Consider the following 115,343-nt stretch of genomic DNA (forward strand, 5'->3'; position numbering starts at 1 on the left):
TTAGTTGCGTGGTTTAGCAACTAATTTAGCAAACTTTTACGAACCTGTGAATATTCCGAAGGAATATTCGCAAGTAGGCTCAATAAAGCAATTAATTATACACGGTGTTGTAAACAGTTTTTTTATTCCTCGTAACCAAACCAATGATTGAAGCACTTAACTTTTTCTGGTTCAATTTCCTTGAATTTATTATCAGTCAAATCTGTTTTCCACACTTTTAAAATATGGTCTTTATCAAAATATTCTTTGTCTTGGTCTTTTGCTATTCCGAATATAAATCTTTCATCAGGTTCTTCAGTTAACTTGCAATCAGTAGGTTCAGAGAAAAGTTTTGATTTATCTGCAACTAATTGAACTTCGTCCAATATTTTGAATTTCACTTTAGATGTGTTGTCTCGAATAACTTGTTCCAAAATAAGTACTTGTATACTGTCTTTTTGGATATATGATAAAGCTTTGTCAGTTCCGTCTAAAACCATTCCAACTATTTCCGTAAATTCTTTGTATTTATCCAGTTCCGTTATTTTTCGAAAAGTCAGATTTTCAGAACTATTTTTTGCGTTTAAATTGCTGTCCAATTTAGATTCCGCTTTTGAAATATCTTTTCCAAGTTCAATTTTAGAATCAGTTTTTATTTCCGATTTTTTCTTTTCGTTTTGACAACAGAATATCAAAGTCAGAATTAAAATTATTATGATTTTTTTGGTTTTCATAAATTGTTTACAACGGTTTTGTATATGAAAAGTAGCGGATTTTAAGCACTATTGTTTCAGTTTAACAATGACCTTTAATTTGTTCATTTTGTTTTGATTAAGCGATTAAACCGCTATTTTTTATATACGTTGTTAGCAACTGGCTTTTGCCAATATTAATGTCAGGTTTTAAATAATCGATTAATTCACTAAATGAAATTTTGATAACTTCTTTTTTTAAATAGTTTGCTCTTTCTAATTCCGCTTTTACCCAATTTGATTGATAAACCTGCTCAGTTTCTATTAATACAATTTGGTCAGCCGATTCTAATTCCTCAAAAACTCTTTCTTGTTTATTTAACGAATCATTATGAATTAAATCGATGTAAACATTTTCAAATTCAGATAATTCATTATCAAGTCGAGTTAATAATTCTTTATTTATCTTTCTATCCCTTGTTGTATAGCTAACAAATATTTTCATCCTATTACTCCAGTTTTAAATAGTATTAGTGCTAAAGTATTAAGCGCAAAAAAGATTTGATATATTCTTACAGAAGAATTTTTGAATGCTCTTTTCCATCTATTTGATTCAGTTCTATTATCGGGTAATGTATACTCATCTACATCAAAATTCTCTTCATCAGATTCATCTTCGGTATTGTTTTCTCTTAACTTAATAAATCTTTCATCCATTTTAGAACGTAATTTTTCTTGATAGAAATATGTAAATCCGTCTAAATACCAAAAAGTTATAGTTAGAACATAAATTGTGATGAATAATGAAAAGTCAAGTTTTGAATCTGCTAATTTAATTATAGCTGGAATGGCAATTCCAATTAGTATAATAAACATTTTTTTTAGTTCAATACTAGCAGAGCTAAATCTTGATGTAGCAGAATGTAATTGATCAATAATAACCCAATCAACCTCGTCTTCAAATGATTTTTTATATTCCTTCTTAGCCATATTTAATATTGTGTATAACCTTGAACAGTAATAGTTTTTAATATTTCTATTCCTTCTGGAAGCTTTTTCTCATTTTGCAGATACATTAGGTTCAATAGATATTCGTGTGCTTTATTTGTCACTAAACAAAGCATTATTTCCCATTCGCCTAAATTTTCAATTCTAATTCCAGACCTTGATATCTTTTTGTTTATTTTATCAATGTGAAGAGATTGTTGCTTACCTAAGAAATAATAATTTCCACTGTGTCTCCCAATAATCCATAATTTATAATCCTCTGGAAGTTCTGTATATGTTGCGTCAAATATAAATTCTCTTCTGACTACTATTCTCGTACTATCTTTAGGTCTTACTATTTCAAAATTTCCAGAATATGTTTTTGAAGCATTTTCTAAGTATTTTGTTTCAATAGCATCAATTTTATATCCGTTTTCGCAAGTTTTATACAAACCGAGTGAGGAAATCAAAATGGCTATAATTGGAAGTATATTTTTAATTGTCTTCATTAGTTTCTTCAGCTTGTTGCTAACGGTTGTGTATATGAAAAGTAGCGCTGAAAATAAGCGTTATCTATTCGGATGAAACACAAGCCGAATTTTTAAATTTTACTATTTATTTTATTTTTGGGAAATCGTCAAATTTAAAAATTTGGCGACTTACTAAAAATGCCCGAACCTTTGTGTTAGCAACGACTCGCGCTATTTTTTATATACGTTGTTAGCCACTGGCTTTTTTCTTCAGTTTGACTATTAAGTTTTCTTTCTAAAAAGTGAACTAACTCGTTAAAAGGAATTTTTATTATTTCTTTTTTCAGATGCTTTGCTCTTTCTAATTCTACTTTAACCCAATTAGATTCATAGACACTTTCTGTTTCAATTAATATGATTTGGTCAGCAGATTCTAATTCTTCAAAAACTCTTTTTTGCTTATTTACTGAATCATTATGTATTAAATCGATATAAACATTTTCAAATTCAGAAAGCTCATTGTAGACCTGTATTAACAAGTCTTTCGTGATATTTTTATCCTTTGTAGTATAGCTTATAAAAAATTTCATTCGATAATTTTCATTAGATAAAGAATAAAACCAATTGAATTAAGAATAAAGAAAATATGATATAATCTTACCGATGAATCCTTAAATGCACGCCACCATCTATTTGATTCCGTTCTGTCATCAGGTAAAGTATATTCATCAACTTCTGTATTTTCATTTTCTAAATCAGTATCTGTATTATTTTCCTTTAATTTTTCAAACCTCTCATCCATTTTTGCCCTTAATTTTTCTTGATAGAAATATGTAAAACTATCTAAATACCAAAAGGCAATGGTTAAAACATAAACAGTAATAAATAATGATAAATCAAGTTTAGAATCTGTTAATTTAATTAGTGCTGGTACAGAAATCCCAATTAAAATAATAAACATTTTTTTTAGCTCAATACTTGCATTACTAAATCTTGATGTTGCAGATTGAAGCTGGTCAATTATTTTCCAATCAACTTCGTCTTCAAATGATTTTTTATATTCAGTTCGTCCCATTTATATTGGTTTTTCAGCTTGTGGCTAACTCGTTATATAATCATAAATATACACTTTATCCAGTATTATTTTGGGGAAATCCGTATCTTTTATTACAACTAAATCATTAAGCCTAAGAAGGCAGCGCATGGAATAGTCTTCATTTAATTGTATAAAAAAGCCACTCTACATTGCTGTAAAATGGCTTTAAGATTCAGGGCGTCTTCAACTAATGCCATCCACCTCCTAAGGCTTGGTATATTTTTACGTTGGCCAAGAATTGGTCTCTTTTAGTTTCAATTATTTCGATTTTAGAATCTAAAGCTTCACGTTGCGTTAATAAAACTTCGGTATATTCTGCTCTTGCAGATTTAAAAAGCTTAATAGATAAATCAATGGCTTCTGTCATAGCGTCTACTTGTTTGGCTTTTAAATCATAATTCGCTTTTAATTTATTAATGTTAGACATTGTATTGGCAACCTCAATATAGCCGTTTAAAATAGCTTTTTCATATTCAAAAACAGCTTGGAGTTGTCGGCTATTGGCATTTTTGTATTCCGCTTTTATAGCATTTCTATTAATTAAAGGACCTACAACGTCACCAACTAATGAATATAACAGCGATTCTGGCATATGCGTTAAGTATTTAGTTTTGAACGCTTGCAAGCCTATGCCAGCTTTAATACCTATAGAAGGATAGAAGTTAGCGCGCGCTATTTTCACATTCAATTTTGAAGCTTCCAATTCGTATTCGGCCTGTTTTATATCTGGTCTATTCGCCAAAAGCTGAGACGGAATACCGGCTTGAATGCTATGAATTGGTTGTTCTATAAAATCATCAGAATCTCTATCAATGGTTTGTGGATAACGCCCTAATAGGAAATTGATTTTATTCTCTGTTTCAACAATACGCTGAGCAATTTCAAATTTATTACTTTGATTTTTAAAGACTTCAGCTTCAAAACGTCTTACGGCTAACTGAGTAGCTCTCGCAGCTTGTTTTTGAAGTTTTACCATTTCTAAAGCATTCTTTTGAATCTCTAAATTCTGCTCAATAATATTTAATTGATTATCTAGAGCCAAAAGCTCGTAATACGAATTTGCAATTTCGGAAACTATAGTGGTGACCATAAAGTTTTTACCTTCTATGGTGCTTAGATATTCTAAAACAGCGGCTTTTTTGCCATTGCGTAATTGTTTCCAAACATCGAGCTCCCAAGAAACATCTAAACCAATAGAAAAATCGGTTAAAGGTTCTGGGAATTCTTCTCCGTCACGAACGTCTAAATTATGTTCTATAGCTCCATTTCTAGTGTATTCACCAACTTTTTCAACTTCCGCACCTGCATACGCATTTACAAAAGGTAAATACTCTCCTTTTCTCACTTGAATCTCGTTATTAGCCATGGCAATTTGCTGTAACATAATATTGAGCTCTTGATTGTTAGCTAATGCTGTATCTATCAATGCGACTAATTTTGGATCTGAAAAGAAGGCTTTCCACGGAACGGTAGCACTATTAGCTGAATCAGTGATTTTATCTTGGTAGTGCTCAGGCACTGCTACGTTGGCTTCTCTTACAGCCTTTTGGGTAGGTGCACAAGCGCATAGTAATAGTAAGGTGAGCACACCAATAAGGTGCGATTTTCTAATCTTTTTTATCTTATTCATCGTTGTTATTTTTACGAAGTTTTTTCAATAGTTTTGTGAGTTTGCTAATCTTTTCAGCATTGGCTTTACTTTGATCTTTACTTTCACTTATGCGCATCATTTCTTCAGAAACAGGTTCGCTAGCCTCATCTTTAATCAGGCTTTTGCCATCGGCCATTTTTGCAAAAACATAGTAAAGTCCTGGAATTATTAGAACTCCACCTAAAGTACCAATCAACATGCCTCCTAAGGCCGAACCACCAATGGTTCTATTACCAATAGCACCTGCTCCCGAGGCTACAACTAATGGAATTAATCCGGCAATAAAAGCAAATGAGGTCATTAAAATTGGTCTAAATCGGGCTCTCGAGCCTTCAATAGCGGCTTCTAAAATGCTAGCGCCTTGCCTGCGTTTTTGAACGGCGAATTCTACGATTAATACGGCATTTTTACCCAATAAACCAACCAGCATAATAACACCAATTTGCGCGTAGACATCATTGGCTAATCCCATAGCCTTAAGTAAAATAAATGAACCAAATACACCCACAGGTAGGGATAGGATAACAGCAAAAGGTAATAGGAAACTTTCATATTGCGCTGCCAAAACAAAGTACACAAATATCAATACGACGATAAAAATGTAAATGGATTCATTCCCTCTTTGGGCTTCATCAAAACTCAACCCTTCCCAAGCGATATCGTAACCTCTAGGTAATTGTGTGGCTGCCACTTCTTGTATCGCTTTAATCGCATCATCACTAGTAAAACCTGGTGCTGGTAGGCCTCTAATAGATGCCGAATTGTAAAGATTATAACGTGTAATTTCGTTAGGTCCTAATTTTTTTTCAATACTCATAAAAGCAGAGTAGGGCACCATTTCACCTTCTTCATTTTTTACAAATAGTTTTTCTAAATCAGTTGGAAGTCTTCTGTACTCTGGCGCAGCTTGCGTATATACTTTAAAGAAGCGGCCAAAACGAATAAACCCTTGCTCATACGTACTACCAATTAAAATATTAAGGTTTTCCATGGCTGTACCAATAGTCACGCCTTTTTGCATCGCAATTTTATTATTTATTTTTAACTCATATTGCGGATAGTTAGCAGAGAAGAAAGTGAATAAGCCGGTCAGCTCTTCACGTTCCGATAAGGCTTTCATAAAGTCATTATTTACACTCTCAAAATGATGGTAATCGGTTGAGTTTGTTTTATCTAATAAACGCATGGCAAATCCACCTGAAGATCCAAAACCTGGTACTGCTGGAGGTTCAAAGTATTCTATTACGGCTCCTAAGTTTTTAGTTTCTTCTTCTAGAGCTTCCATGATTTCATGAACGGAATGCTCGCGTTCAGACCAAGGTTTAAGGTTAATTAAACAAGTTCCAGCATTAGACCCACGACCTTCAGTCATAATTTCATAACCTGCTAAAGAGGATACCGATTCTACACCGTCCATTTCCTCACAGATTTTTTGAAGATTTTTAGCTACTTCATTGGTACGCTCTAAAGTTGCGCCAGGCGGTGTTTGAATAATGGCATAAATCATTCCTTGGTCTTCGTTAGGAATAAATCCGGCTGGTAACACTTCATTTGTAAAGAAAATTCCAACACAGAAGGCTACTAATATACCGAAGGTGATAAAGCGTCTTGCTACGATTTTATTTAAAACCTTAACGTAACGTCCTGTAAGTTTTTCAAAACCACCGTTAAACCAATCAATAAAGCGATCTAATGGTGAGGTTCGCTTTTTACCATGGTTATTTTTTAATAACATGGCACAAAGCACCGGAGTCAAAGTCAAGGCAACAATAGCAGAAATAACTATTGAACCAGCCATGGTAATAGAGAATTGTCGGTAGAATACACCAACAGGACCCGTCATAAACGAAATAGGAATAAATACAGAAACCATTACTAAGGTAATAGCGACAATAGCACCACCAATTTCACCTAAAACTTCATAGGAAGCTTTGTAGGGAGTGAGGTGTTCTTCGTGCATTTTTACGTGGACCGCTTCTACGACGACTATGGCATTATCTACCACAATACCAATGGCTAATACTAAAGCAAAAAGCGTAATTAAGTTAATGGATAACCCAAACATCTGCATTACAAAAAAAGCCCCTATTAAAGAAACCGGAACCGCTATAATTGGAATTAACGTAGACCGCCAATCTCCTAAAAATAGAAATACCACAATAGCAACAAGAATAAAGGCATCTCTTAAGGTGTGAATCACCTGATCTATGGAGGCATCTAAGAAATTGGAAACGTCATAACTAATTTGAAAATCGACTCCTGGTGGTAAATCCACGTCAAGCTCATCGAGTTTTTCTTTTACAGCGTCAATAACATCACTACCGTTACTACCAAAGGTTTGCTTTAGTACAATAGAAGCTGAAGGTTTTCCATCTAAATTGGAATAAATATCAAAAAACTCACTTCCTAATTTCACATCAGCAATATCAGCAAGGGTTACGATTTGACCTTCTTTATTGGCTTTAACAATAATTTCTTCGTACTGTTCGGGTTCATTGTAACGGTTTTGATATGTTAGCACATACTCTAAGGATTGTGAGGTTTGGCCAGAACTTCGACCCAAACGACCAGGACGAGCCAAAATACTTTGGTCTTCCATAGCTTCTAGTACTTCTTCTGCAGAAATATTGTAAGCACGCATACGATCTGGTTTCAACCACACACGCATGGCAAATTTTCGACTTCCTAAGATTTTTGCACTAGCAATACCTTTAATACGCTGTATTTCAGGGATGATTTTGGTGTAGGCATAATTGTATAGGAACTTTTCATCGTTATCCTTATTTTCACTAGAAAGGTTCACGTACATTAACATACTGGGCTGTACAGGTGTAATAATAACACCTTCACGTTGCACTAGCTCGGGAAGCAGTGGCATTACCTGATCGACTCTCGTTTTGACTCTAACAACGGCTTCGTTAGGATCGGTTCCTGGTTCAAAAATAACACGTAAAGTTCCTTCACCTGCACTAGTGGCATCTGAAGCAATGTAACGCATATCTTGTACACCATTGATGGCTGTTTCTAGCGGAATTAATGTGGAATTCACCAATACATCGGCACTTGAACCTGGATAGGCAATAAAAATATTGACTGTGGTTGGTGCAATTTGTGGGAATTGTGATATAGGTAATTGCTTTATAGCTAAACCACCTATAAATATGATAATCACCGAAATGACAATAGCCAAGACGGGTCTTTTTATAAACTTTTTAAACATAATGTCTGTGGATTAGTTAGCGTTACTCAGCGTAAAGCTCTAGATTAGATAATACAGTAACAGGATCTACAGATTTTGTGTGAATTTCCTCTTGGTCTCTTACCATTTTTATACCTTCAAGAAGTATAGTTTCGGTTTCAGATAGCCCTTTGTCTACGATAAATAAGTGCGGTAATTCGGCTCCAATAGTGATTTCGCGTTGGTGTACAACGTGGTGATCATCGACAACAAAAACGTAGGTTTTGTCTAAGATCTCAAATGTGGCTTTTTGGGGTACAATTACAACATCCTTAAAAGGGATAGTCATTAAAATACTTCCGGTTTCACCATGTCTTAAGATACCATCAGGATTAGGAAACGTAGCTCTAAACGCTATATTTCCTGTTTCGCTATCAAATTCTCCTTCAATGGTTTCTACAATACCTTTTTGATTAAAACGTTTGTTATTAGCCATTAAAAGGGCAACATTTTTATTGTTCCTTTTAGCTTCGCTGGTAATATAATCGAGATATTCAGCTTCTGGAACATTGAAATACACCCACATTTCACTGTTGTCTGAGAGTGTTGTTAAAAGTTCGCCTTCATCTAAAAGACTACCTTCTCTGGCCTCTAAATGGTTAATGATACCATTGAAAGGGGCTTTAATACTTGTAAATCCTAAGTGGGTTTGTGCTAAAGACACTTCGGCATTGGCTTTTTCTAAGTTAGCTTGTGCCATGGCCAATTCATTTGGAGATACGACGTTACCATCTGCTAATAATTGCGTATTGGCAAGCTCTATTTGTGCGACCTTTGATTCGGCTTTAGCCTTGTTGAGTTCTGCTTGATAAATGTTAGGCATTATCTGAAATAAGGGTTGGCCTTTCTTAACATGTTGCCCTTCATCTATAGAGATATTTTTTAAATAACCTTTTTCTAAAGCGCGTAGTTCGATATGTCTTATGGAGTGAATTTGACTCACATAATCCTTAACAATTGTGGTATCCTTTTTTATAGGGTTAGTGACGAGAAATGTGGATTCTTCGTGTTTTTCTTCTTTGTGTTCTTCACAGCTCGCTAGAGTAATACACATACATAGGCCTGTGAAAATGGTGATTTTCTTAATGGTGTTCACTTGTAAAATGATTTTATAAAATGATATAATTAATTGGTCAAACCCATTGGGAATAGGGAATGCCATTCTTTAGAGTTTTGGTCGAAACTCTAAACCTTTAAATTAGAAACAGACGGACTGTAATTGTTAGTCTGTTTAAAGGTGATCAAATTATAAAAACTTGGAATTGTATATGAAGCCTCAGACTGGGCTTTTTTACGACATTTTCTGGTCGATAAAGGTTTTTTTGTAACTGCTTAGAAGACTGTTCAAAAAGCAGAGCATTACTAAAGGCTGTTTTAAAGTAGTCTTTGTAATATTGTTTTTTAGCAGAGGCTTCTTCGTCTTCGACGTTATTGCTTTCAATGATTTCAACATTTCGTCTGTTGTCTGTACTCTTATGATGTGGAACAAAAGTTGCACCACTTGATTTCTTTGTGTAATTAAGAGAGACACTGCAATGGTGTGTTGTGAGTGTATTTATTGAATTAGCAACAGCTTCACTCGCATGTATCTTAGCGAATGTGCTTAGTAATAAAACAAATATTAAAGAAAGATATTTATTGAAAGTCTTTTTCATTTCAGGGTTCAAAACTAGACCATAAGATTTACATTACCAAAAACCAACATCTTAAATTTCAATATTTAAATGATAAATATTTCTTAAAAACAACTTTTAAGCGCTGAAGACTTGTTCTTTTACTTGTTGAAAATAAAGGATTTAGGGTCCTGAATTTTTAGAACAGAAATCATACTAACCTTTTATGATTTCGCTATATTCATAAAAGAATGCTTCGAGTAAACTCATGTTATCATTAAAGAAAGTCATAACTTCTCTCCAAGTATTTTTATTATGAATAGATACTTTTTGTTCTAATGGTAAATAAATTCGAGAAATTTCCTTTCCGTTGTCGAGTAGGTATTCTTCTTCAAAAATAATATCAGGTAGAAATTCATTCTGCAAAATACCTTTGAGGGCTGTAAGTTTTTCCCAATATTTAATACGACTCTCCAGATCGTCTTCAATGTCTAGGGCGATTAAAGCCGACTTGGTATCAAAGTGAAATTTAAACGAAAAGCCTTTTATTTTGGTATCGTACAACAACCATTTTCTAGGAAATGATTTTCCGAAACTGGTCCAGAACTCTTGTCGTAATAGTCGGCTTTCTTCTTTTGAGAACATTTTAAATAGAATATGCGATTAATATACCCAAACAAATGGCTACCAACTTAGATAAATTAAATTTATGACCTTCACCAGATTCAAATAAAATGGTGGTAGAAATATGTAGAAAGATACCTATTACAAACGCATTAATGACATCGACGTACGTTGCCATAAAGCTAGAATGATTAGAAATAAAAGTACCTAAAGGTGTCATCGTTGCAAAAACAACCAAGAATCCAATAATTTTTGTTTTACTATAGCTAGACTGTAACAGAAATGACGTGATTAATATAGCAATAGGGATTTTATGAATTAAAACTCCATACACCATATCGTTGTGCTGGTGAATAGGAAAACCTTCTAAAAAGCTGTGAATACAAAGACTTATAAAAAGCAACCAAGGAAAATCGGTGTCGTCTTTATGAATATGAACATGACCATGCTCAGCTCCTTTAGAAAAGAACTCTAAAATAATTTGAAGCAAAATACCGCACATAATATACAATCCTGTGAGTTTTGCGTCAATATGATGATAGACTTCTGGTAATAAATCAAAAAGTGTTAAGGCTAATAAAAAAGCTCCACTAAACGATAAAAGCAATTTAGTGTATATAGACTTTTGCTTTTTGGTAAGTAAAGCAATCAAAATACCTATAACAACGGCAAGTAATGGTAATAAATAACTATTCATTCCGTTTATTTAAAAATCATAATCATGCGTTCCGATGATTTAGCATGATATTTATGTAATTTATAATCTCCAAATACATCTAACAAATACACTCCTGCTTTTTCAAAAAGGGTTTCAAAATCTTGTAATGTAAATGCTTTTACACGTTCTTGAAATTCAAAATGCTCTCCATCGGCATCAAAACTAATATCCTTTATAATGTAACCGTCTTTCACAGATCGCTTTTGGTGAAAATCGATGCCTTCAACTGTTTTTATATCTTCGGCAATTAAATTATCAATCACGTGATTGGTGTTCATGAAGTCAATAACTCCAAATCCAAATTCATTTAATTCTAATTGAATTGATTTAATCGTTTCAAGATTACAATTTTCATCTTCAAAATAGCCAAAACTAGTAAAGAGATTAAATACGGCGTCAAAGGTATCAGGATAAGGTTTACTCATATCGTGCACATCAAACCGTAGTGTTTCATTTTCAAACTGTTTAGCATGTGTAATACTCTGTTCCGATAAATCAGCTCCAGTAACATGGTATCCTAAAGAGTTTAAATACACGGAATGCCTTCCTTTGCCACAGGCTAAATCTAAAATTTTACCATGTTCAGGAAGGTTAAGGTAATTGGTGAGATTATCCATGAAATTTTGAGCTTCAGTATAATCTCTGTCTTTATATAAAATGTGGTAGTAGGGTGTGTCAAACCACGATGCGTACCATTGTTTAGTTGATTTAGTCATAATTATCTCCTATGTAAATGGGAGTCTATTTAATTAAAATAATGTGTTGCCATTACGAGTACGATGCGTTTTGTTACCTCATTATTTATATAACGAAGCACTGCAACGTGGCTTCAAAATTTTGTAATGACGCCTCCTATTGAAATTTTAGGATGCCATGCTGCAAAAATACTGTATTTTTGCAATCTATTTGACGGAACTTATGGACAATAATTACAAGATGTTAGCCAAAACTTTATTTGGCTTCGAAGATATATTAGCAAAAGAACTCACTCAACTTGGAGCCATGAAAGTGGAGAAAGGGATACGTAATGTGAGTTTTGAAGGTGATAAAGGGTTTATGTACAAAGCCAATCTTGGACTTAGAACGGCAATAAAAATACTAAAACCGATTCATTCGTTTAGGGTGAATAAAGAAGAGGATCTTTACAAAAATGTAAAGAATATGAAATGGGAATCGTATTTAAAATCTACAGGGTCTTTGGCTGTTGATGCCACTGTTCATAATAGTGTATTTACGCATTCACTCTATACTGCTTTAAAAACGAAAGATGCCATTGTAGACCGTTTTAGAGATATTGATGGCACACGTCCGGATGTAGATTTACGTTTTCCAGATTTAAAAATTAACGTGCACATAGACCGTCAACGTTGTACAATTTCACTTGATACTTCTGGTGAATCACTACACAGACGTGGTTATAAAACAGCAACAAATATTGCACCTATAAATGAAGTTTTAGCTGCCGGATTAATTATGATGAGTGGTTGGGATGGACAATCGGATTTTATGGATCCTATGTGTGGTTCAGGAACCATGTTGGCAGAAGCTGCAATGATTGCTTGTAATATTCCTCCAAACCTAATGCGTAAGGAATTTGCCTTTGAGCGATGGGAAGATTGGGATGTGGATTTATTTGAAAAAATTGAAGAATCCCTATTAAAGAAAACCCGCGATTTCCATCATAAAATTATTGGGTACGATAAATCACCTTCGGCAGTGGTTAAAGCCAAAGAAAATATTAAGAATGCGCATTTAGATGAATTTATTCATATTCAGCATGAAGATTTCTTTAAAACGCAAAAATCGGGTCATGACAAATTACACATGGTTTTTAATCCTCCATATGGCGAGCGTTTAGAAAATTTAAATGTGGAAGAATTTTACGGTAATATTGGAACCACTTTAAAACATGGTTATCCTGGTACTAATGCGTGGTTAGTTACTTCTAATCTTGAAGCTTTAAAATCAGTCGGACTTAGACCATCTCGAAAAATAAAAGTCTTTAACGCAAAACTTGAAGCGAGATTAGTGAAGTACGAAATGTATGAAGGTAGTAAGAAGACGCATAAGCGGTAGGTAGTGTTCAGTGATCAGTGTTCAGTGATCAGTGATCAGTTGGTGGTGTTCAGTGATTAGTTAGCAGTTTTGGTATTGCATTGGTTATTCATCGTGAGTTATTTGTGTCTCTATGATGTAGTTTTTAGTTACAGTCACAATAATTATTTTAAACTGAACTTTGCGTCTTTATGAGATTATCTTAGCGCTCCAGGTTTTCCAACTGTACATTATAATCGTACTGTAAATCTTCATGTAACACTTTAATCTTTTTCTTAATAGATAGAACCTGACGTTCATAAAGATTACTCAAGGTTACATTTCTATGAATGGATGGTTTTAATTCGTTCATCTGCTCACAAAAATAGAGTAGGAGTTCCACTTCTGTGGTTTTCTTTAAAGAATAGCGACTGTACACACGAATTTCTCTTAGGATCTTCCGAATCGTTTTCTTCATGTAGAAATAACTATCCGTATTAATACCTTCAAACAAAACGTCTAAGCTCGATTTTACACTGGTGATATAACCATCTTCATCATGAGATTCAAATAACAAATAGGTGAGTAGTGCTTTGTTTTCCTTTTTGAATTTACCTAAGCGTAAACACAATGCTAATAGCTCTTCTTGAGAAAGGTGTGCTAATTCCTTTTTTATAGTAACGATAGATTCAATCTTCATGCTCTAAATTTAAGGCTTTTCATTTAGTTATAAATAAAACCTTATCTAAAACTAAAAGCAGTTAATTATAGATTATAATTAGCTGCTTTAATATTGCTTAAATAAAATTTATATTTATCTCAATTTCGGATAATCCGAAGGACTCACTTCATGCATAACCTCGTAAATTGCTTCAAAAATATCCTCTGCAGATGGTTTTGAGAAGTAATCACCATCAGTACCATAAGCTGGTCTATGTGGTTGTGCAGCTAATGTTTTTGGTGTACTGTCTAAATACTGAAATGCATTTTGTGTATTTAGAATTTCATTGAGTATATAAGCAGAAGCGCCTCCTTTAACATCTTCATCAATCACCATAACGCGATTCGTTTTGGCAATACTTTTTACGATATCATGATTTAGATCAAAAGGTAATAGTGATTGTACATCAATAATTTCGGCATCAATACCAACCACTTGTAATTCTTTGGCTGCTTTTTCTACTAAACGCAATGTTGAGCCATACGATACTAAGGTAATATCTTCACCTTCTCTAATGGTTTCTACAACTCCAATTGGTGTTTTAAATTCACCGATATTATTGGGTAATTTTTCTTTTAATCGGTAGCCGTTTAAACATTCTACAACTAAAGCAGGTTCGTCGCTATCTAATAGCGTATTATAAAAACCGGCAGCTTTAGTCATATTCCTAGGCACTAAGACATGAATTCCTCTAATTAAATTCAATACACCTCCCATTTGTGAACCAGAATGCCATATGCCTTCTAATCTGTGGCCACGCGTTCTAACAATTAAAGGTGCTTTTTGGCGTCCTTTTGTTCGGTATTGAACTGTAGCTAAATCATCACTCATGATCTGAAGTGCGTACATAATGTAATCCAAATACTGAATTTCAGCAATAGGTCGTAATCCACGCATCGCCATTCCTATACCTTGACCAATTATAGTAGCTTCTCTAATCCCAGTATCTGAAACTCGAAGTTCGCCATGCTTTTCCTGAAGTCCTTCTAAACCTTGATTCACATCTCCGATATAACCAGCATCTTCACCAAAAATTAAAGCTTCTGGATAGTTTGTGAACAGCGCATCAAAATTTTCGCGTAATACCACTCGTCCATCCACATCTTCCGCATTAGCATCGTAGGTTGGAAGGATTTCTTTTTGGTTTAAAACACTTTGTTTGGATTCGCTATACAAATGCGAACTGTATTTTGGTTGAATGGTGTCTATGTAATTTGTAATCCAATTTTGAAGTGCCGTTTTTTCTGAAGATGATTCAGAAACAACATAGCGCAATGCTTTTCTAGTGGCTGTAAGTATATTTCGTCTCAGTGGTTCGTCAAACCCTTCTAATTCGTTTTTTAGTTTCGTGATAAAAACACCATTAGGACTAGATGCTGCTAATTGCTCAAGTAAATGAAGTGCTTCTTTACGCTCTGCTATAATAGGATTAATACATGCTGCCCAAGCTGCTTTTTTACCTTCTCTGACTTCCTTTTTAATGGTGCGCTCTAAAGCTGTTAATTCTTCGTCTGTGGCAATATTATTTTCTGTAATCCAAAGACGCATTTGTGCATTACAATCGTATTCTGCTTCCCATTTTAAACGGTCTTTGTTTTTGTAACGCTCATGTGAGCCAGAAGTGGAATGCCCTTGAGGCTGTGTGAGTTCTTGTACATGAATCATTACTGGGACATGTTCATTTCTAGAAATTTTAGCTGCACGTTGGTACGTATCCATTAATTCTGGATAATTCCAACCATCTACTCTAAAAATTTCATAGCCTTTATCGTCTTCGTTTCGCTGAAAACCTTTTAATATTTCAGAAATGTTTTCTTTTGTTGTTTGATGCTTCGCATGTACAGAGATACCATATTGATCATCCCAAATACTAATAACCATTGGTACTTGTAAAACACCGGCTGCATTTATAGTTTCAAAAAACAAGCCTTCACTTGTACTTGCATTTCCAATAGTTCCCCAAGCAATTTCATTTCCTTCTTTAGAAAATTTGGTGGTATCAATACCGTCAACTTGTCTATAGATTTTAGAGGCTTGGGCTAAACCTAAAAGTCTTGGCATTTGCCCAGCGGTTGGAGAAATATCAGAACTGGAGTTTTTCTGTTCTGTAAGGTTATTCCACTGACCATTTTCATCTAAACTATGCGTTGCAAAATGCCCTCCCATTTGACGACCAGCAGACATAGGCTCTTCCTTAATATCTGTATTAGCATAGAGCCCTGCGAAAAATTGCTCAATAGTAAGTTCGCCTATGGCCATCATAAAGGTTTGATCTCTGTAATAACCAGATCTAAAATCACCATCTCTAAATGCTTTTGCCCAAGCAATTTGTGGAATTTCTTTACCATCACCAAAAATGCCAAACTTAGCTTTTCCGGTTAAAACTTCCCTACGACCAAGTAAACTACACTCTCTGCTTGTGACAGCAAGTTTGTAATCGTTTAAAACTTCCGTTTTAAAATCCTCAAATGTAATCTCTGTTTTGGTATTGGGAATCGTCTTCATGTACTCACTTTTTAGGTCTTGCGAAAGTACAAAAAATTAACATTTAAAACAAGGGAGAGTTGCGTTATAATATTGTGTTATTCTTAGTGAAATTGCGTTTTTCATAAGAATATTTCAAATTAATCGATAATTTTAACTTTTCAGTAAGAATCTGTTAATACCATTTTCGTCTAAACAGTCCTAATAAGACTTGCGGATCTACGGTAAACATGAAACGGATGCTTTGGTCGTAATTGGGTTGCCCAACCTCCCAACCAAGGTTTGAATAAATTGGAAAATAGATTTCAAAATAATCTTCAACAAGGTTTAGACGTATGCCAGAATCATACACAAACTTTGCGTTCCTGAACTTATTTTTTACCAAACCAACATCTCCATAAGCTTGAATATAGCGCCAAATTGAGGTGCTAAAGTTAGCCGTTGTCATCCACTGATTCGCGAATGGAGTTTCTAGTTTTGATTTAAATCCTCCTTCGGCAATTATGATTTGCTGACTAAATAAGCCTGATGCTTCTGAACGTCCTAAATAATTAAAGTCGAATAAGTAATCTGTTGGTCGGTCTAAGGCGAAACTAAAATAATTAGAATTAGGATCAGATTTGTTATCTAAGAACACACCAGCGAAGAATCTGAAATTAATATTTCGGTTGCCTTGCGTCAGTTTCCTAAATTCATAATTAAATGATATTTTACTAAATTTATCTGCAATCTGAATATCAGTATATAATTTTGAATAATTAATGACACCAGGATTAAAATGGGTGTATCTTAAATTAAAAACACCGTAATCTGGTTCGTCTAAAATAACTGTTGCATCCTCTCCAAGTTCTCTCGAAATACTGACATACCTTGCTAAAATTTGATCCGTTTGAGACGATCGAAAATTAGAATTGTCTCTAAAACCAAAACTAAGTGAAGGCCTAATGGTTGTGAAAAAGGCATCATTTGCAAAGGATTGGTATCCTACGTTTATACCATAGGAAATATCATAGAGGTTTTTTTCTTCAATATTATGGGTGTAATATATAGATGTGGAACCTGTTAGTGATCGTGATTTGGTAGCATATTGAGGTGAAAAACGATAATTTAAGCGCTTTCTTAAAAGTGTTTTATTATACACCTTAGTTCCTAGTGTAAGACCGTCATAGATATTATTAAACTCGACCAAAGGCATAAAGAAAATCTGATTGTAATTTGGGTCTTCAATGTCTTTAAACAGTTTAAATTGTAAAGGTTTATTATTTAGAAAAGAGCCTTCAGTGGCTTTGTAATTATCGCGCTGATTGTATTCTGGAATCACATTATTGTAATCTAATACAAAGGTATCTGTACTGTCCTTAGGTAATGTTATCGTTTTAGTGCCTTGTATATTCTCTACCCATAATTTCCCAATCACGGAATCATTTTTCAATTTAAAAAGAGAAATAGGCATGGTGTTATCACGCTTATTTTTTAAGGTCAGTTTTAATGAATCTTCTAAGGATTTAATCGATGAGATTTTAAAATCTATCTTTTTGCGAGTGCCTAAATAATCTGTGAAAAACCATTGAATATCTTTTGAGGTTTTAGCACTAATAAAGGTTTCGAAATCGGCTAAAGAAACTGATTTGAGTTGATTGGTTTGTAAGAATTCTGTAATGTTATTTGATAGATTAATATCTTCCGTAAACTGGTCTAAATAATTAAGCCCTAAACCGGCCTTGTATTTACCGGCAATGTTAGCATTAAATTTGGTTAAGGAATCTTTAGAAGTCGTTAAAGGCTGATCTCTGTTTTTTCGAGCAATTTCCATGGAATACAGATAGTACTGAAAATTGAATTTTAAATCTGCCGCATGAAACGATCGAATGCCCCAAACATCTGCTAGGGAGCCTAAAAGTTTCATGTCAGGATAATTCTCTTCTACGTAATGAATTAAATAATATACTTGTAACCCTTCATTCAACCAATGTTCTTTTCTGGGATTTAGCAATAGAATATTATCTAGATATTTTTTTAATGCCGTTTTAAGAAGTTTTAATTCGTATTGAAAATCTTCTTGAAAGGGACGGAAAAACGGTGGTAGTTGGTTCAGTCCATATAGTGGATCTTTTTGATAGTCTATTGAAGTTACCAATAATTGTTTGTGCGGATAGTTACCCAAATGTTTGGTTAAATACCTCGTAACCTTATCCGTAATTAATGCTTTGGCAGCTCCTGGAAGTCCTTTTTCTTGGATGTCTGAAACTATAATAAAGTCGTCGGTTTGAACAAAATTATATGTAGGAAATTTGCTTAACGAAAGATAGGTGTCTATACGATCGTTTCCACTTAAAACTGTGGTTTGCGTATTGTTTTCAGTATTGACGTTTGCTGAATTAAAATTGAGCTCAGAGGTTACTTTATAATTTCTTGGATGTGTAATACTAAGGGTGATATCTGATTTAGGAATAAATAAATCATTTAAGTTTTTATTACTATAATATTGCCATTCTCCGTTGTAAACCGCTGGAGTGATATACCAATATTTTAAGTCGAAATCCATAGCTTTAGAGACTCCATAACTCGTAAATTCAGCATCAGGAATAATGAGCTGATAATTAAGGTTAAGGGTGTAGGATTCACCAGCTTGCAGTGGGGTTTCTAAATCAACTTTAATAACATCGGGATGTGCTTCTAGACGATTAAATTTTAAAGTAGATGCTGTCTCGTCTTTAATGGTAGTTATAACAGTATAACCACGTTCTTCTTTCTTTGCTAAATGAAATTTGGTACTGAATTCTTCCTCAAAACGTTGGGCTAATGGAGTCGATTTTGTAGAATAACTATGGTTCCAGTCATTAAGGTAAACACTAGATAATATATCATTTGTTTCGTTCTTATAAACAATAGTTTGTGTTACGGAAATAGTTTTGGTTTCTACGTGAACATCTGCAGCAATAGCCATCGTGTTTTGAGCTGTGATAGTGTAGCTAAGAACAGCGATGAGAACAGTTATGAGAAATTGCTTTTTCAAATTAAAGAATTATAGATTTTAAAGGGTTACGCTGATTTTGAGAAGGTGTTACATAGTATAAGTTCTCCTGTAAATCAGATACATCAATATATTGTTTTTTATCAGAATTTATTTGAAATGTTTTTACCTGTTGTCCTAAACTATTGGTAACACGTAATGTTTCATTATATAAGTTAACATTAGTAACGCTAACAACCTGTTTTTGTTTTGTCAATGATGCATCAATGCAAAGGCCAGATGCTGTTTGCACATCCTTTACACTTAAAAACGTTGCATTAGTTGTTAAAGATAAGGTGACAGGCAAATGATTACTAAAATTGTGTAAAGCATTTCGTAATTCATACGAAAATTGAGAGCCTGTGGTTTCATATTCCGATGAATTAATAGATGTATTCCAGCAAGAAGTTAAATTATGAACCGCATTTTTTATAGGGGAACTTAATGAATTATTAAACATCACTTTAACCGTTTCTTGAGCAGAAATTGAGGTTAAAGTGAAAAGAATTAGTATAAAAAAACTGAAAGTTTTCTTTTTCATAGCGGTGAATTAAAAAAAAGAACAGATTTTTTAGAAATTTGGACTTAGATCATATTCTTTATAGAAATCATCAAGAATAGAAATAACCTCATCAGGTGTGTCAACAAGGTGGATAAGGTCTAAATCTTTAGCACTAATATTTTTAGCATCTATTAATGTTGTTTTTACCCAATCCAATAAGCCACCCCAAAATTCTGTTCCTACCAAAATAATAGGGAATGATTCTATTTTATGCGTTTGTATTAAAGTGATTGCTTCAAACAATTCATCTAAGGTTCCAAAACCACCAGGCATCACTACAAAACCTTGTGAGTATTTTACAAACATTACTTTTCTTACAAAGAAGTAATCAAAGTCTAAGCTCTTATCAGAATCGATATATGGATTATCGTGTTGCTCAAAAGGTAATTCTATATTAAGTCCAACAGAGGTACCACCTGCAATATGGGCTCCTTTATTACCCGCTTCCATAATTCCTGGTCCACCACCTGTAATGACTCCATAACCATGGTCTACTATTTTAGTGGCAACTTCTTCAGCTAGTTGGTAATACTTATGATCAGGTTTTGTACGTGCCGATCCAAAAATAGAAACACAAGGTCCTATTTTACTTAGTTTTTCATACCCATTAACAAACTCACCCATGATTTTAAAAATCGCCCAAGAGTCATTTGTTTTAACTTCATTCCAACGTTTACTATTACTTTCGTTATGCATATTTAGATTTAATTTATTTATAACAATATAAAAGCCATATTTTTATATGGCTTAGTCTAAATTTTAAGACTTCCAAAGTTAAGTTAAATTGATTGAAATTGGTATGTTATCGCAAAAAAAATAAGCGTACCCCAATATGTGGATACGCTTATGAATTTGATGTATTTTAAATTTATAACGGTTTTCGACCGGAAATAATATTGTATAAGATAACAACTACTGCAATAACTAATAGGATATGGATAAGGCTACTACTGCTCATGCCAGGAATAATATCTAATAATCCAAGCAACCATACGACTATACAAATAACGGCTACAAGCCAAAGAATACTTTTCATAATGTTTAAGGTTTTGTGTTAGTACAACCAAGTTATGAAATAAATTTATGGCTTTTAGAAATCTAAATGTATTGAGTTAACATTAGTTCTATAAGGGTTCATTTTTAGGGTTTAGTGGTCAGTGTTCGGTAGTTAGTTTGCAGTTTTTAGTAGAACGTTTATGCAAATTAGGCTACTGTCTTCCGTCCTCAATTTTTATGTTTCAACAACCAACAACCAACAACCAACAACCAACAACCAACAACCAACAACCAACAAGCAACAACCAACAACTGCTACACCATTTCCTTCTTCAAAAACTTCGCTGTATAACTCTTTTTATCCTTTATGATCTCTTCAGGTGTGCCTTTAGCTACGACTTTTCCTCCTCCTTTTCCACCTTCATAGCCAATATCAATGATATAGTCCACGGTTTTAATGACATCGAGATTGTGTTCAATAATTAAAACCGTATTGCCTTTGTCAGCCAATTTATTTAAGACTTTCATCAGAACTCTAATATCTTCAAAATGTAAACCTGTGGTTGGTTCATCCAAGATATAGAATGTGTTTCCGGTGTCGCGTTTACTTAGCTCTGTGGCTAATTTGATACGCTGTGCTTCTCCACCTGAAAGCGTTGTGCTTTGTTGTCCTAACGTGATATAACCCAAACCGACATCTTTAATCGTTTTAAGTTTTCTGTGAATCTTCGGGATGTTCTCAAAGAAATCAACAGCTTCTTCAATCGTCATATTCAACACATCACTAATGGATTTACCTTTATAGCGAATTTCTAAAGTTTCTCTATTAAATCGTTTGCCTTGGCAGGTTTCACATTCCACATAAACATCTGGTAAGAAATTCATTTCAATCACACGCAAACCGTCACCTTGGCATGTTTCGCAACGGCCTCCTTTGACATTAAAACTAAAACGACCAGGTTTGTAACCACGAATCATCGCTTCAGGAATCTTTGCAAAGAGACTTCTAATTTCGTCAAACGTCTTGGTGTAGGTTGCAGGATTACTTCGTGGTGTTCTACCGATTGGTGATTGGTTAATGTCAATCACTTTGTCTAAATGCTCTAAGCCTTTGATGCTTTTATAAGGCATGGGTTTCTTTACGCCATTAAAATAATGCGCATTAAGTATAGGGTAGAGGGTTTCGTTAATTAATGTGGACTTCCCACTTCCTGAAACTCCTGTGACTCCAATCATTTTTCCCAATGGAAATTCGACGTCTACATTCTTTAAGTTATTCCCAGTACAGCCTTTTAAAACGAGTTTTTTACCATTGCCTTTTCGTCTTGTTTTAGGAATTTCAATTTCCTTTTCACCATTGAGATAAGCTGCTGTAAGGGTGTGTTGATTGAGTAAATCTTTTGGCGTGCCTTCACTTATAATTTCACCACCATGTTTACCGGCAAAAGGTCCAATATCAATCACATGGTCAGCACGTTCTATCATATCCTTATCATGTTCTACCACAATAACGGAGTTGCCAACATCGCGTAAAGAGATTAAGGAATTAATCAGTTTTTCGTTATCGCGTTGGTGTAAACCAATACTAGGTTCGTCTAAAATATAAAGGACACCAACGAGTTGCGAGCCAATTTGTGTCGCTAATCGAATACGTTGTGCTTCGCCACCTGAAAGTGATTTAGAGCTTCGGTTTAAGTTGAGGTAGGTGAGACCAACATCTAAAAGAAACTGAACTCTACTTCTAATTTCTTTTATAATTTCAGCAGAAATTTGTTGTTGCTTATCGGAAAGTCTATTCAACAAACCTTCTAGCCATTTGCTGAGTTCAACAATGTCCATAGAGACTAGATCAGCAATGCTCTTACCATCGACTTTAAAATAGAGCGATTCTTTACGTAAACGCGAGCCTTCACAAACAGGACATTCCACTTTGTCCATGTATTCTTTTGCCCATCGTGTTAAAGATGTGGAATCTGAATTGTATTGACTTTCAATAAAATTAGCCACTCCTTCAAAATCAATTTTATAATCTCTAGTCACTCCTAGAAGTTTGCTTTCTACCGTAAACTTGTCTTTGCCTCCGTGAAGAATAACCTGTTTGGCCTCTTCAGGAATATCTTTCCAAGCGTCATTTAATGAAAAATCATAACGTTGGGCTATGGTTTCGAACTGTTTAAAAATCCAGCTTTTCTTTTGTGGTCCATGTGGTGCCAACGCTCCATTTTTAATCGAAAGTGTTTCGTCTGGAACTAATTTATGATCGTTAACCACATAGAGTTCGCCAATACCATTACAATTAAAACAAGCCCCTTTTGGTGAGTTGAATGAGAAGTTGTTAGGTTCTGGGTTTGGATACGAAATACCAGAGGTAGGACACATTAAATTCCGACTAAAAAAACGCGGTTCGTTAGTATCTTGGTCAATCACCATCAACACATCCTCTCCATGATACATCGCTGTATTAATGCTTTCCATTAAACGCTTATCGTCATTTTCGGAAGCATCTATTTTAAGTCGGTCAATGACAATTTCAATATCGTGGGTTTTGTAACGGTCGAGTTTCATGCCCTTCTCAATATCCACGATGTCTCCATCCGTTCTAACTTTAACAAAGCCTTGCTTGGCAATTTGCTCAAACAATTCGCGATAATGCCCTTTACGAGATCGGATGACAGGCGATAAAATGTTTATTCGTTTACCTTTATAGGATTCTAAGATGAGGTCTTTTATTTGCTCATCGTTATAACTTACCATTTGCTCACCAGTATTAAAACTGTAAGCATCCGCAGCTCTTGCGTAAAGTAAACGCAAGAAATCATATATTTCTGTGATGGTACCAACGGTAGATCGTGGCGATTTACTTGTCGTTTTTTGCTCAATAGCAATCACAGGAGACAGTCCATCAATCTTATCGACATCTGGCCGTTCTAAACTACCTAAAAACTGACGTGCATAGGCCGAAAAGGTTTCAATATAACGACGTTGGCCTTCGGCGTAAATGGTATCGAAAGCTAAGGACGATTTCCCACTTCCAGATAAACCCGTTATCACAACAAGTTGGTCTCTAGGAATAGTAACGTCTATATTTTTAAGGTTGTGAACGCGTGCACCTTTAACTTCAATGGAATCGTTGAATTGGCTCATATATGGATTTGTCCTCTCGTGTTTTTAGCAAAGTTGCAAAGGTACGGATTTTGTGACAAAAATATAAATTGGCCTATGTTATGGTTTTACGAATAGAGTCGCAGTCTACCAATGCGATGGTCTCATTGTAATTCTTTCTAAAAACCATTAAACTTAGTGTTTTATAAGTTTATGAATCATATGATGGCCGTCACTATTTTGTACGGAAATAATGTATAATCCGGAAGGCAACGCCGCAACGTTTAATTCGGTAGACGTAGCCGTTATATGCTCAGTAAGTACAACATGCCCAAGCGTATTTAACACTTGGATTTGATAGGTGTTTAGTACCTTTAAATCTATAGTGATGACATCTGTAGTTGGGTTAGGATATATAGCGCTATTCGTCAGTTGAAACTGATCTGTGTTTAAATTATCATGTATTGAAAAGTCTGTCACCACAGGAAAGTGATCTGAGGCATTGATAGTGTTGAATTCATTTAAGTTATACTGTGCCAACCTATCGGCAGGCATGACTTCTGTTTGTAAAACGAAGGATTTTTCAGCCGTAAGTGTGTAATCTGAGAATATTATATAATCTAATTTTCCAGGAGGAAACCCTTGATCATCTGATCTCCAAGTGTAGCCCATTCTTAAATCGGCTTGTAAGCAATTTTCTTCTTTTAGGTCGGTATCATCCCAATCTAAAGGGCCTCCAGCTCCATAGGTCGCCGTGTCTTGTATATCTCCTGTTTTTAAGGTGATTAATTGTTGCGCATAGCCCACTAAATTTAAATCTCCCGAATACATAAAAGGGGTGTTTTCTTCCAGAGTGATGACACCTCCTGGTGATTTAGCATCTAAAATAAAAGCGGCATACTGATCGGCTTCTGCTTGTCTTGAATCATCGGCATCACAACAATGTAAATGAGAATTTGTAAACAGCAAATCTGTAGCGTATGAATTGGGTAAGTCTATTAACACAGGAAACTGCCTTGTGATACTTGTCCATTGTTCTATAATTTCCCATCGCGATACCGTTATTAGGCCACCAAGCTTTTCAGTGTACCAGCCGTTGGCCGTTCCTAATGGCAGCCACGAATCAAAAAGCGTTTTTATTTGTGCCGCAGTGGTGTCCCAGCATTCTGTTAGACCAATAATATCTGGTGATAAGGTTTTTATGATTTGTTCAAAATGAGCAACGCGATCCACATCCGTTAAACCGTCAGACAAGGTGTTGTAAGCAAGTAACCTAATATGCTCTGCGTTTGATTTGGTAAGCTCAATTGGTGTGTACGGAGTTACAGGTGTATCATCAAAGGTATATGAAAACGTTTGACCTTCATTTGGTAGTGTATCAGAATTAGCATCATTCTTCAGTAAGATTTTTATGGTTGATGTAGTGAATAAAGGATTTAGACCGTCTGGTATTTGGTGTCTTCCAATGGCGATTTCAAATTCATTTGACGTAACAGTTGGAGCTGCTCTCAATTTTAAACTTGTAAATCCAATTTGCGAATAAGGGACCACGTTATAATGCGCATATAAGTCTTTAAATATAAGGCCCAATTCAGAGCCATAACCATCTTGAATGTCATAACCTGTCGTTGTATTATTATCCGTGTCGATAAAAAGTCGTAATTCTTGAGTGATCAAATCATCGGTTAAATCAAATTCACTATTGGTTTTAATTTTTAGATATAAAAAATCCTCATCGTTAGTAACTTGAAGTTCTAAAAGGTCAATGCCACTTAACGCTTCATTTGTGTCCGTATAAGTTGTTAAGCTAGAATCCCAATCGTCAAAAACACCATCAATGGTGATGGCTGCAGATTGTGAATATGCGGTTATGGAATTTAAAATTAATAGGAAAAATAGTAGCGTTTTGGAGACGGTTGACATAATATATATTTGTGGCAAATTAATTCTTTTTTACCGACTAACATAACATTTTTATACGACTATTGTATAGCTTCAACTATTTTAAATTTTGGCATTATAGACATGTATAAGAATTAGAACTAATGAGATGAGCGCACATTTATAGGATTTCAGCTCAAACCTTATGACAATGACGCTTAACTTTACGAGACTTAAAATAGTAATAGCAATGGAAAAATTATTAAAGATTATAGGTGCAGCATGGGGTGCAAAAAAAATAGGAGGAGGAAAGTGCGGTTGTATTGGCACTATTGTGGTGTTTTTTGTGCTGTATTGGTTGCTAGGGTTTGTATTTGACGTATTCTAGATCATATATTGCGTTTATGTAGGAAAAAACTATAGCTTACCCGCTTATGACCCGCTTATGACCCGCTTATGACCCGCTTATGACCCGCTTATGACCCGCTTATGACCCGCTTATGACCCGCTTGTGTTATACGTGTGGCTTTTCTATCATTTTTAGTGTCCGATTCATTTGTTTATGGAATCAGACTTTACACTTTTAATGTCGTGTTGCATTTTATTAATCGCATTTGCAGATGCACCACTACGAATGGAGTCTTTTTGTGTGGATAATCGGTTTAATTCGTCTTGAGAATAGCTATTTTCAATTGTATCTTCAGTGGAGAGGTCTGATGATTTTTTACCCAATTTTATATCAAAGTCGTCACTATTCCCTTCTATAACTACAGGAATTCCTATAAGGCCTAGCGGAGGCAATCCTATTCTCATTTTTAGGCTGAGGTCTCCATCTAATGTGGTTTGTCCTTCTAGTTTTAATCTAAACGGACTAACTTTAAATTTAAACTGTTCTAATTCTAAAACATTATTGTCTATTGTAGAGTTAATTGTAATTTCCGATATTTTAGGATCATTTAAAGCATCGAATCCAGATTTTTCAGAGACTTTCCCCATAAGTTTGTACCCATCGAATTTTACATCGTGTACTTTTAAAGTGCCTTTTCCTTTTAAAGCAGGTAGTACGGGTAACATTTGGTTGTCTAAAGTACCTGTTAAGTTGTAGTCTATAGATACTATGCCAGAGGCTTGCGCAGCAGCAGGAGCGAGTTCTTTGAATAATTCAACACTATTATACCCTTTTTCTATATTGAAATTTTGTGCTTTAATCTCCATAGAAAATAAGGCGTCTTCTGTAGATGTAGGTTGGTAAAAACCACTTAATTGTGATGTACCATCTACCATGTTTAAGGTACTGTTTTTAAGAAAAAGCCCTTGTTCTTTCAGTCCTAACTGTCCAGAAAACTCAGTGATATGCAAACTGTTATACATAAGACTGTCTATTTTAATCTGAAGGGCTAAATCGATATCTTTAGGGATAGGCATAACCCCAACGACCGTATTTTCAATCGTGTTAATTTCTGAAATACTATCTGACGTTTGTACGAGTTGTTCTTCCTTTGGAAAAAATTCAGTAATATCTATTTTAGGCGATTTAAGATTGATATTTCCTCGTAAAATACCATTAGAAAACAATGCATAATCCAAATAGTCTTGAAAATAACCGTCTATGGCTACATCGGAAGATTGATGTTGCACTTTAAGATTTGAAATGGCCATTTTTTCATTCAAAAATAGAAATTGACCTTCTTTTATCAATACAGGATGTTGTAGCATTTTTGAAGTAAATCCAATATTTGTAAGCTCTAATGTCCCTGTGTTTTTAGTGTCGCTCTGAGGATTATTAAGTTGGCCTTTTAAATTTAGGTCGGCTTTTAGTTGTCCATCAGTAATTACTAAAGGTAATTCTACCACTTGATTAAGCGTGGTGAAATCGATAGCTCCTTTGGCTTCAATGCGGTATTCGGGTTGGTCAAAATTCTTGAAGAAAGCAGAACTGGAAAAGGTGTTGCCAAGAAAACTAAAGTTCAGTTTGTCTATAGTTAGCGAAGACGATGCATAGGTCTCTCCATCGTTATTAGCTGTAGCACGTAACTCAATATTTTGTATAGGTTCTGGATGTCCTGAGGTTTGCAGAGCACCATTTGATAATTCAAAATAACCTTTGGTTTTTGGTAGTTTAGAAGCCAGAGGTTGGTAAACGCCATTTAAAGAAAAATCTGCAGCTAAAACTCCATTAAATTGTAAGTCTGGTAACTGTAAGGTTTCATTTAGAATGTTGAGGTTAATATGCGATGTCATATGCGATGTCACATCTAAAGAATCTAGTTTCCCGTGAGCATGCACATAACCATTAGTAGTTTCTTTATTTAGTGTAAAGTTTAAACTGTCTAAACTAAAGTCGACATAATCATTCTTTAAACTCCCCTTAAATTTTAAACGGAGGTCTTCAATAGCTTGGTCAGCTTTATTATGTTTAGCATAGCCATTAACAATATTGGCATCTAAATGAATAGCATTTAATTCTGAAGCTTTAGGTACAATTCCTGTATAACCTGTTAGACTAAGAGTAGCATTTAAATCACCATTTAATGTTACCGCTTTAGACCATTCAGCATATTTAGGAGGCAAGGCGGATATCACATCTTTAATCTTTCCATTTTCGGTTTTAAATAACAAATGATACGCAAAACCTTGGTCAAAAATATTCAGATTACCATTAAAACTCACGTTGAGATCATTTAAAGAAATGGTGTTTTTATCTAGCGCAATCGAAAGGTTTTCGGTATCATAAATTGTAAAGGCTTTTGCGCGTAATTGTTTCCCTTTTAAATAATCTGAATTTTCAAAAACGACATCAACACGTGATATATCTAAATTAGAACCTAGTTTTAATTGGCCATCAACGATACCACCTTTGCCATTATAATGCAATCCATGCGTTTCTACATCAATACCAAGGTCGTGGTCGCGATAGTGTACGGTTGCATTTTCAATTTTAAGTCGTCTCAAATTTAAGTTTAACCCTGTAGCACTGCTATCATTGGTAACTACAGTGGTGTCTGTTGCTTTTAAAACATCGTAGTTTTGTCTTCCAAATTTATCTTTAATGAGATTGATATGGCAATCCGTGAGAAATGTTTCGTTAATAACCACGCGATCCGAAAAAATAAGCTTGAAGACATTAATACCAAAGCCTAATTCCTTGGCTGTAATTAAGGTGTCTTTTTCAAAGGGTTGAGAACTCGACAAATTAACCTCTTCAAAATTAAACGTTAACGATGGGAAGTGCGTAAAAAAGGAGATATTAGAAGCATTGAATTGAAGTTCTGTTTCTAAATTGTTATTGATGCCTTTTTTTATTTCATTTGAAATAGCATCATTAAAAATAGAAGGGATCGCAAACAAACTTAGGATAATAAGTCCAATAATGGCAAAGGTCCATTTTAATAATTTTCGAAGTGGAGCTTTCTTTTTTTTAGATGTTTCCATTACTACAGATGTGGCTAAGGGTTTTATATGCTCAAAAATAGTATTATTTCCTATGTTGACTACTGTACAAGCGTTAATTATAAGTCTATACATTGTTAAAGTATTGTGAAGATTCTTACAAGGATTCGAATGGGATACGCGTTTGAAATACTTTTTAATACCATCATTATTTTAAATTTTTTTAATTGGATAGCATTTAAATTAATTAAGAATTTAGAGGTTTTATTGACGTCGTTTTTGCTATCTTTATTCTTCATATAATTGAAATAAAAAAAACACATGAAAATAATTGGGATTGGCAAAAATTACGTCAACGACACTTCAGAAATTGCAGCTATCAAAACAGGAGCGCAAACCATATTTACAAAGCCGGATTCCACTTTGGTGACTGGCAACAAGGATATTGAATTCCCGGCAATCACCAATCAATTGGCTTATGAGGTAGAGCTCGTGGCTAAAATAGGGAAGCGTGGTAAAGCGATTGCACTTAATGATGCGGAATCTTACATCTCAGAACTAGCCGTTGGTATAGATTATACAGCTAAAGATGTTTTAGCAGCAAGTAGAGAAAACAAAGGACCTTGGGCATTAGCCAAAGGGTTTGATGGTGCGTCTCCAATGTCAGAATTTAAACCTGTCTCAGAGTTTTCAGATTTAAGTGCTATCGATTTCGATCTCAAAATAAATGGAGAACAAAAACAAGTCGGGACAACCAGCCTAATGATATACAGTTTTGCTGAAATTATAGCCTATGTATCGTCATTTATGACCTTAGAAGCAGGTGATCTTATTTTTACAGGAACGCCAGCAAGTGGTACAGGTTTAGTTGTTAAAGGAGATCATTTACAAGCGGCTATTGAAGGGGAATTACTCCTTGATTTTAAGATGGTATAAAGGTGACAGAAACATGTTATAATATACATTGATGGGAATTATTTATTTCCATCAATGTTGTTATATGCACGAATGACTAAAATAGCCCAAACCACTACACATACCGATACGAATACCGAAAACGATAACATTATTTCATTGGCCTCCATTGAATATTTGTTTTAGAAAGATAGCAAAAGCGAGAATTGTAGGCACCCATAATCCAATAAAGATCGCATGGCGCTGATCTCCTCTTAAGAATAAATACATAGCGACCACTATAATTAAAGCGCAAAGCGAAATTATAAAAATGTTCAGAGGGCCTATTTTTTTTATGAAATTCATGTTGGGTTAATTCATTAATGCTTTAAATTTAAGAAAAAATTACATGAGATGCTTATAAATCATCTTTTAACGTGGTTTATCTTTGTAGAAAAGCTTGCAATTTATGTCTAAAGAAAAAAAACCAGATCAGATTGTCTTCAATGAGGACACGCAAAATTACGACGCGTATTTAAAACCCTATGCTACCAATGTAGGTGCTCCTGCTATACAAGTCACGGATAATTCTTCCTGGAAAACGAGAAACATTCACAAAGCCAATAAGCAAATTAAAGCCAAGTATCTAGAGCTTAAAGCTGCTTATGAAACAATGATGGAAGAACTGGAGTATAATAATCTAGTTTACAATGCACGTTACACCTTTGAGCCCATTATAGGAGAAACCTACCACCTGTATCGCGATAAAAATGAGCAACCATTCTTGTCTATTATTGCACCTTCAGATTGTAATTTCGATTATATAGGGAGCTTTTTGGTTAATAGCGAGTTGATTTGGAAGCGGGTTGAAGATTGACGCAAGATGAATAGAAAATGAATGGCGTGGTTATATGGTTTTCCAAAATTCAAAAAAACCATTTCAACAAAAGTGGTTTTTTAGTCGAAAGCCCTTATCTTTAGAATTATTAAATCAATAAACAATCTATCTTATGGATATTAAACTAGCCGTGTTAATAGACGGTGATAACATCCCATCAGCTCATGTAAAAGAAATGATGGAGGAAATTGCCAAATACGGTAATCCAACAATAAAACGAATCTATGGTGATTGGACGAAACCGCACCTGTCTAAGTGGAAAAACGTACTCTTAGAAAATGCCATTACTCCAATACAACAATATGGCTATACCACAGGAAAGAATGCTACGGATTCTGCTATGATTATCGATGCTATGGATATATTATATTCCGAAAAAGTTGATGGATTTTGTTTGGTATCAAGTGATAGTGATTTTACCCGTTTAGCAACACGTCTGCGTGAAGCCGGAATGAAAGTCTATGGCATTGGGGAAAAGAAAACTCCAAATCCATTTATTGTTGCATGCGATAAATTTATATACATAGAGATCCTTAAAAATGCTACGGAAGAAAGTCCTCTGGAATCGGAGACAAAAACAACAACTAAAAACAACTACGACAGTATTACGGCAAAAGAAATTAAATTTATTGCCACTACGATAGATGATGTTGCAGATGATGACGGTTGGGCATTTTTAGGAGATGTTGGAAGTTTATTACAAAAAAAGCAACCTAATTTCGATTCTCGTAATTATGGATTTCAAAAACTAACACCATTAATTAATTCGATTTCAGCATTCGAAATAGAACGACGCGACGATTCTAGAGGACGCTCAAAACTTATTTATGTTAAGTTAAAAGAAGATAAGCCTAAGCGTAAAAAGAGATAAGGTTGTGATTTTTACATGGTAAGTAAAAGAAGTTAGCGTCAATGTTATAATAGGCGCTAATAGGATATCTGTTAAATAGATAAGAAGCTAATCGTTTTAGGTTTTAATACACTAAATTGCTAGTTAACTTTAAAAATTAATAAGATATGAGAAAAATTACTTTCGCGATTACTTTATTAACTTTAGGATTGCAGGCGCAAACCTTTCCTAGTCCATACTGTGACATTCCAGAATTAGAACCTTATTTTGTTGAAGAAATTTCAACGGTGAGTTTTTCAGATGCCACTATTGTAAATTCAGATTACAGTACTTTGGTGGATGAAACAGCTACAGTGGTAAATGTGTCTCTTGGAGAAACCTACACCATTGAAGTTGCAGGAAATACCTATGGTGACTTTGACACAAATATTGTCGCTTTTGTTGATTGGAACCAAAATGACCTTTTAGATGATGACGGTGAAATATACGAATTAGGATTACTTTCTAATACTAATGGTAGTGATGGTGTAACTGTGTCTTTAGATATTGCGGTGCCTACAGATGCTGTTGTTGGTGAAACACGTATTAGGATTACAAAAACATATACCGATCTTGAAGGAACTGACATCAATCCTCCCTCTCCAGCTATAATAGATCCTTGTGCAATTTCATTTAATGCATTTGAAGTATCTATTGAGTCTGGCTACGGTCAAGCCTTAGACTTTACCTTAAACTTAGCTCCTTTGAGTGTTGATGAGTTTGAGCTTAGCGCTTTAAAGGTCTATCCCAATCCTGCTCAAAACGTTTTGAATATTGATTATAAGTCCGCTTTAACGGGTGTAAAAATGTATAATATCGTTGGACAAGAAGTATTGTCGAGAACAACAGCAGCATCTGAATTGCAATTGGATATCGCAGCGTTCACATCTGGAATATATATTGTAAAACTATTTACAGAAGAAGGTCAGCATAGCTTTAGAGTTGTTAAAGACTAGAAGTTGAGCTATAGAGTCTTAAACATAAAAAAACTTAGTCTGTAAAGGACTAAGTTTTTTTATGTCTAAAGCTTAATGGTGTTGTTATTTATGTACCACAAGTTCTCCTGAATCTATCGCCTTAGTGTAATTGGCTTTAACTTTACTTAAAAACCCAAAGAATTTTGACCCATCTTTTTTCTGAAGGATTACTGTGGTCGCACCGTTAGATTCAGTTTTAATATCGTTAATCACAACAGCCTCATTATTTACAGATTTATAACCGGTGACGACACCACGTTTTATTAAAATATTTGACTTTGGAAAGTCAATATGATTAAAGCCTTGTTCAGATGGTGTTTTGACCGTTAAAATATCCCCAACTTTAGGGTCATTATGAGCAGAAGCTGACAACATGAATGTAAAGCATAAAAGCGTAAATAATAGTTTTTTCATAATTTATTGGTTTTATTTTGTGTTTATGATAAATATAAGTAGATTTTTTATGGTGATAATGCGTTTTTAATAATTCTTAACATTTGTAAATACAATTTATTTTGAACATTTATTTTTTATTATTTTAGGTGCTTAAAATCACTATTAGTAAACAAAAATAAACTATGAAATTACTGGGAATAGGATCAAGAATTGAACATTCAGAATATGGAAAAGGCGTGGTGACCAACGTTACGTCTAAACACTATTGGGTTACCTTTATAGATAATGGCTTGGAAACTATAGAGATTGATTCAGAATTTGATGTTATTGAAGCCGCAGAAGACGAGGTTGATACCGTAAGTTTTTATGACGTAGAGCGAAGTTTAAAGTCAATTTTAAAACAATGGTCAGATGTATCAGAGGTGATTACCATCGCAGACAAATGGAAAGGAGGTAAACTCATTATGCAACCTGGAGATACTAATTTAAAGTCGAATGAAATACCAATAGATACCTTCTTTCATAAGATTACAATGGTGCGTGATCGTTTACGCGTGATGGAACAAAAAATAAATTCTAGTAATCTTGAAGAACAAGAAAAGATTGATTTACAGCAATACATAACAAGAAGCTATGGCAGTTTAACCAGTTTTAATGTGTTATTCAAGTTGAAATCACAACAGTTTGTTGGGCAACGAAGCAAATAGAGTTTAGTAGTTAGTGGTTTATTAAACTCAATGATGGCATTATAGCTCATCATAAAGTCATTATTAACTATGAAACTATGATAAGTTATAGCTTCAGTCCTTTTATATTCGTAATCTCAATACCAAATAACAACAGCCTATGAAGCGTAGGGACCTTGGCTCCACTTTCAGTCGTCGTCCAATTGTCCCAAGTGGCTTCTAAACCACCAATAGGAATAATATCTACCCACATTTGAAAGCTTTTAGGTTGTTTAGAATCATCTAAGTGCCATAAATAGGAATCTCCAGGTGTTGTACCGCCAGAGGTATACGTTACTAAGAGTGCATCAGTGTTGTTTTCTGTTTTTATTAATCTGCGTTCTACGCCAGAATCAAAAACTTTGTACGGAGCAACAAGCCAAAATGAATCGTTGTTAAAGTAGCTTTCGGCTTTTGTAATATAGTCTTGCTTTTCAATGCCATTATACTCTTGTTCTAAAACAAAGACTTTAGAATTGTCGCGATTGTCAAAATCTAAAATTACTGTAAAGTCCTTCCAATACACTTCACAAGTATTATCAGATTTATACCATTTATAGTGGTGCCTGCCTTTAAAAGTCCATTCTAAATAATCGGTGTTTAGATAAGCTTCTTCGCCAATAGCTTCAAGCATTTCTGTTGCTAATTGATCAGCCTGAGCTCCTTGTTGTCCTGTTGGTAAATCCTCATTGTACTTTAAATACATAAAACCAAAGAGTAGGAGACTTGGTAGTGTAAAGAAGATAACGATACCTCCTATAATTTTTAAGGTCTGTTTTAGTACGGATGGTTTAGCCACGTATTAGGGAATTGATTGTTTTGCAAAGTTACTATAAATAGTTGATGCATTGCGAGACAAATAACAAACTATATACAGTTAATTCTGTAATGCTATCATGAAATGCTTTTTATCTAATTCCTCAATAAGACTAAAATATTAATTATCTGACTCATAACCCTCAGCATGTTTCCAACGCACAGGAGCTTTAGGTTCTGGCTGTAATTGAAATTCATTATTCTCTAATAATTTTAGCGCTTCAATAACAGCACGTTCTAGTTGAGGGTCAATTCCTTTAGACGTTAACTTTGGTTCTTGAATCACTTCAATGTCAGGTGCGACTCCGTCTCCTTCAACAGCCCATTCCCCATTAACATCGTAAAATCCACCACGAGGAGCAACCATGCGTCCACCATCAATAAAAGGTGGTGTGTCCCATGTTCCAACTAAGCCTCCCCAAGTTCTAGTGCCAATCATTGGGCCTATGTTTTTCATCTTAAACATGTAGGGTAATAAATCACCTCCAGAACCTGCACGTTCATTAATTAACATCACTTTTGGTCCCCAAATGCCAGCCATAGGAGTGGTCCATGGTCTGTTGTCGTTGGCTCTACTGTTAAAGTAACCAAACAATTCGCGCGACATAATATCAATCATATAATCCGCAGCTGAACCACCACCATTATTTCGTTCGTCAATGATTACTCCCTTTTTGTCTTGTTGAGAAAAATAATAACGATTAAAAGACGTGAAACCTCCGCCACCAGTATTCGGTACATAAACATAGGCTAATTTTCCATTGGAGAGCTCGTCTACTTTTCTACGGTTGCTTTCAATCCATTCAACAGTTCGTAAATTACGCTCACTACTAACGGGTTTTATAAGAACGGTTTTAGCATTTGTTAAGGAGGGTTTAGAGTTTACCGTAATGGTAATTTCACGACCTGCAGTTTGTTCTAATACACTATAAGGGTTAATGGTTTCAGAAATAGGTTTGCCATTGATGGCTAAAATATAATCACCTACATTAACATTAATTCCTGGTTTTGCTAATGGAGCGTTTATATTGGGATTCCAACGTTCACCATTGAATAATTTTGAGATCTTATAGTGTCCGTTTTCTAATTCTAAATCACAACCTAACAAGCCTACTGGGACACGATCTACATCAGGAAAGTCTCCGCCATACACATAGGAATGCCCAATAGCAACTTCACCACTCATAATATCTACAGCGTAGTTTAAGTCTGTTCTATGGCGCACGTCGTCTATCCAAGGAGCATACCATTTATAGACTTCGTCCCAAGGTGCTCCGTGTACATTATCTACGTACAAGAAATCGCGCATGTATCTCCAACCTTCTTTAAAAATTTGATGGGCTTCCGCTTTAGGATCAATCTTTATTTTTAGGTTGGTTTTTAAATTGTCTTTTCCAGGTTTTGGTGGTGATTTAGTATCGGACATCACCCAACTACCATTTTGAAATAAAAGTATAGTGTTTCGATCCTCTGAGGAAACCATCTGATACACACCATCAGCATAGTCGGTTTTTTCCTCTTTTTCTACATCGAAGGTATACACTTTCAATCCATCGACATTCTGGATCGCTTCAGATACAAATACAGTATTTGCTGGCCCTTTAAGAAGTCCTATGTAATTTCTAGCTGGTAAATTTAAAGCAACAGCTCTGTCAAAAATTCCAGCTTCGGTTAGGGTTACTTTAACGACTTTAGAGGCGTCTTTGTCGCTATCTTTTTCTTTGTTCTTGTCTTTAGACTTCTTATCAGAAGTTTCGTTTGGTTTCTCAACATCTTCCATATCATTCTTAGGAAGATTAGGCGCATTATCTTCAGCATTCAAAACAATAGCATATAAGTTGCGTGTTAAAGTGGCAGCAGAATCGTAATTACTCATATCTAACCAACCTGTTTGAAGGCCATAATTGGTGCTTGCTAAGGTGTAAATATATTTTCCTGAGGCATCCCAAACCGGACTGATTGCATCTGCGATAGGGTCTGTGAGTTGTACCGTTTTTTTAGAGTCTATATTATAGGCAAAAATAGATTTAAAATGACTCTCTAATTGTTTTGAAAATGCAATCCACTTACTATCTGGGGACCACACCGGATTCATAGAACGGTTTGGATGCGCATACCGATCTGTGGCTACAATTTCAGTTTTCTTTGTATCTAGATTAAGCACCCAAATATTGTAATGTGTATCCGTGTAGGCGATGTGTTTGCCATCTGGTGACCAATCAGGTTGATAATAAAATGTTGGATTAGGTAGCTGTATTGCTTCAACATGTTGTCCGTTCTGATCGGCAATTAGTAATTGATATTCTCCATTTTTATCAGAAAACCAAGCAACTTTATCACCTTTAGGAGACCAAATAGGGGTGCGGTCTGCAACACCAGGAGAGTTGGTGATATTCATCCAAGTTCCATGTTCTTTTGGGATGGTGAAAATTTCACCACGATGTTCAAAAATAGCACGTTTACCATTTGGTGACACATTCGGATTAGAAAGTTGACGCGCAGAAACATCTTCCCATTTAGTTCTGTAAAAGTTTAAATCTGCTTTAACATCAATGTTTAATTGCTTGGTGTCTCCAGAAGTTGGATGGTACACATGTAGATAACCACCTTGTTCGTAAACGAGCTTGTCATTACTCGCATCTAAACTTTTGACATCAAACTTTTTATGAAAGGTAATTTGTTTTTCTTCTTTAGTACTTGGGTTAAAAGACCAAATATTCATGGTATAATCGCGCTCTGACATAAAGTAAACCAATCCATTTAACCATACCGGATCTAAATGCCGTTCTTGCGTGGGTTGCGAAGTTCTAATAAGGTCTTTTGTTGTCATGTCTACCACCCAAATTGGCAAGGCTTGTCCTCCTCTATAATTTCTCCACTCGGCATCCCAACCCGTAATTGGAGTATAAGCCAAATATTTACCGTCATGAGATAATTCACCATAAGCCGCTCGTGGAATATCTAATGCTATTGGTAATTCACCTTCGGGTGAGACCGTAAAGAATTTGCTTGTCATTGTCGGTTGACTCTCTCTGCTAGATCGAAATAGAACCTTACCATCTGGAGTCCAACCTTGAACAAAGTCTCCTTCGGGATGAAAGGTTAATCGTTTAGGTTCTCCTCCTTCTGAAGGCATTACAAACACATCCACATTTCCATCGTATTGTGCGGTGAAGGCGATTTGTGTGCCGTCATTAGAAAAATGAGGATTAGACTCGTAGCCATCGTCGCTAGTAAGCCTAATGGCTGAGCCTCCCGAGATGGACGCTTTCCATAAATCGTTGGCATAAACAAAAACAACGTCATTTCCGTGTAACGTTGGTTGTCTTAATAATTGTGTGCCTTGAGAAAATGAGAATACCGAGTAGCAGAACGCTATCGCAACAATAAATTGTTTCATGTTTGGTTGGTTTTGATTAGCAGGAATTTATACGAAATTCAGTGCTTATAAATATACAATTTAGGATTTGGGAAATTTATAAAACAATGTTAAAAACTGTAGATAAAATTGATGGCGTTCGTTTTAATCTTGCAGTGAAAAACGGATAAGGTCTAATTAGGATTGAAACTCGTTTTCAATTTCTATACGTTTCGTAATACTAAAGGCTCTAAGGTCTTCAAAAAACAAAGTGAAATCTCTTTCAAAAGCGTCATAGTGTGCCTTTAATTCTTTGGTGGCTTCATTCATTTTAGAACGGCCTTTTGTTCTTTGATTCATCCCCTTTAAGACGGTCTGAATACCTTCCATTGTAGCATAACTCAACAGCCAATTCCCCTTTATCATGATAGGAGTTAACGTTTTGAAACGAGGAGGCAGCAGGTCTATGTTTTTCGTTAAGCTATTATAAAAATTGTCGATGTAAATATCTAATGGAATATCGGAATAGCTCGTCCAATTTTTAGCTAAAAAATGATCGAAAAAGATATCTACAATGACTCCGCTATAATGGCCATAACCTTTGTGTAGACGCTTAGTACATTGTCTAAAAAGTGGGTGAGCGTCTGTAAAGGTATCTATATGACGATGTAATTGTATGCCGATCTGGATATCTTTAGGGTATAATTTATACTTATTACCGCGCACACCATCACCAACAAAGTTGCCAATTGTAATGAGTTCATGGTCTCCTGAAAGATAGATGTGAGCGAGAAAGTTCATAAGTCGAAATTACAAATTCATAATCACAAAATAGTTAAAAACGGTATATCTATTTATATTTGTTGAAAATTGAAATAGACATGACATTAATAAAATCAATATCAGGAATTAGAGGTACTATCGGCGGAGCGGTAGACGACAATTTAACACCAATAGATGCGGTAAAATTTGCAGCAGCTTATGGGACTTGGTTGAAACAACAACGCGACAAAGATAATTATATCGTGGTTGTTGGTCGTGATGCACGTATTTCTGGAGAAATGATCCAGAATTTAGTGATGAACACTTTAGTCGGACTCGGTATTCATGTCATTGATTTAGGCTTATCTACAACACCAACAGTTGAAATCGCTGTGCCTTTAGAACATGCTGATGGAGGTATTATTTTAACAGCCAGTCATAATCCAAAACAGTGGAATGCCTTGAAACTTTTAAACGCAAAAGGAGAGTTTTTAAATGGCGAAGAAGGACAGAAAATTTTAGAGATTGCTGAATCTAACAGCATGAATTTTGCTGAGGTAGACGATTTAGGAAAAATAACCATTAATGATGCCTATATTGATATTCATATTGATGAAGTTTTAGACTTAGAACTAGTGAATGTAAATGCTATTAAGGATGCTAATTTTAAAGTCGTTGTTGATGGTGTAAATTCTACAGGAGGTATTGCTATTCCGTTATTGTTAGAACGTTTAGGTGTTGAACCTGTAAAACTCTATTGTGATCCGACAGGACATTTTCCTCATAATCCAGAACCATTAAAAGAGCATTTAGGAGACTTAGCAAAAGCAGTGGTTAAAGAACACGCGGATTTTGGAATCGTTGTAGATCCGGATGTGGATCGTTTGGCTTTTATGGATGAAACCGGTGAGATGTTTGGTGAAGAATATACCTTAGTGGCTTGTGCAGATTACGTTTTGAGTAAGACACCAGGCAATACGGTAAGTAATATGAGTTCTACACGTGCGTTACGCGATGTCACTGAAAAACATAGAGGAACCTATGAGGCCAGTGCCGTTGGTGAAGTTAATGTCGTTACATTAATGAAGAAAAATAACGTTGTTATTGGAGGAGAAGGTAATGGAGGTATTATTTATCCAGAATCGCATTACGGACGTGACGCTCTAGTTGGAGTCGCCTTATTTTTAAGTTTATTAGCTGAAAAGAAAATGAAGGTAAGTGAATTGAGAGCTTCTTACCCCAATTACTTTATGAGTAAAAAGAAGATTCAGTTAACACCTGGATTAGATGTGGACGGGATTTTAAAAACGATGGAATCAAATTATAGTCAAGAAAAATTAACGACAATTGATGGAGTAAAAATTGATTTTCCTGATAGTTGGGGACATCTACGTAAAAGCAATACTGAGCCAATTATTAGAATTTATACAGAAGCACCTTCGCAAGAAGCGGCAGATACTTTAGCGGATCGATTTATAAGTGAGATTAAAGCGATTGCTAATATTTAGGATTAAATAGTATAACGACTTGTACGTCTGAAGTAGAGAAAATTTTATATGGATTTTAAAAAGCTTTGAACGTTAAAATGACAGAGGGATGATTTTAGAAACAACTACAACTGAAACCACGGATTTAGAAACTTATTTCAGTCAATTCAGACCGCATATTATAGGTCAAAATCAAAAGTTTGTATCTCCATATGGAGAGCAAAAAATCATCTATACGGATTGGACTGCTTCAGGGCGTTTATACCGACCGATTGAAGACAAATTATCGAATAATTTTGGTCCCTTTGTCGCTAACACACATACGGAAACTACGGTTTCTGGGACAGCAATGACTCAGGCGTATCATAAAGCACGACATATTATAAAAGATCACGTTAATGCCAATGACGATGATATTTTAATCTGTTCAGGCAATGGTATGACCGGTGTTGTCAACAAGTTTCAGCGTATTTTGGGTTTAAAAGTTCCTGAGAATTTAAAAGAGTTTACTAACATTCCAGATGAAATGCGACCAGTCGTTTTTATTTCACATATGGAACATCACTCTAACCAAACGACTTGGTTGGAAACTATGGCCAAAGTAGAAGTTGTACCTCCAAATGAGGATGGTTTATTTTGTCTTAAAAATCTAGAAAAACTATTACATCAGTATAAAGATTGTACTATAAAAATAGCCTCAGTTGTAGGAGGTTCTAATGTTACAGGTATTCAGATTCCGCATCACGATGTTGCAAAATTAATGCACAAGCACGGAGGTGTTTGCTTCGTGGATTTTGCATGCTCTGCACCTTATGTAACTATGGATATGCATCCTGAAGACGACGATGCGCAATTAGACGCTATTTTCTTTTCACCTCATAAATTTTTAGGAGGTCCAGGAACGTCTGGTATATTGGTGTTCAACAAAAAATTATATAAAAATATGGTGCCTGATTGTCCTGGAGGTGGTACAGTAAGTTGGACGAACCCTTGGGGAGAGCATAAGTATATTGATAATATTGAAGATAGAGAAGATGGTGGTACACCTGGATTTCTTCAAGTTATAAAAACGGCGCTTTCTATTCGTTTAAAAGAGCAAATGGGTGTGGCTAATATGTTGAAACGAGAACATGAATTGGTTCATATTATATTTGAGAAATTAGGTGATATTCCGAATATTAATATTCTTGCAGGTCAGCATCAAGATCGCTTGGGTGTGATTTCATTTTATATAGATGATTTACATTTTAACCTAGCAGTAAAGTTGTTGAATGATAAATTTGGTATTCAAACACGTGGAGGTTGTAGTTGCGCTGGTACTTATGGGCATTTCTTATTGCACGTAGATCAGCAAATGTCGCACGAATTAACCAATGAGATTTCTATAGGAGATTTAGTGCGGAAACCAGGTTGGATTCGGATGTCTATTCACCCAACCACAACGAATGCCGAGATTAGATATGTTTGTGATAGTATTATCGATTTAGCTAAAAATCACGAGACTTGGGCAAAGGATTATGACTACTCTAAATGTAACAATGAATTTATTCATAAAAGTTTAATTGATCAATCATCTTCTGCAGTTGATGTGGATGCTTGGTTTGAGATGTAACTCATTCCTTTGAAGAAAGGAATCTTGTCAAATTATATTTAGAGTTTAATTTTTTGCCGGAAATATAATTACACACAGATTCGCAGAGTTTTCACAAAGACACACGGAGAACAAAGTTTATATATTAAAGTTTGATTGTTAAATTTTAAAACGGATAACTCATTTTTCATAAACCGAGACTTCGACTGAAAACTAAAATAGTCTTTGATAAGCAAAAGTTACGTTAAGATTCCTTCCTTTTTGCAAAGGAATGCGTTAAAGGAATTCAGTAGGCACTTTGTCTCTGTGTTTCCAGCGTCTGTGGGTCCAAAGATAATATTGTGGTGCTTCTAAAATTTGCTCTTCAACCAGTTTAAAAAACAGATCTGTAATTTCATAATCTTTGAAGTCTTTAGGATGTTCTGTAATGGTCTTAAACGTTGTTTCATAATAGCCACGTTTAATGCGTTTCACGCTAAAAAAGACTACAGCCATATCTAATTTTTTAGCCAACATTTCGGCACCAGTATACATAGGTACTTTTATGCCCATAAATTCATTCCAATGAAAAGCTTTATGTGCTTTAGGGGTTTGATCTGAGACAAATCCGTTGATGGTTAATTCTCCCTTTTCCTTACTTTCCAAAAGAACTCCATAGGTTTCTTTTGTGGTGATAAGGTGCGAATTGTATTTGGCTCTAATACGTTTTACTAATTTATCAAAATACTTGTTGGCTAGACGTTTGTAGACGGCATAACCTTTATGCTTAACGTGTTTTTGTAGAATAAAAATCCATTCCCAACTTCCATAATGCGCGCACATTAAAATAATACTTCTCTGTTTTTTTTCTAAATCGTTGATGAGTTCGACATTTGTAAACTTAAAGCGTTTATTCATTTCAGCTTCAGAAATCGTTAAGGATTTTATGGCTTCCACCATCATATCGCAAAAATGGTGATAGAATTTCCCTGTAATTGATACTATTTCTTGCTCTGATTTATCAGGGAAAACTAATCGTAAATTTGCTTTTACAACCGATTTCCTGTAACCGAATATTTTATACATAAAAAAGTATATAATATCCGAAAGGCCATAAAGTAATCTAAACGGTAATATTGATATTAACCAAAGAATTGGGTAGACTAAAATATAAGCAATAAGTTGCATTAACGATTGTTAGTATTAAAGCACAAATATATATTATATTTGATTTATAGTATTAGAGTTTATGGACAATTTAGGTATTAGTTTAGTTACCATTGTAATTATTGCAGCGAACGTCATTATGTCTTTTAAAGGGTTTGATGATCGCGGTTTTTTTGAGAAATACAAGTTTAACGTCGGTAGTATAAAACGCGGTGAACAGATTAGAATGCTGAGTTCGGGATTTTTACATGCAGATCTTACGCATTTGTTGTTTAATATGTTTACGCTTTATTTTTTTGCTGATGCTGTAATTATGAGGTTGGGGTCCTTCAATTTTATTGTTATTTATTTTGCTAGTTTAGTTTTTGGAAACTTACTCTCGCTCTATTTTCATAAGGATGAGTATTGGTATAGTGCCATTGGTGCGAGTGGTGCTGTAACAGGAGTCTTGTATGCAGCCATATTGTTACGTCCAGATATGAGTTTGTATATGTATTTTATACCCATTCCTATTCCAGGTTATGTGTTTGGTATTGGCTATTTATTATATTCCATTTATGGTATGAAAAATAGAATCGGAAACATTGGTCACGATGCCCATTTTGGGGGAGCCATCGGTGGTTATGTGGTGACTCTAATAATGATGCCAAGTTTGTTTACTACCAATTTAGGCTATGTGGGATTATTAGCGATACCAATAGTTATTCTCTTTGTATTGTATAAAACAGGAAAATTAAAATAATTGCAAATTCAATATCATTTAGCATAATAAAGAATAAAAAGATATGACAAAAGTCATGTTTTTGCCTGAAAACTAAAATCATCTTTGTTGCTTATTCAATTTTAAAAAAAAATAGAAGATGGCTTTAACAAAATCACTACATAGTTTTCATATACCAGTTATGGGTTTAGCGTATACTATTGATAGTCCAATTCGTGTGGCTCAATATGGTATTTCGTCCGTAGTTTCTATCATAGACGATGAGCTGATAGAAAAAATGAATGCGTTTTACAGTAAAAAATTCAACTTACCCTATCAAGAAATAACAAAAAAAGCACAAGACTATCGTGCAGAACGTATCACATCATATTTAAATTTAGCCGATACGATTGTTAAGGATAAATTCTCAAAATTTAAAACAGAACTTTCTGAAAGCAAAACCGCTTTAGAAAACTTTATAGCAACATTACCGAATACTTCTAATTTTAAGGAAGGGCTTTCTAATTTATTACAGGAAGGTGTTGCATTTAAGGATGCCGTTAAAAACTATCTAGAAACCCATTTGAAAGCTGGAGATATTGATGTTAACATTATGACGAAAGTCGATAAGGATAACTTTGTTAAAGGCGAACAATTACCAACAGAATATAATGATGCACATGCATCGCTACGTGGGTTTGCTAATAGCAATTTAAGTTCATCGGTTGTACTTTCTGCAGGAATGAATCCTAGATTATACAGCTACTTTGAGAATTTTAAAGACTTTTTTCCAGATGCGAACGGTCAGTTGAAAAAGAAAATCATTTTAAAAGTTAGTGATTACCGTTCCGCAACTATTCAAGGCAAATTTTTAGCTAAAAAAGGCCTTTGGGTATCAGAATATAGAATAGAATCTGGTTTAAATTGTGGTGGTCATGCGTTTGCGACCGAAGGCTTTTTATTAGGTCCAATTTTAGAAGAATTCAAAACTAAAAAAGCAGAGTTAATAAATGACACGTATCAGGTTTATGTAAAAGGGTTACGTCAAAAAGAACGTGTTGTTCCTGAGCAACCTTTAGAATTAAAAATTACGGTTCAAGGAGGTGTGGGCACAGCAGATGAGCATGCCTTTTTACTTGAACATTATAAGGTAGATTCCGTGGGTTGGGGTACACCATTTTTATTAGTGCCAGAGGCGACCTCTGTAGATCAGCACACACGAGATTTATTGATGAAAGCCAAAGAACAGGATTTGTATTTAAGTGGGATTTCTCCTTTGGGTGTGCCATTTAATACCATAAAGGGTACCACTAACGAATTACATAAACAAAAACGTATTGCTACTAATAAAGCAGGCAGTTCTTGTCCGAAGAAGTTTTTGGCATTAAGCAAAGAATTTGGGGCAGAAGGGATTTGCACGGCTTCAAAAAAATATCAAGATGTTAAGTTGCAAGAATTAGAAGCTAAAAAAGAGGACATGTCTTTTAATACGTATCAAAATGCTAAAGCTAAAATAACAGAGAAAGCATGCCTTTGTGTGGGTTTAGCTAATGCATCTTATTTGGAAAATGGTATTGGTATTAAAGGGCAAGAGCAAGGAGTTGTTATTTGTCCGGGTCCAAACATGGCATATTTTGATAAAGAAGTATCACTCTCTCATATGATACAGCATATTAATGGCAATGCCACGGTACTTTCAAATGCAAATCGTCCAAACATGTTTATAAAGGAATTAAAAATGTATGTGGATTATTTAAAAAATGAAATCAATACAATTTCTGAGGATCTTACTGCGAAACAAATTAAAAAATGGACGGCTTTTAAAAGTAATCTATGCGATGGTATTGCTTACTATCAACATTTGTTTGTGCCCTCTTCATCTTCAAATTATGAAGTAATCCAAAGTGAACTTCAAATTTATAAAGATGAATTAATAAGTGTGACCATTCCTGAACTGGAAAAGGTCTAATTCTTTTATTTTTAGATGTTATACAATTAAAAAGCCTTTACCGCGAAGTAAAGGCTTTTTAATTTCAAGTTTAAAAATATGTCTGTGCAACAGTGCTTATGATTTTAAAAGTTCTTTAACCTTAGCTTCTAGAGCGTTGCCTCTAAGATTCTTAGCTACTATTTTTCCTTCTGCATCTAATATAAATGTAGCAGGAATAGCAGTAATATTATAAAGTTGAGCTATTGGGTCTTGAAAATATTGCAAGTTAGAAACATGAGTCCATGTAAGTTTGTCTTTTTCAATAGCATTGACCCAAGTTTGCTTAGGATCTTTTTGGGTACGTGTACCATCTAAAGACACCCCAATAATTTCTAACCCTTGATCATGATATTGATTGTAAATTCTAACCACATTTGGGTTTTCTCTTCGGCATGGTCCACACCAAGCTGCCCAAAAATCAATGATGGTAACTTTTCCTTTCACATCGTTTAGACTCACTGAAGTTCCTTCAGGTGTTGGCGCTGTAAAATTTGGTGCTACTTTACCAATATTAACACGTGATTTTTTCTGATAGGCAACCATTAAATTATCTAAATTAATTTTAACAGAGACTCCTTTTGGAGATGATTTTAATTCGGAATTAAGCATGTTGTAAGCAGCTAATAAATCATCAATTTTGGCATTGTTCTTAGAAGCTTCAATCTCAATTAATGCTAAACTGTAGTAGCTATCGGTATGATTTTTTATGAAATTAATAGGGAACTCTTGGAGTTGCTTTTCGGCTGTGGCAACAAGATTTGCAATAGAGTCTCTTTTGGTTGCCGTTTGGTTCGCTCTATAATTTCTTAATTGAATTTTTAAATCCATAGCTTCTTTCCGGATTAGAGCAAACTCATTTTGATAGGTTTTAAAATCATGTTGAGATGAAGATCCCGAGATTTCAGATTGTGATATATTAGCTTTATTGATATCAATATTGATAATATTATTTTCAAGCATAAAATTCAACTTACCATTTACTGAATTTACAGAAATTGAAGAAAGTGATGGATATAAAACCTTACCTGTAAATGAAAATTTTTCATCAATTACAATTGCTGTATCAATAACACGTTCCATTCCATTTCTCTCAACTATTTTCAAATACGATCGCACACCATTATAAACACCTGGAGCATTACCATTAATAATGAAATCTGTTCGTGTTTCTTCAGTTTTACAACCTAAAAACAAAAGTCCAATGAGGATGAAGCTAAATACGTTTCTCATAATTTGATTTAAATATAAAATTCTTAATTAATTTATAGTAGCACAAATATAAAAACAAAGGTTTAAAATCTCGTATTTAATAAATTGGATAAAAGTTGATAACCTTAATCTTAATAGAATCCCATAATTTGCAATACTTTTGCATCAAAGAATTTTTAAAATGCATAACGATACTATTGTAGCTTTGGCAACGCCATCAGGAAGTGGTGCTATTGCGGTTATCCGATTGTCAGGAAAGGAAGCCATTGCTATAGCTTCCAAATGTTTTAAGTCTGTTTCTAATAAAGACTTGGAGCAACAAGCAACACATACGATCCATTTAGGGCATATTATGGAAGATCACCGAACGATTGACCAGGTTTTGGTTTCCATTTTTAAAGATCCTAATTCTTACACGGGTGAAAATGTTGTGGAGATATCGTGTCATGGCTCGTCTTACATTCAGCAAGAAATCATTCAACTTTTTTTAAGACAAGGTTGTAGAATGGCAACGGCAGGTGAGTTTACCTTACGTGCTTTTTTAAATGGGAAGTTAGATTTGAGTCAGGCGGAAGCGGTAGCCGATTTAATTTCTAGTGATAATGAAGCGTCTCATCAAATAGCCATGCAGCAGATGCGTGGAGGGTTTTCATCTGAGATAGCGAAATTGCGTGAAGAACTTTTAAATTTTGCGTCGTTAATAGAATTAGAATTAGACTTTGCTGAAGAAGACGTAGAGTTTGCAGACCGGACACAATTTAAGCAGTTGATAGAGCGTATCACTTTTGTATTGAAACGTTTGATAGATTCATTTGCTGTTGGAAACGTTATTAAAAACGGAATTCCTGTAGCTATAGTTGGAGAGCCTAATGTGGGTAAATCGACTTTGTTAAATGCACTTTTAAATGAAGACCGTGCTATTGTGTCTGAAATAGCTGGAACCACAAGAGATACCATTGAAGACGAAATTTCTATAGGAGGTATTGGTTTTCGGTTTATAGATACGGCAGGTATCCGAGAAACAGAAGATGTTGTTGAGAGTATTGGAATTAAGAAAACCTTTGAGAAGATTGCGCAAGCTCAAGTGGTGATGTTTTTAGCAAATAGTATTGAATTAGCGACAGGTGATACAGCGCTTAAAGCAATTGAGATAGAAATAGAAAAGATTAAGAATAAGTTTCCTCAAAAACAACTCTTAGTTATATTAAATAAAATTGATCAGATAACGGATTCTGAATTGGCTCATGTCTCTAATAGACTGCGTTCGCATGCCTCTACAGTTATTCCAATTTCTGCAAAAACAGGGTTTGGTGTAGAACAGTTAACCAACACACTTCTCAATTTAATAAACACAGGCGCTTTAAGAAATAACGAAACTATAGTAACCAATTCACGTCATTATGATGCTTTATTGAAAGCCTTTGAAGAGATTGAAAAAGTGAAATATGGTTTAGAAACGGACTTGTCTGGGGATTTATTAGCGATTGATATTCGCCAAGCGTTGTACCACTTTGGTGAGATTACAGGTGAGATTACCAATGATGATTTGTTGGGTAATATTTTTGCTAATTTTTGTATCGGGAAGTAACTTACTTTCTTTTATTTGTTAATCCCTTGTTATTGTTGATTTTATAGTGTTTTATCTTCTTTTATTTGTTGTTTATTTGCTCTTTTTTGATTAAATTTGTTGTATATCTGTTGCCTAAAATATAGAATTGTTGCCCATTTCTGTTGGCGAAGATATTGGCGAAATGATGCACCATAACGCACCACGTTGCACCATTACGCTACATAACGCACCATTTATGAGCAGTAATTTATTCATTCCTAAAACTTGTAAGCATTGCGGTAATGCATTTACAGCACGTACAACAGTTACTAAATACTGTGGCGATACTTGTGCAAAAAGAGCTTATAAGGCACGCAAACGTCAAGAAAAAATTCAAGCTACTCTTACTGAAGATATGCAACAGCAAAAACAAGTTGTTGAAGTTCGCAATCCTAATGCTGTAAATAACAAAGATTTTTTAAGCGTAACAGAAGCCTCACAACTGATTGGTGTGAGTAGATGGACCATTCAAAGAATGATTCAACAAGGACGTTTAAAAGCAGTTCCTTTTGGTAGAAAGCGTATTGTGGCCAGATGGCAAATAGAAAACCTTTTTAATTAATTCCATTATGAAAGTAACATTAAGACAACGCAAGAAGAACGACAAAATAAGTCTGTATTTAGATTACTATCATAAAGGCAAACGTAAAACAGAATACTTACGCTTATACCTTACACCTAATCCTAAAACCAAAACTGAAAGAGAGGTTAATAAGAAAACCAAACAATTGGCTGAAACTATATGTGCACAGCGACAAATAGAAATTCAAAATGGTATTTATGGCTTTCAAGATATTGAAAAGCTAAAAGGTAGTTTTATTACTTATATCACAGCTTTAGCAGAAAAGAAAAATACAAGCTCTGGCAATTATGGTAATTGGAATAGTATGCTAAAACATTTAAAAAAGTTTTGTCCAACAGATGTTAGTTTTCAAGATATAGACAAATCGTTTGTTGAGCGTTTCAAAGAGTATTTAGATAAAGAAGCAATAGGTAGAGCAGGTAAGCAATTGTCTCAAAATTCAAAATATTCGTATTATGGTAAATTTTCAGCGGCATTAAAACAGGCGGTCAAGGATGGAATTTTAAAAGTAAATCCTGCAAATGGTGTAGAGTATTTTAAACAAGGAGAACCTCAACGAGAATTTTTAACGCTTGATGAATTACAAAAAGCAGTTAATACAGAATGTGAACTGCCTATCTTAAAGAATGCTTTTATTTTTTCAGCTTTAACCGGATTACGTTGGTCAGATATTGAAAAACTGATATGGTCAGAAATCCAGCACTCAAAAGAAATGGGATATTATATCCGATTTAGACAAAAGAAAACTAAAGGTGTCGAAACCTTACCAATATCAGACCAAGCAAGAAATCTATTAGGAGAAAAAGGTAATCCAGACGATAAAGTATTTGATGGCTTACATTATAGTGCCTGGTCTAATTTAAAATTACAACAATGGATGATGAAGGCAGGTATTACTAAAACTATTACGTTTCATTGTGCGCGTCATACCTACGCTACCTTACAATTAACTTTGGGTACAGACATATATACTGTATCAAAATTATTAGGTCATAAAGAGTTACGAACTACACAGATATATGCCAAAGTAATTGACGATAAAAAGAAAGAAGCTGCTAACCGTATTCAACTGGATTTATAATGAAAGGAAGTATATTTTCAAGTTTAGTTTCTATAACCAATGGCTTACATAGAGATAATAGACAGGAAAAGGATTTTAAATACTTATTGTCTGATTTTAAATTGAACCAAAAAGCTAATAACGCAGTTTTTAAAGTAAACTTTAAAAAGCCTTTAAATGCGAAAAAAGAATACTATCAAAAGCTAATAATTAATGAAACAGAAAATACAGTAGCATCATTTGTAAAGGAATTTCCGAAAAATGCAACTACACCAGAAAATAAATACAGCTATACCATTCTACTTAATAAATTTGATAAGTACTTAAATGACATTGCAACTTATATCAATAAAAGAGGTATAACAACAGATTTAAATAATGATGACAATTATATCATAAACTACTTAAAAGTATCTGTAATAAGGTTGTATGCTGAACTACAAGAGCAATACGGACAATTTTCGGAAAATACAAAATTCTCAATTTCTGAAATTGCAGAAAAATACTTTAATGATGAAACTTTTGATGTTAGCTTAATAGAAAAGAACACCACTAAAAAAGTTGCTACCAAAAAAACATCAAAAACGAAAGCAACACCCAAGACTTCTTTTGGATATAAAAGTAATGACACTTCAACTTTGCTAACTGTACTTAAACAAGTAAATCTAAAAATCGATTTGTTAGATAACCGCACAACTGTTGAACATTTGCACCAATTGTTATTAGCAAAAGATTTTGCAAATACAGAATCGCAAATTTATCTTCAATGCGAAACTACACAGTTTAGTTACCTTGTAACAAAACTTAAACCATTTTTTAATGGTTTCAATCCTACCTCAATAGAACGTTCTGGAAAATTTATTACTAAAACAGGTACGCTATTAAAGGCGAATAATCTTCACAAAAACAAAATTCACAACCCAAAAGAAAAGGAAGAAATAGATAAAATCATCCAACAACTGCAATAAAAAACAGTAAGAATAGTAAGAAACCTTACTGTTGTCTTACCCTTGTTTTACACTCTTACTAAAATCGGGAAGCCAATTTTCAACCTTTGTCCTGTTCTTGAAAACCAAGAATGACATTTGGCCAGATGTCCTCATTTATTTAAAACAAAATAAACGATGGACACAAATATCATCGAAAAGTTAGACCGCATTGAAAAACTCTTATTAGAGCAACAAACAATGCAAAAGCAAGTATTAAACTTTAATGAAACTTGCAAGTATTTAGAATTATCCCAATCGCACTTGTATAAACTCACAAGTACGGGAACCATTCCACATTATAAACCGAATGGTAAAAAGATTTATTTCCAAAGAGAAGAGTTAGACCATTGGTTACTGCGTAACCGTATGAACTCAAGAGACGAAATCGAACAGCAAGCTGCCGATTACCTTATTAAGAAAGGAGCGGTGAAGTTATGACTGAAATAATCGATTTACTCTTAACGCTCTCTCAAGAAATAAAGGACATTAAAGCACGTATCGAATTGTTACGACAATCGAGAGCAGAAGTATTAAAAGATACGTGGATAGACAATCAAGATGTATTGCAGACCTTACATATAAGTAAGCGAACGCTACAAACTTTAAGAACCAATGGCACTTTGCCTTACAGCAAAGTAAAAGGTAAATTTTACTATAAAGTTGCTGACATAGAGCAATTGCTTCAAGACAACTACTACAACCATAATTTCAAGCAAGATGGAAATAAGTAGAGAAGCAATTTTAGACAAAACACATTATGGTTTAAAAATCTATGCCTATGTGTTGAGACAGTATTATCCTAATCAAACAGTCCTTTCTGTAAAAGGAAGGGACTGTGGGATAACTCGAAACCCTTTTAATGGTGGTAAAGAAACCTTACGGATTCATATTGATGGTATTATAGCAACACATCGAGATACAGAATTAGAAGCCTTTAAAGGTGATGTATTCGATTTTGCACAATATCATTTTAGAATAACCGATGAAGAAGATTTGTACCAGAAGATAAATCAAGAGCTACATCTAAATTTAGAAGTCAAGGAAAAAGACGAATTGGAATGGCTTAATGAACCAGACGATACGTGGTATGCCAACTGTAGCTTTTTTAAAGCACCTGTTCGCAATGTGTTTCCTTCGGAAACTTTGCGATTACATCAAGTATTTGCATTAATCACAAGTAATAAATACAAAAAGATTACTGAAGAATTAAGAGCAATTACCAATGTAAAAGAAGCACGTAAATTCAAAGCGAATCGCTTTGATTACGTAACACTTTCAGGAACATTTGAAAAACGAAGCGATAACAATTTGCTAAAGCATTCTAATTTATTAACCATTGATTTTGACCATTTAGAGAATCTACAAGAGTTAAGAACACAGCTCTTAAATGATGAATATTTTGAAACCGAAATGCTATTCATATCACCATCTGGCGATGGCCTAAAATGGATTATTAGAATAGATATTTCAGAAGTAACACATTCAGAATATTTCACAGCAGTAGCAAATTACATTAAACACAATTATAACATTGAGGTTGACCAGTCAGGTAAAGACGTTTCCAGAGCGTGTTTTTTACCATATGACCCAACAGCCTTTTTACATAAAAGACATCAAGCATTATGACTAAAATATTTAACCCAAAAGATTGGTTAGAAGTTCCTAAAGAGCCAACAAAACCAAAAAGCAACACAGCAACAACTAATGTTGTTGCTGTTGCTGATAACGACATTGAATCCTACATTTCAGCAATCGAGCAATCAGGTACAGACATAACAGGAAGTTATGCCACTTGGAGAGATTTAGGCTTTGCTTTAGCAGAAGAATATGGAGAAATAGGTAGAGATTATTTCCACCGTATGAGTAAAAATTATGCAGGTTACGATGCTAAAGAGTGTGATGCACAATTCGATAAATGCTCAAACGCAAAAGGACACGGAATTACAATTGCTACCTTTTATCACTATGCACATCAGTCAGGTATCAAACCGACTAAACAACAGTATAACAACGAAGTTGCAACAAACGTTGCAACTGTTGTCGATACAGCCAACCAATCAATGCCTACAATACCAGAAACGGTATATGAGAATTTGCCACAGTTTTTACAACAAGTTGTAAATCCTGCTAATGGACAAGAAGAAAAGGACATTTTATTGTTAGGTGCATTAACAGCATTTAGTGCGTGTTTTCCTAAACTCTTTGGTATCTATGACCAACGTAGAGTATTCAGCAACTTATATTTATTTGTAACCGCACCTGCATCTGCAGGTAAAGGAAGACTTAACCAAATTAAAAATTTGGTAGAGCCTGTTCATAAATTAAAACGAGAACAAGCCAAAGTATTAAAGCAGCAATTTCAAGCAGAAACTGCTACTTATAATATGAATAAAGGCAAAGATGAAAACTTGGAAAAACCGAGTAAACCGCCAGAGCGAATGCTGTTCATTCCTGCTAACAATAGTGTAACAGGCGTATATCAATTAATTTCTGATAATAAAGGCAGAGGTTTAATTTTTGAAACCGAAGGCGATACATTAGCACAAGCCTTTAAAAGTGATTATGGCAATTATTCCGATGGATTTCGTAAAGCATTTCATCACGAAACCATAAGCTATTATCGTAGAACAGATAGAGAATATGTAGATATTGAGAAACCGTGCTTGTCAACAGTATTATCAGGCACACCTAAACAAGTGGCAACCTTAATACCCAATGCAGAAAATGGGCTATTTAGTCGCTTTATGTTTTACTATATGAATATAAAACCAACTTGGAAAAATGTATTTCAAAATAGTAATAAGTTAGGTTTAGATGATTACTATAACCAATTAGGTAGTGAGTTTTTAGAATTGTACAAAACGCTAAAAAACAACCCAGTGATTGAAATACGATTAACCACAACCCAACAACAGCAATTCAATACGTTCTTTGAATCCTTACAGACCAAATACATCAACCTACAACCCGAAGAGTACATCGCAACAATAAGGCGATTAGGCTTAATTGCGTTTAGGATAATGATGCTATTCACAGCATTCCGAATTATGGAGGATGGTGATGTAAACGCAACTAAAGAATGTGAGGATATAGATTTTGAGAACGCTATAACCATAATTTCAATTTTAGTGAAGCACAGTAGTAAAGTATTTAATGATTTACCAATAGAGCAGAAAGCAACAAAACGTTCAAATAGAAAAGAACGCTTTTTAGAAAGTTTACCAAAACAATTTATCAGACAAGTGTATTTAGATTTAGCCACAAAACAGAACATCCCACATAAAACCGCAGAAGGATATATTACCAAATTTGTAGAAGCAGGATTAATACACAGAGAAGCACACAATAACTACTCAAATCCTGCAAAGCCGTAGTTAAGGATTTTAAGGATTTAGGGATATGATTAAATGACTTCCTCAAATCCTTAATATCCTCATTATCTGTTAATAACTACTAATATCTTTTTCTTTTCCTTTAGTTTCCTTTACTTAAATTAGACAAAATTTGACAAGTCTAAATAATTCTATTATGGAGTTTGGAGAGTACATACGCTCATTGCGTGAAAACCGCAATTTGCTATTAAGAGAAATGGCTGCAAACCTAAATATGGACGTTGCCTATTTAAGCAAAATAGAACGAGGAAATCGGATGGCAAGACGCGAACAAGTAGTTGCATTCGCTAAAGCATTAAAACAAGACGAAAACGAATTAATTAAGCTATGGATGTCCGAACAAATTGTACTAATGCTCAAAAATGAAAAGGAGCGTACGGAAATCCTCAAAATAGCTGAAGAAAAAATTAGTAAGATTGATGAATTGAGTTTACTAAATATAGATGTAACATTTTGAAAAAAACTAAAAAGCAAATAAAGGCTTGGGATAATTATCGACTGTCATTGTTATTAGAAAAGAGCAAAAGTGATGACCATTTCGAAAAGTACATTACGGTAATTGCATCTGGTGCTTTAGGTCTTACAATCACATTCATAGACAAAATAAGTCCATTAGAACACGCTATATGTATTTGGATTATTTCTATAGGTTGGTTTCTATTAACAGCAACATTGTTCATCAATTTGTTGTCTCATTATATAGCAAGTAAAAATAACACTAAAGCAGTACAGGATATTGATGATGAAAAAGAATATGATGATATAGTTAGTGGGATTAATTCGCGAAATAAAAAAATGAACAGATTAAATTTAGCTTCAATTTACACTTTGGCTATAGGTTTACTCTGCATATTAATTTATACATCAATAAATGCATACAATGGCAAAAAAAATCACACCAAACCAGAAACAGAAGCCCACTACGAAAAAGAATCCAGTACAAAATCGGCAAAATCAAAAAGGGAGAACGACACCATTACCAACATCTCAATTGAGCAATAAACCTAAAAAGAAATAACTATGAAAGACAAGAACAAAAATTTACCAAAATCAAACCCAAATAATATATGGGATAATGTTGGAGCCGGTAGGACAACAACAAAACCACCTACTTTCTTAAAACCTAAAGATTCAAAACCTAAAAAATAGACGTTATGGCAAAACAAGAAAACTCAAGTAAATCGAAAAATGTCAAAATTGATTTAGGTAGAACGACTACTAAACCATCTAATTCGCTTAAACCAAAAGATAGCAAACCAAAAAAATAATTGTTATGGAATCGCTATCCCGCTATAAGAAAATAATCAAATGGGTATTTTGGTTAACGTTAGCATTAATTGTGTTTCTTACATTTCAAGCTATCTATGAAACAGATAATTGGAAATTGTTTGATGTAGATTTCAACACCAGAGACCATATAATATCTGCCTATGGCTCATTAATTGGTGGGATATTAGCTTTCCTGTCAATTCTTTTTGTGCTTTATCAAGTATATGAACAGAGAGAGCAAATAATTATAGAAAGGCAAGATGCTGCTAACGATAAACAGCAAGATTTAAAAGACCGCTTGTTATTATTATCTAATTACCTGAAAACTTTAGAAAAGGACATTGTAAAGCACGGTGAAAGGATGGAGGTTTTTTATAAGTCAGAAAAAGATAAACCTTCAGCAATGAATACGATGTATTTCAACACTAATAAGAATTTTGAAAGAGTTATCGAAATGGATATTTTATCTAATTTCAAGGCTTTTCAAGCATTTTTTAGTGAAGACGCAGAAGATTGGCAAAAGCAATTCGTTAACCTTTATGAAATATCAGATTTTTATAATGAAGCATTTAAAGATTTGAAGAAGAAGTACACATTTCATATCGAAGATAAAGTATCTAAACAAAAGCAAATTGCTTCTGATATGATGGAATTATTAAATGCTAATTCCAGATTAGTAGATGATTATAGAATAAAATTTGGTGCAGCAGATTATTTAACAAAACCTTGGTCAATTTTAATTAACGAATACACCCCAACCCATTACGCTTATTTACAAGAAGTTCAAGATGCTGGAGACGTACCAGATTTTAGACATATTTCAGACAACCTGTTATTACCCTTTATTCAAGCTGCAATGGATATTAGAAGGGATGAAGGCTATGATGATTTAGGTAGTAGAAATATTATAGAGTTAGCCTCGACAATTAGGAAGAAAACTTGGGATGTTGAGGTTTATAGTTTGCAATACGCTGACGATATTGAAAAACAATTTAATAATTATTTCAATCCTGATAATGATAGTATAAATGAGCTTAAAGAAATAAAAGCAAAAATTGACGCTAAACTTTAATATATAAGAATATTTTATGTAGAAAATTACAATACCAATGCAAGAACACCTCAAAACCAACATACTCAACTTTGAATGGCCTAATAGTGCGCCTACCATTTATTTAACTTTAGATGATATTGAAGGCAGTCATCCCATTCATAAATCTAAATTTTCAAGGCAGATTAAAGAGGTGTTTCCAGACACAGACCTATCTAATACAGACCAAATATTTACAACATTTACAACAGAAATACCGGATGCACCAAGCATTAAGCTAAATTTAGTAGATGGTAGAGAATTAAGAATTTATAAGCAATTCCTTAAACATCAATTAAGAAGCTATTTTAAATCTAAAGACTATATAGTAGTAAAAAACTTCGTTGGTGATGTACAAGTGTGGATGCCTTCAAAAAAAGGGAATACAGCAGACTATAACCTCTACTATAAATTTTCATTTAAGATACAGTTTGCAAAACTCACAGACTTACCAGAGTTAATTGTATCATACGATGGTACTTCAAAAGTCCTTACAACGTCGGTTAAGGATATAGAGGATTCAGAGCTAATAAAGCGTTGTGTATATGGTCAAAAAACGTTCAATTACCAAATGGACCTCGATACAGAGGAAAAACAAGAATTTTACAATGCTATTCAGTTTGACCAAGCATACCCAATTTTTAATTTGTCATTAGCACGAGCATTAGATATACCTATTGAGGAACCTATAAGACCAATTAATAAATATCAAAAGTACGTAGCACTTATTAATAATTTTGCAACCAACTATCTGTTTAAAGAAGATTTTAAAGTCATATTTCCATTTAAAACTGATACGTTTATAGATGTGCCACTCAATCGTATCAACCATATCGACCCACAAGTAGGTTTATTGGAATTTGGTAAAGACCAATACGGTAACAAGAAAACCCATTTAGTGCCTAAAAAGGCAATGAATATCCTAAACCCTTACAGACGTCCAAACAATCAAAATATCAAGATATTTTTCATATGCCATACTTCTCATAAAGATTCGGTATTGTCTTTCTATCAAAATTTAAAGGAAGGTGTAAATACAGAAAAGAATTATTATAAAGGATTAGAAGCCTATGTGAACATTAAAGCATCATCATCCAAAGAACACTTCATTGAATTTACCAACGAAAACGACCCAATACCAGAAATAATTGAAAAGTTAGAGAGTTTAACCTTCGACCACGATAATGTGCTTTACGCAGCTTTTTATTTAAGTCCTTTCGATAAGTTCACACAAAATCCCGAAGACCGCGAAATCTATATTCAAATCAAAGAACTGTTTTTAAATGAAGGCATTGTTACACAAGTGGTAGATTATGAAAAAATGGTGGTCAATATCGAGAATCAATACAACTTCCAATTTTCATTGCAAAATATGGCGTTAGCTATTCACGCCAAATTAGGTGGCGCACCTTGGAAACTTGCAGTAACCGATAAAAAAGAATTAGTAATAGGTGTTGGTGCATTTACCAATCAAGGCGAAAACAGACGTTATATAGCAAGTGCCTTTAGTTTTCAAAACAATGGCTTATTTAGAAAGTTCGAATATTTTGACCAAAGCGAAACAGACCTATTGGCAGGAAGTATATGTAAAGCCATTAGAGATTTTACATCGGTTGCAGAAGCAGATAAAGTAGTCATTCACTTCTATAAGGAAATGAGTTACGAGGAACTAAAACCAATTATTAGAGGGATGCATACATTAGGGTTAAAAATTCCGCTCTACATTCTAAATATCAATAAAACAGAAGCAGAAGATATTATTGCTTACGACCTTAATTGGAACAAAAAGTTAATGCCTGTAAGTGGTACATACATACGTATTAGCGAAAATCAATTTTTGTTGTTTAATAATGCACGTTACCCTAATTCACAGCGGTATTCAGATACAGATGGTTATCCGTTCCCAATAAAAATTAAGGTAAGCAGTCCAGATGAAGATGCTTTTGAAGATGCAGATGTAGTGTTAGAATTATTAACACAAGTGTATCAGTTTAGCAGATTATATTGGAAATCGCTTCGACAACAAAATGTACCAATCACAATAAAATATCCAGAAATGGTAGCACAAATAGCACCACGTTTTAATAATGGCGTTCCAGACGATGCTAAAGATGCTCTATGGTTTTTGTAATTTACCAATCAATTTATTTGCAACACCATTGCATTCAATAATTTGTATATTTGTATAAATTATATGAAAATATTTGTTTCCATATCAATGTCTATTTTATTCTTTTTTCAAGGGATAAGCATAGATATGGACTTTTGTGGTCCAATTAAAGAAATTTCAAATGTAATTACCCATTATCAAGACCATAAAGTTTATGGAGACTCTTTCTTTGAATATGTAGTTGAAGATTACATTGAGAGCGATGCTAAAAATGAAGAGCATCATCATAACCCAGATAAGGAGAATACACCAGTCCATTCCCATAATCAATGTTGTCACCCTTTGGTATTAATTATTGCGAATAATAATTTGGCTTTAACCAATCGATTAAAGTTTGAAGAGAAAAAACAATATAATTTACATAAAGTAAACTTCACTTCCAGATATTTGGAATCACTTTTCCAGCCACCTAAAGTATAATTCAGTTTTTTAATGGATAGCTATATCCAATTTTGAGCCTAAAGGGTTCATTTCATTTCGTGTAATTCTATTTTCTTATATCAGAATTGTATCGAATAGTTTAACTGAATTAATACATTTTCTATGATTAATAAAATCATTGATTTTTCAATCAATAACAAATTCATTATTGGTTTGCTTACACTTACCATAATCGGAACAGGTATTTGGAGTATGACCAAAGTGCCAATAGATGCTGTTCCAGATATTACCAATAACCAAGTACAGGTTATAACACAATCCCCCAATTTAGGTACTGAAGATATTGAGCAAATTGTTACTTATCCAATTGAAGTGGCAATGAGCAATCTTCCTGATGTTCAGGAAATAAGGTCAATTTCTCGTTTTGGCTTATCTGTGGTTACTATTGTATTTGATGATGATATGGGAACATATCTACCTCGCCAATTAGTAGCCGAAAAACTAAACAAAGTCAAAGAGCAAATACCTGCTGGATTTGGCGAACCTACAATGGGTCCTATTTCAACAGGTTTAGGAGAGATTTACCAATACACACTAAAAGTTGCACCAGAGTTTAAAGACAAATACAACATTGCAGATTTACGCTCAATGCAAGACTGGATTGTACAGCGTCAAATGGCAATGGTTCCTGGTGTGGTAGAAGTAAACGCTATTGGTGGAAAAATAAAACAATACGAAGTAGCGGTTGACCCAAACGATTTAAATGCTATTGGCCTTACCATTACAGATGTGTTTAATGCACTTGAAGCCAATAATCAAAATACAGGAGGTGCATATATTGAAAAGAACCATCAAGCCAATTTTATTCGTGGTGAAGGCTTGGTGAGAAGTTTAGAGGACATTAAAAAAATCACTGTCAAGAATATTAATAATATACCTGTCACTATTGGCGATATTGCTACGGTACAATTTGGCTCTGCAATTCGTTACGGTGCATTAACCCAAGATGGTGAAGGAGAAGTTGTAGGTGGATTGGTAATGATGCTAAAAGGAGCTAATTCCAATGATGTTATTGCCAATGTAAAAGAGCGAATGACTCAAATTGAAAAGTCGTTACCAGAAGGCGTAATTATTGAACCATTATTAGACCGAAGTAAATTAATTGGCGAAACAACTTCTACAGTAACAACTAATCTTATTGAAGGTGCATTAATCGTCATTTTTGTGTTGGTCTTTTTATTAGGTAATTGGCGAGGAGGTTTAATAGTTGCCTCTACTATTCCATTATCCTTATTATTTGCTTTTATTTTAATGAATGTTTTTGATGTTTGGGTAAACCTAATGAGTTTAGGAGCAATTGATTTCGGAATCATTGTAGATGGTGCTGTAATTATTGTTGAAAGCACTGTTTTTCTTATAGCATCACAAGTTTTGAAAAAGAAACAACTTACATCTAAAGAAAGAGATAAAGTTGCTTCTAATGCTTCAAAAAAGATGATGAATGCTGCCTTCTTCGGTCAGTTGATTATCCTTATCGTTTTTCTACCCATTTTAGCCTTACAAGGTATTGAAGGAAAGATGTTTAAACCAATGGCTTTGACCTTTATTTTTGCTATGATTGGTGCAATGGTACTTTGTTTAACCTATGTGCCAATGATGTCAGCTTTAATATTAAGAGCACCTAAAAACGATAAAAAATCTTATGGAGATAGATTTGTGCATTGGGTTGAAGATAAATACCAACCTTTATTGGTTAGAGCCTTGCGAAAAGGGAAATGGGTAATTGGTATTGCAGTTGTGTTGTTCGGAATAACCGTTTTTATGTTTTCAAGAATGGGTGGCGAGTTCATTCCGCAACTCGATGAAGGTGATATTGCATTTCACGCTATTTTAAAACCAGGTAGTTCACTTACAGAAACTATTGAAACTACTACCAAAATAGAACAAATAGTAAAAGCAAAATTTCCAGAAGTTGATAAAATTGTGAGTCGTATTGGTGTTGCCGAAATTCCAACCGACCCGATGCCTATGGATATTGCCGATGTTTTTGTAATTCTGAAACCTAAAAGTGAATGGACTACTATAGAATCAAAAGATGAATTGATTGAAGCAATGAAAGAAGCAGTTGAAATGGTTCCTGGTGTTAATTATGAGTTTACACAACCTATTGAAATGCGTTTTAACGAGTTATTAGAAGGTGTTCGTGAAGATATTGCTATAAAACTTTATGGTGAAGACATTGATATTCTATCTCAAAAAGCCGAAGAAATATCTAAAATTATCGCAGGTACTGAAGGTATTGGTGATATGAAAGCGGAAGCCACAATAGGTTTGCCACAAATGACAATCAATTACAACAGGAATAAATTGGCGCAATATGGTCTTCAAATAAATACGCTTAATCAAACCGTACAATCTGCATTTGCAGGTGGTACAGCAGGTGTAATTTTTGAAGGTGAAAAACGCTTCGATTTAGTAGTACGATTAAGCGATCAAAACCGTAAGGATATTTCAGATGTTCAAAACCTGTATATCAATTTACCTTCGGGTGCTCAAATTCCTTTACGTGAAATTGCAGATGTAAGCTATAAAGCAGGACCAATGCAAATCAGTAGAGATAATACCAATAGAAGAACCTATGTAGGTGTTAATGTTAGAGGACGTGATGTAAAATCGTTAGTAACTGAAATTAAATCAAAATTAGATGCACAATTAGAATTACCATCAGGTTATTTTATTCGTTATGGTGGTGCATTTGAAAATTTAGAACGTGCCAGCAACCGATTACAAACCGTTGTGCCTATTGCATTGTTACTCATATTTATACTAATATATTTTGCATTAAAATCTTTACCACAGACCTTAATGATTTACATAGCTATTCCAATGGCAACTATTGGTGGTGTTGTGGCGTTGTGGTTACGTGATATGCCATTTAGTATTTCGGCAGGTGTTGGTTTTATTGTGCTGTTTGGTGTTGCAGTTTTAAATGGTTTGGTAATGATAAGCGGACTCAACGAATTAAAAGAAGAAGGTGTAACCAATCTAAAGGATAGAATAGTTGAAGGTACTAAACGAAGAATCAGACCTATTATGCTAACTGCTTTTACAGATGTATTAGGCTTTCTACCAATGGCTATTTCATCATCAGCTGGTGCAGAAGTACAACGTCCATTGGCAACGGTTGTTATTGGTGGATTATTAACTTCAACTTTGCTTACCTTATTTGTTTTACCAATTTTATATCATTGGGTAGAAAACAAATCTTTTACGTTTAAGCCAAATAAAAAGTTAGTAACAGCAACAGCAGTTGTATTATTACTATTTGGCTTTTCACCACAAAGTAATGCACAAGAGTTGAATGATACAATTCCCGAAATTTCATTACAGGAAGCTGTTAAACTCGCAAAAAGTAATTATCCATTATTGAAGCAAAAGCAGTTGGAAATTACAAAACAAGAACAATTAAAATCGACTGCCTATGATTTCGGAACGACTCAAATTTTTACAGGTGGAGAAGAAATTGATAATGGAAATGGCATCTATACAACCATTGGTATTGGTCAATCAAATATCGATGTATTTGGCATTGGTTCTAAAAAGAAGCTACAAGAACAACGCATTCAATTGGCACAAAAAGCCTTTCAACTTTCCGAGTTGGAATTAGAATTGGAAGTTAAAAAAGCTTGGTCTAATTGCTATCAAATGAAACAAAACTATGATTTGTATAAGGAATTGGATTCCATTTATTCCAAATTCGAGCAAGCAGTAGCTTTAAATTATGAAGTCGAAGCTATTTCTAAATTAGAATATTCGGCAGCAAAAAATCAAGCGTTTCAAATTCAGAATAAAAAAGCGCAAGCCTATAGTAATTATCTTATTGCCTTACAGCAATTCAATTTGTGGTTGGTATCAGAAGAAATTTTTACAGTTTCAGATGAATTTGAGGTAGCGATAGATATTGATATGGAAACATTCAGTATTGAAAGTCATCCATTGTACAGTATGTCGCAGAACATTGTAGATGAAGCGGAAGCTAAATATAAAGCTGCAAAAGCAGATAATTTGCCAAAGTTCAATCTTCAAGGTGGTTTACAAAAAGTAAATGGCAATTCAGGATTTTACACCTATCAAGCAGGAATTTCAATTCCGTTTTTATCAGGTTCTAGCAAAGCACAAGTTAGAAGTGCCAGAATTGATAAAGAAATAGCGGAAACCAATGTAGCGTTCAAAAAACAGGAAGTACAATCAAGGTTTGTTCAGGCTAAAGAAAATTATATGAAATGGAAAACATCTTGGGAGTTTTACAAAGACCAAGTTTTACCATTAACAAAAGAGCAAAAAACAGGTGCATTACTGGCATATAGAGAAGGCGAAATTGATTATACTGCATTTACGCAGTTGATAAAAGAAGCAATTCAATCGGAACTGGAAGCACAGACTGCATTAGTAAACTATTTAGAAAGCACATTTCAATTACAATATTTTAATAAATAAGACAATGAAAAACAAAATATATAAAATCCTTACCGTAATGGTGTTAGCCATATTTGTTTCAGCTTGCGGAAATAAAGAAAATCATAACGAGAATGATGGTCATTCCCACGATGAGGAAGAAAAAACAGAAGTTAACGAAGAGCATCACGATGAAGACGAAGTAATGCTTTCACAACAGCAATTCGATGCATTGAAAATGAAAATAGATACGTTAGCATTACGTAATATGAGCGGCTATGTAGAAGCAAACGGAACGTTAGAAGTACCACCACAAAACGAAGCAGCTATTACTACTGTTGTTGGTGCAAATGTCGTTTCAATTGAAGTGATTGAAGGTGATAAGGTTAATAAAGGTCAAGTTGTGGCTTATCTATCGCACCCAAATATCATACAAGCGCAAACGGATTATTTAAACGCTTATAGCAATAGCGAGCTTGCAAAGAAAAATTATGAACGTCAACAAAAATTATACGATGCTGGTGTTGGTTCTGGTGCTAATTTCCAGAAAGCAGAAGCAGAATATCAAGCATCAAAAGCAATGGTTAATGGTTTAGAAGCGCAATTAAGAATACTCAACGTTAACACTACATCAGTTCGCAATGGAACAATTGCACAGCGCATAGCATTGCGAAGTCCAATAGAAGGTTTTGTGCAAAAAGTTGAAGTAAAAACAGGTCAATATGTAGAGCCACAAACCGAATTATTTGAAATTGTAAATACGCATCACGTTCACGCCGATTTAATGGTTTTTGAAAAAGATGTTTATAAAGTACAGAAAGGTCAGAAAGTTAACTTTACGGTACAATCCATACCAGATGCAGAGCTTATCGCAGAAATCTATTCCGTAAGCAAAACCTTTGAGGACAACCCAAAAGCAGTCCACGTTCACGCAGAAATAGAAAACAAAAAAGGTAACTTAATTCCTGGTATGTATATTCAAGGTAAAATTCAAGTAGATAATACCCAAACAAAAGCTTTACCAGAAAGTGCAATTATAAAAGAAGGCGAAAGATATTATGTGTTTTCAGTAGAAAAAGAAAATGACGATTGGAGCTTTAAACCTATCGAAGTTGTGTTAGGCACTAAAGATGGTGATTGGGTATCGGTTCAATTTACTGAAAACATAGAAAGTAATACAAAATTTGCTTATAACAATGCTTATTATCTTAACGCAGAAATGAAAAAAGGAGAAGCAGAACACGCACATTAATTATGGAAACAATAGAACAAGTATTAGAGTCAAAAAATATTCGTGTTACAGCAATGCGTTTGCTTATATATAAGTTTCTTGCAGAAAAAGAGGTCGCTGTTACTTTAAGTGATATTGAAAATGCTTTCTCAAAAGCAGACAGAACCACTTTATACAGAACTATTAAAACCTTTGAAGAAAAGGCTATTGTGCATCAAATAGACGATGGTACAGGGATTACAAAATATGCATTATGTGAAAAGGGATGTAATTGTGAAATTGAAACCGATTTGCACTTACATTTCCATTGTAATAATTGCAATGAAACCATTTGCTTAACAGAACATAAAATACCTCAAATAAAAGTGCCAGATGGTTTTGTGTCAGAGAATGTAAATTTGGTGGTAAAAGGTATTTGCGATAAGTGTAGTGTCTAATTATTGCACTTCCATTGCACTTATTATTAAAGTACATTTATCCAAAATTAGAGGATATGAAGTTTAATACTAAAATACCTAAACATCTAAAACAGGCGTATAACCAAGAATTAAAACAATACAGTTTCTGTTTAGAAAATAAACAATTTGGTGATGCTTGGTATCATTTAGAACGTAGTCATATAATAGGACAATCTTATCCTATAGAACATATCTATTCACATTGGCTTATGCTAAAGTTTGGATATAGACAAAAAGATACGAAAGAAGTAATAGGTCAAATAATTAGGTTGCTTGTGGGTGGCTGGAAATCATTTATTAATCACGTTCCACTTGGTAATACAGGTGGAGCAAACGTGCCATCATTAAAACGAATGCCTATTCCAAATGACATTGAAAAATTATTAGATATTAAATGAAAAAAAAGAAAGTCAATTTAAGAGATTTAAAACCAAATTCAGAAGAACAAAATTCTCACGATGATGGTCACGACCACGGAGATGGTAGCGCATTCAAAACATATATTCCTGCTATCATAAGTTTTGTTATGTTAATTGTAGGTATCGCTGTAGATTATTTTGATGCGATTCCTCAATTTGAAGGATGGATTCGAGTAGTTTGGTACACTTTAGCATATATTCCTGTTGGATTTCCAGTAATTAAAGAAGGATGGAAAAGCCTTATAAAAGGCGATGTTTTTACCGAGTTCTTTTTAATGTCTATTGCTACAATTGGTGCATTTATAATTGGTGAATATCCAGAAGGTGTTGCAGTAATGCTATTTTATGCAGTAGGAGAATTATTTCAAAACGCAGCAGTCAACAGAGCAAAAGGAAATATTAAAGCCTTGTTAGATGTTAGGCCAAAAGAAGCCAATGTATTTCGTGATGGTGATTATGTTAGTGTGTCGCCAGAAGCTGTCAATATTGGAGAGAAAATTCAAATTCGAGTAGGTGAAAAAATTTCTTTAGATGGTAAGTTGTTATCCTCAAAAGCATCATTAAATACTTCAGCTTTAACAGGTGAGAGTAAACCAGATACAATCGTAAAAGATGAAAAAGTTTATGCAGGTAGTATTAATTTAGAAAGCGTTATTGAAGTTGAGGTAACCAATAAGTTTGAAGATAGTTCTATTGCGAGAATATTAGACTTGGTTCAAAATGCTACAGCACGTAAATCTAAAACAGAATTATTTATTAGACAGTTTGCTCGTATCTACACACCAATCGTTGTGTTCTTGGCTATAGGCGTGACATTCATTCCTTACTTTTTTGTAGATGATTATGTATTTAGAGATTGGTTATACAGAGCATTAATATTCTTGGTAATATCTTGTCCTTGTGCGTTAGTGATTTCAATACCATTAGGTTATTTCGGTGGATTGGGAGCAGCTTCCAAAAATGGAATATTATTTAAAGGTGCTTCATTTTTAGATGCAATGACCAAGATAAATACTTTGGTAATGGACAAAACAGGAACAGTTACCAAAGGTGTTTTTAAAATCAAAGAAGTAAAAGCAATCGGTTGGAATGAAACCGAATTTATGCAATATTTAATGGCGATGGAAGAACAATCCACGCATCCAATTGCTAAAGCCATTTTAGAGTACAAAGCAGAAGGAGAAGATTTTGAAGCTACTGAAGTGTCTGAAATTGCAGGTAAAGGTTTAAAAGGCGTTGTTAATGGTAAAACAGTTTTAGTAGGAAATAAAGCCTTAATGACTGTCAATAATATTGATGTTCCATCTGAAACGGAACCTATTGTAGAATCGATAGTATTAGTTGCAATCGATAATCAATTTGCAGGTTATGTAGTCATAGCAGATGAATTAAAGGAAGATGCAAAAGAAACTATTACAGCATTACACAAAGTAGGCATTAAAAATATTATGATGCTTTCCGGTGATAAAGATTCCATTACGCAACAAGTCGCTAAAGAGTTGAACATCGAAAATGCTAAAGGTGGATTATTACCAGAAGATAAATTAAACGAAGTTGAAATTTTAAAGAAAAATCCAGAAAACAAAATAGCTTTTATAGGTGATGGTATTAATGACGCACCAGTTTTAGCAGCAAGTGATGTAGGGATCGCAATGGGTGGTTTAGGAAGTGATGTAGCTATTGAAACAGCAGATGTTATTATTCAAACAGACCAACCTTCAAAAGTGGTAAAGGCGATTAAAATAAGTCGTTCCACAAGAAAAATTGTTTGGCAAAATATTATTTTGGCATTTGGTGTCAAAGTAATTGTATTGATTTTAGGAGCAGGAGGTTTGGCAACAATGTGGGAAGCAGTTTTTGCAGATGTTGGTGTTGCACTTTTAGCAATATTAAATGCGGTTCGCTTGCAGAAAATGACTTGGGATTAAGCAGATTAGTCAATTAAACTTCTGTTAAACAAAATCAATAGTTGTTAAAATTTCGTAACTTCGCAATCAATATGAAGCAATTTTTCCATAAAATAATGTCTTTAACAATGGCTTTTGTAGTGTTATTCTCTACAATGTCATTTACTTTGAATATGCATTATTGTGGAGATACGTTAGTAGAAACTGCTATCTTTCAAAAAGCCAAAGGGTGCGGAATGGAAATGGAAAAGCCTTCAACCGAAGGATGTTCTATTACCAAGAAAAATTGTTGTGATGATGAACAATTAGCAATTGAAGGTCAAGACGAATTGCAATTGCAAGTTGACAAAATCTCATTTGAGCAACAGGTATTCATCGCTTCATTTGTTTACACTTACATTAACCTTTTTGAAGGTTTAGATAACAATGTATCTTCTTTTGAAGAATACGAACCACCACTCGTCATAAAGCAAATCTTCAAGATTGACGAGACTTATTTAATTTGATTTTTAAACAATAGACTCTTTTATCCTATGACAGCAATGTTGTAAGGATAATTTGCTGTATTCGGTGTTTTCTTAATACCGAATGAATTTTAAAATGATTGATAGTGAATTTGAATTATATTTTCTTTAGATGAAATAGAAAATATAAGCATAGCCAAAGTTACGGTTCTATTTTATATTGAAATATAAAGGAAATAGAACTGCGAAGCACATCACGAACACCTATTTATGCTATAGAATAGATGTGAGTAAACTAATTCAATCGATTATTTTGAAGTTTATCAGGTATTCTACCAATGTCTAACTGTTTAATAATCAAATTTTATGCTTAATAAAGCAATCAAATTTCTCATCGAGAATAAACTCGTTGCAGTACTACTTCTCGTCCTTTTCGTAGGATGGGGAACAGTAAATGCACCTTTTAATTGGGATACAGGATTTTTACCAAGTAACCCAGTTGCTGTAGATGCCATTCCAGATATAGGTGAAAACCAACAAATAGTATTTACTAAATGGGATGGTCGCTCACCACAAGATATAGAAGACCAAATCACCTATCCACTCACAACATCTTTACTCGGTATTCCAGGTGTAAAAACCATTCGTAGTTCCTCTATGTTCGGCTTTTCAAGTATCTATATCATTTTTGAAGAAGACATCGAATTTTACTGGAGTAGAAGTCGTATTCTCGAAAAACTTAATTCCTTACCAAGTGGTTTATTACCCGAAGGTGTTAATCCTGCATTGGGTCCAGATGCTACAGGATTAGGACAAATATTTTGGTACACGCTTGAAGGTCGTGACGACAACGGAAATGTAACTGGTGGTTGGGATTTGCAAGAGTTACGCAGTATTCAGGATTACTATGTAAAGTATGCGTTGTCCTCTGCAAGTGGTGTTTCAGAGGTTGCTTCTATTGGTGGCTATGTTCAGGAATATCAAGTGGACGTGAATCCAGAATTGATGCGTCAATACGACATTGGTTTAAACCAAGTTGTAAAAGCAGTTAAGGAAAGCAATAAAGACATTGGTGCACAAACATTGGAAATTAACCAAGCCGAATATTTAGTTCGTGGTTTGGGTTATGTGAAATCCATTTCAGACATCGAAAATGCAGTAGTCACTTCAGGAGATTATACTTCAATTAGGATAAAGGATATTGGTAAAGTTTCATTAGGTCCTGCAACAAGACGTGGATTATTAGATAAAGAAGGTGCAGAGGTTGTTGGTGCTGTTGTGGTGGCTCGTTATGGCGCAAACCCAATGGAAGTCATCAATAACGTAAAGGAAAAAATTAATGAATTAAGTGCAGGATTACCTTCAAAAGTATTATCGGATGGTAGAACCTCACAAGTAACCATAGTGCCTTTTTACGATAGAACAGAATTGATACAAGAAACATTAGGCACACTTAACGAAGCCTTAACTCTTGAAATATTGATTACCATTTTAGTAATAATTATTATGGTGTTTAATCTTCGAGCTTCCGTACTAATTTCTGGACTATTACCAGTAGCAGTTTTAATGGTATTTATTGCAATGAAACTCTTTGGTGTAGATGCCAACATTGTTGCTTTATCAGGTATTGCTATTGCTATCGGAACAATGGTCGATGTTGGTGTCATACTATCAGAAAATATTATTCGGCATTTAGATGAAGATGATGGAACTCAATCCATTAATACGGTAGTTTATAACGCAACAGCTGAAGTGTCTGGTGCAATCGTAACCGCAGTAATGACTACGATTATCAGTTTCATTCCTGTATTTACTATGATTGGAGCGGAAGGAAAACTATTCAGACCATTAGCCTTCACAAAGACTTTTGCACTAACAGCTTCTATAATCGTGGCGTTATTTTTAATTCCACCGTTTGCTGCATTTTTATTCAGAAAGAAAAACATTAAAAACATTTTTAAATATGTTTTAAATGGTGTCTTAATAGCATTAGGAATCGCTGCCATAATTTATGGGTATTGGTTAGGATTGATTTTGATAGCGTTTGGAATTACAGCACTTCTCAATCTTCAAAATAAGATAACAGAGAAACAAGCTAATCTTATCAATATTATTATTTCCGTATCAGCTATTGTGTTCTTGTTAGCCGAATACTGGAGACCATTAGGCGTTGATAAAAGCATTTTTTGGAATCTCATTTTTGTTAGTGTTATTTGCTTTTGTTTATTAGGTATTTTCTCATTATTTATAAAATACTACACACGTATTTTAAGGTGGTGTTTAGATAACAAACTATTGTTTTTATCTGTTCCAACTGCTATTGTCATCGCAGGATTTTTCATTATGAAAAATACAGGCAAAGAGTTTATGCCCTCATTAAATGAAGGCTCATTTCTACTAATGCCAACCTCGATGCCTCATTCTGGCGTAGAAGAAAATAAAAGGGTTTTACAACAATTGGATATGGCTGTCGCCAGTATTCCAGAGATTGAAACCGTAGTTGGTAAAGCAGGTCGTACAGAATCAGCTTTAGACCCAGCACCACTATCAATGTACGAGAATATGATTCAGTACAAACCAGAATATATGCTGAATGATTATGGTCAACGCCAACGTTACAAAGTCAATGATGATGGTGAGTATGTGTTAAAAAACGGAATGTCATTGCGAGCGGAACAGAGTGAAGCGTGGCAATCTCTTAATGCAAAAGAACAACTCATTCCCGACGATGATGGCGAATTCTACCGTAATTGGCGACCAGAAATACAATCACCAGACGATATTTGGAATGAAATTGTAAAAGTTACCAAATTGCCAGGTGTTACATCTGCACCAAAACTACAACCTATTGAAACCCGATTGGTAATGCTTCAAACAGGAATGCGAGCACCAATGGGAATTAAAGTAAAAGGTCAAGACTTAAAGCAGATTGAAGCGTTTGGTGTGCAATTAGAAAACATCATCAAGGACGCAGAAGGTGTTAAAAAAGAAGCTGTTTTTGCAGACCGTATTGTTGGTAAACCCTATTTGTTAATTGATATTGATAGAGAGAAAATTGCACGTTATGGCATTTCGATACAAGATGTTCAAGATGTATTAAAAGTAGCAGTTGGTGGTATGGTATTAACTCAAACGGTTGAGGGTCGAGAGCGATATGGTGTTCGAATACGATACCCAAGAGAATTACGTGCAAACCCAACCGACTTACAACAGATTTATGTGCCAGTTGAAAAAGGCAGTCCTGTGCCATTAAGCGAATTGGCAACAATAAAATATGAACAAGGTCCACAAGTAATTAAAAGTGAAGATACCTTTTTAGTTGGCTATGTCTTATTTGATAAAATGGATGGTTTTGCAGAAGTAAGTGTTGTAGAAAATGCACAAGCCTTAATTCAAGAAAAGATAGATTCTGGAGAATTGATAGTTCCAAAAGGAATCAACTATACATTCACAGGAACGTATGAAAATCAGTTACGAGCAGAAAAAACTTTGTCGGTTGTTGTACCGTTAGCATTGGCCATCATTTTCTTAATTCTGTATTTCCAGTTCCGTTCTGTAGGGACATCACTAATGGTATTCACAGGTATTGCAGTAGCGTTTGCAGGTGGTTTTATAATGATTTGGCTCTATGGTCAAGGTTGGTTTTTAAACTTCAATTTCTTTGGTGAAAACCTACGCGATTTATTCCAAATGCACCCAATCAACTTAAGTGTAGCGGTTTGGGTTGGGTTTATTGCACTCTTTGGTATTGCAACCGATGATGGTGTGGTTATGGCAACTTACTTAACCCAAACATTCGATAGAAATACACCAGAGAATAAAAAGGAAATTAGAGCATCCATAGTGGAAGCAGGAGAAAAACGAATCAGACCCTGTTTAATGACTACAGCTACAACAATTTTGGCATTATTACCAGTATTAACCTCTACAGGACGAGGAAGCGATATAATGATACCAATGGCAATACCAAGTTTTGGTGGAATGCTTATAGCCTTAATAACCTTATTTGTTGTTCCAGTATTATATAGCTGGAAAGCCGAATTTCAACTTAAAAGAACTGTAAAATGAAACAGATAAAATCACACATAAAAACAGTCTTTATTCTTTGTTCGTTATTCTTGAGTCTCTTTGTAAATGCACAGCAATTAGAAACGTTAATCAATGAAGCAGTAGCGAACAACCCAGAGATTCAAAAGTTTGAGTTACAATACAAAAGAGCTTCTGAAAAAGTAAACGAAGTCAATACCATTCCTAATACCGAATTTGGTGTTGGTTACTTTGTAAGTGAACCAGAAACACGAACAGGAGCACAACGCTTTAAAGTATCTGCTAAACAAATGTTACCGTGGTTCGGAACCATTACATCAAGAGAAAACTATGTGAGTTCATTGGCAGATGCTAAATACGAGGACATTGTTATCGCAAAGCGAAAACTAATGGCTTCGGTATCTCAATCCTATTATAATCTATACGCCAACAAAGCAAAGCAAGAGGTCTTAACTGAAAATATTAAACTATTAGAAACTTATGAGACGTTGGCATTAACTTCTGTTGAGGTTGGTAAAGCATCCGCAGTAGATGTGTTGCGATTGCAAATGCGCCAAAACGAAATGCAACAATTAAAAGATGTGTTAAGTCAACAATTTTTAGCAGAACAAACTAACTTCAATAATCTATTGAATCGAGAAAATGATGTTGAGGTCAATGTGGTAGATAGTCTAATGATACCTTCAGAAGATTTTGAAATCACTACTGAAAATTTAGCATTACATCCCGAATTGTTGAAGTATGATAAACTCTATCAATCCATAGAACAATCCGAATTATTAAATCAAAAAGAAAGCAGTCCAATGATTGGTTTTGGATTAGATTATATCAATGTTGCTGAAAGACCAAATATGGATTTCAGCGATAACGGAAAGGATATTGTAATGCCAATGGTTTCGGTATCTATCCCAATTTTCAATAAGAAATATAAATCACAGACCAAACAAAATGATTTGCAACAGCAGGAAATTACGGTCCAAAAACAGGAACGTTTAAATGCATTGGAAACGCTTTTAGACAAAGCAAATAATGAACGCATTTCTGCAAGAATAAGTTATGCTACTCAAACAAAAAACCTACAGCAAGCTAAAGATGCAGAAGATATTTTAATCAAAAGCTATGAAACAGGAACGATTGATTTTAATGATGTTTTGGATATTCAAGAACTACAACTAAAGTTTCAAATGAACCAAATAGAATCAATTAGAACTTATTATGTTCAATCAACGATTATTAATTATTTAACACAGCAATAATGAAACACACATATAAGATTGCGGGAATGACTTGCAATAACTGTAAGGCTTCCGTCGAGAAATATTTGAGTAAAATAGACCACGTATCAGAGGTGTCTGTTAATCTTGAAAAAGGTGAGGCAGAAGTGAAAATGAATAAACATATTTCAACTGATATACTACAAAAAGCATTACCAGAAAAGTATACTTTATCTGAAAAGAAAGAGAAGAATGTGTTTGCATCTTCAAGTATGTCGGCAATGCCTATGGAAGAAGAAAAAAGCAAATTACAACAGCTAAAACCTTTATTGCTTATCATTTTTTATATAGCAACTGCAAGTGTATTATTACATTATAAAAATTGGACTTGGAGCGCTTTTATGCTCGACTTTATGGGGTTATTTTACATCGTGTTTAGTTTTTTCAAGATGTTAGATTTAAAAGGCTTTCCTGAATCCTTCCGTATGTACGACCCTTTAGCTAAACGTGTCCCTTTTTATGGGAAAGTTTATCCTTTTATTGAAACAGCTTTAGGACTGATGTTTTTAATGCGGTTTGAAATCAATATAGCCTTAATAATTACACTAATAGTATTAGGGATAACAACTATTGGAGTAACAAAAACATTATTGGACAAAAAATCAATTCGATGTGCGTGTTTGGGTACTGCTTTAAAATTACCTATGACTGAAGCCACATTTATAGAGAATGCAATTATGATTGTTATGGCAAGTTTAATGTTAATCTTTTAAAATCAAAAATTATGGAAAATTCAAAAAAACACTCAAACAAAGGAAACTACAAAACCTTCTTTATAATGCTGGCTTGCTCATTTGTAGCAATGTACATCACAATGTATTTAAACACCTATTCCATAGACCACGTATGGTTTAGTTTAACACGATTCTATATGACGTGTTTAGGAATTTCAACAATGGCAGTAATAATGTGGTTTTTTATGCGAAAAATGTATAACGACAAAAAGAAGAATATCGCCATACTCGCAGGTAGTTTTATTCTGTTTGTAGGTGCATTAGGGTTGGTGAGAACACAAGCACCAATTATTGGTGATGTCCTTTGGATGAAAGCAATGATACCACATCATTCTATCGCTATTTTAACAAGTGAAAGAGCAGATATTCAAGACCCAGAAGTTAAGAAATTAGCAGAAGACATTATAAAAGCACAACGTAAAGAAATAAAAGAAATGAAAGCAATGATAAAACGATTAGAGAATGAAAAATAATAAAATAGTCATATATATTGGCATACTCGTAGTAGGTGTGTTATTGGGTTGGTTGCTTTTTGGTGGCTCATCAAAAGAAGGAACAGACCATAATCACGATGCGGTTGCAGCAACCAATCAAATGTGGACGTGTTCTATGCATCCACAAATTATGCAACCAGAACCAGGCGATTGTCCTATTTGTGGTATGGATTTAATTCCTGCTGATGGTGGAAGTGATGGTTTATTAGCAGACCAATTCAAATTGACCGAAAATGCTATGGCTTTAGCTAATATTCAAACATCTATTGTTGGTAAAGGCAATGTTGAAGGCAATACTATCAAATTATCCGGTAAAATTGCTGAAAACGAAGAAGCCAATGCAGTACAGGTAAGTTATTTCGCTGGAAGAATTGAACGTTTGAATGTGAGTTTTACAGGCGAAGAAGTTCGTAAAGGTCAATTATTGGCAACCATTTATTCACCCGAATTGTATGCAGCACAACAAGAATTAATTACAGCAGCATCTTTAAAAGAATCACAACCTGCTTTATACAAAGCAGTCCGTAATAAACTGAAGTTATGGAAGCTCTCTGAAAATCAAATCAATCAGATTGAAGAAACAGGAAAAGTGAAAGAAAATTTTCCTGTTTATGCAACCTTTTCGGGTACTGTTACAGAAAAATTGGTAGAGCAAGGCGATTACATTAAACAAGGTCAACGCTTATTAAAAATTGCCAATCTCAACACCGTTTGGGGAAATTTTGATGTGTATGAAAATCAGATTGACCGCTTTAAAAAAGGACAGGAAGTGATGATAACAACCAATGCTTATCCTAATAAAGAGTTTAAAGGTAAAGTAGATTTTATAGACCCAGTTTTAAACAACAAAACAAGAACTGTAACCTTACGTGTTGTTTTAAGCAATAAGGACGATGTATTTAAACCAGGAATGTTTGTAACAGCAAACATTGAAGGCAGTACAGCTAAAAATGAAGACCTATTGACAATTCCTACATCTTCTGTGTTATGGACAGGTGAACGTTCTGTGGTGTACCTCAAAACAAATCCAGACCAACCTATTTTTGAAATGGTTGAAATTAAATTAGGCAATCAAATTGGTAATGAATATGAAGTTGTAGAAGGTATATTTGCTGGAAATGAAATAGTGACTAACGGAACATTTACGGTTGATGCAGCTGCACAATTACAAGGCAAAAAGTCTATGATGAATAAAGAAGGTGGTAAAGTAATGACGGGACACGAAGGTCATTTAGGTATGGATAACAATGCATCTAACAAAGAAAGTGACCACACTAATATGAATGAGCGTTTGAAAGTGTCAGCGAAATTTCAAGAGCAGTTAAAAGCTGTTTTCAATGCGTATATCAATTTAAAAGATGCTTTAGTAAAAGAAGATTCAAAAAGTACTTCAGCAAACGCAACAACTTTATTAAATAAATTGAACAAAGTAGATATGAAATTGTTGTCAGATAATAAGGCGCATAACCATTGGATGTCATTAGAAGGCGAAATAAAATCTTCTGCAACCTCAATTTCTGAAACATCCGATATAAAATCACAAAGAGACCATTTTAAACATTTATCATCACATCTAATCAATGCTGTTCAACTATTTGGTGTCAATGAAAAGGTCTATGTAGAATTTTGTCCAATGTCAGATAACAACAATGGTGCATATTGGTTGAGTAAAGAAGAAAAAGTAATCAATCCATACTTTGGCGAAGCAATGCTAACCTGTGGTGAAGTAAAACAAGTAATAGAATAAAAAATCAAGTAATAACAATTAAATTTGAAACAATGAAGAGATTAATTTTAAGTGTAGCTGTAATAGCAGCATTAGGTTTTACAAGTTGTAAAAACGAAACCAAAAAAGAAACAGAAACCACAACTACTGAAATGTCAAAAGATATGGCAATCACAGACCTGTCTTTTGGTGTAAGAGGAAATTGCGGAATGTGTAAAAACACTATCGAAAAAGCAGCTAACGGTGTTGAAGGTGTAGCAAGTGCTAATTGGGATGTCGATAAAAAGAAAATAGACGTTTCTTTTGATGATAGCAAAACCGATGCAATGGCAATCCATAAAGCAATAGCAACTTCAGGCTATGATACCGAAAAAGTAGCAAGTAATGAAGAAGCATATAATGGTTTACCAAGTTGTTGTAAATACGACCACGAAATGATAATGAATCAATCTGGTGAAGAAGAAAGTGATGACCATTCAAATCACGACCATTAAACAAAAATGAAAGAGTCTTTTTCGGAAGGCTCTTTTTTTATTCCCCACAACCCAAAACCCAGTTTTTTCGTACCTCAAAATCCTCTGTCTTTTGTGTTGTTCCGCACGCCAATACATAATTGGTTTTATGTCATAATACTTGTAGCCAGCGCTATAATAGCACATTTCTTTTTTTATTTAAAAGTATCCATTTTAATAAATTGGTACAATAAAAAAGCAAAGAGCTATTGCCAACGCTCAAAACAACTATTCCGCCACAAAACCAATCCCAAGCTATGTTACATAATAGAAGTTATAGGAGCAAAAATCCTTTCAATGGTTGCCTACGGCGTTTTATTATATTTTCGTCGCTATAACTGCTATTATGTAAAATATCCACTCACCATCCGCACAAATCGGAACTAAAATTAAACTGTGGATATTCACGAGTACATTAATTTAAAATAAAAATGAAACGAGCTAAATATCCGCTATTCCAACGCTCACATCCGAACTTCTAACTACATTTTCAACAAACATTAAACAGTCGAACATTCAAAGGGTAACGTTAATTTATTATAATATTCGTTATCTCATTCAACTGCACAAAACCATCGTTAAGTCCAAGTATTCCTTACCTCAAGTCTTTGTTTGTTTCATTTCACTAACAAATATTAAAGTCCACTTTTCCCCACCACCCAAGAAATAGGATATAAAAAAATAGGTTTACAATATTTTGTAGTACGGCATAGCACATTACTTTTTATCGTGCCTCAAAAAAGCAATAAGCTATTGTCTAAAAGTCCTGTATAAGTAGCTTGTTTAAATGCTGTTTTATCAAACAACTATTTAAAACGCTACATATACAAACGCTTAATCCAACGCTCAAATACGAACTAAACCTATTTTTTTAAGTGTTAATTCCCCAGAAAAGTTAAAAGTAAATTGAATCAAGTTTAAACCGATTTGAAATATTAAAATAAAAAAAGATGGCAAATATATGTGGCTACCTCTGCCAACCGCACAAGGCTATAAAGGTCAAGCCCTACGGGTTTTGAATAAAACTTTTTTCAATACCCTTTTTCTTTTGATTTAGACATTCAACTCAAAAAACTTTTATCCAAAAACCTTGACAGCCTTACCCACGCCACAACAACTATGGCTATCTTTTTTCTTTTCAAAAAAATAATGGCGCGAAGCGTAGCGAAGCAATTTTAAATTGGATAGCTATGTCAACTTTTGAACTAAAAACACACCAAATCGGAAGAACCTACTCGAACCCTCATTTTTTCATTCTAAATAAAGGTCTAAACAGCGGAAAACCACTCTTAAAATCCTGTGCTAACTGTTTCGTTGTCACTACTACAACAGAAGAGGTAAAACACACACTTTTTCACTTATCTATGATGTTGCAAATAGGCGGTTTTTACGCTTACTATTTAAAAGGTAGTGTTATTCCGTTTATTTCAATAGATGATTGTAGGAACACTTTGAAAAACAGCTACAGCTCATTGTTTTATGATGCAATTCAGTTGCAAAAACATATTAATATTGTGTCAGCAATTAATAAAAAGGAAAAGGAGCTTCATAAAATCATTTCAAAAATGGCAGATTTGAAAGTATCATATATCCAAAGTTTATTTTCTAAAATGCAAAAAGAAGCAATCTAAAGCAACAAAATCCATATCAAAAGAATAGCATAAAACTTGCCATATATTTCAGCGGAAGGTACAACTTCGTGTTAAGTCCGTACCAAGTCCGAAGAAAATTATGTTTCATTTAAATTATTTATGTTATGGGTAAAATTGCTCAAGGTATTTTAGGAGGTCTTTCAGGTAAGGTTGGTAACGTTATCGGTGGAAGCTGGAAAGGAATTGATTACATTAGAATTAAACCTTCAAGTGTAGCCAATCCAAGAACTGTTGGTCAAGTAAACCAAAGAACCAAGTTTACTGCCACTTTAGAATTTTTACAGGCTGTAAAGCCTTTTATTAAGTTAGGATATAAAGGGTTAGCTGTTAAGAAAACAGAATTTAATGCTGCAATGTCGTATGTATTGAATAATGCTATTACAGGTACTGAACCTAACTTTGTTGTTGACTATCCGAACGCTTTAGTAAGTCGAGGAGGTTTATCTGGTGTGCTAAACCCAACGACTGATTTAGCAACTGCTGGAGAAGTAACGTTTGGTTGGGATGATAACTCTGCTGAAGGTAACGCAAATGCTACTGACAAGGCGATGTTATTGGTTTACAATCCTTCAAAAAAGGAATCCATTTCTTTACTTGATGGAGCAGACAGAACAGTAGGTTCTCAAATTATTCCAATCCCAACAACTTATGCAGGAGATACAGTAGAGCTATTTATGGCTTTTATTTCTGCTGATGGTAGTCAAGTATCAAACAGTATTTATTTAGGCTCTGGTACAGCTAATTAATGCTTGGTGTTTTTATTTGGAAACCGCTCTAATCGAGCGGTTTTTTTTATGCTATATTTGTTGCTCTATTTATTAATAGTTGTTACTAATCTTCTCTTATTATCCATTTTTTGTATGCTATTTGTTGCCCAAATACAATAGTACTAATGAATACAAGGGTAGTTAAATATTGTATCGGGAAGTAAAACGTCATCGCAAAATTCTTAGATATAAATTATATAATTTAATTTTTAAAAATCTTGTATTGCATTTAATGTGATATATGGCTTGAGCTAATATTTCAAATTTAATCTTAAGTTAACCTGTTTGTAAAATAGGTGAATAGGTATTTCATAATGTGTTCTTCAAATTTTAGTTACATTTAGCCTTAAAAAAAGGCTAAGGTTTAATGCATAAAAAATTACATCTATACATCAAATGTATTGCTTTACTGATCGCGATACGTAGTTATTCTCAAGTTGACACACCTCAAACTATAGATAGCCAGATAGATAAGGGAATAGCGTTAATGTTTCAAAAAGAACATTCTCAGTCTATTGAACTATTGATTACTACAGAAGCCATAGCCAAAAAAAATCAATGGTATGAACAAGTTTTTAGGTCCACATTAAATATAGGGTCTAATTATTATTTCCTTTCAGATTATGGTGAGGCGGTTTTATATTACTTACAAGCCTATGAAATAGCTATTGAACATTTAGATTCGCGTCAGGAAATGACGGTGCTTAATAATATAGGTATTCTTTATTTTCAAGAAGAAGATTTATTACAGGCAAAGGATTATTTCTTTAAAGCGTACCAAAAGGCAAAATTATTAAGAGATGAGGTCAAAGTGGGCTATTACGGGGTGAATTTAGCATTGGTCTCTAATAAAATGAAAGCGCCTGATTCTGCTCAAATTTATATTAATGAGGCCTTACCTTTATTGAAGAATGAACCTAATGTTTTAGTCACAGGAAAGATGGCGCAGTCTGAAATGTTTCTCTTAAAAAAACAATATGCCAAATCTGAAGACATTGCTCTCAATTTATTACCCAAGTTTCAAGATGTCTCACAAGTAGAAAATAAAGTTTTCATTTTATTGGTTTTAGCACAAATTAATGAAGATCAAAACCGTTTAGATAAAGCGCTGTATTATGGTATTAAAGCTCGAAATACGCAAGCAGGTATTGAGAATAGAGAAGAAGTCTATAGCTATTTGTCTAATTTATATGGTAAAAAGGGACAACTTGAAAAGGCTCTAGTGTATAAAGATTCTGTAATTATTGCTTCAGACTCGCTAGCCGATATCAGAAATAGTAAACTGTTTGAAACTGAAAAAGTGAAGTTTCAAATTCAAAATTACCAACATGAACTTTCTGAAAGTAAAGAAGTCTTAAAACAAGAGCGACGCTTCTTTTATAGTATTATCGGAATCACATTACTCAGTATGGGCTTTATTTTATGGATTGTTAGAAGTAATTCTATAAAACATAAACAACGGAAAACCATTGTAGAATTAGAGTTAGCTAAAGAGAAAAGCGATTATTTGCTGATTCAAAAACAATTGCATGAGCAAGAAACTTTAGCACTATTAGAGCAAGAACGTTTTAAAAACGAATTAGAAGTTAAAAATAGAAAGCTTACCGCTAAAGCTTTGTATTTGTCTAGTAAGAATGATTTAATTGAAGAAGTACTACAATCGCTATCTCAGAATACAGAGATAGCGGAAAATCCTGAATTAAAAAAACAGATACGGGAGTTAAAGAATCACCTTAAAACAGATACCCAATGGGATAGTTTTTTTACGCACTTTGAAGAAATTAATCAAGGGTTTTTAGATAGGCTGAGATATAAACATGATAAACTAACGCCAAGTGATATTCGGTATATCACTTATTTATATATGAATTTATCAAATAAAGAAATTGCATCGCTTTTAAACATAACACCACAATCATGTAGGAAGCGTAAAGAGCGACTTGCCAGTAAGTTAAATATTCCCAACAACACTACACTTCATAATTATTTATCTACGATTTAATTTTTGTGTCACGCTAAAAGAACAGTAGTGTCACGGAATGTCACGCTTAAAATAAGGCGTTAACGATATCGTGTATCTATATTTATCATCCTAATCTTAAAATATGTTACGATGAAAAAACAAATTACTTTATTACTCTTTTTCTTAAGCGTTATCATTTCAACTAAAGCCACTGCGCAAATTGAATTTGAAGGAGCAAAAGCTTATGGACAATTATTTGATGTTACGTATAGTAAAACACAAGAGAATGTCATTTATGCTCATACCTTGACGAATCATGTTGTAACGTCTGTGGATGGTGGTGACACTTGGGATATTTTATATTCAGATCCTTTAGATAATTATGCCACTATAAAAGATTTAAAATTAATTAATGATGGAGCTGCTCTAAGTTTTAATATTAAAGCAGAAGGTACTGATTATAATAAAATAGTAATATTCGATTTAGCTACAACTTCGATTACACAGACCTTTTCTCCACCGAACTCTTTTGAATTTGATATTTTAATAGAGTCTTATGATATTTCGGATGCTAACAATGATGTGGTGTTAATGCATACGACCTATTTTTTTGCAGGTGCTTACACTCACGAGGTGTTTTATACCTCTAATGGTGGTTTAAATTGGAACGTTGTTTACTATAGTCCTATAAATGATCATGTGGTTGTAAACAATGTAAGTATTTCTCCGAGTGACGATAACAAGCTATTTCTTATGCGAGGTGGTTCTACAACTAGAGAGTTAGGGGGAGTTTTCGTTTCTCTAGATGCTGGACTTACTTGGGAAAATAAAATACCAGGAAATACTTACAGTCCCATAGCTTTTAATCCGAATAATTCTGATGATATATTTGTAGGAACATTCTACGGTTACGACACTCATGTAGAAAATTTATACCGTTCATTAGATGGAGGAGACACCTGGGCTATTGTGCCAATTACTTGGACATCTATGTCTACTAATAGTATTCATGATATTCAATTTAACCCTACTAATACTGATGAAATTATAGTGTTAGAAGAAAATGAAATAGTGGTATCTTCAGATAATGGAACCACTTGGGAAAACCATGTTTATACTGATATAGATACAGAAGCCTATTACTATGGTTTAACGGCATCATACAATCCTTTTACGGCTGATGAAATTTTAATTTCTGCTAATTTTTACCCGTTTTTAACTACAGATGGAGGGCAAACACTTAGCAAGTTAGAAAATCCTTTTTTTAATTCTACAGGAACAGTTGCGGCATTTTCTTCTGCTGGAGATAACCATGTATATTATGGATTGCGAAACGGTTTCATACATAAAGATTTGCAGACTAATATAGAGGACGAGATTTTTCTACAATCTTTAAATCAAGGTTTTGGATCTCCAACGGGAGTATTTGCAGATCCAGTGGTAAGTGGTCGTGTTTTTACAAACGTTAGAGGGTTCAATACATCTTATGTTACTGTTAGTTCAGAATATGGTTTGAATGCAGAGATTATTGCTAGTTCTTCATCTTTTTTAATTATAGAAGATGTTTCTAATTCTATTGCTAACCCAAATATTAGTTGGGTTTCTACAGGTTTAGGTTTAAGTAAGGTAGATTTAACTGATATGAACAACATTATTTATGAGACTATAGCGGTTCCTGAGCCAGAATTAGATCAGGTTGTTAAAGCAGTACAAGTAGATAGTGAAAATGAAACTACCATTTTTATTGCTAAAGGGATTAATTTTTATAAATCCGTTGACGATGGTGCCACTTGGATCACAAGTAATAATGGTTTAGAATCATTAGCAATTGATGCGCATTTAATATTAGATATTGATCAGAATCCATTTAATGCTAATCAATTAGTATTGGCGACAACTAACGGTGTCTATTTATCTGAAAATAAAGGGGATACTTGGGTTTCTGTTTCTTTGGAATTTACTGATAAAATAGCTTTTTCATCATTTAATGAAAATGCAATTGTAGCCGTTACACATTACTCTGATGGATATGAAGTTCCATTGCCAATTGCAAAGGCAAAAATTATTATAAGTAATGATTTAGGAGACACTTGGAACGAAATATCGCCTGAAACGTTAAACTATCCATTTACATATACTTCTGCATTTCTTTTTGCTGAAGATGAAGTTAGTGTTTATTTAGGTACTCAAGATTTAGGTTTAATAAAATATGATATTGATATATCAACACTATCAGTTAGTTCAGAGTTACCTTTTAATAACACTATTAAATTTTATCCTAATCCAACCCAAAATAGTTTTCTAGTGGTAGGTGATGATTCTATTAAAGCTATTAGTATATACTCAATTTCCGGACAAGAAGTTAAGAGCGTCAAGAATCTAAGCTCAGAAATTAATGTAAGTGATTTAGCGGCTGGTGTTTATTTGGTAAAAGTACAAACTGCAAACAGTACAATTACTAAGCGCCTAATAAAGTCTAATTAGTATTACAGATTTTTCAATATGATTTATAGTGCAATAGTTCTAATTTAATTTAGAATTGAAATCTAATGAAAGCCCATTTTACGTAATGTAAAGTGGGCTTCTTGTTTTTATAAGGTCATCTCGGTAAAGGGTATGTATTGCTTTAATACAGAACTTCTTTTTCAGATAGCAATATTAAAAACGGGCTATTTGTGGGTCAGCCATTCAACTGACCACTTTCATAACATAAACATAACGCAACTTGGATGCTATACTAGGTTTTTTGTTTAAATTTGCAACTAAGTTGCATTAATGATTATTGTTATATTGGTATAATGAAAATCGAACGAATTTGAAATTGTATTACACGTGCTTTGTCTCATGCATTGTGTTGTTACTTTTTGCCATTTGCAGAATAAAATGGCTCGATTTTTAGCGTATATTAAAATATCGTGATATTAAAGCATCAGTGATTGTAAGAGGCCATTGAATTTTGAATAAGAATACTGTAAAGTATTTATTTAAATGATTAGAAAAAGGAACTTATAGATTAAGTATTAGACCACATCAAAATGAACAGAAGAAATTTTTTTAAGAAAGGGTCCTTAGTGGCATTGGGAACAACATTATTACATCCCTTTAGTAGTCTCGCTAGTGAAGTTGGTTATGACATGACTGACTATAATAAAAAAGCAAAGAACATAATTGTTATTGTTAGTGATGGTATGAGTATTGGAACTTTAAATATGGCCGATTTATATCTCTCGAGAAAAACTGGAACAGGTTCTAATTGGTTAGACTTATATAAGAAAAATAAAGTTAGCAGAGCACTTATGGACATGGCATCGGCAAGTTCAATTGTTACCGATTCTGCTGCTGCAAGTTCATCTTGGGGAGGTGGTGTTAGAATTAAAAATGGAGGTTTAAATGTAGGTGAAAGTGGAGAGGTGTACTTGCCTATTTGGCAGAAATTCAAGATGTCAGGGAAAAAAGCAGGTTGTGTCACTTCAGTTCCTATTACGCACGCTACTCCTGCGGGATTTTGTGTCAATTCCAAATCGAGAAATGCCCAAGAGGAGATTGCAGAAAAGTATTTGGAACTTAAGTTTGATGTGATGATGGGTGGAGGTGATGATTACTTTTCTTCAGATAAAAGAAAAGATAAAAAAGACATGTATCAAGAATTTACATCAAAAGGGTATCAAGTGGTTCATACCAGACATGATATGATGTCTTCAGAAACCGATAAGCCTATTTTAGGAGTTTTTGATGATGGAGGGCTTCCTTATGCTTTAGATAGACAAAATAGTAAGGAGTTGGTTCAAAACATACCAACACTCGCGGAAATGACTCAAAAAGCGATTGACGTCATGAAAGATCATTCCAAAGGTTTTGTGTTACAAGTGGAAGCTGGAAAAGTCGATTGGGCAGCCCACGGTAATGATATTGCAGGATTAATTCACGATCAAATTGATCATGATGAAGCTATTCAAGTCGCTATGGATTTTGCGGAACAGGATGGTGAAACTTTAGTGATTATAACCACGGATCATGGGAATGCCAATCCTGGAGTTATCTACGGTTCGGATGCTAATGATAATTTTGATTCCATTCAAAACTATAAACATACTAACGAGTGGATTTTAAATGGTATTGGTAAAGAGACTTCCATCTCGCAAATAAAAGAAAGAATAAACTATGCCAACAATATTGCATTAACCAACGAAGAATGTCAACAGTTGTTAGATTATTATAAAGACATACCGACTGCTAAAGGTCTTTATAATCCAAGGCATCTTCCTTTTAATCTTTTAGCCCAAATGCAGAAACCCCATAATTCAGTGGGCTGGATTAGCATGCAACACTCTGCAGATTATGTAGAATTAGCTATGTATGGTCCGGGAAGTCACCTCTTAAAACCGTTCATAAAGAATACAGATTTACACTATTTAATGCTTGAAGCTGCTGAAATACAGAACACTTTTTAATAAAAATGTTATGTTGTAACGAATAATAAAGTGTAACGTACTTCGTTTAGATTACGCATAAATTTGACCTTAGTTATTTGTTAACTATTGACTTAAAAAGAATCATTTTATAATAGAAAATAAACTTCATGAACATTTTATATATACATGGATTAAACGGGAGTTTGAGTCCTGAAAAGAGAAGTATCTTGGAACAATACGGAGTTGTTTATGCTCCGTCTATTGATTATGAAAACCAACCAAGCGTAATTTCAAATATATCCGCTGATTTTAGCGCACATGATATTAATGTGGTTATCGGGAGCAGTATGGGAGGTTTTACAGGGTATTACATTTCTAATGGTTATCAATGTCCAGCATTGCTTTTTAATCCAGCCTTAGCAAAACGCTCTGTCTATCAAGAAATACCTGAAATAGATAATAAAAAAAGCATTCTTAAATATATCGTTTTAGGCACAGAAGATGATGTTGTAAATCCGGCGGATACACTTCAGTTCTTAGCAAGTACAATTTCGTATAATCCTGAGTATAATATTCACTTACGGAATGATTTAGCACATCGTATTCCTATACCTATTTTTGAAGATGAGGTGAAGATTTTTTTCAATATGTTATAGTGTATTTACGCTCAATGGATTAGTTTTTATGTGTTTCAATGTGAGTTGAGAGCCGGTGAGATATATTTAAAATTCAAAAATTAAAAAAGTTAGATTTTGAGAAAACACATATCTTTAGGTTTGCTGTATTTAGGTTTGCTGTATTTAGGTTTGTTAGAATTTTGAAGTTAAACATATAGTGTCTTATTTCTTTATAAAAAGGGTGTGAAGAAAATGTTATTGTAGTATGTAAAGTTTTTTTATTTAGGTATTATATAATAATCGCTTAACTTGTGTGGGCTTTAATTGACCTAAATATGAATATCTACCTTTCTTTAGTATTACAATTTTTACTGATATCCTCTAGTGTCCTTATCTTATTTAAATTTAGAAAAACCCTAGGGTTGGCTCCGCTTTATCTTTTTCTGGGGGCCATACAATATTTGCAATCACTTATAGGTTCAAGAGTAAGTATTACAGATATAGATAATATAATTATTTATCCAGGATCAGTAATTGTTTTTAGTTCAATTCTATTTGCGGTTTTATTGATTTATATAAAAGAAGGTGCTCGAAGTGCGAGAACACTCATCTTAGGTATGATTATCTCAAACTTTTTATTGTTAGCGCTCTATAGTTTTTCTTATGATCCGGCACTAACTACACAAGCCAAAAGTGATTTGGAATCTCCATCTTTTTTCGTATTAAATTATAAGTACTTTTCTATAGGTAAAGTTTTACTATTACTAGATTTTATTTGGATGGTGATTATTTATCAATTTTTAATTTCAAAAGTTAAAAAGTGGCCTATCTATATAGTATTATTTGTTTCCTTATCCGTTGTCTTAATATTTGACTCTATTTTATTCAATTTAATCTTTAATTATGGTGCAAACGATTTTAATGCATTATTGTTAGGGCAAATTTTCGGAAAGTCTATTTCAGCTCTAATTTTATCCTTTGTACTATATGCTTATTTGAAGTTTATAGATTCTGATAGTTATAATGCAACTTTTATAGCTAATCAAGATCGAGATGTGTTTTCCATATTACAATACAAAAAAAGGTATTTGGATTTGAAGACAGAAAAACACCAAAGTGAGAAAAAATTAACAACACAATTAGAAACCTCATTAAATAATATTTCGGATGGTTTTATTGCCTTAGATTCAAATTGGTGTTATACGTATGTTAATAAAAAAGCAGCTGGTCTTTTAGGTAAATCTAAAGAAGATTTAATAGGGAATCATATTTGGACCGTATTTCCAGAAGGAAAAGAGCAGTCATTTTATAAAGTTTATAATGAGGCATTTGAAACTCAAAAAACAATTTATTTTGAAGATTATTCTGAACCACTAGATAAATGGTTTGAAAACAGAATATATCCTTCAGAGGAAGGGTTAACTATTTATTTTACAGACATTACCGAAATAAAAAAAGCAGATGCGGATAATCAAATGTTACGATCATTAATAGAAACTAGTGATGAGTTTATAGGTTTAGCAACTTTAGAAGGTAAGCCCCTGTACTTAAATACAAATGGTAGAAAATTAGTAGGGTTAAATACAGATTTAGAAACAGTAGATTCCATCATAGATTTCTTCCCAGCTGTTTACAAAGACAGGATTATAAATGAGCACTTGCCACATGTTTTTAAACATAATAGATGGAGTGGAGAAGTGCATTTACAAAATTTTGAAACTGGAGATTTAATTCCTATTGAAAAATCAGGATTATTAATACGTGATCCGGAAACAAATACGCCAATAGCATTGGGGATTGTAGCTAAAGATATTACGGAACGTAAAGAAGCAGAGGAACAGCTAAAAAATAGTGAACTTTTGTTTAGGAGATTATCTGCTAATGCGCCAGTGGCCATATTCCAATCAGATAAGGACGGTAAGTGTAATTATGTTAATGAGGAATGGTTGAAATATTCTGGACAAACTTATGATGAAGCCTTAGGTTATGGTTGGTCTAATGCCATTCATCCAGAAGATAAAAACATGGTTTTAGAACAATGGCAGAAATCTATTGTATCAAATGAGAGATTATTACAGGATTTTAGATTACTTCATAAAAATGGTGATGTAAGGTGGATTTCGGCTAAGGCTGTAGGTGTTTTTGATTCTAATAAAGAAGTAACCAGCTATATAGGAATACTAAATGATATTACTGATAGAAAAACAGTAGAGGCACAAATTCTGAAAAGTGAAAAATATCTTGAAAATATCATAAATAATATTGCAGATCCTGTATTCGTAAAAGATGAGCAAAGCCATATATTATTGGTTAATGATGCATTTTGCAAGCTTTTAAACATTTCTAAAAAGGATATTTTAGGGAAAACCTTAGCGGAAAATGTATCATTGATTGAGCAAGAGGAATTTTTAAAAATTGATAAACAAGTTATTGCCACTGGAATTGCTAATGTGAATGAGGAAACAATGACTTTTAATAATAATGAAAGTCGTATCATCTCTACAAAAAAGACACGATTTGTAGACAGTGGTGGTGCTATATTTCTAATTGGTGTGATTCGGGATATTACAGAACGCAAGAAAGCCGAAATAGAATTAGAAAACTATAAGAATAATCTTGAAAAATTAGTAGAAACAAGAACGGCCGAATTAGAAAAAGAAAAAGTTAAAGCCCAATCAGCAGATTTAATGAAGTCTGCTTTCTTGGCTACGATGTCGCATGAGTTAAGAACTCCAATGAATTCTATTATTGGTTTTACAGGCATTTTAATTAAAGAATTGGCAGGACCATTAAATGAAGAGCAAAAAAGGCAACTTTCAATGGTTAAAAATAGTGGTGAGCATTTATTAAGCCTTATTAACGATATTTTAGATATATCCAGAATTGAAGCGGGTAAATTAAAAGTAACATACTATCCTTTTGATTATTTGACATCTTTAGAGAAAACCATAGAGTTTTTGCAGCCACAGGCCTCTGCTAAAGGCCTCATCTTGCGAACAGAAATTGCAGAAATGGATATTACTTTAGTCAGCGATGAACGTAGGGTTGAGCAGATATTTTTAAATTTATTATCTAATGCGATAAAATTTTCTAATACCGGAACTATTCGTGTAAAAGTAGAAGTCGTTGATGATTTTGTTATTACGCAGGTTATTGATGAAGGCATTGGTGTACAGAAAAAGGATCTTGTGAGATTATTTATGCCTTTTGTTCAACTTGAAGTAGGACTCAATCGTAACCATGAAGGCACTGGTCTTGGCTTAGCAATTTGCAAAAATTTAATAGAAAAATTAGGCGGAACGTTGCAGGTGTCTAGTGAGTTAGGTGTGGGTAGTAATTTTACGTTTAGGTTGCCTATTAAACATTCAGATAAAATAATTGATTGATACATTTTTAAACTAAACTAAATGTAATATATTTAAGTCTCTAGGATGTTGGTTTTAATTTTTATACCCCAAAAAATATGAGTCCATCGATATTAATAATTGAAGATAATGAACAAAATATGTATATGTTATCTTACCTACTTACAACAAGTAATTATACGGTTTTAAAAGCCTATAATGGAGTTGACGGCTTGCAGTTTGCAAACGATAATCACCCTGAAATCATTTTAATAGATATTCAGCTACCAGATATGGATGGTCATGAAATTTGTGCTAAACTTAGGTATAATGGTCTACCAAAAAACACAGCCATTATAGCTGTAACCTCCTATGCTATGGGTGGTGATAGGGAAAAGGCACTAGAAGCTGGTGCGGATGGTTATATTGAAAAACCGATTGATCCCGATACGTTTGTAAGTCAAATGGAAAAAATATATAAAGATAAACAGTCCACATAGTAGTTATGAAAACCATATTAATAGTAGATGATATATATGAAAACCTTTACTTGCTAAAAGTTATATTAGAAGAAGCAGGTTACAAGGTTGTGGAAGCAAAGGATGGAAAAGAAGGTTTAGATATACTAAAGACTACTTATGACCATAATGGAAAAGTAGATCTCATAATTTCAGATATTTTAATGCCAGTGATGGATGGCTATATATTCTGTCAAGAATGTAAAAAGGATAAACTGTTTAGTCAAATTCCATTTATATATTATACCTCGACTTATACAGAAAAGCTTGATGAAGAATTTGCATTAAAGTTAGGTGCTGTTCATTTTTTAAGGAAGCCTACAGATCAAGAAAAAATACTAAAAATTATTCAGGGAGTTCTTAAAGAGGATCAGGCAAAACCAAAACCTGTAAAAGACCTACAATATAACGAACAAGAAGTATTAAAGCTTTATAGTGAGCGCCTTATTAGTAAATTAGAGCAAAAAAAAATAGATTTAGATAAGGAGGTATCTGAACGTGTAAAAGCTGAGCAATTATTAATTCATAAAAATAAAATTTTAGATTTAATTGCTTTAAATACACCTATTGATGAGATATTTAATCAGTTGCTTCTAAATTTTGAATCGGTTCACCCCGATTATTTTGGGGCATTGAGTTTGTTAAACGAAGATGGCATTCATCTCAATCTAGTAGCCGCACCGTCATTGCCAGAACCTTATAATAAGGCAATGAAAATTGTTGAAATAGGTGCGTCTGTTGGCTCTTGTGGCACAGCTGCTTTTACTAAAAAACCAGTAATCGTTTCTGATATTAGCAGCGATAGATTGTGGAAGAATTATAAGGATGTCGCCTTAGAACATAAGCTTAAATCGTGCTGGTCATTACCGGTGTTATCTGAGAGTAATGAAGTTTTAGGAACTTTTGCAATTTATAGTCAGTCCATAAATGCACCTTCATTACAAGATATTCGCGAATTAAAATTAACACGTAGCTTAATTAATATCGTTATAGAAAAATTTAGGGTTAGAGATGAAATAAAGAAAAAAGACGAATCTTATAGAGCTTTAATAAATCAGGCAAGTGATGCTATCCTAACGTATACATTAGACGGAACCATACATTCCTTTAATAAGGCAACGTTTCAAATGTTAGGGTACTCTCAAGAGGAATTTTCTAAACTAAATATCAACGATTTTCTAGTTGGTGATTTTATTTCAGATCAAAAACTTTATGATCGCATATTAAAAGGAGAATCTGTGCTTTTTGAAAGGCAGATGATGTGCAAGGATAAGACAATATTAGATATTGAAATCACTGCAAAAAAACAAATAGACGGCAAAGTGTTGTCTATTGGGCGAGATATTACAGAACGTAAAAAAGTAGAAGTTAAACTTCAGGAAAGTGAATTTAACTTAAAGCAGTCTCAAATTGTTGCTAATATAGGGTCTTATGTGGTGGATTTAAAAGCGAGCAGTTGGGAAGGATCTGAAGTTTTAAATAAACTATTTGGTATTGACGGGACTTATATAAAAACTGTTGAAAGTTGGAATACTCTTATTCATCCCGATGAACAGGAAGAAATGCTAAATTACTTTGAACAGTGTGTCGCAAATCATGAGCGATTTACCAAAGAATACAGACTCATAAAATATAATACCAAAGAAGAAATTTGGGTTCATGGTATCGGAGAATTAATTTTTGATGAAAATAATAGCCCTATCAAATTAATAGGTACTATACAAGATATAACGGATCGTAAAACGTCTGAAATTAAACTTCAGGAAAGTGAATATAGTCTGAGGCAATCTCAAGTCGTTGGAAATATTGGTTCGTATGTATTAGATTTAAATACGAGAACTTGGGAGTCTTCTGCAGTATTAAATAGTGTTTTTGGTATTCCCGAATCTTATGTGAAAACAATTGATAGTTGGGTTGAGGTTATTCATCCAGATGAAAGAGAGGAAATGTTTAACTACCTAGAAAACGGAATCAAGAATAATAGAAAGTTTGATAAAGAATATAGGGTCGTTAAATTAAAGACAAAGGAGGAGATATGGGTACATGGTACCGGTGAAATTATTTATGATAACGATGGAAAATCGGTAAAAATGATTGGGACGATGCAAGATATAACGCATCGTAAGAAATCAGAAATAAAACTGCAGGAAAGCGAATATAACCTAAGACAATCACAGATTGTAGCTAAAATTGGATCGTATACCGTAGACATAGAATCTGGTGCTTGGGAAAGCTCTAAGGTTTTAGATAATATAATTGGTATTGATAACACTTACGAAAAATCAAGAGAAGGTTTAATCGCGCTCATACATCCAGATCATTTAGAAAAAACTATAGCGCATTATTATGATGCGATTGAAAACCGGAAGAAGATTGATTTAGAATTCAAAGCTATAACGCTTCATTCAAAAGAAGACGTTTGGATACATGTCCTTGGTGAACTAATTTTTGATAATAATTTTATTCCAGTAAAAGCAATTGGTACTGCTCAGGATATTTCAGAACGTAAAAAGCACGAATTAGAATTAAAAATTGCTAATGAGTTTTCAAGTAGCCTTTTGAAATCGATGCATGAAGGTTTGTATGCTATTAATTTAGACTCAGAGATAATCAGTGTAAATCCGTCGTTTTGTAAAATGACAGGTTTTACAGAAGACGAATTATTAGGAGTTAAACGGCCATACCCATTTTCAGTACCCGAATTAAAAAAAGAAAATGATAGACGGTACAAATTACTGATACAAAATAAAAATGAGAAAGATTATGAAAACACATATATGCGTAAAAACGGAGAACATTTTCCGGTGCATGTTATGGTTTCGAGTATATATGATGAAAATGGAGATAAAACGGCCAATTTCGCAACTGTAGAAGATATTACAGAACGAAGAAAAGCCGAGCAAAACTTAAAATTAGCAAAAGAGTTTAATGACAAGCTCATTATGTCTATGCAAGAGGGCTTAGTTATCGTGGATTTAAATGGTAAGATAGTGATGGTTAATGACTCTTATTGCAATATTGTGGGCTATTCAAGAGAAGAGCTGTTAAGCCTTAATTTGCCTTATCCATTTGTAAAGACAGAGGATCTAGAAAAAATATCAAATATTAATAAACAAGTTGCAAATGGTGAAGAGCCCTCTTCTCAATTTGAGTTTGTAAGAAAAAATGGGGAAACATTTTTAGCGTCCTTTTTATCTGGAAATATCAAAAATGATAACGGAGAAGTGATAGCATTATTCGGTACTATGAAAGATGTTTCCGAAGAAGAAAAAGCTAAAAAGGTTTTAGAAGATAACGCAAAAAAATCCTTAGAACGAAAAAATGTTATATTAGAATTGGCCAGTTTAGTGGGGAAAGATTATAAAGATGCCTTAGATAAAATTACCGCATTATCGGCAAAGACCTTAAATGTTGAAAGAGGAAGTATTTTAAAATTTAACGATAGCAGAACTGAAATGCTTTGCAAAAAGTTATATAATCGAAAAAATGACTCTTATGAAAGTGGTCAGGCTTTTCATAAACAAGGAAATGAAGCTTTTTTTGCAACCATAATTGAGAACAAAATAGTTAATGCGTCAAATGCACTAACTCATGAGTTATTTCAAGGGTCTTTAAATACTTATTTTATACCGTTAAATATAAAATCTAAACTAAGTATTCCAATACAGGGGATAGGTGGAGTTTATGGTATTTTGTGTTTTGAACAGGTAGATACGATGCATACATGGACTACGGATGAAGAAGAGTTCGCAACGTCTATTGCTAATCTGGTGTCCTTAATGATACAAAGTACAGAACGAAAATTGGCAGAAAAAGCATCTATTATAGCAAACGAGCAACTTACACTGGCAAATAATGAACTTAATAAACTTCGAAATCAATTAGAGCAAGAAAATGTATATCTAAGAAATGAGTTAGATTTAGTGTTTAACTATGAAGAAATGGTCTATGGAAGCGCAGAATTTAGTAATGTTCTCACGGAAATAGAAAAGGTGGCGCCAACCAACGCAACCGTATTGTTGCTTGGTGAGTCAGGTACAGGTAAAGAGTTGTTGGCGAGAGCTATTCATAATACAAGTACTCGTAATAAAAAACCTTTAATTAAAGTTAATTGTGCAGCGATCCCTAGAGAGTTGTTAGAGAGTGAATTATTTGGACATAAAAAAGGATCATTTACAGGAGCGTTTAATGATAAAATTGGAAAATTTGAATTGGCAGATGAGGGAACTTTGTTTTTAGATGAAATAGGGGAGTTACCTATAGATATGCAGCCAAAAATTTTAAGATTCTTACAAGAAGGAGAGATAGAAGTCATTGGAGGTGCTGGTACTAAAAAGTTGAATGTACGGGTGATTGCCGCAACGAATAGAGATTTAAAAGAAGAAATTAAAAACAAACGCTTTAGAGAGGATTTGTATTTTAGACTTCATGTATTTCCTATAATTGTACCTGCACTTCGCGACCGAAAAGATGATATTCCGTTATTAGTAGAGCATTTTGTAGATAAGTTTAATAAAGATTATGGTCGAAACATTAAATATATAGCGGATGAGTCTATGAATAAGCTCAAATCCTATAAATGGCCTGGGAATATTAGGGAGCTAGAGAATTTAATTGAACGCGCAACAATTTTATCTACAGAAGAAACATTGTTTATACCTGGATTTGAATCATCGAATCAAATAGTAAATCCTATCAATCAAAAAGACTTGTCTTTAGATGCTGCTCAGCGAGATCATATTCTTCAGGTGTTAGAGCAATGCAACTGGAAAATTAGTGGTCCAGATGGTGCTTCAAACCTATTGCAAATAAAACCGAGTACGTTACGGGATAGGATGAAAAAACTAGATTTAAAAAAACCTAAATAAAGCGGTAATCCGTTAATTCATAAAAACATCACAGAAGAGGTCACGGTATTCCGTGACTTTTTTAATGCTTTGGTTTTTAGGGTTTTAGATTTAATATGTTGATTTTCAGTGTTTTATGTTATTTTTAGTCGAAGTGTTTTTGTTTTGGCATATCAATTGGTATGTGTATCCCAAACAAATGATATGAGTGAAGATATTCAGTATGAAGGCATTAAAATTTGGGAAGACCAAAATATAATCCGTTGTAAATTAAGTCCAGTTTTTTTCAAAACTTATGATAAGTCGGAAAGAGAAGAGGTATTGTATAAAGCTATTTCTGTAATTTACGACAGGCAATACAAACCACTTCTATTAGATTTAAAACAATTAAATAGTTCAGATTCTATAGAATTATTTATACTAATTTCTAATAGTGTATCAATAAATACATTAGTACTTTCTAGAGTGTTCTTAGTCCGTTCTACAAGTCTAAGAATTTTATTAGCGATTAATAATATTACTGGTAATAAAGTGGTTCCTAATAAAATACATACAGATTTCAATGTGGCTCGTGCATACTGCCAAAATAATTATCAGATTTTTAATAATGCAAGTTAATAGGTTATTATGAGTAAAATCATTGGATTTAATAATGCCATATTTTGGACAGATCATACCGGCATTCTTTATTGTGAATTTAACAATGAAGATCCTAATTTTAAATTAGAATTAAAAAATGTTGAGCTGTACATCAAGGCTATTATAACGTTGTGCGACGGTAATGCTATGCCGTTTCTTATAGATTTAAAAAATACGCGCGGGACTTTTTCTGTTTCTGCAGCGAAATTGTTAGCTCAAAACCCTGAACTAATTAAATTGAGAATTTCAGAATCGTATGTGATTAATAGCTTGGGCGGAAAATTATTATTGTCTTTTTATAAACGACTTTATGATGATGCGACTCCGTTTGCAATATTTGAGGATATTATACTGGCAGAAGAATATGCCTTACAAACAAAATATAAGTTTCATAGAACGAATAATTTACAGCTTCAAGCGTAAATCATACATTGATAGATTGGTATTGGTAGTATAGATCATATTTGTAGACGAAATTAAGTGTTATAAACTTTTTTATAACATGATTTAAGATATAATCCCTTCGTAGAAATACGTAGGGCTTTTTTAATTTACAAAAAACCAAGATTGAAAAATTGTGGTTTTTAATGATGTTGCTGTATCTTTACGAATTAAATTTAGTATCAAGAATTTGAATTTTTTTTTATTAAACATTTTTTAAGTAGTTATGAAAAGTGTATCAAATTGTTATCTTCAGAAATTAATATCATATAAACAACCCATATTTTAAAAATTAGTAGTAAATGGATTTCACTAACCCCTTAGTTTACGGTGTTCCGGTTTTTTTAGCGCTTATTGCTTTAGAGCTGACTTACAGTAAAATTTTAGATGATAAGAAATTATATGAATGGAAAGATCTAATATCTAGTGTTTCCATAGGTATAGGATCAGCAGTTATTGCAGCATTAATAAAGACAGTCTCAATGATTGTTATTTTTGATTTTGTCTATGATATATTCAATCCATTAGTTGATGGTGTTCGTACAAATATTATGGGATACGAGTCTTTTGGGTATGCTTGGTATATTTGGGTGATTTGTATGCTTTTAGATGACTTTACCTATTATTGGTTTCACAGACAAAATCATATGGTTCGGTTTTTCTGGGCGGCACATATAGTACATCATTCTTCGGATAATTTTAATCTAGGAACTGCTGTTCGTAACGGTTGGTTTACTATTTTTTATAAGCCTTTTTTCTATGTATGGATCGTTATTATAGGTTTTCCACCAGAAATGCTTGTGGTTTGTTTAGGTATTGAAGCGTTGTGGCAATTTCAGTTGCATACCAAGTATATTAAGAAAATGGGTTTTATTGAAAAATTCGTTAATACGCATACCATGCACCAAGTACACCACGCAAGGAATATTGAGTATATGGACAAAAATCATGGTGGTTTCCTAAATATATTTGATAGAATATTTGGAACATGGAAAGAACTCGATGAGACCATTCCAATCGAATATGGTGTGTCAACTCCACCTAATTCTTATAATTTATTCGTTATTCTTACGCACGAATATAAAAATATTTGGGAGGATATGAAAAAATCTAAGAATTGGTATCACAAGTTCATGTATGTTTTTGCACCTCCTGGATGGAGTCACGATGGGAGTACACTAACCATAAAGCAAATGCGAGAGGAAATGGCAAAAGGAAAGAAGTACGAAGACTTCAAATAATAGTTTAGAATTAGTTTTACTCAAATAGAAACGACCTTAAACTTTAATCATTTTGGTGTTTTTTTTAATATCATAAGCTACTTGATAATAAAAGGGTGCCAACAATCCATAGCGTTAAAGATAACACACCACCTATAATTAAAAAGTGTTTAAATTTATAAACGCCTGTGCCATAAATAAGGGTGTTCGTTTGGTAGCCAACAGGTGTAAAGAAGCTAAAATTTGAACCGAACATAACAGCGAGTAAAAATGGTTTTATATCTAAACTTAAACCACTTGCCACAGCAATCGCAATGGGCGCCATAATAATAGCCGTGGCGTTATTTGAGATTACACCAGATAGAATAATGGTGATCCCAAATAATAAACCTAAAACAATAGTTGGATCTTGGTCACTCATAATATTCAAAAGATGTGTGGATATCCAAAGATCTGCTCCGCTATTAGTCATAGCGATTCCCAACGGAATCATGCCAGCTAGTAAAAAAACGATTTGCCAATTCACCTTTTGATAAACGCTTTCAAGCCGAATAATATTGGTGAGTAGCATTACAGAAACACCAACGAGTGAAGCGGTTAAAATACTGAGGACGCTAGTCGCTGCAAGAGAAATTACGCCTAGCAAAATTAAAATCGCCATCATCCGTTTCGATTTGGATACATTGGGTTTAAACTCGTGTTCATTTAAAATCGCAATATTTTCAATATGATATAAATCTGAAATTTTATGCTCTTGCATTTCAAGTAGAACGCGGTCTCCAGGTTTAAGATTAATATCGTCTATATTTTTTCGTAATAAACGCTCTCGCGTATTTCTTAAGTTTCTTCGTTTTTTTATAGCAATAGGGAATGCTCCTTCAAAAGACATTCGGCGCAAGCCTTTTAGGGTTTTTCCAATAAGATTGGAGCCTGGTAATATTAGAGTTTCAATATAAGTGAGGTCATTTTCCTCATCTTTATTATAATTATCAAGTTGTTGTTTTTGGCGCTTTTCATTTAAAACAAAACCGTTTTCCTTCATAAAAGCTTGGAAATTATCTAAATCACTCATCAATACTAAATTATCATTAGCCATGAGTTTAATGTATTTTCCTGGATCATTAATAACTTGATTATTTCGAATTAATTTAAGTAACTTAGAATCTTCTTGATTCATAAATTCAATGTCTCCAAACCGTTTACCAATTAAAGGAGAGTCTTCCGTAACTTTTACTGTGAAAACATAAGAATCGATATCATAATCACTAGATAAATTACGTCGTATGGTCTTAGGTAAAAATCTAGAAGCCAAGGTCATAATGACCAATCCAATTAGAAAAAAAATAATGCCATACCAAGTGAATTCAAAAAAGCTAAACACTTCAATACCATGCTTTTTTGCAATGGCATTGACGATTAAATTAGTAGAAGTACCCATTAATGTACAACTACCACCCAATATGCCAGCAAATGAAATGGGCATTAATAAACGTGATGAAGAGAAACCATATTTCTCAGATAATCTCGTTATTATTTTTATAAAGATAATGACAACGGCAGTGGTGCTGATAAACGCAGAGATGCTTGCGGATATAAACATAAAAGCAGGAGTTAATAAGATTAGTGGTACTGTTTTTAGTTTTTTAATACCATCTGAAAGTAATTGAATGACACCATTTTCTTCAAGTCCAACGGCTAAAATCATTAAAGCTAAAACTGTTATTGTTGCCGGATTGGCAAAACCACTAATAGCTTCCTCTGGTGTTGTAAGTTGTAGCAGAACTAAGGCTACTATAATGAAAAAAGAAATTTTATCAACCGGAAAGAGCTCTGTTACAAAAAGTAAAATGCTAATACCAACAATGATAAATACCAAAATTATTGAGAGCGCCATAGATTTTAAGATAAAATCTAAATTTAATTATAGAAAAATTAGCAGAGGTGCTCATTTCGAATTTTGATTGCTTTGATAACAAATCTTATCATCTATAGTTTTATTTTTCTAATAGATTACTATGGATTGTATATAAGTTAACCATGCTTGTTGTATTTAACGATATTTGCTTTAATTTTTATGACGCTCAATGTTTAAATTTATATACCGCTTCAATATGTTTAAAAAATCTATTTTACTTTTTATAATACTCTTGTCTACTCATATAATGCAAGCTCAGGTATATACGAAAAAAAAAATGCAGGATTCTATTGCTAAGCAACCTTATTTTTCAATACACAAAGACAACTTTTTTGTAACGGGAATACCAACAAATAAAGATGTTAACAGTGCAACCTCTAATGCCAAGTATCAAATAAGTTTTAAACAGGTTCTAACGCGAAGCAAATTACCCTTAGATACCTATTTGTTTTTAACCTATACTCAAAAATCATTTTGGAATATTTATGAGGAGTCCCTCCCTTTTAAGGATATCAATTTTAATCCTACAATTGCTTTGGGTAAGTACTTTTATGACAAGGAAGATCGATTAAAGGGTGTTGGGACATTAGCTTTTGAGCATGAATCTAATGGAAGGGATAGTTTAGAGTCTCGAAGTTGGAATCGTATAAGTTTTCAGTACACAACTAGTATTTTTAGAAATACTGTGGCAAGTTTTAAGGCTTGGTTGCCATTTGGTTACAAAGAAGGTAATCCAGATCTGTTAGAATACGTTGGATTAGGTCAAATAAATGTATCTCATACGTACCGGCCAGATAAATTAATCTATGATTTAAGAGTGCGTAAAGGTTTAAATTTTGAGGGTAAAGGATCCATTAGAGCACGGGTTTATTATAATCCATTCGATAATAATATTTCTAATCAATATCTAATGTTAGAGTGGTATGTTGGACAAGCTGAAGGTTTACTAAATTATCAGCAATCTCAAAGTATGATTAGAATTGGTTTTGTGATTAGAACAAATGAATTTAAATGGTTTAATGGGAGAAATAAATAAGGGTGAAGTGGGTTAATTACCTTTAATCCGTTTCCATAAATCTGACATCAATTGTTTGCCATCACGTTGTGTTTTCTCTTGTTCTATAAAGCTAACGTTTCCGGAAGCATCAACGTCAATTAAATACCTAAATACGAAGTTTTGTGATTGTGGTTCCGTACTTAATAACCCAAAACGCAAGTCATTATAGTATAATTTATCGTCTATTTTGTTAATGGTAAACCAGCCTTCAGAAATAGTAATCATTTGTTTTACTTTTTCATTTTGGATTAAATCACCCAGTAAGTGATGATTTTTTGGATAGGTTTCAAATTGAATATCTTGAGTATCAAAAAAGGAATAATCACCTAATAAATACTCGTCTTGTGTTTCCACATTAGCATTCCATAAAATAGTATTTAGTGGAGATGGTCTTGTGTCTATTTGTTTGTAAGCTATATTTTGCGTTTCTAAAGCGTTTTCAAAATGGGTGAATGCTAAACTTTTAAGTACAAATGTTAACGCTAAATAGGCTGTGCTTACCGTAAGTCCAATACCGTTATACCGACGCCGTTCAGCTGAGGTTCGTTTTTGAAACATCGCTAAAATCAAAAACACTAAAAAAGGTATGGTATATAATGGATCAACAACAAAAATGGTTTTAAAAGCTAATCTTAAATCCAGCGGCCAGAATAATTGCGTTCCCCAGGTGGTATGCGCATCTAAAATGGGATGAGTTATTAAAGCCCAGAAAAACAGCCACGACCAACCTTTAAATCCTTTATATGTTTCATAGCGAGACACTAGCCAACCAAAAACAGGAGCAAAGAATACCGAAAATAGAATCGAATGCGTAAAGCCACGATGAATCGCTAATGCAGATACCGTATCGGTGAAGTAAGACGCAAAGACGTCTAAATCTGGAATTGTACCAGCAATGGCACCATATAATATAGCCTTATTGCCAACCTTTCTTCCTAAAACAGCTTCTCCTACGGCTGCACCTAAGACAATTTGAGTGAGTGAATCCATATACAAGTTCAAAAATAGGATATGTAACTCATAAAGTATGAGATTTTACTCTAATTTTAACTAAAACATATTACTATTTTGGAAGTAAAAAAAATATAAATTATTAAAGAATTTAAGCTTATAAAAAATTTATTTTTTTGTATCTTAGATGTACTAAAATTAACGTGTTTTTTTAATAGAAATTTTATTCTAAAAACCTGAAAATTTAAGCTTTAAATGTAATTTTTTTAGAATTATCTACGATTCTACAATTTAGATGATTCATAGTCTAAATATAGTAATATGAAATTGCTAGGACATAGTTTATTAAGTCAGGGTGTTAAGGCATCCACAGCATATACTTTAACTACTTTAACTACTTTAATTACTTTAACTACTTTAACTACTTTAACTGCTGTAACACAACTCGCTAAAAATTTTCAATCATCAATCACTTCTATTTGCGTATGGTCAGATGTTATTCTATTCGATAGCATTAAACATCTTCAAGATACGTGTTATCATGTGTTTAGAACCATACAATTACGTGTTGTTAATGGTAGTGCTATACATTCTACAAATAGCCAAATTCGCAATGCAGTGTCAATTCCGAAATCTCACAATACTTATAATTTACAGGTTTACAAGAAAAATATAAAACAAATTCGAAATACAGGATAGGAACGCTCAAATTCATAGTTAACATAACGCAATTATTCAAGTTAACTGCGGTGCAAATGCTACTAACTTAAATATAAGTTTTGGTTGAATCCGTCAGCTTTTCGATAAACTTAGTCACAAAAAGGCCTAATATAAATTAAGCCAATAGGCGTTGTTATGCCAAAATTTAAGGTGATACTCGAATTATAAAATGTTGATTAATATCTAAATAGATAATATGCAAAAAGCAAAAGGAAAGGTCCTTAGTGTTAATGAGTCCCTTGTTGGTGTAGAAACCACCCAAGGTGCTGTTATGAATGGTGAGGTGGCCTATATCGTTTTAGAAGACGGTAAACGTTTAAAATCTGAGGTTATTGATGTCAAATCCGGCCAAATGGTCTATCTGCAAGTTTTTGAAGATACCAGTTGGATGCGTATCGGTGATTTGGTAGAATTTTCTGGATTGCCCTTAGCGGTAAAGCTGGGACCAGGTATTTTAGGGTCTGTGACAGATGGACTTCAAAATCCTTTATATGAACTCGCTAAAACCGAGTGGTTTTTAGAACGCGGTATTGTGGTTGAGCCTTTAGATAATGTCACCACATGGGAATTTACTCCTAAAGTGAGTATCGGAGATAACGTAACAGGAGGTGACGTATTAGGGACTGTACCAGAAAAAATATTTGAACATAAGATTTTTGTACCGTTTTCTTTAAGCTCAAATTTTGAAATCATAGAGATTGCAGAAAAAGGAGCTTACACTATAGATGATCCTATTGCAAAAATTAAGGACGATTCTGGTACTATTAAGGAGCTCACTATGGCTTTTGAATGGCCCGTAAAAGTAGCCATGCCATTTAACGAACGTTCTGTTCCTGAAAAACCGCTACCAACCGGTATTAGAATTTTAGATTCGCTTTTCCCGATTGCTTATGGTGGTACAGCTTGTAATCCTGGACCTTTTGGCGCAGGTAAAACGGTACTGCAACATAGTTTAGCGCGACATTCGCAAGCAGATATTGTAATTATTGCAGCGTGTGGTGAACGTGCAGGAGAAGCTGTGGAAGTCTTTAAAGATTTCCCCGAGTTGATTGATCCACGTACAGGGAAATCATTAATGGACAGAACTTATATTGTTGGTAACACCTCTTCAATGCCTGTTGCAGCCAGAGAGGCATCTGTTTATTTGGCCACTACCGTAGGTGAATATTATAGAAAACAAGGCCTTAACGTGCTTATTTTAGCTGATTCTACATCGCGTTGGGCACAAGCTTTACGAGAAACATCGGGAAGAAAGGAGGAAATCCCAGGGCCAGAAGCCTTTCCAATGTATATTTCTACACTGATTTCAGCATTTTACGATAGAGCAGGAGTTGATGTTTTAAAAGATGGCTCTGTTGGGTCGCTTAGTATCATAGGAACGGTGTCGCCTGCAGGTGGTAATTTTGATGAACCTGTCACCCAAGCCACATTACTAAGTACGGGCTCATTTTGGGGATTGTCTAGAGCCTTATCCGATGCAAGAAAATATCCAGCTATAGATCGTATTGATAGTAATTCTAAATATCCGTCTTTATTAAAAGAAGAGGAAGTGACGTATTTATTAGAATTGCTTCGTGATGGGAAATCAATCGCTTCCAACATTTTATTAATGGGAGAAAAAGGAATTACGGACGAGACATACATTCGCTATCAAAAATCCGAATTACTCGATGCGGTATTCTTGCAACAAAATAGTTTTAATGACATTGATGGTGTGACCAATCCAGAGCGTTTACGACTCATGTTCGATATGGTTTTTGCCATTATTGAAGCGCCTATTGATCTGAAGGGAAAAGAAGAGATTCGTACGCATTTCAACTTTTTAAGACAAGCCTTTTTAGATTGGAACTATATGTCTGTAAACGATGAGAATTTCGAAAAACAACACACAAAATTAATAAACCTAGTTAAACAAAGAACGTATGCTTAAAAAAACCTATGAGAATATAGATAGTATTGGACGTTCCATACTGAGTATAAAAGCAGAAGGCGTTCATAATAAAGAATTAGCTGAGGTTATTTACCCTAATGGAGACAAAGCATTTGCACAGGTTATCGCACTGAATAATGATGAGGTGACTTTACAATTATTTGGAGGTGGATTTGGAGTGTCAACCGATTGTAAAATCCGATTTTTAGGAAAGCCAATTCAAGTTGGATTTTCAGATGATATGTTGGGTCGTGTGTATTCTGGTAACGGAAAACCTATTGATGGTGGTCCAGAATTAGTGACCGATATGGTTCGTGTTGCAGGACCATCTATTAATCCTGTGAAGCGACTCATTCCTAAACACATGATTAGAACAGGAGTGCCAATGATTGATGTGTTTAACACTTTGGTACGTTCTCAAAAAATTCCAATTTTCGCCAAAGCAGGGGAACCTTACAACCGTTTATTGGCGAATATTGCGACGCAAACCGATGCCGATATAATTATTATTGGAGGTGTAGGTTTAAAATACGACGAGTTTCATTATTTCAGGCAACGTATTGAAGAGGCTGGTAGTAAAAGTAAAACCATAATGTTTGTGCATACGCATCGAGATTCTATTGTGGAAGGCTTAATGGTGCCCGACTTAGCCTTGGCTGTTGGAGAAAAATTCGCGCTTCAAGGTAAAAATGTATTTGTGCTGTTATCAGATATGACGCAATGGTCTGATTATTTACGTCAGGTGGCTAATGCACAAGATCAAATTCCTGCAAATCAGGGCTATCCTGGAGATTTATATTCGCAGCTGGCCAGTCGTTATGAAAAAGCCGCAGATATTGAAGGTGCTGGTAGTTTAACCATTCTTGGTGTAACGACTATGGACGATGTAACGCATCCTGTTCCTGATAATACAGGTTACATTACCGAAGGTCAGTTTTATATGAAAGATGGCTTCCTTGAACTTTTTGGATCGTTAAGTCGATTAAAACAACAGGTGAATGATAAAACGCGAGAAGATCACAGAAGTATTATGAATGTTATGGCACGACTTTTATCAGAAGCCGAAGAGCGTGTAAAAGCACAAAAATTTGGATCGGTAAAGGATGACTATTCGTTTCGGTTGTTAGATTATCGTAAAGCGTTTCAAAAAGAATTGATGGATCCATTTAGATATTTAGAGTTAGAAGATGCCCTTGATTTGTGTTGGGATATTCTTGCTAAGTATTTCAAAAAAGAAGAAGTCGGCTTGTCATCAAAATTAATTGAAGCGTTTTGGCCAAAAGAAGGAGAATACAAAATTTTAAAATCGCAGGGTAATGAGTGATAAAACATTAGATCAGTTAATAGAAACGATTAAATCTGAAGCTATTGAAGCTGCAGAAGTAAAGGCCAAAGCCATAATTGATAAAGCTCAAACAGAAGCCGAAGCTATTGTGCATAATGCTGAACAAAAAAGGGAAGAACTCATTAAAAGTGGAGAAGAAGAAGCTGAGGGTACACTTGCTAAAGGTCAAAAGGCCTTACAGCAAGCCGCGCGCGATTTATCAATTACGCTTCAAAATGATATTAAAAAGCTTCTTGATGCCGTATTGCAGAAAGAGGTAGATGATGCGTTTTCGCCAGAATTAATGCAAACGGCAATTTTAAAAGTTGTGGAACAAATTGGTGGAAATAGCGAAGTGAAATTACCAGAAGTTTTGCATAACGACATTGCGGCTTACATTCATAAACAGCTTAAGGATGCTAAGACTTTACCAAAACTAAGCATTGATACAACTTTAGTAAACGGATTTTCGATTACTAAAAAAGATGCAGGTTGGAGTTATGAAATAACGCCAAAAGAAATTGCTGATTTATTGAATACGCATTTAAGTAGCAAATGGGTAGAATTATTAAAAAATAACGCTTAAGTATGCTTAGTGGAAATCTAGAATATTTAATAAGTAGTTTGCCGCAATTGCAGTTTGGTTCGTCAGTTGAGGACAAGCAGCGTGTGCATTCTGTTTTTCAAACCTATAGCATGAATGATGGTGATATCAATTTAATTACTGTTTTAGATGATGAAGCTTCAAAATATTTATCGGCAAAAAAGGCAGAAATATTTAAACAGATTAGTTTAAATACAGCAAATCATCAGCGATTTCAAGAACATGGAGATGCCGTTTTATCCGGTTTTTCAAGTTTTCTTTCCAATTTAAAGGAAAAAATAAAGCTATTGCGATTATCGCGAAATCAAGATACAACATATGTTTCAAGTCCTTTGGAAGCACTTCAACTAAAACCAGGTAATCCTTTAGAGGAAGAACTGCAGTTGTTAGAATTACAATGGCATGAGTTGGAGGAATTGTCAATTGGTCATTTTTCAGATTTCAGCGCCTTAATAGCTTATAAACTCAAACTTCTTTTACTACAACGTTTATGGAGTTTTGATGAAACGGAAGGCTTTATACAGTATTCAAAATTTATAAAAATCACAGAGGACAATGGCTGATAAGATTTTAATGAATAAAAACACCCTTGCAGCTTTAAAATTAGAGCTTCAAGAATACAAGACCGCCTTGCCAGTTTTTGAAATGAAGGAACAGCAATTAAAGGAAGTGGTGCAAACTATTTATGATAATGTGCAACGTTTAGAAAAGACTATTGAAACTATAAATGAAGAGACTAAACCTTGGGTTGCAGTGTTTGCAGAAGCCAATGAGGATTTAAATTCTATTGTAAAATTTAAAGATATTCAAACATCAAAGAAAGAGATCGCAGGTGTAAGTATTGAGTTGTTTGAAGATATTAGTTTTGAGGCTTATGAAAAGGATTTTTATAACACACCACTTTGGGTAGATGCTGCCATTAGTGTTATTAAAGATCAGAAGACTAATTACAGAATAATTGAATTAGAAAAGAAAAATTTAGAAGTACTTCAGGAAGAGCTTGCAGAAGCACGTCGTATGAAAAATGCATTAAAAGAAGTTTTTATTCCTGATGCACAGCATAATATTAGAAAAATTGAAATTTACCTTGGTGACGTTGAGCGTTTGGCAATTGGTTGTGCCAAATTAGTGAAGAAGAAAAAACTAACTAAAACTAGCGCTTTATGATTGTTAGGATGAAGGAAATATTACTTTTTACAACTGCAAAATCTGTGGATGATACTGTGCAGCGTCTTGGCGAGCTAGGTGTTTTAGATGTCAAGGAAATTAAAGTACCTAAAAGTGAAGCTATAACTAGTTTTCAAAAACAACTTGAGGCCATTGAAGCTGCTATCTTGCAATTAGAGCCTTATATATCTAAAAGTACTGAAGCTTTAAGAACTGTAGTATATAATATTAGTGATCCCAAGCAAATGGTAGATCGCATACTTAAAGCTAAAGCTTTTGAAAATGAATGCCAGAAACGATTAGACGTACTCAAAAAACAGTTAGATTGGTATAAGACTTGGGGTGAAAAAACTGTAGTGCAAGATTTTAAACAACTCGCGGATAAATCTATTTATTTACGGTTGTATAATGTTGATAAACAACTTGTATCACAATTACAGAAAGACCATGTGATAAGTACTTTTGCAGAAAAAGACGGAAAAGTACCCATAGTCCTTTTCACAAGAGACGAAAATGAAACGCTTCCATTTAAAGAGGCGTTATTGCCCAAGGCGAGTTTTGAATCTATTTCAGAACAAATTTCTCGTAAGGAACGTCAATTAGAAGCGGTTGATGTATTCTTAGAAGACCAAGCACAAAGTCTATTGATTTTAGAAGATTACAAAGATATGTTATCTGACCGCTTAGCTGTTGAGCAAACAACAGAAGGTATGGGTGATATTGAAGGAAAATGTAATTATCTTAAAGGCTATTTACCAAAAACAGAAGTTTCGGCATTTAAAGAAGCTGCCAAAGCTTATAATTGGGGATATAGTATTTCAGATCCAGAAAAACCTGAAGATGTTCCGGTTTATATTAAAAATCCAAAGTGGATTAGTACGATTGATCCTGTAATGAAGTTCATAGATATTGTACCAGGTTATAAAGAGGTCGATGTATCTATTTACTTTTTAATCGCTTTTGCGTTATTCTTTGCCATGTTAGTTGGTGACGCTGGCTATGGGCTAATATTTTTGCTATTAGTTTTAATTTTTAGAAAAAAACTACCAACGCAAGCCCGTGTTTTAGTAATGGTTTTGAGTATTTCAACCATTATTTGGGGAATTTTAAGTGGGACGTATTTTGGATCTTCAGAAATTGCCGAACTCCCTTTTTTTAAAATGTTAATTGTAGATAATATTTCTAGTTTTGGAGTTGATAATGTATCCTTTATGATGCACTTGTCGTTCTTAATTGGTGCGATTCATTTAACAATTGCACATAGTGTAAGAGCAGTACAATTTATAAATTCCATAAGAGCACTCAGTCAATTAGGTTGGATTGCATTAGTATGGGGTTTATTTTTTGTCACCGAACAATTAGTTTTAGGTATAGATATGCCTGAATGGGGACTTTGGCTTTTTGTTGCAGGTGGACTCTTAGTCGCTTTGTTTTCTGTAGAAAGTAAAAACTTTTTTAAAAGTATGCTTATTTCTATTGCGAATTTGCCGCTGAGCCTCATTAGTGGTTTTTCGGATATCGTGTCTTATGTACGTCTTTTTGCAGTGGGAATGGCAACAGCAGCGGTAGCCGCAAGTTTCAATACTATGATTTTGTCCTCAGGAATTGAAAATATGGGCATTCTCGAAATTTTATTTGCTGCCATAGCCTTGCTACTTGGTCATGGATTAAATATCGCTTTAGCACTAATGGCAGTCATGGTTCATGGCATACGTCTCAATATGCTTGAATTTGCAAGTCATTTAGGAGTTGATTTTTCAGGTGAAGCGTATAAACCTTTTAAATTAATAACATCAGATCGGTATTATAAATCGAAAGAAACAGAAATTTTGAAAACAATATAACTCAGTATTAAATCATTTTAAAAATAATAAATATGACAGAAATAGCAATGGCTCAGACAGTTGTTAATGGATTAGGTGATATGGGAATGTCCCTAAGTATAGCAGCAATTGGATCGGCAATAGGAACAGGAATTGCAGGTATGGCCGCTATAGGTGCCTGGAAAAAGATGATTACTAGTGGACAAAAAGCAGCCACAGCAATGCTTATTTTTGTTGGAGCTCCATTATCTCAGGTGATCTATGGTATGATTTTAAAAAATGCGATTGCCGATGCAAATTTACCTGCAGAATCCTATGGTTGGCAAATTCTTATCGGTTTAATTGCTGGTGCAGCCATGGCGGGTTCAGCCATTTTTCAAGGCAAAACGGGAGCACGCGCTTGTGATGCTATTGCATCTGGTGCAAACGATACTGCAAAATATATTATGGTTATAGGTATTGTAGAAACAGTAGCTTTATTCGTTATGATATTTACGATGACTGGTTTACCAGGAAATTAATTTAGTTGATTTTGTTAACGGCACCAAGAACAATACAAATTGCAGTGTTGTTTTTGGTGCTTTTTTTTGCTTAGAATTTAGATTTTATATTGTAGATTGAACCTCTTGTTATATACTAGATTTTATCCTCTTTATTGTTGATGTGACGGACCTATGAATACTTAATCATAATATTATGGGTTTCGTTAATAATTTGTGTTAATTTCACGTTATCAGTATTTTATGGAGTGTCTCTAATGTGTTTCTTTTATAAGCCGCTAAACTTAAATTTCTACATTTTGTAGAATAAAAAGCCTATAATGCTAATTTTTTTTATAGCATTGCAATACGCTTTGTTATAAAAATTGAAGATGTAAAATTTATTTACGGAAATACTTCGGTTTTATTGAAAGAGTGTGTGTTAACTTAAATTTTTTGCAATAATGATATTAATATTAGTAGTCATATCGCATGAGTATTAAGAATGAAGTTTTTGAATTAATATAACCTTACTTTTAATAAAAATTATGAAGAGTTTTATCAGAAAATATGAGATTTGGATATTCTTAATATTAGGACCTATCACGAATGTTTTTTTTGTTCAAGCTAGGATTAATGGGTTGATTTCTAGTAGTGTATATAATACTGGGCGTTTTTGTATTTTACTATTTTTGTTAATTTGTATATTGAAAATTACGAAGGGAAATAAAGGGATTATAAATTTGTTTAAGCCTATGTTGAACTGGAGAGTTCACCCCAAGTGGTACCTTTTGGTATTAGTTTTTCCCACAACAATAGGTGTCATAACACTATTGTTAAAAGCGTTCTACAATGATGTTGAATATTCTACCTTTTTAAATGTAAATATCACCACATTTAGAGGATATGTGGCCAATCTAGTTTGGGCTTTTCTCGGAGAAGTAGTATGGGTGAGTTATTGTATACGTGAATTGTCTAAAATTGTAAAACCATTCTATGCAAGCCAAATTATTGCTGTTTTTTGGACCTTATGGTTTATACCTATTATTCTGTTAGGTGAGGGAATATTTCCCGAAATTCCAATTTTACCTGCGTTAATATTCTTTATGGGAATTGCTGGTATGTGTGCTTTTATATATAAGCATACAAAAAGCGGTCTTTGCGTCCTTTTGTTACAATGTATGGTAAATTATACTGCAATATCCTTACCATTGATGCCAACATATGGTGGTGCGCCTACGTACACTGCGTTTGCGACTATTTATTTTTTAACAATGTTGGCATTTTGGATCACTGAATATTTATTAACAATGAATAAAAATAAAAAGCTAATTCAGAGTAGTTGAACTCTGGAATCACAATTAAATTCTTATCTATGAATATTAATTTGAAATCTAAAGTAATTGGAAAAATAGCGAGTATACTTGGTAGCTTTCTAATAATTTTAAGACCAAAAAAAGCTAAAGAACTATCCGAGTATAGAATGGCATTAGTCCATAATTACAAGAATATGTCGCTACAAGAAAGGCTGATGCGTAGTGCTTTAATAAAGAAGCTCGATAAAATAGACGACTATAGTGAAGTTGCTAAATTAAACAAGAATTTTTGGTCGAATAAAAAAGCCACAGAATTATTTGATAAGTTAGAAGAAGGTTTTCAAAATGATTTTCTGCCACACTGTTCTTTTATCTTTAAGATTCTTAAAGAAAAATTGTCCAAGGAGTCTGAATCATTTACCAGATTAGTAGAAATAGGCACTGGAAATGGAGATGTATTGAATTATTTGTATTCAGAATTTCCGCAAATTGATCGTTTTATTGGTATTGATCTTAGTGTAGATCAAATTGAAATAAATAAAGCGAAATACAAAAACAATAAAAAACTCGAATTTGTGGCTTCAGATGCTATAGAATGGGTAAGGGAACATGGTGCTAGAAACACTATTTTTGTAACTTCCAGAGGGGTTTTGGAGTATTTTGAACCACAATTATTAGAGGAATTTTTAAATATGATTTATTCATTAGGTAATACTATTTTTATTGCTATTGAGCCTAACGGTAAAGATCATAACTTAGAAACAAATTTTAACTCTGAGCTTTATGGATATGAACCATCTTTTTCTCACAACTACCCATATCTTTTCAAAAAGTCAGGTTTTAGTATATGGCATTTTTCGCAACAACCATGGCATCAAGAAACTAATATGCAGACCTTTGTAATTGCTAAAAGCTAAGTAATAGTATCTCGCTTTAAAAGTGAACAATTGAATATAATAAGAAAGCGTTTTTTATGGATTTGAAAACATACTATTAACATCATAAATACAGAGTAATATACTATTTGAAGAAACTCCAAATTATTTAAACCTAAATTAAAAAAATGAACACAACTATATACGATGCTTCTCATAAACTGGGTAATTCCGAAAAGGAGCGTATTGTAAATTTTATATTCACACATTTAGAAGAATACGGAGATCCTAAAAGTGCAGTTAAAAAAGCTATTGATTACGCTGTTGGAGATCGTCCTAGCTTAGGTGGTCATGTCTTTATTATGGAAGAAGCAGATCAAATTATTGGTGCGGTAGTGATTAATAAAACCGGAATGGATGAATACATTCCAGAAAATATTTTAGTCTACATTGCGACTCACAAAGATTATAGAAGAAAAGGGTTCGGAAAAAAAATAATGGAGTTTGCTATAAATAATTGTGATGGCAGTATTGCATTACATTGTGAAAAAGATAACCCAGCGAAAATGCTATATGAAAAGCTTGGCTTTACCAATAAGTATTTAGAAATGCGATTAGAAAAGTAAAAGTCCAAGTCCCAAATGCGATACAGAATGTTGAGATATGTTTTCACTATTTATTAAAAGTCACAAGTTGCAATGGCAGAGTTAATTATTCATTCAGAAAAAATAAAGGAAAACATACAATACTTAAGCCGTTATTTTAAAACGCATCATATTGAATGGAGCCTAGTTACTAAAATATTTTCAGGAGATAAAACGTTTATCGCAAATATCTTATCCGAAGACGTTATGGAATGTGTGACCTCAGTAAGCGACTCAAAATTAACTAGTTTAAGGTATCTTAAAAAAGTATTTCCTAATTTAGAAACCATCTATATCAATCCACCAGCGCTGTTGCGTGTAGATGAAGTTATAGACTGTGCCGATATCTCATGTAATACATCTATTGCAACCATCAAAGCCCTTAACGTGTCTGCTAAGAAAAAAGAGGTCGTTCATAAAATCATTATTATGATTGAGTTAGGTGAATTACGCGAGGGTATACATTTAGAAGATTTAGCCTCGTTTTATGAAGCAGTTCGTGATTTATCTCATATTGAAGTGGTTGGTGTTGGATCCAATTTAGGGTGTATGTTTGGTGTAGAGCCTACAGAAGAGAATCTTGCTCAACTTGCGTTAAGTAAAAGATTTATTTCTGAAACGTTTCATAAGGAATTAAAGTTTATTTCTGGTGGTACATCCATAACGTTGCCTTTATTAGAAAATGGCTTAGTACCAAAAGACATCAATCATTTTAGAGTAGGTGAAGCCGCTTTTTTAGGTATTTGTCCTTTAGAAGGGGAACAATTTAAAGACTTACACAAAGATACATTTGAACTCCATGCGAATATTATAGAGTTAATTGAAAAAAATATTGTCCCAGGAGGAGATGTATCTACGACTACTAAAACCTTGAAATCAGGAATCAAAGATAGAGAAAGGCCTCAAAGATCGTACAAAGCTATCTTAGACTTTGGCTTATTGGATGTCGATAAGGATGATTTGGAAGCTGAAGATGATTTTCTATTTGTCGGTGCCACATCAGATATGGTAGTTATTGATATTGGTAACAATCAAACGGCATCAGGCGGTGTTAAATATAGTGTAGGAGATAAAATTAAGTTTAGGCTGAACTATATCGGAGTAGCGCGTTTATTGAGTTCTAAATTTATTCATAAGATCTATGTCTAAAGGCTAGGCTCTCATGTCTTCTCTCTAATAAGGATCCTAACACCTAACTAAACAGATTAAAATACAGATACATTGTTTCTCTAGATTGCTGTAAAACATACCCGGTGTTTATAAAAAAAGTTTATATTAGTGCTTTATTAGTCAGTAGGTTAAAAGATATTATAATGATCATATGATCATTAGTAAATAATTTTAGTTGACACGAATCGAGAAGATGGTTATTTAACTGAGAAAAATGTTATATGGCTAAAATGTTTCGTCTAAATGAAATAATAATCTTAATTTTATTCTATCCCTAATAAATCCCTCCATTTATAGATTAATTAAAATATAAGATTGAGTCAAGCGCTTGATTCTTAAAACGTTGTAATATTATACTATGGATTTAACCAAACCAGAGATAATTGAATTATTAGAGGAATTTAATACTACAAGTTCAGAGTTTCCTCATGATAATACAATTGTAGAAGTATTTGTAAAACAAGCAAAGCATACGCCAAACAATGTCGCAGTTGTATTTGGTACAAAAGAGATTAGCTATAAAGCCTTAGATGCAATTTCTAATCAATTTGCAAAATACTTAATGGCCAATCACGATATCGGTTTAAACGATTTTGTGGGCTTAATGATTGAACGCAGTGAGTGGATTGTAATTAGTATTCTAGGTATACTCAAAGCAGGTGCTACCTATGTGCCTATTGATATAGATTCTCCTCAAGTTAGAAAAGATTTTATTAAAAATGATAGCAATTGTAAATTCACGGTTAACGATTCTATAATTCAAGATTTTATAGCTTCACAATCGCAATACGATACCGAAGCACTTTCAGATAATCGATCGACACCAAATGATCTTGCTTACATCATGTATACCTCTGGTACTACAGGTAACCCAAAGGGGGTGATGATTAGACACATATCTGTAGTGAACCTCATAACTTTTCAAACTAGAAATTATGGTTTAGATAGTACAGATAAGATTTTACAATTTTCAAACTACTTTTTTGATGCCTCTATAGAGCAAATCTTTTTAGCAATATTAAATGGAGCAAGAACTATTATTGTAGATAAGCAGACTATTAAAGACTATACAATTTTAGATTTTATTGAAAAACATGAGATAACGCATTTAAATAGTACACCTAGTTATTTGGAAACGATTGCGGATTTATCTCAAATTAGGTCACTTAAAAGAATAGTAGCAGGAGGTGAGACCTGTTCCTTAAAATTAGCCCAAAAGCTGAGTCAAATTTGTGATTTTTATAATGCATATGGACTGACTGAAACTACCGTAACGTCTACGCTCTATAAGTATTCATCAGACGATGATTACGGCAATTTGCTGCCAATAGGAAAAACGATACCTAATACAAAAGCTTATATACTATCTGAAGATTTAAAATTATTGCCAGTTGGCGCTACGGGAGATTTATACTTGTCTGGAAATGCATTGGCCAAAGGCTACTTAAATTTACCAGAACTTTCTTCAAAAAGTTTTATAGAAAATCCATTTGAGCCTGAGAACTTAATGTATAGAACAGGAGATTTGGCAAAATGGTTGCCAGATGGGAATATCGAATTTATTGGTAGAAAGGACGACCAAGTTAAAATTGGAG

At 33.8% G+C, this 115,343-nt stretch carries 94 protein-coding genes (1 of these 94 running past the window's edge); 63 read left to right on the plus strand and 31 right to left on the minus strand.

Translation table 11 applies throughout. From position 1 onward, the window contains the following. Positions 1-122 precede the first annotated feature (122 nt). The 13 genes from KO515_RS08225 to KO515_RS08285 all read right to left on the minus strand — a co-directional run bounded on the left by KO515_RS08225 (position 123) and on the right by KO515_RS08285 (position 11,784). Entirely contained in the window at positions 123-713 is a 591-nt protein-coding gene (locus KO515_RS08225; RefSeq protein WP_215935906.1) for a hypothetical protein, read from the minus strand. Between the two features lie 97 nt (positions 714-810). Beyond that, the gene (locus KO515_RS08230) at positions 811-1,176 is read right to left on the minus strand and encodes a TIR domain-containing protein (RefSeq protein ID WP_215935907.1); all 366 of its coding nucleotides are present in this window, start codon (positions 1,174-1,176) and stop codon (positions 811-813) included. Then, positions 1,173-1,661, minus strand: a complete 489-nt coding sequence (locus KO515_RS08235) for a hypothetical protein (RefSeq protein ID WP_215935908.1) — start codon at positions 1,659-1,661, stop codon at positions 1,173-1,175. Before KO515_RS08235 ends, KO515_RS08230 begins: the two co-directional genes overlap by 4 nt. Before the next feature lie 2 nt (positions 1,662-1,663). Further along, positions 1,664-2,167, minus strand: a complete 504-nt coding sequence (locus KO515_RS08240; protein ID WP_215935909.1) for a hypothetical protein — start codon at positions 2,165-2,167, stop codon at positions 1,664-1,666. Between the two features lie 176 nt (positions 2,168-2,343). Further along, positions 2,344-2,718, minus strand: coding sequence for a TIR domain-containing protein (locus KO515_RS08245; protein ID WP_215935910.1), 375 nt, complete (start codon positions 2,716-2,718; stop codon positions 2,344-2,346). Continuing rightward, entirely contained in the window at positions 2,715-3,203 is a 489-nt protein-coding gene (locus KO515_RS08250) for a hypothetical protein (protein ID WP_215935911.1), read from the minus strand. The genes KO515_RS08245 and KO515_RS08250 overlap by 4 nt, the downstream gene beginning before the upstream one ends. Before the next feature lie 208 nt (positions 3,204-3,411). After that, entirely contained in the window at positions 3,412-4,854 is a 1,443-nt protein-coding gene (locus tag KO515_RS08255; protein WP_215935912.1) for a TolC family protein, read from the minus strand. After that, positions 4,847-8,095: an efflux RND transporter permease subunit gene (locus KO515_RS08260; RefSeq protein WP_215935913.1), complete on the minus strand. Its 3,249-nt coding sequence runs from the start codon at positions 8,093-8,095 to the stop codon at positions 4,847-4,849. Before KO515_RS08260 ends, KO515_RS08255 begins: the two co-directional genes overlap by 8 nt. Positions 8,096-8,117: 22 nt before the next feature. Beyond that, the gene (locus tag KO515_RS08265) at positions 8,118-9,200 is read right to left on the minus strand and encodes an efflux RND transporter periplasmic adaptor subunit (protein WP_215936001.1); all 1,083 of its coding nucleotides are present in this window, start codon (positions 9,198-9,200) and stop codon (positions 8,118-8,120) included. Between the two features lie 154 nt (positions 9,201-9,354). Beyond that, positions 9,355-9,768 carry a hypothetical protein gene (locus tag KO515_RS08270; RefSeq protein WP_215935914.1) on the minus strand — a complete coding sequence of 138 codons (414 nt, stop codon included), beginning with the start codon at positions 9,766-9,768 and terminating at the stop codon, positions 9,355-9,357. Between the two features lie 174 nt (positions 9,769-9,942). Then, the gene (locus tag KO515_RS08275) at positions 9,943-10,371 is read right to left on the minus strand and encodes a DUF4268 domain-containing protein (protein ID WP_215935915.1); all 429 of its coding nucleotides are present in this window, start codon (positions 10,369-10,371) and stop codon (positions 9,943-9,945) included. 1 nt (position 10,372) lies between these two features. Beyond that, positions 10,373-11,047 carry a ZIP family metal transporter gene (locus KO515_RS08280; RefSeq protein WP_215935916.1) on the minus strand — a complete coding sequence of 225 codons (675 nt, stop codon included), beginning with the start codon at positions 11,045-11,047 and terminating at the stop codon, positions 10,373-10,375. A 5-nt stretch (positions 11,048-11,052) separates the two neighbouring features. Continuing rightward, positions 11,053-11,784, minus strand: a complete 732-nt coding sequence (locus KO515_RS08285) for a class I SAM-dependent methyltransferase (protein WP_215935917.1) — start codon at positions 11,782-11,784, stop codon at positions 11,053-11,055. 202 nt (positions 11,785-11,986) lie between these two features. On the opposite strand from KO515_RS08285, the gene KO515_RS08290 reads away from it, so the two are divergent. After that, positions 11,987-13,144, plus strand: coding sequence for a THUMP domain-containing class I SAM-dependent RNA methyltransferase (locus KO515_RS08290; RefSeq protein WP_215935918.1), 1,158 nt, complete (start codon positions 11,987-11,989; stop codon positions 13,142-13,144). 181 nt (positions 13,145-13,325) lie between these two features. Here the strand turns inward: KO515_RS08290 and KO515_RS08295 are convergent, their stop codons facing one another. The 8 genes from KO515_RS08295 to KO515_RS08330 all read right to left on the minus strand — a co-directional run bounded on the left by KO515_RS08295 (position 13,326) and on the right by KO515_RS08330 (position 25,903). Next, a complete protein-coding gene (locus KO515_RS08295) occupies positions 13,326-13,802 on the minus strand; it encodes a hypothetical protein (protein ID WP_215935919.1) in 477 nt (158 codons plus the stop codon). Between the two features lie 114 nt (positions 13,803-13,916). Next, entirely contained in the window at positions 13,917-16,328 is a 2,412-nt protein-coding gene (locus KO515_RS08300; RefSeq protein WP_215935920.1) for an alpha-ketoacid dehydrogenase subunit alpha/beta, read from the minus strand. 154 nt (positions 16,329-16,482) lie between these two features. After that, on the minus strand, positions 16,483-19,323 hold the full coding sequence (locus KO515_RS08305; protein WP_215935921.1) for a metalloprotease: 2,841 nt from the start codon (positions 19,321-19,323) through the stop codon (positions 16,483-16,485). A 1-nt stretch (position 19,324) separates the two neighbouring features. Beyond that, positions 19,325-19,861 carry a hypothetical protein gene (locus KO515_RS08310; RefSeq protein ID WP_215935922.1) on the minus strand — a complete coding sequence of 179 codons (537 nt, stop codon included), beginning with the start codon at positions 19,859-19,861 and terminating at the stop codon, positions 19,325-19,327. 30 nt (positions 19,862-19,891) lie between these two features. Continuing rightward, positions 19,892-20,578, minus strand: a complete 687-nt coding sequence (locus KO515_RS08315) for a TIGR00730 family Rossman fold protein (RefSeq protein WP_215935923.1) — start codon at positions 20,576-20,578, stop codon at positions 19,892-19,894. Positions 20,579-20,750: 172 nt separating this feature from the next. Next, positions 20,751-20,918 carry a lmo0937 family membrane protein gene (locus KO515_RS08320; protein WP_139181073.1) on the minus strand — a complete coding sequence of 56 codons (168 nt, stop codon included), beginning with the start codon at positions 20,916-20,918 and terminating at the stop codon, positions 20,751-20,753. Positions 20,919-21,193: 275 nt separating this feature from the next. Further along, positions 21,194-24,022: an excinuclease ABC subunit UvrA gene (uvrA, locus tag KO515_RS08325; RefSeq protein ID WP_215935924.1), complete on the minus strand. Its 2,829-nt coding sequence runs from the start codon at positions 24,020-24,022 to the stop codon at positions 21,194-21,196. A 153-nt stretch (positions 24,023-24,175) separates the two neighbouring features. Then, positions 24,176-25,903: a T9SS type A sorting domain-containing protein gene (locus KO515_RS08330; RefSeq protein WP_215935925.1), complete on the minus strand. Its 1,728-nt coding sequence runs from the start codon at positions 25,901-25,903 to the stop codon at positions 24,176-24,178. A 169-nt stretch (positions 25,904-26,072) separates the two neighbouring features. On the opposite strand from KO515_RS08330, the gene KO515_RS08335 reads away from it, so the two are divergent. Next, positions 26,073-26,249 (plus strand): hypothetical protein, encoded by a 177-nt coding sequence (locus KO515_RS08335; protein ID WP_215936005.1) that lies wholly within the window; start codon positions 26,073-26,075, stop codon positions 26,247-26,249. A gap of 164 nt (positions 26,250-26,413) precedes the next feature. Here the strand turns inward: KO515_RS08335 and KO515_RS08340 are convergent, their stop codons facing one another. Further along, the gene (locus KO515_RS08340; RefSeq protein WP_215935926.1) at positions 26,414-29,386 is read right to left on the minus strand and encodes an AsmA-like C-terminal region-containing protein; all 2,973 of its coding nucleotides are present in this window, start codon (positions 29,384-29,386) and stop codon (positions 26,414-26,416) included. A 186-nt stretch (positions 29,387-29,572) separates the two neighbouring features. Here KO515_RS08340 and KO515_RS08345 point away from each other — a divergent pair, with 186 nt between their 5' ends. Beyond that, positions 29,573-30,187 carry a fumarylacetoacetate hydrolase family protein gene (locus tag KO515_RS08345; RefSeq protein ID WP_215935927.1) on the plus strand — a complete coding sequence of 205 codons (615 nt, stop codon included), beginning with the start codon at positions 29,573-29,575 and terminating at the stop codon, positions 30,185-30,187. Positions 30,188-30,322: 135 nt separating this feature from the next. Here KO515_RS08345 and KO515_RS08350 read toward each other — a convergent pair whose 3' ends face one another. Beyond that, complete coding sequence (locus KO515_RS08350) at positions 30,323-30,511, minus strand: hypothetical protein (RefSeq protein WP_215935928.1); 189 nt, start codon at positions 30,509-30,511, stop codon at positions 30,323-30,325. 103 nt (positions 30,512-30,614) lie between these two features. Between KO515_RS08350 and KO515_RS08355 the strand changes: the two genes are divergently transcribed. The 3 genes from KO515_RS08355 (at position 30,615) to KO515_RS08365 (ending at position 32,888) form a co-directional block, all read left to right on the plus strand. After that, positions 30,615-31,022: a DUF2452 domain-containing protein gene (locus KO515_RS08355; RefSeq protein ID WP_215935929.1), complete on the plus strand. Its 408-nt coding sequence runs from the start codon at positions 30,615-30,617 to the stop codon at positions 31,020-31,022. A 133-nt stretch (positions 31,023-31,155) separates the two neighbouring features. Then, positions 31,156-31,914, plus strand: a complete 759-nt coding sequence (locus tag KO515_RS08360) for an NYN domain-containing protein (protein WP_215935930.1) — start codon at positions 31,156-31,158, stop codon at positions 31,912-31,914. A 146-nt stretch (positions 31,915-32,060) separates the two neighbouring features. After that, positions 32,061-32,888: a T9SS type A sorting domain-containing protein gene (locus KO515_RS08365; RefSeq protein ID WP_215935931.1), complete on the plus strand. Its 828-nt coding sequence runs from the start codon at positions 32,061-32,063 to the stop codon at positions 32,886-32,888. 84 nt (positions 32,889-32,972) lie between these two features. On the opposite strand, the gene KO515_RS08370 is transcribed toward KO515_RS08365, so the two are convergent. Further along, positions 32,973-33,323 (minus strand): hypothetical protein, encoded by a 351-nt coding sequence (locus KO515_RS08370; protein WP_215935932.1) that lies wholly within the window; start codon positions 33,321-33,323, stop codon positions 32,973-32,975. A 164-nt stretch (positions 33,324-33,487) separates the two neighbouring features. Here KO515_RS08370 and KO515_RS08375 point away from each other — a divergent pair, with 164 nt between their 5' ends. After that, a complete protein-coding gene (locus KO515_RS08375; protein ID WP_215935933.1) occupies positions 33,488-34,012 on the plus strand; it encodes a hypothetical protein in 525 nt (174 codons plus the stop codon). A gap of 85 nt (positions 34,013-34,097) precedes the next feature. On the opposite strand, the gene KO515_RS08380 is transcribed toward KO515_RS08375, so the two are convergent. From KO515_RS08380 to KO515_RS08390, 3 genes are all read right to left on the minus strand, one after another. After that, a complete protein-coding gene (locus KO515_RS08380; protein ID WP_215935934.1) occupies positions 34,098-34,829 on the minus strand; it encodes a hypothetical protein in 732 nt (243 codons plus the stop codon). A gap of 138 nt (positions 34,830-34,967) precedes the next feature. Continuing rightward, on the minus strand, positions 34,968-38,246 hold the full coding sequence (locus tag KO515_RS08385; protein WP_215935935.1) for a S41 family peptidase: 3,279 nt from the start codon (positions 38,244-38,246) through the stop codon (positions 34,968-34,970). Between the two features lie 156 nt (positions 38,247-38,402). Further along, positions 38,403-39,005, minus strand: coding sequence for an ACP phosphodiesterase (locus KO515_RS08390; protein WP_215935936.1), 603 nt, complete (start codon positions 39,003-39,005; stop codon positions 38,403-38,405). Between the two features lie 80 nt (positions 39,006-39,085). Here KO515_RS08390 and glmM point away from each other — a divergent pair, with 80 nt between their 5' ends. Both glmM and KO515_RS08400 read left to right on the plus strand, forming a co-directional pair. Further along, on the plus strand, positions 39,086-40,474 hold the full coding sequence (gene glmM / locus KO515_RS08395) for a phosphoglucosamine mutase (protein ID WP_215935937.1): 1,389 nt from the start codon (positions 39,086-39,088) through the stop codon (positions 40,472-40,474). A gap of 88 nt (positions 40,475-40,562) precedes the next feature. Continuing rightward, on the plus strand, positions 40,563-42,065 hold the full coding sequence (locus tag KO515_RS08400) for an aminotransferase class V-fold PLP-dependent enzyme (protein WP_215935938.1): 1,503 nt from the start codon (positions 40,563-40,565) through the stop codon (positions 42,063-42,065). Between the two features lie 255 nt (positions 42,066-42,320). Here the strand turns inward: KO515_RS08400 and KO515_RS08405 are convergent, their stop codons facing one another. After that, positions 42,321-43,211 (minus strand): lysophospholipid acyltransferase family protein, encoded by an 891-nt coding sequence (locus KO515_RS08405; RefSeq protein WP_215935939.1) that lies wholly within the window; start codon positions 43,209-43,211, stop codon positions 42,321-42,323. Positions 43,212-43,272: 61 nt separating this feature from the next. Here KO515_RS08405 and KO515_RS08410 point away from each other — a divergent pair, with 61 nt between their 5' ends. Then, positions 43,273-43,932: a rhomboid family intramembrane serine protease gene (locus KO515_RS08410; protein WP_215935940.1), complete on the plus strand. Its 660-nt coding sequence runs from the start codon at positions 43,273-43,275 to the stop codon at positions 43,930-43,932. A 118-nt stretch (positions 43,933-44,050) separates the two neighbouring features. Then, on the plus strand, positions 44,051-45,859 hold the full coding sequence (locus KO515_RS08415) for a hypothetical protein (protein WP_215935941.1): 1,809 nt from the start codon (positions 44,051-44,053) through the stop codon (positions 45,857-45,859). Positions 45,860-45,955: 96 nt separating this feature from the next. Here the strand turns inward: KO515_RS08415 and KO515_RS08420 are convergent, their stop codons facing one another. Continuing rightward, positions 45,956-47,110 carry a TlpA disulfide reductase family protein gene (locus KO515_RS08420; protein ID WP_215935942.1) on the minus strand — a complete coding sequence of 385 codons (1,155 nt, stop codon included), beginning with the start codon at positions 47,108-47,110 and terminating at the stop codon, positions 45,956-45,958. Positions 47,111-47,270: 160 nt separating this feature from the next. Between KO515_RS08420 and mnmE the strand changes: the two genes are divergently transcribed. The 38 genes from mnmE to KO515_RS08620 all read left to right on the plus strand — a co-directional run bounded on the left by mnmE (position 47,271) and on the right by KO515_RS08620 (position 97,794). Beyond that, positions 47,271-48,677 carry a tRNA uridine-5-carboxymethylaminomethyl(34) synthesis GTPase MnmE gene (gene mnmE, locus KO515_RS08425; RefSeq protein WP_215935943.1) on the plus strand — a complete coding sequence of 469 codons (1,407 nt, stop codon included), beginning with the start codon at positions 47,271-47,273 and terminating at the stop codon, positions 48,675-48,677. Between the two features lie 130 nt (positions 48,678-48,807). Further along, positions 48,808-49,260, plus strand: coding sequence for a helix-turn-helix domain-containing protein (locus KO515_RS08430; RefSeq protein WP_252723817.1), 453 nt, complete (start codon positions 48,808-48,810; stop codon positions 49,258-49,260). Positions 49,261-49,267: 7 nt separating this feature from the next. After that, complete coding sequence (locus KO515_RS08435; RefSeq protein WP_013622768.1) at positions 49,268-50,362, plus strand: site-specific integrase; 1,095 nt, start codon at positions 49,268-49,270, stop codon at positions 50,360-50,362. Continuing rightward, a complete protein-coding gene (locus KO515_RS08440; protein WP_013622769.1) occupies positions 50,362-51,309 on the plus strand; it encodes a DUF6617 family protein in 948 nt (315 codons plus the stop codon). The genes KO515_RS08435 and KO515_RS08440 overlap by 1 nt, the downstream gene beginning before the upstream one ends. A gap of 156 nt (positions 51,310-51,465) precedes the next feature. After that, positions 51,466-51,768: a helix-turn-helix domain-containing protein gene (locus KO515_RS08445; RefSeq protein WP_013622770.1), complete on the plus strand. Its 303-nt coding sequence runs from the start codon at positions 51,466-51,468 to the stop codon at positions 51,766-51,768. Beyond that, positions 51,765-52,061 carry a helix-turn-helix domain-containing protein gene (locus KO515_RS08450; protein ID WP_013622771.1) on the plus strand — a complete coding sequence of 99 codons (297 nt, stop codon included), beginning with the start codon at positions 51,765-51,767 and terminating at the stop codon, positions 52,059-52,061. Before KO515_RS08445 ends, KO515_RS08450 begins: the two co-directional genes overlap by 4 nt. Continuing rightward, complete coding sequence (locus KO515_RS08455) at positions 52,048-52,956, plus strand: BT4734/BF3469 family protein (RefSeq protein ID WP_088696229.1); 909 nt, start codon at positions 52,048-52,050, stop codon at positions 52,954-52,956. Before KO515_RS08450 ends, KO515_RS08455 begins: the two co-directional genes overlap by 14 nt. Further along, on the plus strand, positions 52,953-54,704 hold the full coding sequence (locus KO515_RS08460; protein WP_215935944.1) for a DUF3987 domain-containing protein: 1,752 nt from the start codon (positions 52,953-52,955) through the stop codon (positions 54,702-54,704). The genes KO515_RS08455 and KO515_RS08460 overlap by 4 nt, the downstream gene beginning before the upstream one ends. A 154-nt stretch (positions 54,705-54,858) precedes the next feature. Next, a complete protein-coding gene (locus KO515_RS08465) occupies positions 54,859-55,179 on the plus strand; it encodes a helix-turn-helix domain-containing protein (protein WP_215935945.1) in 321 nt (106 codons plus the stop codon). Next, a complete protein-coding gene (locus KO515_RS08470; RefSeq protein ID WP_215935946.1) occupies positions 55,176-55,724 on the plus strand; it encodes a hypothetical protein in 549 nt (182 codons plus the stop codon). The genes KO515_RS08465 and KO515_RS08470 overlap by 4 nt, the downstream gene beginning before the upstream one ends. A gap of 18 nt (positions 55,725-55,742) precedes the next feature. Continuing rightward, the gene (locus tag KO515_RS18870; protein WP_289846268.1) at positions 55,743-55,871 is read left to right on the plus strand and encodes a hypothetical protein; all 129 of its coding nucleotides are present in this window, start codon (positions 55,743-55,745) and stop codon (positions 55,869-55,871) included. Between the two features lie 124 nt (positions 55,872-55,995). Then, positions 55,996-57,063, plus strand: coding sequence for a hypothetical protein (locus KO515_RS08475; RefSeq protein ID WP_215935947.1), 1,068 nt, complete (start codon positions 55,996-55,998; stop codon positions 57,061-57,063). 37 nt (positions 57,064-57,100) lie between these two features. Next, a complete protein-coding gene (locus tag KO515_RS08480) occupies positions 57,101-59,212 on the plus strand; it encodes a Piwi domain-containing protein (protein WP_215935948.1) in 2,112 nt (703 codons plus the stop codon). Between the two features lie 126 nt (positions 59,213-59,338). After that, positions 59,339-59,671 carry a hypothetical protein gene (locus KO515_RS08485; protein WP_226696410.1) on the plus strand — a complete coding sequence of 111 codons (333 nt, stop codon included), beginning with the start codon at positions 59,339-59,341 and terminating at the stop codon, positions 59,669-59,671. A 123-nt stretch (positions 59,672-59,794) separates the two neighbouring features. After that, positions 59,795-64,129, plus strand: coding sequence for a CusA/CzcA family heavy metal efflux RND transporter (locus tag KO515_RS08490; protein WP_215935949.1), 4,335 nt, complete (start codon positions 59,795-59,797; stop codon positions 64,127-64,129). Between the two features lie 4 nt (positions 64,130-64,133). Beyond that, on the plus strand, positions 64,134-65,339 hold the full coding sequence (locus tag KO515_RS08495) for an efflux RND transporter periplasmic adaptor subunit (protein WP_013622779.1): 1,206 nt from the start codon (positions 64,134-64,136) through the stop codon (positions 65,337-65,339). 2 nt (positions 65,340-65,341) lie between these two features. Next, positions 65,342-65,755, plus strand: coding sequence for a Fur family transcriptional regulator (locus KO515_RS08500; RefSeq protein WP_013622780.1), 414 nt, complete (start codon positions 65,342-65,344; stop codon positions 65,753-65,755). Positions 65,756-65,811: 56 nt separating this feature from the next. Next, positions 65,812-66,174 carry a DUF3703 domain-containing protein gene (locus tag KO515_RS08505; protein ID WP_215935950.1) on the plus strand — a complete coding sequence of 121 codons (363 nt, stop codon included), beginning with the start codon at positions 65,812-65,814 and terminating at the stop codon, positions 66,172-66,174. Beyond that, positions 66,171-68,123, plus strand: coding sequence for a heavy metal translocating P-type ATPase (locus KO515_RS08510; protein ID WP_215935951.1), 1,953 nt, complete (start codon positions 66,171-66,173; stop codon positions 68,121-68,123). Before KO515_RS08505 ends, KO515_RS08510 begins: the two co-directional genes overlap by 4 nt. Positions 68,124-68,194: 71 nt before the next feature. Next, positions 68,195-68,608, plus strand: a complete 414-nt coding sequence (locus KO515_RS08515; RefSeq protein ID WP_252723595.1) for an HYC_CC_PP family protein — start codon at positions 68,195-68,197, stop codon at positions 68,606-68,608. Positions 68,609-68,932: 324 nt separating this feature from the next. Next, positions 68,933-72,634, plus strand: coding sequence for an efflux RND transporter permease subunit (locus tag KO515_RS08520; protein ID WP_215935952.1), 3,702 nt, complete (start codon positions 68,933-68,935; stop codon positions 72,632-72,634). Beyond that, positions 72,631-73,869: a TolC family protein gene (locus KO515_RS08525; RefSeq protein ID WP_215935953.1), complete on the plus strand. Its 1,239-nt coding sequence runs from the start codon at positions 72,631-72,633 to the stop codon at positions 73,867-73,869. Before KO515_RS08520 ends, KO515_RS08525 begins: the two co-directional genes overlap by 4 nt. Next, positions 73,869-74,600, plus strand: coding sequence for a heavy metal translocating P-type ATPase (locus KO515_RS08530; protein ID WP_215935954.1), 732 nt, complete (start codon positions 73,869-73,871; stop codon positions 74,598-74,600). The genes KO515_RS08525 and KO515_RS08530 overlap by 1 nt, the downstream gene beginning before the upstream one ends. A gap of 11 nt (positions 74,601-74,611) precedes the next feature. Continuing rightward, a complete protein-coding gene (locus tag KO515_RS08535; protein WP_215935955.1) occupies positions 74,612-75,094 on the plus strand; it encodes a DUF305 domain-containing protein in 483 nt (160 codons plus the stop codon). Then, a complete protein-coding gene (locus tag KO515_RS08540; RefSeq protein ID WP_215935956.1) occupies positions 75,084-76,862 on the plus strand; it encodes an efflux RND transporter periplasmic adaptor subunit in 1,779 nt (592 codons plus the stop codon). Before KO515_RS08535 ends, KO515_RS08540 begins: the two co-directional genes overlap by 11 nt. Positions 76,863-76,894: 32 nt before the next feature. Further along, positions 76,895-77,335 carry a heavy-metal-associated domain-containing protein gene (locus tag KO515_RS08545; protein ID WP_215935957.1) on the plus strand — a complete coding sequence of 147 codons (441 nt, stop codon included), beginning with the start codon at positions 76,895-76,897 and terminating at the stop codon, positions 77,333-77,335. Positions 77,336-78,543: 1,208 nt separating this feature from the next. Continuing rightward, positions 78,544-78,984, plus strand: coding sequence for a DUF6943 family protein (locus KO515_RS08550; RefSeq protein WP_179319604.1), 441 nt, complete (start codon positions 78,544-78,546; stop codon positions 78,982-78,984). Between the two features lie 125 nt (positions 78,985-79,109). Then, positions 79,110-79,751, plus strand: a complete 642-nt coding sequence (locus tag KO515_RS08555) for a DUF6266 family protein (RefSeq protein WP_013622785.1) — start codon at positions 79,110-79,112, stop codon at positions 79,749-79,751. Positions 79,752-80,139: 388 nt separating this feature from the next. Next, entirely contained in the window at positions 80,140-81,774 is a 1,635-nt protein-coding gene (locus KO515_RS08560; RefSeq protein WP_215935958.1) for a tetratricopeptide repeat protein, read from the plus strand. A 111-nt stretch (positions 81,775-81,885) separates the two neighbouring features. Continuing rightward, entirely contained in the window at positions 81,886-84,219 is a 2,334-nt protein-coding gene (locus KO515_RS08565) for a VPS10 domain-containing protein (protein ID WP_215935959.1), read from the plus strand. Positions 84,220-84,770: 551 nt separating this feature from the next. Then, complete coding sequence (locus tag KO515_RS08570) at positions 84,771-86,186, plus strand: alkaline phosphatase (protein ID WP_215935960.1); 1,416 nt, start codon at positions 84,771-84,773, stop codon at positions 86,184-86,186. 128 nt (positions 86,187-86,314) lie between these two features. Next, positions 86,315-86,803 (plus strand): YqiA/YcfP family alpha/beta fold hydrolase, encoded by a 489-nt coding sequence (locus KO515_RS08575; RefSeq protein ID WP_215935961.1) that lies wholly within the window; start codon positions 86,315-86,317, stop codon positions 86,801-86,803. 296 nt (positions 86,804-87,099) lie between these two features. Next, positions 87,100-90,150, plus strand: a complete 3,051-nt coding sequence (locus KO515_RS08580; protein ID WP_354668275.1) for a PAS domain S-box protein — start codon at positions 87,100-87,102, stop codon at positions 90,148-90,150. Between the two features lie 77 nt (positions 90,151-90,227). After that, the gene (locus KO515_RS08585) at positions 90,228-90,608 is read left to right on the plus strand and encodes a response regulator (protein ID WP_215935963.1); all 381 of its coding nucleotides are present in this window, start codon (positions 90,228-90,230) and stop codon (positions 90,606-90,608) included. Positions 90,609-90,613: 5 nt separating this feature from the next. Beyond that, positions 90,614-95,494, plus strand: coding sequence for a PAS domain S-box protein (locus tag KO515_RS18815; RefSeq protein WP_252723818.1), 4,881 nt, complete (start codon positions 90,614-90,616; stop codon positions 95,492-95,494). Between the two features lie 183 nt (positions 95,495-95,677). Next, the gene (locus tag KO515_RS08610) at positions 95,678-96,091 is read left to right on the plus strand and encodes a hypothetical protein (protein WP_215935964.1); all 414 of its coding nucleotides are present in this window, start codon (positions 95,678-95,680) and stop codon (positions 96,089-96,091) included. 9 nt (positions 96,092-96,100) lie between these two features. Continuing rightward, a complete protein-coding gene (locus tag KO515_RS08615; protein ID WP_215935965.1) occupies positions 96,101-96,535 on the plus strand; it encodes a DUF7793 family protein in 435 nt (144 codons plus the stop codon). A 320-nt stretch (positions 96,536-96,855) separates the two neighbouring features. Continuing rightward, entirely contained in the window at positions 96,856-97,794 is a 939-nt protein-coding gene (locus KO515_RS08620) for a sterol desaturase family protein (RefSeq protein WP_215935966.1), read from the plus strand. A gap of 70 nt (positions 97,795-97,864) precedes the next feature. On the opposite strand, the gene KO515_RS08625 is transcribed toward KO515_RS08620, so the two are convergent. Further along, entirely contained in the window at positions 97,865-99,667 is a 1,803-nt protein-coding gene (locus tag KO515_RS08625) for an SLC13 family permease (RefSeq protein ID WP_215935967.1), read from the minus strand. A 298-nt stretch (positions 99,668-99,965) separates the two neighbouring features. Between KO515_RS08625 and KO515_RS08630 the strand changes: the two genes are divergently transcribed. Beyond that, positions 99,966-100,724 carry a phospholipase A gene (locus KO515_RS08630; protein ID WP_252723819.1) on the plus strand — a complete coding sequence of 253 codons (759 nt, stop codon included), beginning with the start codon at positions 99,966-99,968 and terminating at the stop codon, positions 100,722-100,724. Positions 100,725-100,736: 12 nt separating this feature from the next. On the opposite strand, the gene KO515_RS08635 is transcribed toward KO515_RS08630, so the two are convergent. Further along, positions 100,737-101,735, minus strand: coding sequence for a metal-dependent hydrolase (locus tag KO515_RS08635; protein ID WP_215935969.1), 999 nt, complete (start codon positions 101,733-101,735; stop codon positions 100,737-100,739). A gap of 282 nt (positions 101,736-102,017) precedes the next feature. On the opposite strand from KO515_RS08635, the gene KO515_RS08640 reads away from it, so the two are divergent. The 13 genes from KO515_RS08640 to KO515_RS08700 form a co-directional block, all read left to right on the plus strand. Then, on the plus strand, positions 102,018-102,395 hold the full coding sequence (locus tag KO515_RS08640) for a hypothetical protein (RefSeq protein ID WP_215935970.1): 378 nt from the start codon (positions 102,018-102,020) through the stop codon (positions 102,393-102,395). Positions 102,396-102,612: 217 nt separating this feature from the next. Next, on the plus strand, positions 102,613-104,346 hold the full coding sequence (locus KO515_RS08645; protein WP_215935971.1) for a V-type ATP synthase subunit A: 1,734 nt from the start codon (positions 102,613-102,615) through the stop codon (positions 104,344-104,346). Beyond that, a complete protein-coding gene (locus KO515_RS08650) occupies positions 104,339-105,670 on the plus strand; it encodes a V-type ATP synthase subunit B (RefSeq protein WP_178984927.1) in 1,332 nt (443 codons plus the stop codon). Before KO515_RS08645 ends, KO515_RS08650 begins: the two co-directional genes overlap by 8 nt. Further along, positions 105,663-106,256, plus strand: coding sequence for an HrpE/YscL family type III secretion apparatus protein (locus KO515_RS08655; RefSeq protein WP_215935972.1), 594 nt, complete (start codon positions 105,663-105,665; stop codon positions 106,254-106,256). The genes KO515_RS08650 and KO515_RS08655 overlap by 8 nt, the downstream gene beginning before the upstream one ends. Before the next feature lie 2 nt (positions 106,257-106,258). Next, complete coding sequence (locus KO515_RS08660; RefSeq protein WP_215935973.1) at positions 106,259-106,837, plus strand: hypothetical protein; 579 nt, start codon at positions 106,259-106,261, stop codon at positions 106,835-106,837. Further along, entirely contained in the window at positions 106,830-107,441 is a 612-nt protein-coding gene (locus KO515_RS08665) for a V-type ATP synthase subunit D (RefSeq protein ID WP_215935974.1), read from the plus strand. Before KO515_RS08660 ends, KO515_RS08665 begins: the two co-directional genes overlap by 8 nt. Beyond that, positions 107,438-109,285 (plus strand): V-type ATP synthase subunit I, encoded by a 1,848-nt coding sequence (locus KO515_RS08670; protein WP_215935975.1) that lies wholly within the window; start codon positions 107,438-107,440, stop codon positions 109,283-109,285. Before KO515_RS08665 ends, KO515_RS08670 begins: the two co-directional genes overlap by 4 nt. 32 nt (positions 109,286-109,317) lie before the next feature. Then, positions 109,318-109,785, plus strand: coding sequence for a hypothetical protein (locus KO515_RS08675; RefSeq protein ID WP_215935976.1), 468 nt, complete (start codon positions 109,318-109,320; stop codon positions 109,783-109,785). A gap of 713 nt (positions 109,786-110,498) precedes the next feature. Beyond that, complete coding sequence (locus tag KO515_RS08680) at positions 110,499-111,089, plus strand: hypothetical protein (RefSeq protein WP_215935977.1); 591 nt, start codon at positions 110,499-110,501, stop codon at positions 111,087-111,089. 29 nt (positions 111,090-111,118) lie between these two features. Next, entirely contained in the window at positions 111,119-111,976 is an 858-nt protein-coding gene (locus KO515_RS08685) for a class I SAM-dependent methyltransferase (protein WP_215935978.1), read from the plus strand. 146 nt (positions 111,977-112,122) lie between these two features. After that, on the plus strand, positions 112,123-112,560 hold the full coding sequence (locus KO515_RS08690) for a GNAT family N-acetyltransferase (protein WP_215935979.1): 438 nt from the start codon (positions 112,123-112,125) through the stop codon (positions 112,558-112,560). A 72-nt stretch (positions 112,561-112,632) separates the two neighbouring features. Further along, positions 112,633-113,727: an alanine racemase gene (locus KO515_RS08695; protein ID WP_215935980.1), complete on the plus strand. Its 1,095-nt coding sequence runs from the start codon at positions 112,633-112,635 to the stop codon at positions 113,725-113,727. A gap of 379 nt (positions 113,728-114,106) precedes the next feature. Next, on the plus strand, positions 114,107-115,343 hold the 5' end (the start) of the coding sequence (locus KO515_RS08700) for a polyketide synthase (RefSeq protein WP_252723820.1). 5,462 nt of this gene lie beyond the right edge of the window; the window shows 1,237 of its 6,699 coding nt (coding positions 1-1,237); its start codon is at positions 114,107-114,109; the stop codon falls past the right edge of the window.

Source organism: Winogradskyella psychrotolerans, from assembly GCF_018860545.1.
Lineage (GTDB): Bacteria > Bacteroidota > Bacteroidia > Flavobacteriales > Flavobacteriaceae > Winogradskyella > Winogradskyella psychrotolerans_A.

Coding starts and splice junctions, on each gene's coding strand:
- KO515_RS08225 (WP_215935906.1), bottom strand. CDS start 713: ATGAAAACCAAAAAAATCATAATAATTTTAATTCTGACTTTGATATTC.
- KO515_RS08230 (WP_215935907.1), bottom strand. CDS start 1,176: ATGAAAATATTTGTTAGCTATACAACAAGGGATAGAAAGATAAATAAA.
- KO515_RS08235 (WP_215935908.1), bottom strand. CDS start 1,661: ATGGCTAAGAAGGAATATAAAAAATCATTTGAAGACGAGGTTGATTGG.
- KO515_RS08240 (WP_215935909.1), bottom strand. CDS start 2,167: ATGAAGACAATTAAAAATATACTTCCAATTATAGCCATTTTGATTTCC.
- KO515_RS08245 (WP_215935910.1), bottom strand. CDS start 2,718: ATGAAATTTTTTATAAGCTATACTACAAAGGATAAAAATATCACGAAA.
- KO515_RS08250 (WP_215935911.1), bottom strand. CDS start 3,203: ATGGGACGAACTGAATATAAAAAATCATTTGAAGACGAAGTTGATTGG.
- KO515_RS08255 (WP_215935912.1), bottom strand. CDS start 4,854: ATGAATAAGATAAAAAAGATTAGAAAATCGCACCTTATTGGTGTGCTC.
- KO515_RS08260 (WP_215935913.1), bottom strand. CDS start 8,095: ATGTTTAAAAAGTTTATAAAAAGACCCGTCTTGGCTATTGTCATTTCG.
- KO515_RS08270 (WP_215935914.1), bottom strand. CDS start 9,768: ATGAAAAAGACTTTCAATAAATATCTTTCTTTAATATTTGTTTTATTA.
- KO515_RS08275 (WP_215935915.1), bottom strand. CDS start 10,371: ATGTTCTCAAAAGAAGAAAGCCGACTATTACGACAAGAGTTCTGGACC.
- KO515_RS08280 (WP_215935916.1), bottom strand. CDS start 11,047: ATGAATAGTTATTTATTACCATTACTTGCCGTTGTTATAGGTATTTTG.
- KO515_RS08285 (WP_215935917.1), bottom strand. CDS start 11,784: ATGACTAAATCAACTAAACAATGGTACGCATCGTGGTTTGACACACCC.
- KO515_RS08290 (WP_215935918.1), top strand. CDS start 11,987: ATGGACAATAATTACAAGATGTTAGCCAAAACTTTATTTGGCTTCGAA.
- KO515_RS08295 (WP_215935919.1), bottom strand. CDS start 13,802: ATGAAGATTGAATCTATCGTTACTATAAAAAAGGAATTAGCACACCTT.
- KO515_RS08300 (WP_215935920.1), bottom strand. CDS start 16,328: ATGAAGACGATTCCCAATACCAAAACAGAGATTACATTTGAGGATTTT.
- KO515_RS08310 (WP_215935922.1), bottom strand. CDS start 19,861: ATGAAAAAGAAAACTTTCAGTTTTTTTATACTAATTCTTTTCACTTTA.
- KO515_RS08315 (WP_215935923.1), bottom strand. CDS start 20,578: ATGCATAACGAAAGTAATAGTAAACGTTGGAATGAAGTTAAAACAAAT.
- KO515_RS08320 (WP_139181073.1), bottom strand. CDS start 20,918: ATGAAAAGTATTCTTTGGCTTGTAGCCGTTATTTGTATAGTCGTATGG.
- uvrA (WP_215935924.1), bottom strand. CDS start 24,022: ATGAGCCAATTCAACGATTCCATTGAAGTTAAAGGTGCACGCGTTCAC.
- KO515_RS08330 (WP_215935925.1), bottom strand. CDS start 25,903: ATGTCAACCGTCTCCAAAACGCTACTATTTTTCCTATTAATTTTAAAT.
- KO515_RS08335 (WP_215936005.1), top strand. CDS start 26,073: ATGACGCTTAACTTTACGAGACTTAAAATAGTAATAGCAATGGAAAAA.
- KO515_RS08340 (WP_215935926.1), bottom strand. CDS start 29,386: ATGTATAGACTTATAATTAACGCTTGTACAGTAGTCAACATAGGAAAT.
- KO515_RS08345 (WP_215935927.1), top strand. CDS start 29,573: ATGAAAATAATTGGGATTGGCAAAAATTACGTCAACGACACTTCAGAA.
- KO515_RS08350 (WP_215935928.1), bottom strand. CDS start 30,511: ATGAATTTCATAAAAAAAATAGGCCCTCTGAACATTTTTATAATTTCG.
- KO515_RS08355 (WP_215935929.1), top strand. CDS start 30,615: ATGTCTAAAGAAAAAAAACCAGATCAGATTGTCTTCAATGAGGACACG.
- KO515_RS08360 (WP_215935930.1), top strand. CDS start 31,156: ATGGATATTAAACTAGCCGTGTTAATAGACGGTGATAACATCCCATCA.
- KO515_RS08365 (WP_215935931.1), top strand. CDS start 32,061: ATGAGAAAAATTACTTTCGCGATTACTTTATTAACTTTAGGATTGCAG.
- KO515_RS08370 (WP_215935932.1), bottom strand. CDS start 33,323: ATGAAAAAACTATTATTTACGCTTTTATGCTTTACATTCATGTTGTCA.
- KO515_RS08375 (WP_215935933.1), top strand. CDS start 33,488: ATGAAATTACTGGGAATAGGATCAAGAATTGAACATTCAGAATATGGA.
- KO515_RS08385 (WP_215935935.1), bottom strand. CDS start 38,246: ATGAAACAATTTATTGTTGCGATAGCGTTCTGCTACTCGGTATTCTCA.
- KO515_RS08390 (WP_215935936.1), bottom strand. CDS start 39,005: ATGAACTTTCTCGCTCACATCTATCTTTCAGGAGACCATGAACTCATT.
- glmM (WP_215935937.1), top strand. CDS start 39,086: ATGACATTAATAAAATCAATATCAGGAATTAGAGGTACTATCGGCGGA.
- KO515_RS08400 (WP_215935938.1), top strand. CDS start 40,563: ATGATTTTAGAAACAACTACAACTGAAACCACGGATTTAGAAACTTAT.
- KO515_RS08405 (WP_215935939.1), bottom strand. CDS start 43,211: ATGCAACTTATTGCTTATATTTTAGTCTACCCAATTCTTTGGTTAATA.
- KO515_RS08410 (WP_215935940.1), top strand. CDS start 43,273: ATGGACAATTTAGGTATTAGTTTAGTTACCATTGTAATTATTGCAGCG.
- KO515_RS08415 (WP_215935941.1), top strand. CDS start 44,051: ATGGCTTTAACAAAATCACTACATAGTTTTCATATACCAGTTATGGGT.
- KO515_RS08420 (WP_215935942.1), bottom strand. CDS start 47,110: ATGAGAAACGTATTTAGCTTCATCCTCATTGGACTTTTGTTTTTAGGT.
- mnmE (WP_215935943.1), top strand. CDS start 47,271: ATGCATAACGATACTATTGTAGCTTTGGCAACGCCATCAGGAAGTGGT.
- KO515_RS08435 (WP_013622768.1), top strand. CDS start 49,268: ATGAAAGTAACATTAAGACAACGCAAGAAGAACGACAAAATAAGTCTG.
- KO515_RS08440 (WP_013622769.1), top strand. CDS start 50,362: ATGAAAGGAAGTATATTTTCAAGTTTAGTTTCTATAACCAATGGCTTA.
- KO515_RS08445 (WP_013622770.1), top strand. CDS start 51,466: ATGGACACAAATATCATCGAAAAGTTAGACCGCATTGAAAAACTCTTA.
- KO515_RS08450 (WP_013622771.1), top strand. CDS start 51,765: ATGACTGAAATAATCGATTTACTCTTAACGCTCTCTCAAGAAATAAAG.
- KO515_RS08455 (WP_088696229.1), top strand. CDS start 52,048: ATGGAAATAAGTAGAGAAGCAATTTTAGACAAAACACATTATGGTTTA.
- KO515_RS08460 (WP_215935944.1), top strand. CDS start 52,953: ATGACTAAAATATTTAACCCAAAAGATTGGTTAGAAGTTCCTAAAGAG.
- KO515_RS08465 (WP_215935945.1), top strand. CDS start 54,859: ATGGAGTTTGGAGAGTACATACGCTCATTGCGTGAAAACCGCAATTTG.
- KO515_RS18870 (WP_289846268.1), top strand. CDS start 55,743: ATGAAAGACAAGAACAAAAATTTACCAAAATCAAACCCAAATAATATA.
- KO515_RS08475 (WP_215935947.1), top strand. CDS start 55,996: ATGGAATCGCTATCCCGCTATAAGAAAATAATCAAATGGGTATTTTGG.
- KO515_RS08480 (WP_215935948.1), top strand. CDS start 57,101: ATGCAAGAACACCTCAAAACCAACATACTCAACTTTGAATGGCCTAAT.
- KO515_RS08485 (WP_226696410.1), top strand. CDS start 59,339: ATGGACTTTTGTGGTCCAATTAAAGAAATTTCAAATGTAATTACCCAT.
- KO515_RS08490 (WP_215935949.1), top strand. CDS start 59,795: ATGATTAATAAAATCATTGATTTTTCAATCAATAACAAATTCATTATT.
- KO515_RS08495 (WP_013622779.1), top strand. CDS start 64,134: ATGAAAAACAAAATATATAAAATCCTTACCGTAATGGTGTTAGCCATA.
- KO515_RS08500 (WP_013622780.1), top strand. CDS start 65,342: ATGGAAACAATAGAACAAGTATTAGAGTCAAAAAATATTCGTGTTACA.
- KO515_RS08505 (WP_215935950.1), top strand. CDS start 65,812: ATGAAGTTTAATACTAAAATACCTAAACATCTAAAACAGGCGTATAAC.
- KO515_RS08510 (WP_215935951.1), top strand. CDS start 66,171: ATGAAAAAAAAGAAAGTCAATTTAAGAGATTTAAAACCAAATTCAGAA.
- KO515_RS08515 (WP_252723595.1), top strand. CDS start 68,195: ATGAAGCAATTTTTCCATAAAATAATGTCTTTAACAATGGCTTTTGTA.
- KO515_RS08520 (WP_215935952.1), top strand. CDS start 68,933: ATGCTTAATAAAGCAATCAAATTTCTCATCGAGAATAAACTCGTTGCA.
- KO515_RS08525 (WP_215935953.1), top strand. CDS start 72,631: ATGAAACAGATAAAATCACACATAAAAACAGTCTTTATTCTTTGTTCG.
- KO515_RS08530 (WP_215935954.1), top strand. CDS start 73,869: ATGAAACACACATATAAGATTGCGGGAATGACTTGCAATAACTGTAAG.
- KO515_RS08535 (WP_215935955.1), top strand. CDS start 74,612: ATGGAAAATTCAAAAAAACACTCAAACAAAGGAAACTACAAAACCTTC.
- KO515_RS08540 (WP_215935956.1), top strand. CDS start 75,084: ATGAAAAATAATAAAATAGTCATATATATTGGCATACTCGTAGTAGGT.
- KO515_RS08545 (WP_215935957.1), top strand. CDS start 76,895: ATGAAGAGATTAATTTTAAGTGTAGCTGTAATAGCAGCATTAGGTTTT.
- KO515_RS08550 (WP_179319604.1), top strand. CDS start 78,544: ATGTCAACTTTTGAACTAAAAACACACCAAATCGGAAGAACCTACTCG.
- KO515_RS08555 (WP_013622785.1), top strand. CDS start 79,110: ATGGGTAAAATTGCTCAAGGTATTTTAGGAGGTCTTTCAGGTAAGGTT.
- KO515_RS08560 (WP_215935958.1), top strand. CDS start 80,140: ATGCATAAAAAATTACATCTATACATCAAATGTATTGCTTTACTGATC.
- KO515_RS08565 (WP_215935959.1), top strand. CDS start 81,886: ATGAAAAAACAAATTACTTTATTACTCTTTTTCTTAAGCGTTATCATT.
- KO515_RS08570 (WP_215935960.1), top strand. CDS start 84,771: ATGAACAGAAGAAATTTTTTTAAGAAAGGGTCCTTAGTGGCATTGGGA.
- KO515_RS08575 (WP_215935961.1), top strand. CDS start 86,315: ATGAACATTTTATATATACATGGATTAAACGGGAGTTTGAGTCCTGAA.
- KO515_RS08580 (WP_354668275.1), top strand. CDS start 87,100: ATGAATATCTACCTTTCTTTAGTATTACAATTTTTACTGATATCCTCT.
- KO515_RS08585 (WP_215935963.1), top strand. CDS start 90,228: ATGAGTCCATCGATATTAATAATTGAAGATAATGAACAAAATATGTAT.
- KO515_RS18815 (WP_252723818.1), top strand. CDS start 90,614: ATGAAAACCATATTAATAGTAGATGATATATATGAAAACCTTTACTTG.
- KO515_RS08610 (WP_215935964.1), top strand. CDS start 95,678: ATGAGTGAAGATATTCAGTATGAAGGCATTAAAATTTGGGAAGACCAA.
- KO515_RS08615 (WP_215935965.1), top strand. CDS start 96,101: ATGAGTAAAATCATTGGATTTAATAATGCCATATTTTGGACAGATCAT.
- KO515_RS08620 (WP_215935966.1), top strand. CDS start 96,856: ATGGATTTCACTAACCCCTTAGTTTACGGTGTTCCGGTTTTTTTAGCG.
- KO515_RS08625 (WP_215935967.1), bottom strand. CDS start 99,667: ATGGCGCTCTCAATAATTTTGGTATTTATCATTGTTGGTATTAGCATT.
- KO515_RS08630 (WP_252723819.1), top strand. CDS start 99,966: ATGCAGGATTCTATTGCTAAGCAACCTTATTTTTCAATACACAAAGAC.
- KO515_RS08635 (WP_215935969.1), bottom strand. CDS start 101,735: ATGGATTCACTCACTCAAATTGTCTTAGGTGCAGCCGTAGGAGAAGCT.
- KO515_RS08640 (WP_215935970.1), top strand. CDS start 102,018: ATGAAATTGCTAGGACATAGTTTATTAAGTCAGGGTGTTAAGGCATCC.
- KO515_RS08645 (WP_215935971.1), top strand. CDS start 102,613: ATGCAAAAAGCAAAAGGAAAGGTCCTTAGTGTTAATGAGTCCCTTGTT.
- KO515_RS08650 (WP_178984927.1), top strand. CDS start 104,339: ATGCTTAAAAAAACCTATGAGAATATAGATAGTATTGGACGTTCCATA.
- KO515_RS08655 (WP_215935972.1), top strand. CDS start 105,663: ATGAGTGATAAAACATTAGATCAGTTAATAGAAACGATTAAATCTGAA.
- KO515_RS08660 (WP_215935973.1), top strand. CDS start 106,259: ATGCTTAGTGGAAATCTAGAATATTTAATAAGTAGTTTGCCGCAATTG.
- KO515_RS08665 (WP_215935974.1), top strand. CDS start 106,830: ATGGCTGATAAGATTTTAATGAATAAAAACACCCTTGCAGCTTTAAAA.
- KO515_RS08670 (WP_215935975.1), top strand. CDS start 107,438: ATGATTGTTAGGATGAAGGAAATATTACTTTTTACAACTGCAAAATCT.
- KO515_RS08675 (WP_215935976.1), top strand. CDS start 109,318: ATGACAGAAATAGCAATGGCTCAGACAGTTGTTAATGGATTAGGTGAT.
- KO515_RS08680 (WP_215935977.1), top strand. CDS start 110,499: ATGTTGAACTGGAGAGTTCACCCCAAGTGGTACCTTTTGGTATTAGTT.
- KO515_RS08685 (WP_215935978.1), top strand. CDS start 111,119: ATGAATATTAATTTGAAATCTAAAGTAATTGGAAAAATAGCGAGTATA.
- KO515_RS08690 (WP_215935979.1), top strand. CDS start 112,123: ATGAACACAACTATATACGATGCTTCTCATAAACTGGGTAATTCCGAA.
- KO515_RS08695 (WP_215935980.1), top strand. CDS start 112,633: ATGGCAGAGTTAATTATTCATTCAGAAAAAATAAAGGAAAACATACAA.